Origin of the sequence: Rathayibacter sp. AY1H2, assembly GCF_002931985.1 — a bacterium.
Classification (GTDB): domain Bacteria; phylum Actinomycetota; class Actinomycetes; order Actinomycetales; family Microbacteriaceae; genus Rathayibacter.
Window position 1 is genome coordinate 1 of record NZ_PSUV01000010.1, and the last position, 109616, is coordinate 109616.

A 109616-nucleotide genomic window follows, 5' to 3' on the forward strand; every position below is an offset into this window, starting at 1 on the left:
CTGCGGGGAGGGATCGGGCAGTGCACTGGGCGGCCGGTGGGTTCGCGACCCGGCCGGTCGTCGTGCTCGGAGCATCCCGACCACTGCCGCGCAGGATCCCGCCGATCACGCCCCGTTCGGGTCTCCTGGCCCGACCTGCCGCCGCCTAGGCTGGCGCGGAGGAGGCGACATGGAGCCGAAGGACCCGCGCGAGGAGGACCCCTCGAGCGGGCCGGCGCAGCCGCGTCCAGGGGACGGGCCGACGCCGTCGGAGCAGGCGCTGCGCGCCATCCGCGACGTCGCGAACGGGGCGGATCCGACGAGCGAGGCGTTCCGGCTGTCGAACGACTTCACCGACCGGCAGGCCGAGCGGCTCCGGAGACTCCTCGCGCGCTTCCGCCGCGGGCGCTGACCGTCACGGGGGCGGCCTGCTGCCGGTGGCGGGCGATCGATCGCTGCGCGCCGGTCGTGTCGGCCATCGCCGAGGCGGCGCCCCCGACCGCCCGGCGTCACCCCGGACGGTCGCTATCCGAGCCCTCGCACGCCGCGGACTCGCTCCGCCGGCCCGGTCCGCCGCCCCGCATCACCCCCGAATGGCCGCGATCCGCGCCCCTTCGCGCCGAGGACGCCCTCCACGGTCCCGCTCCTCCGGCGCTCGGCTAGCCTCGGAGGCACCCGCGAGGAAGGCCTGCATGACCCACGACACCGCCTCGGCCGCCCCGACCCTCGAAGCCGTCGCCGCGCTGGCCGGAGTCTCCCGCGCCACGGTCAGCCGGGTCGTCAACGACTCCCCGCGCGTGAAGGACGGCGCCCGGACAGCCGTGCTCGCCGCGATCGAGCAGCTCGGCTACGTGCCCAACCGCGCCGCGCGCTCCCTCGCCAGCCGCCGCACGCAGACCGTCGCGCTCGTGGTGCCGGAGTCGGCGGCGAAGGTGTTCGCGGATCCGTTCCTCGCCTCGGTCGTGCAGGGCGCCGCGATGGCCTTCGCCGGCACCGAGTACACGCTCACCATCGTGATCGCGTCGGAGGCGGCTCCCGAGAAGACGCGGCGCTACCTGCTCGGCGGCAACGTCGACGGCGCGCTCGTCGTCTCGCACCACAGCGGCGACCACTCCTACGCGCAGCTCGGCGCCTCGCTCCCCGTGGTCTTCGGCGGGCGGCCGCTGACGGAGGAGGGCGGCAGCTACTTCGTCGACGTCGACAACACCGGAGCGGCGCGCACGGTCACCGAGCACCTCCTGGGCCTCGGCCGCACGGCCCCCGCGATGATCGCGAGCCGCCAGGACATGCCCGCCGCGATCGACCGCCTGTCCGGCTGGCGCTCGGCCGTCACCGCCGCGGGCCTCGACGACTCGCTCGTCGAGTACGGCGACTACTCGCCCGAGGACGGCGCGACCGCGATGCGCCGCCTGCTCGACTCCGGGCGGCCGATCGACGCGGTCTTCGCCTCCAACGACCAGATGGCGGCGGGCGCCCTGACGGCGCTGCGCGAGCGCGGCCTCACGGTGCCGGGCGACATCGCGCTCGCGGGCTTCGACGGCGACTACTTCGCCGAGGCGAGCGAGCCGCGCCTCACCACGGTGCGCCAGCCCTCCACAGGCCTCGGCGAGGCGATGGCGGACGTGCTGGTGCGACTCCTGGCGGGCGAGGAGGTGCAGCGCGTGACGCTGCTGCCGACCGAGCTGCTGGTGCGCGGCTCCACGGTCGCGGGCGCGTGACCCTGCGCTGAGTGCGCTGACCCGTTCGCTGAGTCGCCCGGATCGGCTCCCCGCTGCGGGGTGTCGCGAGCCGATCCGGGCGACTCAGCGCGGGACGGGCTCGTCGGGGATGTCGAGCAGGTGGAAGGGACCCCGGGGGAGCGGGCCTGTGCTCCACAGCGCGACGACGGCCCAGCCGAGGTCGGCGTGCGCGACGGCGCCCTCGGGCAGGGTCCGGGTGAAGAGCGCGTAGTCGATCCCGTCGAGGGGGAGGGGGCTCACGTCCCACGCGGGCCGGTCGGCGGCCAGCTCCTGAGCCCGCCTCCACCGCCGCCACCATCGCCGCTCGCGTCCGGTCCACGGGCAGGCCGGCGGAGATCAGCGAGAGGAGGAGCGACCCGATCGCGAGCGCGGCCGTCGCGACCGGATCGGTGACCACTCTGTGCACCGAGCCGCGCGGCCCGAGGCGGACACCGGTCAGCCGCAGCGTCCGGACCGAGTACGAGCCGCCGTCCCGCTCGGCGCGGACCGAGAGGTCATCGACCGGCCCGTCGTTCGTCCGCCCGCTCCCGTCGACGGACCACGGATCGGAGACGGGGACCAGCGCGCGCACGCCCTCATCCGACTCCCTGCGGCGCCCCCGGTCAAGAGGCGCAGGGCGAGGATCCGCGCTGTGGTGCTCGGATCGGCCGACAGTTCCGGCGTGTCGTGAGCGCATCCGGGCACCTCCGTGCGGAGGTGCGGATGCGTGGAGGCCCGCAGGCGCTGCTCAGAACTCCTCGTAGTTGTAGGGCTCCGGGTCCTCGTCGATCACGGGGCGCGCGATCGTGGCGCGGTTGCTCTTGATGCGGGAGCGGATGTCCTCGACGGCGGCCTCGACGGCGCCGGTGGTCGACTCCTCGTCCTTGATGGAGACCTCGACGGGGACGGCGACGAGCTCGCTGCTCGCGTCGAGCGTCATCTTCGCCTCGATGAGCTCGCCGTCCTCGGTGAACGCCGGGACCGTGACCGCTTCGGAGTGCTCCTGGCGGTCGATCGCGGTCACCAGGTCGAGGAGGGCCTCGGTCACGGCGTCGGTCGTCACGAAGCTCTTGGAGGCGTAGGTCAGCTGCTGCATGCCTCCACTCTCCCGAACGGGAGCGCCCCTCGCGCGGGGTTGCGCCTCGTCGGCCCAGCCCGTAGCGCAGGGGGAGCACGTCCGGCGCGGGCCCGAGGAGTCAACCCTCTAGGCCGCGATCCGTGCGTCCGCTTCCCTGAAGGCGGGGCCTCGGGAGGAGGCGCGGGGGTCTCGGGATCCCGGGGCCCCGGCACTCGATCGGGAGGGGACCGGATGCGGCGTCGGGGACTCCGCGGCGACCGGGCGTTCCAGGGCGGCCTCCTGATCGGAGTCGGCCTCATGGCGGCCGTCGACGAGATCGTCTTCCACCAGATCCTCGCCTGGCACCACTTCTACGACCGCTCCACTCCGGCGATCGGCCTGCTCTCGGACGGGCTGCTGCACGCGGCCGAGATCCTCGCGCTCGTCGGCGGCGGCTTCCTGCTCGCCGACGCCCGGCGCCGATCCGCTCTGCGTCCGCGCACGGCGTGGGCCGCGGGGCTCACGGGGGCGGGGCTGTTCCAGCTGTGGGACGGAGTCGTCGACCACAAGCTGCTCCGGGTGCACCAGGTGCGCTACGACGTCGACCTGCTCCTCTACGACTCCGCCTGGATCGCCTCGGGAGCGGTGCTGCTCGCGGCGGGCCTGCTCCTCCTGCCGCGGCGGCGGCGCGCGACGGCGTGACCCCGCACGCCGACCACTCCCTGCTCGACCCGGGCCTGCTGCTCCTGGTCCCGCTGGCGGCGGCGGCGGCGCTCGGAGGGGGCGCCGCGGCACTCGAGCGGCGGCGCGGACGGCCGTGGCCGCTCCACCGCACCGCCCTGCTCCTCGGCGGGCTCGCGACCGCGGCGCTCTGCTTCACGGGTCCGCTCGCGGAGTGGTCGCACGCGGATCCGCGCGGGGCGATGCTGACGCACCTGGTCCTCGGGATGCTCGCGCCGCTCCTCCTGGTGCTCTCGGCCCCCGTCACCCTGGCCCTGCGCGCGCTCGACGTCACGGCGGCCCGACGGCTCTCGCGGCTGCTCCGGAGCCGCCCGGCCCGTCTCCTCGCCCACCCGGTGACGGCGCTCCTGCTCTCGACGGGCTCCCTCTGGCTCGTGCACGCGACCGGACTGCTCGCCGCCGCGCACGCGGATCCGCTGCTGCACCTCGCACTCGGCGTGCACTTCCTGCTCAGCGGCTGCCTGATGACGGCGGCGCTCGCCGGAGTCGATCCGAACCCGCACCGCGCCCCGTTCGGCCTGCGCCTGGGGGTGCTCGGAGCGGGCATCGCCGCGCACGCGCTGCTCGCGACGGTGCTCTACGCGGAGGCGCCGGACGAGACCGGACGCCAGGCGGCGCTCCTGCTGTTCTACGGAGGCGACCTGCTCGAGACGGCGCTCGCCGTGGTCGTCTGCGCCCGGCGCTTCGCGGCGACGGCGCCCCGGCAACCCCCTCCGCCGAGCGCGCCCTGCTCCCTACGCTCGGACGCATGCTCCTCATCTTCGGGACCCGAGCCGTCGAGGACCTCCTCCGGACGCTCGTCTTCGTCTGCCGCGTCTGCGGGCAGCGCGACGAGCAGCGGATCCTCCGCCGCCGGACGCGCCTCTCGCTCTTCTTCGTCCCCGTCCTGACCGTCTCGACCCGCTACCTGCTCGAGTGCTCGCACTGCCGCACAGTGTCCCCGATCAGCAAGGAGGAGGCGCAGGGCTCCGTCCGCTGGGCCGGCAACTCCGACCAGTGACCGCCCCGAGCGGGAGGCTCCCGCGGTGCGCTCAGCGCACCGGAGCCGGCACCGCCGCGGGACGCGCGGCGACCGCGGCCGCGCGCCGCGTCGCCCAGTTGTTGAGCAGCAGCGCCGTCACGACGACGGCCGCGCCGAGCAGGGCGACGGGCCCCGGCCGGTAGCCGCCCGCCATGCTGATCGCGAAGGTCGTCACCGGGACGAGGTTCTGGAAGAGCGTGCCGTTGAGGGCGCCGAGCAGCTTGATGCCCGTGTTCCACAGCAGCACGGCGACGACGCCGGCCAGAAGGATCAGGTAGGCCAGCTGCGGCCAGGCCGCGAGCACCTCGGCCCCGGTCGGCGGGTGCGCGGAGCCGGTGGCCGTCGCCACGGCGACCGCGACGGCGATCGAGGGGCAGCCGAGCGCGGTGGTGAGCGTCGAGTACCGCAGCGCCGACCAGCCGGGGAACGCCGCGGCTCCGCGCGTGTAGACGACCCAGCAGATCGCTCCGAGTAGGGCGAGCAGCTCGCCGAACCCCAGCTCGCCGTCGAGGAGGAGGGCGACGTCGCCGCGGGTGACGACGAGCGCGACTCCGGCGAGCGCGAGCAGGATGCAGCCGACGGTGGCGGCCGGCGGCAGGCGACGCGCGCCGATGCTCGCGAGCACTGCGCCGATCGCGGGCATCATCCCCATCATCAGGCTGACGTTCGGGGCCGAGGTGAACCGCAGAGCCGTGAAGGCGAGCAGGCCGAAGCCGGCGAATCCGGAGGCGCCGAGCAGCGCCAGCCGCCACCCGCGGCCGTCGAGCCGGAAGGCGCGGAGCCCCTCCGCCCGGGCGAGCAGCGCGGCCAGGACGACCGCGGCGGCCGTGTAGCGGATGAGGGTCATGAAGAAGGAGTCGACCGTCGCCGCGATGCTGTCCGCGACCGGGAGCATGCCGCCCCAGAGGATCGGCGGGATCAGGCAGAAGAGCAGACCTCGCGACCGCATGGCGCCCCTGACCCGTCGGGTGCGGCCGCCCCGGGCGGGGGCCGTCGCTCGATGGTGGACCCCGGCGGCTCGACGCACAAGAGCGCCGCCGACCCCCGAACGGCCCGTCGCGGGGCCGAGCGGAGAGGGGTGCGCCGGGTGTGGAGGAGGCTCGGCGAGCCGACGGATCGGCTACGACGAAGACGAAGAAGGCGCAAGGACCTTGCGTGGCCCCTTTAGGGTGACAAATTTTGTTTGCTTCCATCATCTCCGTGCCCCTAGGTTGATCGCAGCACCCCCCCGATGCTGTCCTCTGTCAGGCCCTGCTCCGATCCCCCCGTCGGACGCCGTTCCTCACTCGGGTCGCGCCCTCCCCGGCGACGACCTCCGTTCCGCGCGGGCGCTCATCAGCGCACATCGGCCCCCGGGCGCGGAGAGGAACAGTCATGAGGACACAGCCCGGCCACGGCGCGGACGAGCCGACGGCTCCCCGTCGCCGGGCGACCTGGGAGGCTCACGACGAGACGGCCTCGCGCCCGCTCTCGGGACGCCGTGCCGCCCGCTCCGGGCGCGAACGGGTCTCCGCTCCGCGCCGCCTGGCGTCCGCGCTGCCTGCCGGAGCGGTGACGGTTCCCGCCGCCCCGGCCGCGGTGCTGGAGCATCCGGCCGCCCCGTCCGCGGTGGTCGCGCGACCGGTCGTGCCGGCCGCTGTCCTGGAGCGTCGGGCCGCGATGGTCGAGCGTCGGGCCGCGATGGTCGAGGGTCCGGCCGCGCCGACCGCCGTGGTCGAGCGTCCGTCCGCCGTGACCGCGCTCCTGGAGCGTCCGTCCGCCGCGACCGCGCTCCCGGAGCGTCCGGCTGCGCCGACCGCGCTGCTCGAGCGTCCGCCGGCCCCCGCCGCGGTCCTCGAGCGCACCGTGCTCCCCGCCGTCGACGCCGACCGGCTCCCTCCGGCATCCACTCCGATCCGCGGCACGCGCCCCCGCAGCGGCCGCCGCGCCTCGTCGCGCATCGGCGACCTGGTCGCCGCCCTCCCCGCCCACAACGAGGAGGCCGGGATCGCCGCGGCGATCGAGGGCCTGCGCCGGCAGACCTGGCCGCCGGACCGGATCGTCGTCATCGCCGACAACTGCACCGACGCCACGGTCGAGATCGCTCTCGCGCACGGCGCCGAGGTGTTCGTCACCGTCGGGAACAGCCACAAGAAGGCGGGCGGCCTGAACCAGTTCCTCGCCGAGGTCCTCCCGGGGTTGCAGGACGACGACCTGGTGCTCGTGCAGGACGCCGACTCCGCGCTCGACCCCGGGTTCCTCGAGATCGCCCGCGGCAGGCTGCACGGCGGCATCGGCGCGGTCGGAGGAGTGTTCCGCGGCGGCGAGGGCGGCGGCTTCGTCGGCCACCTCCAGCGCAACGAGTACGCGCGCTACGCCCGCGACGTGCGCCGGCTGAACGGGAAGTGCCTCGTCGTCACGGGCACCGCGGCCGTGCTCCAGGTCGCCGTGATGCGCCGCATCAGCGCGGCCCGCCTGGCCGGCTCCCTCCCCTCCGGAGACGGCATCGGCGGCATCTACGACACCACCGTCCTCACCGAGGACAACGAGCTCACGTTCGCGATCCGCCACCTCGGCTACGACGTGCTGAGCCCCGCCGGCTGCACCCTCGTCACCGAGGTCATGCCGACCTGGGGAGACCTCTGGCGTCAGCGCCTGCGCTGGAAGCGCGGAGCGGTCGAGAACTGCGTGCAGTACGGCTTCACGCGGGTCACGGCTCCCTACTGGGGGCGCCAGCTGCTCACGATGCTCGGCTGCATCATCACCTACGTCTACCTGGCCACGATCGTCTACGCCGTCGGCTGGGGCGAGCTGAGCCTCCAGCCGTTCTGGCTGGCCGTCACCGCGATCTTCGTCGTCGAGCGGATCGTGACGGTCCGCGACCGCGGCTGGCGGTACATGCTCGCCGCCGCGTCGATGTACGAGCTCGTCGTCGACCTGTTCCTGCAGGTCGTCCACACCAAGGCCTACCTGGATGCGCTGACACGCCGTCGGCGCGACTGGTGAAACAGAGAGAGAGACATGTACAACCACATCGGAACAGCCGCCGGAGCCGGAGTCGGTGCCGGAACGCTCGCCATGACCGGGTTCGACTCGGTCTGGCTGGCACTCGCGGCCTTCGCCCTCATCGCTGCGGGGACCGCCGTCCTGCGCATCGCTCCTCGCCGCAAGCGCGAGGTCTGAGACACGGTGGCGGGCGGGGGACAGCCCGCGCCCGTCACCGTCCCACGACCGCCGTCGCCGCGGAGGTCCGGCTCGCGGTGGTGTACCCGGTCTTCGTCCCGGTGACGGTCAGCGTGATCCGCTTCCCCGCCTGAGCCTTCGTGAGCGTGAACCGCGGCGACGTCGCTCCCGCGATGGCCGCGCCGTCCGCCTTCCACCGGTAGGTGAGGTTGACGGGGGTCGGCGTCCACGGACCCGGGGCTGCCGTGAGCACCGCTCCGACCCGGGCCGTGCCCGTGACGGTCGGCGTCGCGGCGCCGAGGGTGCCGGCGGCGACCGGTGCGGTCGGCTGCGAGGTCGTCGGGCCGGAGCCGTCGGCGGCGCTCACTGTCACGGTCACCCGCTTGCCGACCGCGGAGGAGGGGACCACGAGATCCGGACCCGTCACTCCCGCGATGTCGACGCCTCCCGCCGCCCAGCGGTGCACGAGCGGTTCCGTCCGGCCGGCGGAGGAGGACAGGGTCGCGCCCACCGCGGCGGTCCCGACGACGACCGGAGCCGGCGCAGCGTCGGACCGGTAGACCGCGACGTGGTCGACGAGCATCGTCCCGCCGGAGCTCTTCGGAGCGGCTGCACTGTCGCACCCGCACACCCCGTTCGGCAGCCCGCCCCCGATGGCGAGGTTCAGGATCAGCAGCACGTCGTTCGGGACCGCGGCCTGCCACGCGGCCGTCCCCACCTCCGACTCCCGCACCACGTGCCGGGTGACGCCGTCGACGAGGAACTCCAAGCGCTCGTCGCCGGGCACGGTCCGGTCGAGCAGGGCGGAGTAGCGGTGGAACCCGGTCACGCAGGACGCGCAGTCCAGCATCCCGCTCGTCCGGCCGGCGGGCTCGTCGCAGGGGCCGCCGTCCGGCGCTCCGCAGTGCAGCGTCTGGATCACCTGGGCGGTGCCGTTGACGGCCTCGAGCATGTCGAACTCGCCGGTCGCCGGCCAGTCGATGACGGCGTTCGCGTCCCGCCCGAGAGCCCAGAAGGCGGGCCAGTAGCCGGTGGCCTGCGCGACGTCCGGCAGCTGGATCGAGGCGGTCATCAGCAGTCGGCCGCCCGCCGGCGCCGAGAACGACTTGTCGGCGGTGACGATCCGCCCGGACGTCCATGCTCCGGCGGAGTCGCGGAGGGCGCGGATGCCCAGAGCGCCGCCGCCCGTGAGGAAGACGTTCGCCGTCGACGCGGTCGTCCGGTCGACCGCCCCGGTGCCCCAGGTGCCGACCTCGTGCTCCCACTGACTCCCGACCGGCGCCCCCGCCGGCCCGGTGAAGTCGTCGCGCAGGAGCGTGGTCCAGCCCGGGGCGTCGGCGGGTGCCGCAGTGACGGCCTGGCCGGCGGACGAGGCGGTCGGAGTCGTGGACGCCGGTGCGAGGGCGGCGACCGCCTGCGGGGGTGTCGCCGCCAGCACTCCGAGGCACAGGGCCGCGAGGGCGAGGGCGAGTCGCGGCCGGTCGAGGAGTCGTGAAGGCATGGCGAGTCCTCTGCGTCGAAGGGGCGCGCAGCTGCACGCGCCTCGACGCTAGTGAGGAGTACTCGCTCTCCCCCCACCCTCCAGGCGGGGTGATCTCCGGCACGAAAGCTCACGACCGGGCTCGGCCGGGCCGGGTCCAGGGTGCTGGCAGAGGGGCGGCCGCCGTCGCCTCCGATCGCCCGTTCGAAGGAGAACACCATGCATCGTCGTCTCACGGCCACGCTCGCCGCGATCGCCCTCGCCCTCGGAGGGGCCGTCGCCGTCGCGACCCCCGCCTCCGCCGGGCAGCTCGTCTACCAGAACGGCGGCCCGGGCAACTGCTACGAGGTCCGCTCGCAGCGCGACTCCCTGGGTCGCGCGCAGGTCACGGTGTGGTGGCACTGCGACCAGGCGAGCAACGTCAAGGTCATCTGGAAGAACGGCCCGGACAGCGGCTGCAACACGATGAGCGTCATCAACCGCAAGTTCAGCGACAGCTCGGGAGTCGCGTCCCGCTTCGACCGCCTCGTCTCCTGCTGACCCGGACGGGCTGCCCCTGATCCCTTCCGCGAGACGCCACCTCGGTACGCGGCACGCCGCGCGAGGTACTCGGGTGGCCTCTCGCGGGAGGGGGGCGGCGGCGGCCCCGCTCAGTGCTCGGCGCGCCCCGAATCCTCGATGAGGCGCACCTTCACGTTCACGGCGAGCGGCCCCGAGACCGACGGGTCGGCGGCGAGCAGCGCGTGCATCCGCTCGCCCACCAGCCGGAGCGTCTCGGGGGCCGGCAGTGCGGCGGACGCGGCGATGTGCGCGCTCACCGTGGTGAACCCCTCCGACCGGTCGATGTCGACCAGCACGTCGGGCTGCCGCAGGTCCAGTTTCACGGCGAGCGCGTCGGCCGCGGCCTCGACGATCGGCTGGGCGGGATAGACCCCCGCGACGCCCTCGATGTCGCGGATCTCGGCGGTCAGCCGCTGCGAGAGCTCGGTGTCGTCGGTCATTCCCGCTCCTCCCGGTGGGGGTACACGTCGTCGACCGTCACGTCGATCGCGCCGACGGTCAGCTCGGTGTGGCGCTCCAGGGCGTAGCGGATGCGCTCGCGCAGGCGGTCGGCGGCCACGGCGACCGGCAGGCCGAACTCGAGGGCGCAGGTCACGTCGATCCGCACCACGGCGCCGGGAGCCGAGACGTCGCCGTCGAGGGTGCAGCGGCCCATGATGACGCCGCCCATCGTGTCGCCGGCGCGGCGGATCATCCCGCGCACGGCCGCCTCGGTGAGCGCCAGGCGGAGGGTCGGGTCGGGGTGGCGGACGGGGATGTCGCGGCCGGAGCGCACCTCGGAGCGGATCGCGTCGAGCAGGCCGGCGATCCAGACCTCGTCGCGGTCGGGCTCGCGGTCGGCCTCCTGCCGCAGCGCCCGCGCCGAGAGCTCGGTGAGGCGGGTGAGGTTCGCGAGAGCGAGCCGGCACGCGGCGGAGTTCTCGATCGAGGGGTCGCGCGGCTCGCGGCCGCGGTCGAGGTACTCGCCCAGCTCCTCGAGCGTGTGGCCGTCGAGGTCGTCCTCGGGCACGGCGGCGTCGTCGGTCATCGCCATGCCTCCAATTCGTGGAGCAGGAATCGACGGGCCCGGGCAAGGAGGCCGCGGACCGTCGAGACGGGGAGTTCGAGAGCGTCGGCGATCTCCTGGTAGCTGTAGCCGGCGGTCTCGCGGAGTAGCCAACAGCGTCGCTGATCAGCAGGCAATCGGTCCAGCGCTTCCCAGACCGCGTCCAGCTGGAGTCGTGCCTCGACGATGCGCTCGGGGGAGTGCTCGGGCGGCGCGGGCGGATCCCAGTCGTCGATGTCGTCGTGGCGGCGGCGGACGCGGATCCGGTCGATCGCCTTGTGGGTGACGATGCGCATCAGCCAGTTGCGGATGTGCGCCGGGCTGTCGAGATCGGCCAGACGCCGCCAGCCGGTGAGGAACGCCTCCTGCACCACGTCCTCGGACTCCGCCTCGGAGCCGAGGAGCTTCGCGGCGTAGACGCGCATGAGCGCGCCGTGGCGGCGGGCGAGCTGCTCGAACGCCTGCACGTCGCCGTCGACGGCGCGCGCGGCGAGGGTCGCGTCGGACGCGTTCAGGAGGGGGTCGTCGTCGATGAGCGCCTCCTCCGCGGTCCCGCGCGCGGTGTCCCCGCGCGCCGATGCCCTCAGTGTGGGGCGCCGTCCGGCATGACTACCAGCCTTGACAACGGGCCGCCGAATCCGCTGGCCGGATTGCGAGTGCCGCCGATGGGGGACGCCTCGAGACGGGATTCGTGACATTCCGGCTCCTCGACACGTCTTGATTCCGTACCCCTCGTGCGTCCCCCCGAGCGCACGGACCCCGAACCCGGAAGAAGTCCCCCATGCACTGCTCCCTCCGCCGCCGCCCCGGGCGGACGTCATGAGCGAGTCGACCTTCACCCTCGGCAGCCCATTCGCGGGCGACGAGCGGGCCGACCGGCGCTACGAAGCCTCCGGCGACGATCCGTCCGCCGCGTCCGCCGTCTACTCCGAGGCGTACGGCGGAGGCGAGTTCCGCGTCGCTCCGTTGCAGCGCAACTTCTCCTACCGCTACGCCGTCCGCGGCAGCGACCGGGTGACCCTGCGCACCTCCGACTGCTCCGGCGCCCTCACCGGCCAGGTCCCCCACCTGAAGGAGTACGTCGTCGGCTGGTTCCGCGCCGGAGGCGGACGCCTGAACCTGCCGCCGTTCACCCGGACCGGCGCGCTGTCGGCCCCGTTCCTGTTCCCCGCGGAGCGCCAGTTCGGGCTCGAGTTCGAGCCGCACCGGCAGAACCTCATCCACTTCGCCCCCGGGTTCCTCGAGGACGTCGCGACCGAGACGCACGCCGGCCCCCGCCAGCCCGTCTCCTTCGACCACGCGGCGGACGCCGACCCCGGCGTCCTCGCCCGCTGGCGTGCCGCGGTGACGGAGGCGAGCGCCGCGCTCGCGACGGCCGCGATCACTCCGCTCGTGCGCTTCACCGCCGAGCTCGACCTCGCCCGCGTGCTGCTCCTGCTGTTCCCGTGGCGCGCGTGGGACGTGCCGGCCGTGCTGCGGCGCCCGTCCGCCTCCCGCACCCGTGTCGCGCTCGACTTCCTCCAGCACCACGCCCACGAGCCGATCACCCCGGCAGACGCCGCCCGCGCGGCCGGTCTGCACACCCGCACGCTGCAGCAGGCGACGAAGCGGCACCTCGGAGTGTCGCCGTCGGTCTACCTGCGCGACGTGCGCCTGGACCGCGCCCACTCCGACCTGGTCGCCGGCGACCCCTGCTCGACCACCGTCGCCGCGGTCGCCCGCGAGTGGGGCTTCGGCAACCTCGGCCGCTTCGCGAGCGCGTATCAGGTGCGCTTCGACGAGAAGCCGAGCCACACGCTGCGCCGCTGACGCGCAGACCCTGGGTGCCCGAGGGCCCGGACCGTCTCAGGACGGTGCCGGGCCCTCGTCGTCTCCGGGTGCGTCCCGAGGGACCGTTTCGGAAACCGGTTCCACGGCTAGCCGGGCGTTCGTGCCGCTCGGCCGACCGGCCGCGTCCGAGGAGGCCGCCGAGGTCATCGGCCTCCTCGTTTCGGATGCCGCCGCCTCGGTCCCGGGCGCGGAGATGGTGGCCGACGGCGGCACGGCCCGCACGGTCTGAGGCCGCCCAGCCGCTCCGGCCTCCTCGTGAGCGGTTGCTCATCGACGTCGCCAGATGAGGCGCCACACGAGAACGAGTCACCGAAGATCGCCTCACCTCTCCTCAGCACCAGACCCTCATCGCCGACGCCGACCCTCGAGGGCGTACAGCCGGTCGATGCAGCGCCGTCCCCAGAACCGTGTTTGGTGGGTGGAGCCGTCGCGATAGCGACGGAAGCAGTGGTGGCGTTCTGCCGGGCAACGCTCGCCTACGACACCTGGATCGGCGAGCTCTACCCGTTCGCGGGCCAGTAGTGGCCTACAGGACGGTGGACCCTGCGCGCGTGCCCTGCATGAGCATCACAGGCGCTACGACCATCCGAGACGGTGATGGCGTGTTCACGATGCGCATCCTTCTCCCCACGGACGCGGGGGAGTACCCCATGTACGTCCACCGCACAGCGGAGAGCGCTCCCTGGGCCGTCACTTCGACGCGCTCACCCGCCTGAACCGCGCGCGCGGCGTCGGCCTGGCGATGATCAGCCACACCATGTCCGACCTCCTCGCACTGGCCTCCTCGGAGGATCAGATGAAGGCGAAGGGCTTCGTGGAACGCTCCGGCATGGTCATCTGCGGCGGCCTCCCCGGCGCGGAAATGCCGCTGCTGACGTCAGCCGTGCCGATGTCGATCGCGGAGCAGGGGATGCTCACCTCCTGGCAGGACCCGCCCGCCTGGGACCCCGTGTCCGGGCACGAGTCAGAGCCGCCCGGACGCGGCCGCTTCCTGATCAAGGTCGGCGGACGTCCCGGTATCCCGGTGCGCGTCGAGCTGGCCGCAGCAGAGAAGGAGGTCAACGACACCAACAAGCTCTGGCACGCGACCTCCCGCGCCGGCCGCGCAGCGGAGCCGCTGCCCACCGATCCCGTGAACGTCGAGATCCTGCCGTGAGCGTCCTCGTCGCGCTCGGCGCGAGCTGCGTCGCCGCCGGCGCCGGCGGCGCATCGATCGTCAGCGCGATCCGCGCCCGTCAGCGGACCGCGGACCGCGACCGGTTCCTGCTCACCGTCTGCTGGGCCGGCGTCGCGCTCCTGGCCGGCTTCGTCGCCTGGGACCAGTGGGATCGAGTGATCGCGTGAGCTGCCCGTCGACGCTCGCGTTCGAGGGCTACCTCTGGGCCTGCCAACGGGCGGCCCCATACGATCACCGGTTCCACACGACCGACCTGCCCTGCTCGTTCGCTGAGCGGGGCCTCGCGGTCCTCTCCTGGGGGACCTCGCAACAAGCATCCGCCGACGACCGCACGCCGCGGTGGACAGGCCCGATCTACACGGAGGAGTCCGCATGAGTGCCACCGCCAACAACCGCCGCCGCGAACCCGGCAAGGCCAACGACGACGCCCTGATGCTCGGCGCCGCCCTCACCGCGATCGCTGCTATCGGCATCGTCTGGGTGGCCGTCGCGGTCGGATCGCAGCTCGACGGAGTGAACGAGGGCCTGCCCTCGGATCCGTTCGACATCATCTCGGGCCTGTTCCGCGGCCGAGTGGTGTGGTCGACGTCCGCGACGATGATCGCCGCGGCCGCCGTCGCAGTCATCGTCCTCGTCAGCCTCTGGCTCGTGTGGATGCGCTCGCTCGGGCGGAAGAACCGCTCGAGCGTCGACCACGCCGCCCAGTACATGGCGACCCCGCGCGACCTCGCGCCGATGATGCGCAAGCAGGCGCTCAAGAAGTCCGCCCGCCTGGGCGTCGCCGAGAACCCCGGCGTCCCGGTGGGCCGGCTGCACCTGGGGAAGCAGATGCTCTACGCCTCGTTCGAGGACATGATGCTGCTGATCGCCGGCCCCCGAGTGGGCAAGTCGACCTCCCTCGTCATCCCCGCGATCATGGCCGCCCCCGGCCCCGTCGTCACGACGTCGAACAAGCGCGACGTGCTCGACGCAACCCGCGACGTCCCCGCCGCCAAGGGCCACGTGTGGGTCTTCGACCCGCAGCGCGTCGCATTCGAGGACGCGACCTGGTGGTGGAACCCCCTCTCCTACGTCACCGACGACACCAAGGCCGCCAAGCTCGCAACGCACTTCGCCTCCGGCACCCGGACGCTGAACGCGAAGACCGACGCCTACTTCGACGGCAAGGGGCAAGAGCTGCTGTCCGACCTGCTACTCGCGGCCGCGGCCGGGAACCGGCCGATCAGCGACGTGCTGCTCTGGCTGACCTCCGTCGAGGACGAGACACCCGTCGAGCTCCTGCACGACAACGGCTACCCCACCAACGCTCGAGCGGTCCGCGGCATCATGAACACCGCCGACAAAGCCCGCGACGGAATCTACTCGACCGCGCAGGGCATGGCCGTGTGCTTGAAGCGCGCCGCGACCGCCGACTGGGTGAACGCCCGCCCGAACGACACCCGCCCGCAGTTCGTCCCCGAAACCTTCGTGACATCGACCCAGACGCTCTACTCGTTGTCGAAGGAGGGCGCCGGTACCGCCGGCCCCCTCGTCACCGCCCTGACCGCCGCGACTATCGAAGCCGCCGAGGAACACGCCGCGCGCTCCCGCGGAGGGCGCCTCGCGACGCCGCTCGTCACCGTCCTCGATGAGGCCGCGAATGTCTGCCGGTGGAAGGACCTCCCCGACCTGTACTCCCACTACGGCTCGCGCGGGATCCCGATCATGGCCGTGTTCCAGTCGTGGTCCCAGGGCGTCGGCGTGTTCGGCAAGGAGGGCATGCTCAAGCTGTGGTCCGCCGCGAACGTGAAGCTGTACGCGGGCGGTGTCGCGGAGGACGAATTCCTGCGCACCCTCTCCGAGCTGATCGGCACCTACGACAAGGAGACCACCTCCGCCAGCTACAACAAGGGCGTTCGCTCGACCACCTCGGCGCTGCGCCGAGAGAAGATCCTCGAAGTCGCGGACCTCACCAGCATGGGCCGCGGCCGCGCGATCATGCTCTCCTCCGGCTCCCGTGCGGCCCTGGTCGACACGGTGCCCTGGTACAACGGCCCCAAGGAGCAGGTCGCCGCGATCAACGCCTCCATCGCCGCCCACGACGCGAGCAGCGGACCAGCGAACTCCGCGCCGGTGTCGTCCGTCGTGACGGTGATGCCTCCGCTCGAGGCGCAGCCGGCGGCAGAGCTCGACGTGGAGCAGGGCTCGGAGAGCCGGAGCGCGTGATGAGCGACGAGGACGTGTTCGACGTCGAGCCGGATCCGTTCTCGGCGCCCGCTCGAGTGGTCGACGTGCGACCAGAACCGGCGCAGGCGGCGGAGGACGAAGTGCCACCGACGTACTTCGGATCAGCCGACGAGTGGGTCCGGAAGTTCCTCCTGCCCTCATACCGGCGCCGCGTGACGGCCAAGGGCCAGAACGGCGGCGAGCGGTGGGCAGCAAAGTGGTGGGGCAGCGTCGAGGCGCTGACCCGCATCGAAGCGCTCTGCGGATGTGGGAGGAAGTTCGCACCAGTCCGGCGGATCTGAGCGCCTACTGGATCAGCCACCTCGACGTGCACATGAAGGTACTGCTCTCGCACACGGGTCCGTTCGCGACGTCGACGGATGAGAACCGGGCCGGCGAAATGCTCCCTTACACCGCACCCCCCAACCGGAATGTTCCCCCCGGATGCGGCCGCATAACCCCATCTCCACCATCCGGGGTCAAGATCAGTGCTGGGCGCGACCCATTCGGCGCCGCGGACAACAACGCGTTGACCATGTTCCGCAGCCCTATGAAATACCCGTCGAGGTTCTGTTCGAGCCTGAGCGACAGCCGTCGCTATAGGTCGAGCGCGTGGCTGACCATCCGGACCATGCAGCGGTTAAGAATGCTTGAGGAGCAACAGAGAGAGGGGGGAGCATCGATCGATGCTCCCCCCTCTCTCTGTTGCGTGCGGCGCTCCTCTCCCCGCCCTCCTCTCGGCCGCGGAACGCGGTTGGACGGTGCCAGCAGCCGCGTTCCACATTCTTTAGCTAGCGGCCGTGCAGCGAACCCTTCCTTTCCTCGTCCGCACGTCACACCGGACCGGTCGTCTGTTGTGACCAGCGTTAGGCGATGAAGTGGGGGATCGCTGGTGCGACGCTCCACTGTGGGCGGTGCTCAAGACCGGCGCCGAACGAGATGGGAAAGAGTCGTGTCGACAGGACACGAACGGTGTGAATGGGCTCGGGGGAGTCCAATGTGACCATCGTTGGTTCGACCTCCGCTACTAGACGATCGAAATCGGTAAGCGCGTCCGGCGTGACGTACGCCGCTGGCGTTTTAGAGGAGAGGAGGAAAGACCAAGCGGTTCGGTGCTCGTCGTAAGCGTGGAACCGACCGTGCTGGATGGGTGTTGCGACGACTTCAGCAGCGATTGCTTCGTCCTCGAGGCTCCGATAGCCGGCGATCCCAACCTCGGCCTCTTGAAGTGCCTTGACGACCGCGGTGTCGAAGTCGACAGCGGCGGCCGAGCCGAAGGCGAACGCAGGGAAGTGTGCATCGCTCCCAATCGCGACGCCAGCAACAGGTGTTCCTAGGACTGTGTAGTCGAGTACCAGAAGGTCGTAGCCTTGCTCCCGCCAGTACCGTCGCCGGTTCGTTGCGTACTCGGAGAGGTCGTCCTGCGGAACGAGGTGTGGAGCGAGCTGCGCGTGCCACGAGGTGAGGACGGCGTGCCGCTCGATGAGCTCGAGCAAGGCTCTGCGCATTGCTTCGTGCGGGTCGGTGTGCGAGGCGACTCCTGAGGAGTTCGCTGCGAACAGCAGGGGACGTCCGAGCGACTTCGTGGACAGCGGGTAGAACGCGAGGTCGATGGGAACGAAGGTCTGCTCGCCAGATGGGAGCTCGAGCGCTTCCACCCATTCGATTGGCGTCTCGGGCTCGAACTCGGTCAGGAACGCGTTGTTCCGGATTTGGTCCGGTCGTAAGGGCGCGTAAGGAGCCAGATCGAACGAGGGATTCACATCGCTGGCGGATCCGAATCTGTCGATGCGAACGACCCCGGATGAGTGCCGCTCGACGCACTCCACGATCGCCTTCGCGCGGGCAGCGATGGTCGACGCTCCGGTCCCGCCGCACATGCGGTTCTCTTCCTCCCCGACTGAGGCATCCTCGTCTGCCCTCATGGTGGCGAGGACCTGGTGGAACGAGAGGTCACCCGGCTGACGCCACAGGCTGGTCAATCCTGCCCCTTCTACGAGTCGACCCTCCCCGACGAAGAGTTCGTCAACTTGCGCGTGAAGATCCTCGAGGTCGAGATCCGGTCCAGCGGTGGAGCTCGGGTGGCCGACCGCGACGCTGACGAGGGACCGAACTCGCGGTGTGTCTTCGCCGAAGAGCGCGCGGCTTATCGCATCGTCGTCGTAACCACCGAAGACGAGAGAACCGAGACGCACTTTTGTCGCTGTTTCAACAAGACGATCGACAGCGACGCCGGCCTCGATGAGGGAGTATCGCCAGCCGCGATTCGCGTACTTGGCCGTCTGTCGCTGCATGTCGGCTGCTACGACGATCACGACCGGAGCGTTGTGCACGCCATCCTCTCGGTTGAGCAGGAAGCGCCGCTCTTCTGCGCTTGTGCTCGCTCCCGGAATCAGGGCGTGCTTCGTCGAGTCGTAGTGGTACAGCCCCGGCGCGAAATCGCCGGCGGATCGGTTCAGAACGACGGCTAGCCGGATCGGGTAGAGCCCACCTGCCGATGGTGGCCGGTTGGTGGCCTGTTGCAGCAAGGTTGCGAGGCTGTCGATGCTCACTTCTGAGTCACTGTAGGAGCGGCAGGACCGTCGACTGGACGACGCCTCGGGAACTGGGTTCAGCGCGATGCCGACTCCAGGCGCTTGCCAGCCAGTGCTGTGTTCGTAGGCGGCGTAGTCGCTCATACGCATGTCGGTCGAGAACGGCATCGGATTGTCGGTGAAGCTGAGAACGACGTCTTGAAGCGTGCGCGAATCAGCGAGCACTCCCAGCTTCTCTAGATCCTCCGCAACGGCGAGGACCGTTTCACGAGGCACGTCATCCTGGCTCGCGACCTTGTCCACCACGTCGTCCCACGCTCTGAGCCCGTTGGTGTAACGAAGGACTGACCAGATCACGGCGACGTGGTTCTCGACTGTGATGGTGTCGGATCCGACCCGGAGTTGGATGGCGTCGCCAACCGCTACAGCGGGAGCGACCTGAAGAGGGCGAGCAAGCATCACTTTTCCTTCGATAAAGAAGCGCGAGCGCGACAGCCCGAGAAGGCTGCCGCGCTCGCGCGAAGTGGGATGGCGTCGAAGGTTCGCCGCCATCGAGCGGACTGACTTACTGGGGAGGCAGTGCGTGGCAGCCGCCGCCGCCGCCGCCGTTGCTGGACGAGCCGCTGTTGCCGCAGTTGCCGCCGCTGCCGCACTGCCCGACGGCGCCGTTCATTGCGACATCGGAGCGCACCGACACAGCGAGCACGCTCAAATTCGAGAACTTTCCCATGGTCTTTCCTTCCGAGGATCTTTTCGGGTGAAACGGACTCCGAACATGTTGTTCAGTGCCCGGGGCCTCCGGAACATCAACTGCACGAGCCGCTGTTGCCGTCCTGGAGTGTGATGCCTTCATCTGAGGCGTTCGAACGAATCGACACGATCAACGTGCTGAATTCGGCGATCTTCCGCATGGTCAGGAGTTGCTCGGTACCAGCGAGCGCGATCAGCGGGCCGGCTCGCGCCAGTCCGTGCAGCTGCTGCTCGAGCTGCCGGTATTGACCGCTCCGTCCTGAGAGACACGGCCGTTGACAGCCGCGTCCGACCGGATCGACGCTCGAAGAGCGCTGAGGGCGTTGGACTCGGCGATCACGTGGGTTCGAAAAAGCATGACGAGTGCTCCATTCCTGGATCTAGATGGGATCACGAGGGCCGACCGCCGACCCCGTGTGCGCCGATGGGTTCCAAGACCCAGGAGCGCTTGGTCGAGTACTCGCGGGGTCGCCTCGATCTGAACACCCACGCTGTACTCCACCTCCAGCCACCTCGTGGCTGGAGCCGCTCGCTCTGTAGTTTTCAAGGACCTGACCAAAACGTATCACGGAAACAATTACGCAGCTACATCGAAGTGCGCGTCGGCGTTAACCTGCGAAAATACTGTGGGTTTCGCTTTACCTCGCGCAATCGCTAGAATTTGGGCTTAGCTATCTCGAACCGCTAAAAGGAGGGCTCTACATGGCGCGCCCGCGTAATCTCCATGAGACGAAGCAGCTGAGCGTCAAGCTCCACGCCGACCTCTACCAACGCCTCGCCGCCATCGCATATCACGAGCTGGTCCAGAAGCACCCCGAGGCGCTCCCAGAAGACGTGAATCTCTCTCACTGGCTGCGCGATCAACTGGTCGAGGTAGCAGACGTCTACGAGGCCGACGAGGACGTGAGCGCTGAAGCGTTGATGAGCGAGTACCGCAACGCCCGTCGACGCGAGCTGGAAGCCGAGCTCAATCGCGTCTGACCGACGGCGGTGACCCTGAGGTAAAAACGTGATGCAAAAACTGCACTGCGGCCCCTCCTCTGTGGGTAGTATCAGCGCACGCCTAGGAGGGAGTGCGGCCCAGTGACCTACCACCCCCGGAAGACGCGCGCGATCATGGGAGCATCTTTGCTACGGCGCGCTCGGATCTACGTGACCACCGTGATGCTCGGCCTCATCGCACCAGCGCCGCAGGCAGTCGGAGCAGCAGCCCAGCCCGACGTCGCGACCGCAGACGGGTGGAACTCCAACCCAGTGGGCCACACCGGACTTGTGGAAGTCCTAGACCCCCCGGCGGCAGCCGGCGGTGACCAGTCCGTCACCAGCAAGCTCGCACAGTTGTCTGATCAAGACCTTGCGAGGATGGCAATCCTCGCTCGCGCCATTCGCGTACTTGCACCCAGCTCTGCTGAAGCAAATAGGTTGGCCGAAACAATTTCGGATAGAGGACCTATTGCTGAAGATGCCACTCGAGGATCGAACGTACTTACGGCGGCCACAGAGCTTGCAGGTGTCACGGATGGCGACATAAACATCAGTCTTCTTGCCAACCAAATCATTCATCGCGCCCCTTTATACCAATTGGGTGGGAAAGCAGGAGCCTGTGGCCCGCCCTTAGGTCTAACCGCATTAAACTCTGCCTCCTATTCGAAAGAACGCAGAGCGGCGTCGGTCTTTGCCAACCCGGAGGAAGTAACTCTCGCCATCCGTTAAGACGAGGCAATCGTGCCCCTCAAATAGGAATTAGAGCCCATTGAATCCTGTCGAACCGACATCTGAGACGACTGCGCTTGTCGACTGGTATACGGCGAGCGGACCGCTTTATGCAGCAATCAAAGACAGCTTTCTTCCCGATGTGGAAAGCTGGTCCTTTGATATCGGTTCACCCGATAGGGCGCCTGCTGACGCAGACCCTGCCGAGCTGACTGATCTCCGTGGAGCTGCAGCGTTTATGCTGCGCAGAATCCAAGCTCTTCGTTATCTCATAAGTAACCGGCCAGACGATGAGCATGCACTTCAACTGATGACTGGATACTCTATCGATCTTGGCTTTTTCTTAGCCAACATCAGCAACGATTCAGAGAGCTTTAATATAACCTCAGAGAACTTACGGGAGTTCCGAAGAGGCCACGCATTAACGAGACTCGTGAGCGCTCGAAACGTTGTTCTGATGGCCCAGGCCGAAGAGGATAAGACGCAGGCTTAGTCAGAACGGTGGCTGACGCAAAACCACGGTGAGCGTTCAGCTGTGACAACTGAAGGGGTTCTTGCAGCTCCTAACGGCACACGAACTGACATAATAATGGTTATCGGAGAACTGCCGCCATGAGGTGATTTAAGCGTGCCGGAGCCTTAGTGCTCGTGGTCACCGGCGTCACCGGTGTCACCGGCGTCACCGAAAAATGCTACAAACGGGTCAGAGTGCACGCTGAGCGGAACCTCAGCCGCTCGTTCGAAGGATGCCGTCGTGTGTGTCTGCTGACCGATGGCGCCATCCCAGAACACAAGCTCCTTGGGAGAAACAATTGGCAGTAGGCCGAAGTCCACGCTTTGCGGTTCGGGCCAGAGCTGCACCGCACGTTCAATTTCCACCTGAGGATGCGTGATCGGCCATCCGGGATGCCAGACGATGGTGGCGTTTAATCCGGTCAGCCCGAAGGACGTGCTCATAAAGTTGAGGTTCACGCCGTCCACAATCACCTGTGGGAGGAGTATTTGCTGCGGTGCGTTCACAATGCCGTCCTCGCCACGCAGATCCCGTCGGGTGATGTACACGGAAAAGCCGTCGGGCGGGTCAATTTCCGCTCGCATCCAGTCCAACCATTCGGACTCCACTGTCGCGAGCCTTGGCATGTCGAGGTCTCGCTGGAGGCCCGGGTGGTCGTACTCGGCAGCGGGATGGGCGGAGAGGAGTCCAACCTTAAGCAACCATCGAGCGAGTGCCCCGCATTCGTCCGCCGGCAGCGGCAGGCTGTCTTCGGAATCTGCATGCTCTAGGATCCGCCTAATGATTGGCTTTGCCGGCTCTTCGAGAGTCCGATTGAGGATCGCGTTACACTCGGCGCATGCGGGCACATGAACGCCCTGCAGGGAATCTGAGGTGTGAGGAGTCTCGTCGCGCTTCACATAGGGCTTACCCGCACGCGCGGCAGTAAAGGGTCCCTCCCCATGAAACTCCTGGAGAAACCACAACGGCCACACGTGCTCGCCGACTCCAAAGCTGGGGTCGAGACAAAATATGCATGTCTGTCCAGGAAACCGATTCTTTGCCATGAAGCCATTATAGACGCCGGTAACTGACTTAAACTCAGTTCTCAGGTCCATAGTGAGTGACTGCATCTGCACCGCCAGCCGTACTTGTTTCAGGCTCTCCTAACGAAAATCCTCAGTCCATCGAGCGGCGGCGGCTACCGAGCGTCGTATTGCAACCCATGCGAAGTTGTGCGGGCCGCCGGGACCCGGCGCCTCGAGGATCGGAGTCTTCGAGATGACATCTGCGCGACGTTTGAAACGAGTACGAGTGCAACGTCAACGACGAAGAGCACAGCTCAGCGTCCGGGTTCGGATCGCTCGATTTGGCGGCCCTGCCCGCGTCCTCCGCGCGTCGACGGGACCCGTGTCCGCGCTGCGAGGTCTTCTCCACGAGCGGGAGTCGCGAAGGAGGCGTCCACGGTCATCCGCGCGATGATCTGCTCCAGCGGAACGTTCTGGGCCTGCATCGCGTTCGCGGTGTGAGCCCGGCGCTCCGCGCTGTCGTACGCGAGTTCCCCTTCGGAGCGGGCCGCGGCTGCACGTCCCTCGTCCGTCGCCGCAGGAACGCTCTGGCCACCGTTGTCGTCACGGTAGAGGGCGACCTGGGATCGAGCGTCTTCGGCCAAAGTGCGCAGCTCCTCTCGACTCTGGGTGGGCGTGCCGCCGGCATCCGCGTCGCGGTCGTACTGGGCGGCCTGCTGCTCGAGCTCGTCCGCGCGATGTGCGGGGTCGATCGGGATCTCGGTCGGTGTGACCTGAGCGGATGCGTCGTTGGCGCGGTCAAGGCGGTCTGCCTCCGCGATCATCACCTGAGCCTCGGTCACGTCCCGCTGAGACTGTGCCCGCTCAGAGTCTCCGGCGTCGACGGCCGGGCCGCCGGCCTGGTCCGTGCGCCACTCCTGCACGAGAGCTGCGCGGGCGGCTTCGGCCACGGCAGGGTCCGCGGGCTGCACCCGTCCGTCGTCATCGAAGGCGACGGCCGTCTCGACGCGGTAGTCCTGGTAGCCGACCGGATCGTTGGCGCGCTTCCACTCCTCCGCGAGGCTCAGGTGCATCGCAGGGATGTCTCCTGCGACCGCCGCGCGGTAGTCCGCGATGAGCGCCCGCTCGGCCGCCGGGTTGGGCTCGCGGGTGTCGCCGACAGGCATCGTGAGACTGTCCTCGTCGTGGCGGTGGTACCCCTCGGGCGCCGCGGTGGTGGCCCACTGCTTCGCGAGGTCCAGCTCGGTTGGGGTGTCGCGGGCGTTGCCCTGCAGCGTGGCGACGTCGACGCCGTAGCGCTCCTTCGCCTCTGACGCGATCAGTGCGCTGGCGGACGCGATCTGCGGGTCCGCGTCCTTCCACGCGGCCGCCGTCTCTGCGACGCGGGCGACGTCGCGCACGCTCGCCTGATCCCACCACTGGGGATCGTTGACGACCGATACTGCCTGTCGCGCGGATGCCCGTTCTCCCTCGTAGCGGGTCGCGAGCTCGCGCGGCTCGATCGCACTGCGCTGCTGCGCTTCGCGCATCGCTTCCTGGTACGCGCGGGCCAGCTTCTCGCCGAGCTGGATCGCGATGGTGAGCGCGATCCGTGCGGACGAGTTGATGGACTCCTCCACGCCTCCGTCGTCGTCAGCCATAGTGATGCCACCCCTTCACTGGTGTCGGTCTAGCGGTCGTGTCCGTCGCGCTCGCGCGGCTCGGTGCCGCGCTGCGGGGCAGCGGTCGAGGTGACGGTCGGCTCCGCCTTCGTGAGCTTCGTCGGGACGGGAGTTCCGGTCGAGAAGCTCGCCTGTACCGTCTCGCGCGCGCGGCGGGTGTCCTCGGGCAGGGCGTCCCAGGCGTTCTTCTGGATCTGCGCGCTGTAGCCCTCGTGGACTGTCTTCAGTTGGTTCCGGATCGTCCCGGCGAGCTCGCGCGTGCGGCGGGCATCGCCGGCGGCCTTGTGGGCGTCCATGATCGCGCGCGTGGTGCGCACGATCTGGCGCAGCAGCATGGCCTCCTCGGCGGCCTTGCTCCGCTTCCCGGCGGTCGCGAGGATCAGCATCGTCGTGCCGGCCATCGACGGCATCCCCGCCGGCCGCGGCGTCGACTCGTGCGCACGCAGATGCGCGGAGCGGGCGAGGGTCCGCGATGCTTCGGCCAGCGGCCCGGGCGTCGGCTCGAGTCGCCGCGACCACGCGGCGTAGGCGCCTGATGCTTCGCGGGCTGCATGCGCCCAGGTGGCGCGATCCACTCGACTCAAATAGTCGTGTAGACGACTCACGTCCTACGCGTGGGCGGAGTGGAGGTCGCTGGAGAGTTCGGTCGCTTCGCGGCCGGGTGCGACGGGCTCGTAGCGCCACGGGTTCTTCGCTGTCGCGCGCCACTCGTCGACCGCTGTCTGCGCGGACTGTGGTGCGTCCGGCCAACCTTTCCGCAGCTCCGGGAGAGTGAGGTCTCGGGCGAGCTTCCCGCCGCCGTGCCACACCACGGGCGTGCCCTTCTAGGGACGCAAGGCGACCGAGTAGCCGGCGACGACGTCGTCGCGGCCTGCCGCGTAGCGAGGGCGGATGAGCACGCCGGCCTGGCGCATGCGGCGTACGAACTCCGCCTCGTCCGCGGATGCTGATGCCGACGATCGGACCGCGCGCTCGAGCCGGTGAGCGTCGACCTCGACGGCGCCGCGGCGTTGCGCGGACTCGCGCGCGGCCGGCTGCACGCCGCGCTCCCCCAGCTCACGCTCGGGCGCGTGCAACGGCTCGAGCCCGTACTCCTTCTCCAGCTGACGGCTGACCGTCTACGAGAGCGCCTTGTCATACGCGACGTGCGCCTTCGTCCTGTCGGCGCGCACCGCGGAGACAGCGATGTGGATGTGGTCGTTGCCGTTCTTCGACAGCCCGTGCCGCACGGCGATCCACCGGCAGTCCGCCTTCGCGGAGGACTCGCCGGCGGACCACATCCGGTCCACGAAATCGGTCGCGATCCGTCCCCACTGCTCATCGGTGAGCTGCCCCTCCTCCGCACGCAGTGAGAGGGAGCAGTGCCAGACGTCAGCGGCGACGCGCTTGCTGCCGATCTACTCGCCGGAGTCCTTGTCGAACACCTTCTCGTGGCGGGTCACCTCGACGCCGAAGAAGTTCTTGTACTCGTTCAACTCTGCCGCGATCGCGGCGGCCTCGGCTTGGTCGAGGACGCTCTCACCGTGCATCGCCATGATCGCCGGGTTCCCCGCGATCAAGTGCTGCTCGGTGTGCTCGTTCGCGCGCCCCTCGCCCGCGAGGTAGCGCACGAGACCGCCCATGTCCCCGCCGTACGTGACGTTGGGGATCACTGGTCGGCGAGTCGTCGCAGCGTCTCATTCACCCGCGGCACAGCGCCCGGTACTCCGCCGCCACTTACGCTGCTTCCTCAGGGAAGCGGCCCTCGGCGTTAGCGAAGGATCATCGACTCGATCAGCGCCGCACTCACCCCCGAGGGACTCCTCGAACTCAACACCCGCAGCGTCGAGGAGCAGGCATCCCCCGCCACCATCCCCCGCGACCGGCTCACCGAGACCCCACTCGACGAGGAGCGGCCTCGAGCCCCTCGGCGTCCAGGGTCGTCAGCGTCCGACTTCAGCCTCGGGCCGCTAGGCGACGTCCGCGGAAGGCGACGATCCGGCCGTGCAGGAGGAGCAGCCGCGGCGCGACCTGGTAGACGGCGAGCGGCACCACGACGGCGGTCAGGACGAAGGCCCGCAGAACAGGAGGCCACTCGTCCGCGACGAGGGCCGGCACTGTCATCCCGATGGTGACCAGAGGAGAGATCGCCAGCCAGGTCACCACCGCCCCGACGTGCACGCTCGCGACAGGTGAGGTCCGGTGATGTACAACGGTCTCGTCGGCGGCGAGTGCTCTGCCGTCTTGCTCCATTGTGTCCTCCGACCGGTCTTCCGGACACGGACCTCGTGACACTCGGCGCCGGCTCAGCCCGGCTGATGCACGTGGATGTCGCTGCTCGACGTCACGCCGTTGAACTCGAGATACAGCTGCCCCTCGACGACCGACACGGTCAGCGTGTTGCGGCGCTCGAGTACCGCGACCGCGGCATCCAGGAACCCCTGGTCGAAGCTCTGCACGGTGATCTGCTCGAGCTGGTGGACGCGCTTGCCGGACCACGCCGCGATCACCTTCTCCGGGTTGCGATGCGTGTAGACCGTCGTGCGGTCGGCCAGTCTGCTCCCGAAGTGCAGTCGCTCGGCATCCGGCGCGCCCACCTCGATCCACGTGGTCAGCCTGCCGGTGAGATCGCGGACCAGCACCGCCGGCTCGGTCGCCGTCGACGAGATCCCCTCGCTGAAGGTGATCCCCTCCACGTATTCGAGGCAGTACGCGAGCACGCGCGTCATCATGTACGCGTCGGTCTCGGAGGGGTGCCGAGCGGCCCGCAGCGTGATGTCCTCGTAGACGCCGCGGTCCACATCAGCCAGCTGTATCGCGAAGTTGTACATCACTGCGCCGGCTGCCACGTGTGCGAGCTTATGTCCTCTCGCTCATCGAGGAGCGCGAGGCTTCTCCGGCGCCGGTGGGGGCATCGTGTCCGCGCGCCTCCAAGCAGGAACGGCCCGGCAGGAGGCGTCCACTCCGTCGCGAGCGTCTCACCCCGGGCGACGTCGGCGCGCATGCGCAGGTCGATGACGACGCGAGCCGACCGCTCGGCTCGCCGGGAGGCCCCGACCGGGCGACCGGACCACTCCGTTCATCCGCCTCGGGAATTTCCCGCCACCCTCTCGCCTTCTTCTACCTGCATGCAATATATTGCATGCAGTCGTCCGACCACCTCATCCCGAAGGAGCAGCCATGTCCACGTCCGCGTTCACCCCTGAGGGCGACCGGGCCACCGTCGTCCTCGTCCACGGCGCGTTCGCCGAGTCGTCCAGCTGGAACGGAGTCGCCTCCCGGCTCCTCGCCGAGGGCCTGCCCGTCCTCGCGGTCGCCAACCCCCTCCGCGGGCTCGCCCCCGACGCCGAGTACCTCCGCAGCGTCCTCGACGGGATCGACGGACCCGTCGTCGTCGCCGGCCACTCCTACGGGGGCTCCGTCGCGAGCGAGGCGGCGGAGGGCGCGGCGAACGTCCGGGCGCTCGTCTACGTCGCCAGCTTCCTCCTGGAGCCGGGCGAGAGCACCGGGGAGCTGGCCGGGAGGTTCCCGGGCGGCGAGCTCGGCCCCGCCCTGACCCCCGTCCTCTTCGCGTCCGGCGGGTTCTCCGGCGACGACCTCTACATCCAGCAGGACCGGTTCCGCGAGGTCTTCGCGGCCGACGTCGACGAGCCCACCGCCGCTCTGATGGCCGCGACCCAGCGGCCGATCGCGGCCGCCGCGCTCGAGGACTCGGCCACTGCGGCCGGGTGGAGGAGCATCCCCTCCTGGACCCTGATCACGCGTCAGGACCTCGCCGTCCCCGCCGAGTCGCAGCGGTTCATGGCCGAGCGCGCCCGCTCCACCGCGGTCGAGATCGACGCGTCGCACGCCGTGACGGTCTCGGAGCCGGACGCGGTCGCGCAGCTGATCCTCGACGCGGTGCGGGCGACGCGGTGACGGGGCGGGCGGGCCGAGGGGCCGCCTCCGGCCGCCGGACCCGGGCTGCCGCGGTCGTCCTCTCGTCCGCGCTGCTGCTCGTCGGCTGCGCGGGCGCGGCGGATCCCGGCCCCGGCGTCGAGGACGCCGCCGAGGCCGCCGCGGGCGGATCGTTCGCCCTCGCGGAGGTGGACGGCGTCGACGGCTCGGACTTCCTCGTCGTCTGCCCCTACGAGTCGCCGGAGTCGGTCGAGGAGCGGACCGGGATCTCCTGGTCCGGGCCCGACCGGTCCGAGGACGAGGGGATGCAGACGCTGGTCGCGCTCGACGGCGGCGAGGTCGTGACGACGAGCGGACTGGACCGGGACCGCGCCGACTTCTGCTCGGGCGACCGGTGGGAGCCGCTCCCGCTCGACACCCGGCTCGCGGTGAGCGGAGCGGGCGCGGTGTCGGTGGAGTGGCGCCGGTGGCGGCGGTCGAGTGGCATATGCAATATATCGCGCGGTGCTATCGTCGCCGTATGCCCATCCCGAAGACGACCGCCGTCACCCCCCGGTCCCTCCTCCGCGACGACGTCTACCGCGCCCTGCGCGACGCGATCGTCGACGGGACCTTCGAGCCGGGGGAGCGCCTCCGCGACCAGGAGCTCGAGGCCTGGCTCGGAGTCAGCCGGACGCCGATCCGGGAGGCGCTGCTCCGGCTGGCCCGCGTCGGCCTCGTCTCGGCCAAGCCCGGCCGGGCGACGATCGTGACCCCCGCCACGGCCGAGAGCATCAGCGACGCCCAGCAGATCGCCGCCGCCATGCACGAGCTCGCCACGCGCCTCGCCGGCCCGGCCGTCACTCCGGAGGCGCTCGCCGCGATGGAGTCGGCGAACGACGACTTCGCGCGGGCGCTGGCGGAGGGCGACGTCGAGCTGGCGCTGCGCTCCGACGACGCGTTCCACGCGGTGCTCACCGGGCTCAGTGGCAACGGGATGATCGAGGACGTGCTCGAGCAGGCCACTCCGCTCATCCGCCGTGCCGAGCGCCAGCGCTTCGCCTCCCTCGCGGCCCGCGGATCCGTGGAGCAGCACCGCGCGATCGTGGAGTCCCTCCGCGCGGGCGACACGGACGGCGCCGCCCGTCTCAGCCGGGAGAACTGGATGACGCTCGACCGCCACCTGCACGAGGCCTGACGCGCTGCTCCTCCGCGGGGAGGAGTCCGCGCTCGGTCATGCGCGAGGCCGACGCGATCGCATCCGCGACGAACCGCTCGGTCAGGTCGGCATGCCCTCGCCCGCGCGCTCCGCATCCGTCCCGAGAGCTGAGCGCCGCCCTCCCCGCGCCTCCGCCGCCGGGATGCGGGTCGAGGCGGGTGCCGGGCGCGGCGCGGAACGACGGACGGCCGACGCGCGGGCGGCCGGAGCGCTCTGGAACACTCGAGCGAGGGGCGGGGGCTCCGGAGCGGGGGAGCCGTGGCGTCACGCTTCGTCGAGCTCGACGGTCTGCGCGGCCTCGCCGCCCTCGGCGTGGTCGTCTACCACTTCACCACCGCGTTCTCGCTCGATCATCCCGATGCACCGCCGGGATCCTTCGCGCTCCCGTTCGGCGAGTTCGGCGTCCAGCTCTTCTTCGTCATCAGCGGCTTCGTGATCCTGATGTCCGCGGACCGCGCGCGGCGGCCGTCGGACTTCGCGATCTCCCGCGTCAGCCGCCTCTACCCGGCCTATTGGATCGCGGTGGTCGTCTCGATCGTCGTCGGCGCTCTCGCCCGCGTCCCCGGCACCGACCTCACGCCGCTGGAGCTGCTGCTCAACTTCACCATGGTGCAGCGGTTGCTGCTGGTACCCAACGTGAACGGCGCGTTCTGGACGTTGGCCGTCGAGATGCAGTTCTACCTGCTGGTGCTGCTCGTGCTCGTCCTCACGAAGTGCCGGTTCACGGATCGGCTGGTCCGCGTGCTGGTGGTCGTCTGGCTCGGCGTCGCCGCGACCGCCTCCGTCGCCGCCCACCTCGTCTCGGGAGGCGTCGACGTCGTCTCGGCGCCGGTCGCCGTCCGGGTCCTGGCGAACCTGACGCTGGCCGAGTACGGACCCCTCTTCTGCGTCGGAATGCTGCTGTTCCTCTCGCGACGGCAGGGGCGCTTCGAGCTCCTCGCCGTGCCGGCGGCTCTGATCGCGGCCCTGAACGCCCAGCTCCTCCACGGCGGGCCGGACGGAGCGGTCGTCCTCGGCGTCTGCGCGGCCGTCACGGTCGTCGCGGTGCGGCGCCGGACCGCCGTGCTGCGATGGGCGCCGCTGCTCTGGCTCGGGCGGATCAGCTACTCGCTCTACATCCTCCATCTGGTCGTGGGCAGCGCGATCATCAGCGCGCTCTGGCCGCTGATCGGCCGCGACGGAGCCGGACTCGTCGCCTTCGGCGTCGTCCTCCTGCTGTCCTGGGGCCTCAACGCGGTCGTCGAGGAGCGGTGGAGCCCCGCCTGGCGCCGCGCCCTCACCCGTCGGCGCGACCGCCGGTTCCCGGCGGGGACGGCGACCGCGGCCTGACGCGGTTGTGCACTCCGCTGGCCGCTCAGCGAGTACGCCGCCGAGGCCTGTGGACGCCGGTGGCCGCGAAACGCATCTCCGCTCGACGTTCCCTGCACCTTGGCTGAGCCACCGGGACGTCCGGGCCCCGGGCCACGTCTTCATCATGTGCCACGGATCGTGAGCACCGCGGCCCCGGCCACGACCTCTGACCATCTGGAGAAGATCATGACCAACGTCACCCCCACCAGCCTCGCCAACGCCTCCTCGGCCAAGCACGGCACCGCCACCTCGGCCGGCAAGAACACGATCGCCGACGGCGTCGTCGAGAAGGTCGCCGGCATCGCGGCCCGCGAGGTCCCCGGCGTGCACGACCTGGGCAACGGCGCCGCCCGCGCCATCGGCGCCATCCGCAACGCGATCAACGCGCAGGACCGCGGCCAGGGCATCTCCGTCGAGGTCGGCGAGAAGCAGGTCGCCGCCGACATCACCGTCGTCGCCGAGTACCCCGTCGCGCTGCAGAAGCTCGCCGACAGCATCCGCTCCGCCGTCTCCGAGGCCATCTCCTCGGTCGTCGGCATGGAGGTCGCCGAGGTGAACGTCACCATCTCCGACGTCTTCATCCCCTCGGACGACAAGGACGACGAGACCGAGAGCCGCGTCAAGTGACTCCGTCCCACATCGGCCTGGTCCTCGGCGCGGTCCTCGCGCTGACCGCCCTCGTCTTCGGCTTCTGGGCGCTCCTCTGGGTCGCCCTCGCCATGGCGATCGGCTACGGCGTCGGGCGGGTCGTCGAGGGCAAGCTCGACCTTCGCTCCCTCGGCGACACCCTCCGCGGGCGGCGGTCCTCGTGACCGCGGCGGTGATGGCCGACGAGGCCAGCCACGGCCGCACGACGATCAGCTCGCGCGCCGTGCGCCGAGTCGTGTCGGCCGTCACCGCGGAGGCGCTGGACGTGAACTCGTCCGACGTGTCCGTCGAGCTCGACGACGAGGGAGGACGCCTCCACGTCGTCGCGCACGCCCCCATCCACGTCACGCCCCTGGGCGAGACGGGCCGCCGCTCCTCCGGGACGCTGCTGGACCGACTCAGCCGGGCGCAGACGACCATCCGCTCGCGCTGCCTCGAACTGACGGGCTCCACGATCGGCCGGGTCGACCTCCGGATCACCGGTGCCGACCTCCGAGAACGAAGGAGGGTGTCGTGACGACTCCCACCACTGCCGGCCGGGCGCTCTACCCGCGCCTGGTGCGGCGCGAGACGCACTCGTCCCGCTCCGGATCGGCGATCGTCCTCGCCGTCCTGCTCATCCTCCTGTTCGCGTGGCTGGGCACGGAGGCGGTCCTCGCCGTCCTCGGCCAGCCCGCGCTGCTCGTGGCCCCGCAGGACGGAGCGTCCTCGCTGCTCAACGCGGCCGCGGCGCCCATCGCGCTGACCGCCGCCGCCGGCGCCGTGCTCGCGCTGATCGGGCTCGTCCTGATCGTCGTGTCGCTCAAGCCCGGCCGTCGCGGCCGTCGCGCCGTCAGCACCGACCGCACCGCGGCGATCGTCGACGACCGCGTCATCGCGCAGGCCGTCGCCCGCACCGCCGGCTACGCCGGTGACGTCGACCCGGACAACGTGTCGGTGTCGGTCGGATCCCGCGTCGTCGACGTGACGGTCTCCCGCACCTCCGGCCGCAGCGTCGACGTCACGCCGATCCGCGAGGCCGTCGACGCCGAGCTCGCCACGTTCGACTGCACCCCGCGCCTGCGCTCCAAGGTGCGCCTGTCCGAGAAGGGAACGGTCCGCTGATGACCACCACGAACCGATTCCTCAACCGGCTGCTCCTGTTCGTCGTGGGCCTCGTCCTCCTCCTCGCCGGCGGCGCCGTCGCGGTGGGGTCGCTGCTCCCGCAGGTGCAGGAGAACGTGTCCACCGCTGCGCAGGACGCGGCCGACCCCACGAGCCAGGCCCTCTCGGGCGGCACCCCGTGGATCCTCTGGGTCATCGCGGTCGTCGCGCTCGTCCTCATCCTGCTGCTGGTGCGCTTCATCGTGCGCCAGGGCCGCGGCCGCACCTCCACGCTGCTGCGCGTCGGCTCCGGAGAGGGAGCGGGGACGCCCACCGGCGGCTCCGTCACCATCGACGCGAAGGTCGCCGAGCAGGTCCTCGAGGAGGCCCTGTCGCAGGAGCCGTCCATCGTCGCGGTCGACGTGACCGCGTTCGAGATCAAGCACCAGAAGGTGCTGCGCGTCACCGCGCACACCCGCCGCGGCGCCTCGCCCGCCCGCACCCGGCAGACGGTCGACCAGGCCGTCCGCCAGTGGGACGCCCTCCTCGGCGAGGAGACGCCCGTCGTCATCCAGATCGTCAGCGGTCTGCGGACGAAGATGAGCGGCACCGCCCGCGTGCAGTAGCCGCCGGCACCACCGTCCGGCCCTCCCGATCGGGAGGGCCGGAGAGCCCCGCTCAGGCGGGATGGAAGTCTTTCTGAAGGAGCACCCCATGTCCGATCCGATGGAGCCCGGCACCGTCGAGCGCATCCGCACCGATGAGCAGCCGACCCCGAACGAGCAGAGCCGGCGCGAGTCCGCCCGCCGCGACGGGAAGCCGTCCGAGCCCGAGTCGTCCGAGAGCCGGGTCGCGACCGCCGCCGGCGAGAGCGCCCAGCGCGTGTCCGGCGTCCACCACCTCGGCGGAGCCGTCGCCCGCGGCCTCGACCGCGCCTCCCGCCGCGTGCTGGGCACCAGCACCGTCCCCGGAGTCACGGTTTCGAAGGCCGACGGCGTCACCACCGTCGACATCGACCTCGTCGTCGAGTACCCCCACCCCGTCCGCGAGGTCCTGGACGCCGTGCGCGATCAGGTGCAGCGCGTGGCGGAGCCGGTCGCCGGCGGCCACGTCGTCGTCAACGTCGAGGCGACCGACGTCCACGGCCCGTTCGACCCGATCGAGAAGCCGGAGGAGGACGAGGAGCCGCTCGTCGACACCGCCAAGCGCGCCGTGTCCGACGCCCGCGACTCCGCCGTGGAGGCCGCCGGGAACGCCCGCGACGCCGTCTCCGGTGCCGTCGACTCCGCCCGCGGACGCCTGGCGGACGCCGCCGACGACGCCGCGGACGCGATGGACCGTGCGGCCGACGAGCGCGACGAGCGCGACGAGCGCGCAGCCGCCCAGAAGACGGCCGACGACGAGCGCGCCGCCGAGCGCGACGAGGACGACCCCCGCGTCGAGACGCACGCGGCCCCGGCCGTCGTCGAGACCGCGGAGTTCGTGGTCCGCGTCCAGGTCGAGCCGGTCGACGACGACGGCGACCCCCGCACCGCGACCGTCGAGGTCGCTCCTGCGGAGGAGTCCGAGCACGTCGAGCGCGACGAGGCCGCGGCCGATCGCGACGCCGCGTCCGACGACGCCCACGCCCACCGCTCCGAGGACGACCGCGCGTCGTCCGCCGCCGGTCGGGAGTAGTCCCGTGCGCACCCGCTCGTACGGCGCGCGACGCAAGCCGCGCGCGGCCTGGATCGCGCTCGGCACGGGCGTCGTGCTCTCGTTCGTGGTCGTCGTCGCCGTGCTGCTGCCCGTCCTCGGGCTGATCGGCGCGGCGGACGGCACCACGGCCGGGGCGCTCGACGTCCCGGTCGGCGCGATCGTCCTCTCGATCGTCCTCAGCTACGCGGTCGGCCTGGCCTGCCTCGCGGTCGCGTTCCTCTCCCGCAACGCGGCCCTCGCCTGGGTCGCCGCAGTGGCCGCCGTCATCGCGACGCTCATCGGCTCGATCTGGCCGCTCGTCGCGACCGGATTCGCCAGCGTCGACCAGGCGAAGGACGTCATCCCCTTCATCCAGGACCTGATCGCCCGGGTCCGGGGGTAGCGTCGGGGCGATGAGCTCCGACTACCTCCGCGCCTACGACGACCAGCTCCGCTCCGACGCCGAGACCCCGAGCGCCGTCTCCGTGACGCGCGAAGGGCCTCTGCGTCTGGTGACCTTCGCCGGCGGACGCGGCTTCGTCACCTACCGCGACCTCGCCGGCGCCTCCTCCGCGGAGATCGCCCGCCTGGTCGCCGCGGCCTGCGCGCACTTCGACGCCGATCCCGGCATCACCCGCGTCGAGTGGAAGACCCGCGGCCACGACGAGGCCCCCGGCCTGCACGACGCGCTCGTCGCGAACGGCTTCGCGCCGGACGAGGCCGAGTCGATCATGATCGGCCCGGTCGAGGCGCTGCTCTCGGACCGGCCGGTCCCGGAGGGGGTCGTGCTGCGGCGCGTCATCGACGAGCCGGACGTCCGCGCGTTCAGCGCCATGATCGACGCCGCCTTCGAGGAGGAGGTCGACGTGTCGATCGCCGATTCGCTCGTCGCCCGCCTGGCGCGCGGCGACGGCATGGAGCTGTGGGTCGCCGAGGTCGACGGGCGGATGGCGTCCGGCGGCCGGCTCGAGCCCGTCCCGGGCACCGCCTTCGCCGGCATCTGGGGCGGAGCGACGCTGCCGGACTACCGCGGACGCGGGCTCTACGGCCTGGTCACGGCCGCCCGCGCCGCCTCCGCCCAGGCACTCGGGAAGACCCTCGTGCACAGCGACTCGACCGAGTACTCGCGGCCCATCCTGGAGCGCGCGGGCCTGGTCCGGGTGTCGACGACGACTCCGTACCGTCGACGTCGTCCGTAGTCCGCGCTCCGTGGGTTCGCGGGGATCCCGAGACGCGCGCTGAGCGCGCTACTCGATCAGCACGGCGGGGACCCTTGCTGGTCGAGTAGCGGCGCAACGGCGGATCGAGACCCGCCCCTTAGAGCGTGGGGGATCTCGATACGCGCGCTACTCGATCAGCGTGGAGGCCGGGTGAGACCCGCCCGATCGTGCGCGCGCTGCTCCGATCAGCTCGGGGACGTGATCTCGAGCGCGATGTTGTCGGGGTCGCGGAACTCGAGGAGGCTCATGCCGCCGGCGTCCTTGATCGGCTCGTGGGCGATGCCGAGGTCGTCGAGCACGGCCGCGGCCGCCTTCAGCGCGTCGAGGTCGGGGACGGTGAAGCTGACGTGGTCGAGCCCGACCCGGTCCTCGTCGAAGCGGTCGTCGCCGGGCGCGACGGGGCGCAGGCCGAGCAGTCCGCCCGGGAACTGGTAGATCACGCCGCCGAACACGAACGCCAGCTGCTCCTTCTCCTCCGGCGACGCGTCGGCCGGCGGCGCCTCGAAGGCGACGTCGAAGCCGAAGACGGAGTCGTAGAAGGGGCGCGAGACGGCGATGTCGCGGACGGTGAGTCGGACGTGGTTGTAGTCGACAGCGGGGATCGGCACAGGGGTTCCTCTCGGCGGGGCGGGCGGAGTGCCCGTCTCCAGTTGTTCGGAGGCGGCGGGCCGCCGGTTCGGGGCTGGCGCCGCCTCCGAGGATCGGGTAGCGCGTCAGTCCAGCTCGGTCGGGCGCGCCGGCTCGGCCAGCAGGGCGCGCGCCGCCATCCCGATCACCGCGCTGTAGGTGGGGTAGGCGAAGCGGACGTTCGCGAGGGTCGCGAGGTCGACTCCGGCCGCCATCGCCGTGGTCACCGACTGCACGACCTCGATCGCGTTCTCGCCGACCGCGTGCGCACCGAGCAGCAGCTCGCGGCGCCGGTCGGCGATCAGCGTGAGGAACCCGTTCTCGCGGTCGTCGATGACGGCGCGGTCCAGGTGCGAGAACGGCACCGAGGCGACGACGCACTGCGGGTCGCGCTCGCGGGCCTGCTCCTGCGTGAAGCCGACGCCCGCGTAGTCCGGGTCCGTGAATCCGCCCGCGGGCAGGAGGAACTGGGGCGTGCGCCGGTTCGCGCCGAGCACCGCGTTCTCGGCGGCGGCCTCCGCCTCGAACTGCGCCGCCTGGACGAGCATGTCGCGCCCGTTCGCGTCGCCGACCGCGAAGATGTGCGGCACCACCGTGCGGAAGTACTGATCGGCGGGGATCGCCGAGCGGACGACCTCGATGCCCGCGTTCTCGAGTCCGAGGTCCTCGACGTCGGCGGGCCAGCCGGTGGCCATGATCACCACGTCGACCTCGGCCGTCCGGTCCTCGCCGCCCTCGCGCCACGCGATCGCGAGCGAGCCGTCGTCCTGCCGCTCGATGCCCGACACCGTCTCGATCCCGGTGCGGACGCGGACGCCCTGGCGCTCGAAGGCGGCGCCGACGTGCTCGGAGATGCTGGAGTCGGAGGTCATCAGGATCCGCGGGGCGACGTCGAGGAGCGTCACCTCGGAGCCGAAGGCATTGAAGACGGTGACGAGCTGGGCGCCCGTGTTGCCGCCGCCGATCACGGCGACGCGGCGCGGCAGCTCGGTCAGCCCGAGCACGTCCTCCGGCACGGTCGCGAGCTCGGCGCCCGGGATCGGCAGCCGCCGCGAGTGCCCGCCGACGCAGACCATGATCGAGCGCGCGCGGATCCGCCTCCCGCTGTCGAGCACGAGGGTGCTCTCGTCGACGAAGCGGGCGCGGCCCTCGTGGATCAGGTCGACCCCCGCCTCCTCGAACCGCTGCGCCTCGCGCTTGATCGAGCGCACCAGGTCGACGCGCTCGTGCACGTGGCGCACGGTCGCGGCCCAGTCGAGGACGGGAGTGCCGATCTCGATCCCGTAGTCGCCGGCGGAGCGGGTCTCGCGCATCATCCGCGCCGTCTTCGCGAGGACGCGGGTGGGCACGCAGCCGGTGTTGACGCAGGTGCCGCCGACGCGCGCGGCCTCGAGCACGACCACGCGCGCTCCCAGCTCCGCGGCGCGGAGGGCGGCGGCCGTCCCCGCGGGTCCTGCGCCGATGACGGCGACGTCGTACTCGGCCTGCTCGGGAGTGCTGTCGGGCACGGGGACCTCCGGTTCTGGGTGTGCTCCGATCCTGCCGCTCCGCGCCCGGCGGCACCCGGCCTTGACAGCCCGCCCGCGGACCGGCGTCGCGGGCGTCCCGACGCTGAACATCGGCCGAGGACGGTTGCCCGGCGGGCGCCCGGCACGGTGGGATGACCGGGTGGGCTGCGGCGGGGGACTCGGGCGGAAGGCGCTCCGATGAGCGCCCGCACCTTCGGGGTGGAGGAGGAGTACCTCCTCGTCGACGCCGGCACGTTCCTCCCGACGCCCGCGGCGCCGCTGCTGCTCGGCTCCGTCCGCGGCTCCGCGGCGGTCGCCCTGGCCGCCGAGCTCAAGGCGGAGCAGATCGAGGCGGTCGGCGCTCCCGCCCGCACGCACGACGCGCTGCTGGCCGGACTGCGCGAGGGCCGCCGCCTGGCCGACGACTCCGCCCGCGAGGTCGGCGCCCGCGCCGTCGCGGTCGCGACCAGCCCCGCCGCGTTCGAGCCGCACCTCTCGGCCGACGAGCGCTACGACCGGATGGCCGAGCGCTTCGGCCTCGTCGCCCGCGAGCAGTTCACCTGCGGCCTGCACGTCCATGTCGGGATCGGGTCGCCGGAGGAGGGGATCGCGGTCCTCGACCGGCTGCGCGGCTGGCTGCCCGCCCTCCTCGCCCTGAGCACCAACTCCCCGCTGAGCGCCGGCGTCGACACCGGCTTCGCCAGCTGGCGCTACCAGTCGTGGGGGCGCTGGCCCACCGCCGGCCCGGTCGGGATCTGGGGCGACCTCGAGCAGTACCGGAGCGTCGTCGCCTCCCTCACCTCCTGCGGCGTGCTGCTGGACGAGGGGATGCTCTACTTCGACGCCCGTCTCTCCCGTGCGCACCCGACCGTCGAGGTGCGCATCGCCGATGTCCCGCTGCACGCCGAGGACTCGGCGCTGATCGCCGTCCTGATCCGGGCGCTCGCCGAGACGGCCGTGCGCGACGCGGGCGCCGGGGTCCCGCCCATGCCGCTGCCGACTCCGGTGATCGCCGTCTCCTCCTGGCTGGCGAGCCGCCACGGCACGACCGGCGACCTCATCGATCCGGTCGACGGCTGCCCGGTCCCCGCCTCCGCGGTACTGGCGCGCCTGCTCGACCACGCGGGTCGGGCGCTGGCGGAGTCGGGCGACGAGGAGGTCGCGGCGTGCGGCGTCGAGCGGGTCCTGGCGCGGGGCACGGGCGCCGAGCGGCAGCGCGCGGTGTGGGAGCGGACGGCGTCCGCGACCGAGGTGATCGCGGACGCGGCGGAGGCGACGCGCGCCTAGCGGCTCGCTGGTCGCGGGCTCACGGCTCGCTGGTCGCGGCCTCGGCGGTTCAGGGCTCGCTGGTCGCGGGGTCCGGTGACCCGGAATCCACCGTTCCGGACTCCACCGATCCGGACTCCTCCGCCTCGGGCTGCGGTGACTCCGGCACCAGCTGGTAGCCGCCCTCGATCGTCCCGTCCGGGCGGAGCAGGATCTGCGTGTACACCGGGGCGCCGCTGCGGAGCGTCGTACCGCTGACCCGGAGGGGCTCCCCGGCGAAGAACGCCTCCGAGCCGGTGCAGCCGGCGAAGAAGGACGCGTCCGGGCGCTGCACGGCGAGGCACACCGTGGTGCCGTTCGGCTCGGTGATCAGCAGGCGGTCGTTCTCGGCGGTGTCGAACCCGGAGCCGTAGACGACGGCCTCCCCGGCGAGCAGGGCGAGGCCCGGCGGGACGTCGGTGGTCGGCTCCCAGCCCTCGACGAGCGCGGCGAAGCGGTCGGCGGGATCCGCGGAGGCGGTCGGCGGGGCGACGGGGTCCGCGGGCGGAGGGAGGAGGAGCGCGGTGGGGACGATCGCGCCGACCGCGGCTCCGCCGACGATCGCGGCGGCGAGCACGAGGCGGCGGCGGCGCGGGTGCGGCGTCCGCGGGGCCGGCCGGTCGGGGTGCTCGGCGGGCGACTCCGGAGTCCCGGAGCCGGCGGTCGCCGACAGCGGGAGTGCGGTCGCGGGCAGGGGGAGAAGCGAGTCGGTCGCCGTCCAGGGATGCGCCGCGCCCGGCTGCGCCATGGACGGCGCGGCGCCGGTCTGAGCGCCGGACCGCGTCACTCCGGGAGGCGCGTCCTCCGCCTCCAGCTCGCCGAGCCGTCGCAGCGCCTCGCGCCGCTCGTCCCGGTCGGCGCCGTCGTCGCGGGGTCGGGCCGACAGGATCCGCTCGAGATCCCTGCGCTCGTCGTCCTCGGCCTGCACTCCGTCAGTATGGCGGCGCCGGACACGGGAACGGCCCGCGACCCCCGGGACTCCGCCTTTTCAGCGGTGTCCCGGTGGCCGCGGGCCGTTCCGGTGCGGGCGTCAGCCCGACGGGTTCTCGACCGGGTCGCCCTCGGGGTCGGTGGCCGTCTCGGGGTCGACGTGCTCGGGGTCGGTGGTCTGCGGGTCCTCGGGAGTGTTCTTCTCGGTCATCGGATCCTCCTTGTCGCTGGATGCGGAACGTGCGGACAGATTCCACGCTACGGCGGGAGCTCCGTGGAGCGCGCCCGGTTGACTCCGCCGCCCGGTGTCCGGAACCGAGGTCAGGAGCGGCGGATCCGCCCGAGCGGCCCGTCACGCTGCTTCCGGCCTCGGCTCCGGACGCCGCTCGCCTCAGCCGGCCCCTTCACCCGTGGCAGCCGCGGGCCTCCACCGCAAGGCCTGGCAGCGCTCTGTCGCGATTCGTACGCTGAACCCATCGAGCCGAGGAGCAGCAGCGCCACATGATCCGCACCACCGTCACCATCGAGGGCAAGACCTACGGGCTGTCCCAGGGGACCGACGTCGCCGAGCTGAAGCGGTCGGCGACCGAGGCGACGCAGGCCGGAGGAGGCCTCGTCGACTTCGTGATCGTGGGCAACCGCCAGGTCAGCGTCCTGATCTCGACAGGTGTTCCGGTGATCTTCGAGGAGCTCGAGGTGCCGGACGACGACCGCGACACCGGTGACGTCCACCAGCCGTGGGACGACATCGACTACCTCGACTGACCCCGTCCTCCCGGTCGCGCCGAGTCGCTGCCGGGTCCCAGACGCCTGAGGGGCGCCGCCGGCTGGACCCGGCGTCTCTCGGGCACCTCGTGCCGCGCTACTCCGCGGACTCGCTCTCGGCCAGCTCGCCCTCGACCAGCGTGCGGGCGGCCGAGGCGAGGGCCGAGCGGATGCGCTCCGCCGGCTCCTGCAGCATCGCCGCGATCGCGTCGACGTCGTGGCCGCCGGTGTGCCGGAGCAGCCAGGCCTGGCGCTCGAGCGTCGGCAGGGCGTGCAGGCGGCGGTGGAAGCCCGAGCGCAGCAGGTCGTCCTCGCGGATCGCCGGCGGGGCCTGCTCGGCGCGCTCCATCGCGGAGCCGCCGCGCTGCACGCTCGCGCGTCCGACCTCGGAGCGCATCAGGTCGAGGGCGCCCGTGTCGTCGAGTCCCTGCGGCCGTCCGCTGCGGACGGTGACCGCCGCGTGGCGGAGGGCGGCGCTCGCCGCGGAGTCCGACAGCGTGAGGCGGTAGGCGTACGCGTAGAGGCCGAGGGCGCGGTTCTCGAGGGCGCGGCCGGCGAGCAGCTCGCCCTGCTGCTGCGACTGCGTCATGCCGACGGCGGCGACGGGTCTGTCGTAGGTGGTCACGGTGACTCCTCGGCTCCGCGCGCTCCCGGTCGGGAAACGCGTCGGAGGCGATGCTAGGGAGTCGAGAACGATCGTTCTACCCTTGACTTCTCGGAATCTTTTTCGATGCGTGCGCATGGAAGCGCTTTCCCGACAACCGTCCTGGAAAGTGGAAGCGCTCTCACTCCCGCGCCGAGAGGATGCAGAACTCGTTGCCCTCCGGGTCGGCGAGCACGACCCAGGACTGCTCGCCCTGCCCGACATCGGACCGCGTCGCCCCCAGGCCGACCAGCCGCGCGACCTCCGCCTCCTGGTCGTCCGGCACGAAATCCAGGTGCAGGCGGTTCTTCACGGTCTTGCGCTCGGGTACGTCGAGGAAGAGGAGGCTCGGCCCGCGGCCCGACGGGGCGAGCAGCTCGATGCCGTCCTCGTCCTCGTCCACGACGTCCCAGCCGAGCGCCTCCTGCCACCAGTGCCCGAGGGTCCGGAAGTCGGTGCAGTCGACGATGATCTCTTCGAGTCGGAGGGCCATGCACCGACGCTAATCGGCGCGGGGCGTGTCGGGGAAGTGCGTCCGGCGGGTCCGCGCGGCGCCGCGGCTCCGTCCGGCCGTGTCGTCCGCGGGACGGGTGCCCGTGCCGGTTCGGCACGACGGCTGGCGGCCGGAGCGGCGGCGCGGCATCCTCGACGCGGGTGCCTCTGCGCCCCGGGGACGAGGAGCAGCATGAGCACCGCACGCGAGCAGTGGGAGGCGCGCTACGCCGACTCCGATCGGATCTGGTCGGGCCGGCCGAACGCGACGCTGGTCGGGCTGGTCGGCTCGCTGCCGCCGGGCCGCGCCCTCGACCTCGGCGCCGGCGAGGGGGCGGACGCGCTGTGGCTGGCGTCGCTCGGCTGGCGCGTGACCGGGCTCGACCTCTCCGAGACGGCGCTGGGCCGGGCGCGCGCGGCCGCGGCCGAGCGGGGCGCCGACGTGGACTTCGTGCAGGCCGACCTCGCCGAGGACTGGCCGGTCGTGGGGGAGTTCGATCTGGTGACGGCGAGCTTCCTGCACTCGATGGCCGAGTTCCCGCGGATCGACGTGCTGCGGCGGGCGGCCTCCGTCGTCGCTCCCGGCGGCCGCCTCGCCGTCGTCTCGCACGCCGCACCCCCGCCGTGGGCGAGCGGCGACGACAACCGCCACGGAGCGATGCACCTCGTCGGCCCCGAGGAGGAGCTCGCCGAGCTGGCCCTCGACCCCGCCGAGTGGACCGCGGAGCTCGTCGAGACGAGGGAGCGCGCCGTGACCGCTCCCGACGGCACGGCAGCCGTGCTCCTGGACGGCGTGATGCTCCTGCAGCGACGCGGCTGAGCAGGCGCCGCTCGAGGACCCGCGGCCGGGCTAGCGTGGTCCGCGACCCCGACCCCGCAGGAGGCGCCGATGCCGCTCGATCCGTACCTCGCCGCCCGGCTGCCCCTCCTGGCCGGCCTCGCGTATCCGCTCGACGCCGAGCAGGCCGCCCGCATGGCCGCGTTCGAGGAGGATCCGGGGCCCTGGTCGCTGCCCGAGGGGATCGACGTCGTCACGGAGACCGCGTCCGGCCCGCACGGACCGGTCCCGCTGCGCGTGTACTCGCCCGGCGCGCCCGAGCGCGCTCTGCTCTGGGTGCACGGAGGAGGGTTCGCCGCCGGCAGCATCGACATGCGCGAGTCGCACGTCGTCGCGGCGGAGCTCGCCCACCGGGCGCGGGCCCGGGTCGTCTCCGTCGACTACCGGCTCGCCGGCCCCGACGTCCGCTACCCCGTCCCGCTCGACGACGTGCACGCCGCCTGGCGGCACCTCCGCAGCACGGAGTCCGGATCCACACCCGTCGCGATGGGCGGCGCGAGCGCGGGAGCGGCCCTGGCCCTCGGTGCGGTCCTCCGCGAGCGCGACGCCGGTGCGCGGCTGCCGGAGCACGTGCTCCTGGCCTACCCCTTCGCCCACTTCCCCAACCCCGCCGTCGACGACGCGATCGCGGCCGAGCTGCGCGAGCTGCCGCCGGTCCTCCGCTTCCCTCCGTCGAGCATCGAGGGCATGGTGCGCACCTACCTCGGGCGGATCTCCGACCTCCCCGTCGAGGCGCTGCCCGGCTCCGCGCCGCTGGCGGGTCTGCCTCCGGTCACGGTCCTCGTGAACGAGTACGACGAGCTGCGGGGGTCAGCGGAGCTGCTCCTGCGCCAGCTCGCGGAGGCGGGCGTCGCCGTGACCGGGCACCTGGCCGCCGGCATGCCCCACGGGCACCTCAATCGGACGCCGGCGCTGCCCGAGGTCGACCGCTCGCTGCACCTCTTCGCCGCCCAGCTGCGCGCGATGGGCTGAGGCGCTCTGCCCCGTCCCGTCCCGCTCTGCCCGCTCAGCTCAGGCGCGGTCCGCACCGTCCCGCTCAGGCGCGGTCGTGCAGGGTGACGTGGTAGCCGTCCGGGTCGGCGAAGGTGAAGGTGCGCCCGAACGGGCCGTCGATGGGAGCCGCGACGACGGGGTGCCCGTCGGCGTCGAGCGCGTCGTGGATCTCCTGCACGCCGGTCGCGTGCAGCCAGATCGCGGCGCCCATACCGGGGCGGGAGGCGGAGTCGAGGTCGGTGCCGGGCGCGAGGTCGCGCAGGGCGAAGGCGATCGGAGTCGTCGCGAAGACGACGGCGTGCGGCGGGCCGGCGGGCGAGCGGACCAGGCCGAGGTACTGCTCGTAGAACGCCTGGGACGCCGCGAGGTCGCGGACCTGGAGTGAGACGAAGTCGGGGCCGGTGACGGGCATGGGGTTCCTCCTCGGTTGTGTCAGCTTTCTGACACATTGGAGCGTATGTCAGAATACTGACATGAGTCAAGACGGCATCGACCTCGAGACCTCGCTCGGCTACCTCCTCAAGGAGGCCTCGAGCGCCCTGCGCGCGGCGATGGAGGCGGTGCTCCGCCCGCTCGGGATGACGGTCACCCACTACTCCTGCCTCGAGCTCCTCGCCCAGCGGCCGGGCCTCTCGAACTCGGAGCTCGCGCGGGGCGCCTTCGTCACCCGGCAGTCGATGAACGTCCTGCTGCAGACTCTGGAGCGCGACGGCGTCGTCACCCGCCCCGACGCGGCTCCGGTCGGCAAGGCGCTCCCCGCCCGGCTCACCGAGCGCGGACGCCGCAGCCTCGCCGAGGCCTCCTCCGCCGTCCGCGGGGTGGAGCTGCGGATGCTGGAGGGGCTCGCGGAGGAGGAGCGGCAGGCGGCGGCGCGCCTGCTCCGCGGCATGATCCGGTCGCTGCGCGCGGACGACCGCACCTGAGGCCGCGCTGTTCCGCCGTCTGTAGGAACGGGCGCCGCGCGCTCGCCGGTACGGTCGCGCTCATGGCAGCAGGAGGAGCGGTGCGCCCGCTCGACGTCGGGATCGTCGGCGGCTCGATCGGCGGACTGTTCGCCGCGGCCCTGCTCGTCCGCGACGGGCACCGCGTGACGGTCCTCGAGCGGTCGGCGACGGGCCTGTCGCGGGAGGCGCCGGGCTGGTCGCCCAGCAGGACCTGATCGACCTCCTGCACGCGATCGGCCGCGACGACGAGGCGCGGGTCGGCGTCGTCGCGCACGAGCGGATCACCCTCGACCGCTCCGGGCGCGTGATCGGCCGCGACCCCTCCCCGCAGACGCAGGTGTCGTGGGACCACCTCGACGACACGCTCCGCTCGCGGCTCCCCGCCGACCGCTACCTCCTCGGTCACGCCGTCGCCGGGGTGCGCCCCTCGACCGGGACGGACCCGGTCGTCGTCGAGCTGCGCGACGGGAGCGGCCTGGAGTTCGACGTCGTCATCGGAGCCGACGGCCTCGGATCCGTCATGCGCGCGGCGGTCGCGCCCGAGGCGCCGGGGAACCGCTACGCCGGCTACTCGACCTGGCGCGGGCTGATCCCGGAGTCGGCGCTCTCCGCCGAGGCCGCGGCGACTCTGCTCGGACGCTTCGCCTTCTACACCGCGCCCGGCGAGCACATGCTCGGCTACCTCGTCCCCGGACCAGCCGGCGAGGTGGAGCCCGGCCGACGGCGCTACAACTGGGTCTGGTACCGGCCCCTCTCCGAGGACGCCCTCCGCGGAGTGATGACGGCGTCCGGCCGTCCACCGGAGAGCGTGTCCCTCGCGCCCGGCGACCTCGCTCCCGATCTCCGCCGCCGGCTCGAGGAGGACGCGCTCGACCGCCTGCCGCCGGCCTTCGCGGCCGCCGTCCTGGCCGAGCCGCAGCCCTTCCTGCAGGCGATCGTCGACTACGTCCCGCCGCGGACGGTCCGCGGCCGGGTCGCCCTCCTCGGTGACGCCGCCGTGACGGTGCGGCCGCACACGGCCATGGGCGCGGCCAAGGCGGCGGGCGACGCGCTGGCCCTCGCCGGCTCCCTCGCGCGGCACCCGGTCGACGAGGCGCTCCAGCGCTACGAGGCCGAGCGGCTCCCCGTCGGCCGCGCCATCGCCGAGTACGGCAGGCGCGTGGGCCGCTCGATCCCGCTGCTGTCCGAGTGACCGCAGCAGCATGCGCCCGGCCGAACCCGGATCGACGGCGCGAGCCGATCCTCGGTCGGAGCGGACATGGCTCGCGCTCGCCCTTCAGCGTGCAGGGTCCGATGCGCTGCCCGGCGGCGACTCGAAGGGAAGCTGGAACGGGGGTTCGCAGCATCGCATGGTCGCCACCACGTGGCGCCGGCGCGGACGATTGCAGTCGATAGCGACGAATTAGGTTTCGGCTAGAGGTGACTATCATCGGCTAGATGTTGCCTGAGCAGAACCCCTACAGCCCTGGATCCGGTCGGCGGCCGCCCGAGCTCGTTGGTCGGACTGGCGAGCTCGAAGCGTTCGACACGATCCGCGCTCGTGTCACGCATGGAATGAGCGATCGCGGCATCGTCCTCACGGGCCTCCGCGGCGTCGGCAAGACGGTGCTGTTGAACGAGATGCACCGCATGGCGGAGTCGTTCGAGTGGCTCACGGTGCGCCTCGAGGCGCGTCGGGATGAAGGCGGCGCGCGGGCCGTACGGCGTGCCCTGGCTCGAGAGCTCGTCGTGTCCGCTCGCAAGCTCACCCGCTCGAAGCCGACGGCGCTGATGCGAGAAGCACTCGGCACGATCTCCTCGTTCAATGCGAAGGTCGGTGCAACGGGGATCGAACTCGGAGTCGCACTCAACGACGGACGTGCCGACTCCGGCGACGCTGAAGTCGACCTCCTCGAGCTCGTCGAAGACGTTTCCACCGCTCTGGGGGAGCGTCGTCGTGCCTTCGGTGTGTTCGTCGATGAGATGCAGGACCTCGATGCGGAGACGATGGGTGCGCTCATCGCCGCTCAGCATGCGGCGAACCAGCGGGAGTGGCCGTTCTACATCATCGCCGCCGGCCTCCCGAATCTCCCCCGTGTCCTCACCGAGACGCGTTCGTACGCCGAGCGCCTCTTCAACTACCGACAGATAGGCACCTTCTCTCGCGACGATGCGGCGCACGCTCTCCGAGAGCCCGCGGAGCGGCTCGGCGCTGAGTTCGCTCCCGATGCGCTCGAGATTCTCCTCGAAGCCGCAGGCGGCTACCCGTACTTCATTCAGGAGTACGGGCAGGCCGCATGGAACCTCTCCAGTCGTCTTGTCACTCTGGCCGACGCCACGGCAGCAGTGCAGTACGGGACCGAACAGCTCGATGCCGGATTCTTCCGCTCACGATGGCAGCGAGCCACGCGCTCAGAGCGACGAATGCTCCGCGCCATGGCAGCCGACGGTGAGGGACCCTCCTCCACCGCTCTCGTCACGCAGCGAATGGGTATCCCGACAACCAGCCTCGGGCCCTACCGTGCCGCGCTCATCAGCAAAGGACTGGTCTACTCACCCGAGCACGGCCAGATCGCCTTCACGGTCCCCGGCATGGCTGGATACGTCGACCGCCACCACGAGGACCTCGACGACGGGAGCCCGAGCGTCTGAAGTCGACCAGACGTCTCCTCTCTCAAGGGCTCGGAGTCCGGTCGCGTACGGGACGTCGCAGAACAGTAGGCCTGGGGAGGCATCAAGACGGAGAACCAGGGACGGCCCTGATCTTCCGGCTGGTCTCCTCAGGTGAGCCGAGGTCCGTGCTCGTCACGAGTTCATCCGCCGCCCCCGCCTGGCCGCTCCCCGCCGTCCGCCGCGCGTCCCTTGCTCCTCGACCGCGGAGACGGCACCCTCGGGTGACGGCCCACGGCGAAGGAGACGCATGGACGACGACGGACTCCTGGCTGCGCTGCTGCGGGGACGGCCGGCGACGCTGGCCGACGCGGCGGAGCTGACCCACATCGACGCGGCCGAGGTCGCCGCGGCGATCGAGCGGCTCCGCGGCCGGGGGCTCATGGGCGGCGAGGGCGAGCAGCTCGACTTCCCGGCGCCGATGGAGTGGGCGGCCGCGGCCATCGCCCGGCACACCGAGTCGGCGCGGCGGGCGGGCAGGGAGTCCCTGGACGGGATCGAGCGCGTCGTCGCGGGCCTGCCGATGCTGCTCGGCGCCTGGCGGGTCGGCGAGGACACGTCGGATCCCGTGCCGACCCTCCTCCGCCACGGTCCGCACGCGTCCGAGGACCTCTGGTTCGACCTCGTCCGCCGCGACTCCGGCTCGCTCGTGGCGGTGCTCCCGAACGTGGAGCGTTTCCTCGACCCGCCGACGGAGCGGGCGATCCGCTTCGGGCACGCGCTCGCGGCGAAGGACCGGGTGCGCGTCATCATGCCGGCCGCCGGCGCGCGCGACCCGCGGGTGCTCGCCCGGGTGGAGGCGTACCAGGCGGCGGGCGTCGAGTACCGGCTCCTCGAGAGCCCGCCGAGCTGGTTCTGGGTCGACGGCGACCACCTCGCCGTCCCGTTCGAGTGGGGCGAGACGAAGCCGACCAGCGTGCTCGGCGTGCGCCATGCGGCGCTGGCCGGGCTGGTCGAGTCGTACTTCGAGGTCCTGTGGCGGCAGGCCGCTCCGATCGGCGCCGTCGACCAGAGCTGGCTGCCGCTGCTCCGGCTGATGCGCCAGGGCGTCACGCTCGAGACCGCGTCGCACCGGCTCGGCATGAACCCTCGGACCGGCCGCCGCCGCGTGGCCGCCGCGATGGAGCACTACGGAGTGGCGACGCTCTTCGCGCTCGGCACGGCGTGGGCGGCGGACTCGCGCACCCGCGACGGCGACGCCGGTGCCGGCGAGTCGGTGCTCGTCGATCCGGAGGCGCTCGAGCCGGGAGCGCTGGACGACGGCGAGATCGACCTCGCCGAGACGGTGCCGCGCGATTGAGCCCCCGCGGGACCGAGCCGTGCGGCCGACCCCTCGACGCCTTCGGGTGGCCATGAGGAGTCGGCCGATGCGCCCGCCCGGGCACCTCTCCAGTGTCCGGACGTGACCACGGCGGGGACAAGAGCCTGTAGCGGACACGTCCGCAAGAGGACACCGCACCCGGGAGCGGATCGCCGGCGCTCCCGCTCGGAGGCGGGCGCGTGCCAGGCTTGCCGCATGGATCTCGAGGTGCGGCCGGGGCTCGTCGTCCCCGCATCGGAGCTGCAGTGGCGGTTCTCGCGCTCCTCCGGGCCCGGCGGGCAGCACGTGAACACCTCCGACAGCCGCGTGCAGCTCACCTGGAGCGTCGAGGAGTCGACGGCCCTCTCGGACGAGCAGCGCTCGCGCCTGCTCGAGCGCCTCGGGAGGCGGCTCGTCTCCGGGGCGGTCACCGTCACGGTGGCGCAGGAGCGCTCGCAGCTGCGCAACCGCGAGACGGCCCTCGAGCTGCTCCGCGGGATCATCACCGCGGCCCTCGCGCCTCCCTCCGCCCCGCGGCGCCCGACCCGGCCCACGCGCGGCTCCACCCGCCGCCGGCTCGCCGCGAAGCAGCAGCGCTCCGAGACGAAGCAGCAGCGCCGGCGGCCGCCCGGCGACTGAGCGGAGCCGGGGGTCCGTCCGGCGGGTGCGCCAGGCCGCGGTGCCCCGGTCGCGCCGGACCCGGCTCAGGGAGTGAAGAACGCCTCGATCGCCGCGGTCAGGGCGACCAGGTCGTCCACGTGGGCGAGCTCGCGCGCCGAGTGCATCGAGAGCAGCGGCACTCCCACGTCGACCGTGGAGATGCCGAGCCGGGTCGCGGTCAGCGGGCCGATCGTGGATCCGCACGGCACCGAGTTGTTCGAGACGAACTCCTGGTACCCGACCCCGGCGCGCTCGCAGACGCCCGCCCACAGCGCCGCACCGCGCGCATCCGTCGCGTAGCGCTGCGTCGCGTTGATCTTGAGCAGCGGCCCCTTCCCGGCGACCGGCTGGTTCGACGGGTCGTGCTTCTCGGAGTAGTTGGGGTGCACCGAGTGGCCCGCATCGGCCGAGAGGCACCAGGAGGCGGCGATCGCCCGGGCGCGCTCGTCGACGCCGGCGCCGAGGGCCGTGCCGATGCGCGAGAGGACGTCCTCGAGGAACGGCCCGCTCGCTCCGGACCGGCTCGCCGAGCCGAGCTCCTCGTGGTCGAAGGCGGCGAGCACGCTGATGTGCGCGGGCGGCGCCGCGGGATCGGCGCTCGCCGCGAGGAGCGCGACGAGGCCGGCGTGCACGGAGCTGAGGTCGTCCATCCGCCCGGCGGCGAGGAACATCTCGTCGAGGCCGAAGCGGCGCGGCGCCTGCGTGTCGGCGGTGAGCAGGTCGTAGCCGGCGATGTCGGAGGCGTCGTCGAGCCCGGCGTGCGCGGCGAGCAGCTGGAGCAGGTCGACCTCGGAGGCGTCGCCGATGCCGAACACGGGGACGGTGTGCTTCTGGCGGTCGAGGGTGAGTCCCTCGTTCGCCGTGCGGTCGAGGTGGATCGCGAGCTGCGGGATGCGCAGCAGCGGGCCGGTCCGGAGCAGGCGCGTCGAGCCGTCGCGGGTGACCACGCGCCCGGCCAGCTCGAGCTCGCGGTCGAGCCAGGAGTTGAGCAGCGGGCCGCCGTAGATCTCGACGCCGGCCTGCAGCCAGCCCTTCGAGCCGATCGTCGGCCGGGGCTTGAGCATGAAGCCGGGGGAGTCGGTGTGGGCGCCCAGGATGCGGAAGGGCGTGGTCGCCCCGGAGCCCTCGGGCAGGTGCCAGGCGATGATCGCGCCGTCGCGGACGACGTAGTACCGGCCGGGCTCCGCGGGCCACGCCTGCGTCTCGTCCAGCCCCGTGAATCCGGCTCCCTCGAGGCGCCGCGCCGCCTCGGCGGCCGCGTGGTACGAGGAGGGGGAGGCGGTCAGGAACTCGGCGAAGTCGGCGATGTGGTCGTCACGCGTGGTCATCCCTCCAGTGAAGCACGCGGCGCGGCCGGGACGGAGAGGATGCCGGGGAGCCCCTGCGGCGGCCGTCACGGCCGGGCAGGGGCACCCCGGGGCGGAGGGTCAGCGCCGGGTCAGGTCGACGTCGGCCTCCGCGGCGATCGCCTTGATCAGCGCCGAGGCGTTCTCCCCGCCGAAGCCGGCGGCCATCGCCTCGTCGATGTAGTGGCGGGCCGTCGCGACGCCGGGGACGGGCGCACCGACGCTGTCCGCGTAGGCCTGGATCAGCCCCGCGTCCTTCTGCATCAGCGCGAGGGCGAAGGACGGCGAGTAGTCGCCGGCGACAGCCTGCTCGACCCACTGAGGGCGTCGCACTTCCCCGTTCGAGTCCGCGACGGCCGAGGACGCGGTCATCACGGACGCGGAGTTCGAGTCAGTTGCCGCGGATCTGATGAACATCCGCAGCACGATCGGGTACGTCTCGAGCAACCTCAACCAGCTCGCCCCTCGGTGGCGCCGGCGGGCGAGGGCTGATGCGCAGAAGTTGTGCGCGGGAAGAGGTGCTGAACCGCTCGTCGCCGCGTGAGGAGGGGGCGACGAGCGGTTCAGCGCTGGTCTTTCGGGTGTCGTTAGCGCACGACTCCGTCGATCTCGAAGCTGTCGAAGCTGCCGGCGAGGTACGGGTCGGGGAACTGCGACTTGCCGAGGAAGTTGCCGCTGGTGCGGCCTAGGTCCTTCGGAGCGAGCGGCATGGCGGTGTTCTGCCCGACCTGCACTCCGTTGGCGAAGATCGTTCCCGTCGTCGTGCCGTTCGTATTCGCCTTGAAGGTCACCTTGATGTCGGTCCACTGCCCAGCGGGCATCGTGAAGTTCGTCGAGATCCGTGTCTCCGCTCCATTACCGGAGGTCGTGAGGGCGAGCCCTAGCTTCCCGTCAGTCGACTTCGGCGTGAGGAACACGTACTTCTGGGTGCTGCTGCCGAAGTCGAACAGCCGGCTGAAGGTGGAGATCGAATCGACCTTCACCCTCATCGAGATGGTCAGGTCCTTCGAGCGTGACAGGATGTCCGACGGCAGCTGGGCGAAGGCCCCGTCGCTTCCGTTCAGCCGCAGCACGCTCGCCGTGCCGTCGGTGGAGGTTGCCGCCGTCCCCTTGAGCGCGAGCGCGTTGCCGTTGCCGGAGGCGTCGGGGACGGTGCCGTTCGACGATGAGTCGAAGGTGTAGGTCACCCAGTCGGCCGGGAGCGGCTGCAGGGCTTGAACGGTCACGGACACCGTGTCGGTGGTCGCAAGGACGCCGTCGCTTGCCCGGAGTGCGAACACGTAGCTGCCGGCGGTACTCACCGACGCAGACGTGCGGCGAGCAGTCGGCGACGCGAAGGTCGCGGTGGCACCGGCAGGAGCAGACTGCACGCTCCACTGCGTCGTCAGGGTTCCGTTCGGCGAGCCGAGTCCGTCGTCGGAGGCGGATCCGCTGAGCTGGATCGGATCGAGTCCGAGGGACAGCCCGGCCTGGTCGGGTCCGGCGTTGACGGTCGGCGCCGCATTCGCGCCCGGGGCGGTCGAGACCAGGTGGACGATGTACGTGCTGCCGGCGGGCGCATCGAACGGGACGCGGACCGGCGCGGGAAGCGTTCCCGCGAGAGAGGCGGGCCGGTAGACGTTGACGGTGCGCTGGCGCACGCCGTTCACGATGACCGCGTAGCTGCCCTGCGCGAGGCCGCTGACCTCCGCGATGCCGGAGTGTGCGGTGCCGGTGCGGTTGAGCATGTCCAGGCGCAGGTCGGCGCTGTTCGAGCCGACGATCGCCTGCGAGTAGGCGTCGTTCTCGAGGTCGACCGACAGCTGCTGGGTCACCAGGTTGAGGCGGCGCTGCAGGCCGTCCTTCGGGATGACGGTGGTGGAGTAGGCGTCCCGCGAGACGTCCGCTCCGTATCCGACGACTCCGAAGATCGGGTCATCGGTGACGACGTCGGCGCTGAGGGTCTGCAGGGTGCCCCACAGTCCGAGATCGCTCTCGCCGGTCATGCCCCGCCAGCCGTTGTTCAGCTTGACGTTCGCGCCTCCGCCGACCCCGAGGGTGCCGAGGTTGCCGCGCTCGGCCTGGTACGACCACGATGCGGCTCCGATGTTGGCCGGCGCGTTGCTGATCTGGCCGGAGTTGATGGTCGCGAGTCCTGCGACCTTGCCGGCGTAGTTCAGGCGCTGCAGCTCGGCGCGGCGCGCGGCGGTGATGGCCGTGGTTCCGGTCTCGAGTGCTGCGGTGTGGTTGATGTAGTCGTCCATCGTGTAGCCGGCGAGGGAGGCGCTGTACTGGAACTGCCACCAGTTCTCGCCCGTGATGGTGGTGGGGTCGGAGTACCAGTACCAGACGGGCATGCGTCCGCGGGCGGCCTCCGTCTTGGCGACGATGTCGCGCATGACGCGCAGGGCGTTCGTCTTGTCGTCGTTCACATTGAGCTTGGCGAGGGTGTAGACCGCCTCCTCCCCCGTGTTGTCGTAGCTGTACTCGGAGCCGTAGGGGTAGGCGTTGGAGGAGAAGTTGGCGTACTTGATCGCCATCTTCGCTTCGATGTCGTTGGCCTGCGTGTCCAGTCCCTCGGCGCGCAATGCGGCGATGAGATCGGGTGTCGAGAGCTCACCCATGAGTCCGGTCTCCCAGTTGTAGGCGACGGGTCCCTCGTAGAGCTCCTTGAAGATCCCGTAGGCCGTCGTCAGGTACCACTGAGCGGGGTGGGCGTAGGCGATCGCGGAGGGGTTCTGCTTGGCGATGTTGTACATGCCGAAGAACGTGTTGTAGACGTGCGGGTAGGCGTAGCCGCGGTAGCCGGGCGTGGTGTTCAGGCTGCCGGGCTTCCCCTGCTCCCAGAAGTCGTAGACGGTGTACTTCGGCGCGGCGCTGGGCGACGTGTTCCCCATCAGGTTCTCCCAGACGGCCTTCTGGAGGTAGTCGTCGAGGGCCTTGATCTGGGTGGCGTCGGGCAGGGCGACGAGCTTCTCCGCGAGGAACTGGCCGTGCGGGAGTCCCCAGTCGTCGCCGAGCCCGTAGTAGCCGGCGTACTCGTTGCGGCGGCCCTGAGGGGCGTTCGTCGTGGTGGCGAGGCTGCCGTCGGGGGCGTTCATCATCCAGTCGTCGAAGGTGTAGTTGCGGATGTCGCTCGCGGAGAGTCCGTCGGACGGCTTCCACTGGGTCTTCTCGACCATGAACTTCGCATGCGTGTCGAGGAGTCCCGCGACACTGTCGATCACGGAGAACTGGAGGACGGACTGCCGCGCGGCGCCGGTCTGGTCCGTGTACGAGACGGTGACGTCGTTGGCGCCCAGCTGCGTGCGGTCGAAGGTCATCCCGTAGATCCGGTAGTCGCCGTTGCTCCGGGAGAACGTCACGACGGGGTTCGTGGGCGCTGACCCCTTGAGGTCGTTGCGGTTGCGCGCGGTGACTGACGTGATGGTGCCCTTGATCCGGAACGCCATCTCTGCGCGCCGGTCGATGGGCACGATGAGTCCGGGGACGACCGTGGTGTCGAGCAGCCCTCGATCGAACATCGTCTGCTTGAGTGCTGCGTCGTCATCGACCTTGCCGATGCGATAGGTGTAGCTCTTCGTCGCGCCCGGCGCGATGGCGACACTGGTGGAGCTGAGGTAGCCGCGGTTGGTCTTCTGGATCGCGGTGGAGTGCGGGTAGTAGATGTTGAGGCCCTTGATGTTCGAGCTCTCGTTCGCCGAGTTCCAGGCCCAGGAGGTGTTGCCGACTTCCTCGGTGCGCCAGCGGTCCTGGTACTCGAAGCCGGAGCCGGATGCGGTGTCGGCGGTCATGGCGATGAACGGGCCCTGGCCGCTGGGACGCTCGAGAGTGACGTAGGAGCCGTTCTTACCCACGTAGGAGTGTGTGAGGACCCGGGTCTCGTAGATCGAGTCGCCCTGCCTCCATAGCTCGTTGCCGGGAACGGGGACACCCCAGTCGCCGATGACGAGCTGCGTGGCCGCGGTGTTCTTGACGTCCTGCTTCCAGACCAGGGAGCCGTCGGAGGCGAGAGAGTACGTCTCGGTGACGGTGAAGCCCTTCACGCCTTCCGCGTTGGTGGAGTTCTGGTGGGTGACCGTCACACTGCTCGACGTCGCCGAGACGGTGCGGCCGTCGGCCGACTGGGAGGTCCACGCGGTCTTCCAGGGGTTCGCGCCGACACCGGTGGTCGACACTGCTCCCGTGCCGTTCGCGTAGGAGAACATCAGGTTCCCGAACCACTGGCGGTACTTGCTGTTCGTCTCGCGGGCCTGCTCCGGAGCGCTGTCCGGGTTCATCAGGTATTCGGTGTCGTGTAGGTCGCCGACGATCTTGAGCGACTGCATCGACCCGTCCGCGGCGAAGCTCGCGCGGATCTTGTCGGAGGCGAGCGTGTAGGGGTAGCTGGTGGCGGCGTCGGCGGTCTGGCCGACCACCACCGATCCTGCTGCGGCGATGACGCCGATCGTGAGTGCCGCGAGCAGCCGAGAGGCTCTGCGTGAGAGGAGGGACATGTCCTGCCTTCTTCGTCGAAGTGCGGATGCGGTGACCGGCGGCCGCCGCAGAGGAGCGAGGATCCGCCCGGCGGTGGGAGCTCGCCCGGGAATCAGGAGTGGTTCACGGGAAGCCAGATGCGCATCGACACGGGACCTCGGGATCCCCACGACCGGTACGGGGTGAGCGCCACGGTCAACGGCCGTCGGTGCGGGGTTCGAGGGATTCTGGAGAAGGGCCATTCGTGCTCGTCGCGTTCGGCGACGCTGCCGGCGAGCGTCACACGCCCCTCTCGTGCGATCGGGACCGCTCCGGCGTCCAGGGCGATGTCGTCGACGTGGGCGCCGGCGGGGAGGTCGACGGACTCGAGGCAGAGGATGTCCGGTCCGTGCTGGACGGCGACGGTGCCGCGGGTGGCATCGATCCTCTCGTCGGGCTGCACGAGGACGGGTTCGAAGGGGAGGTCGAGTTCGATCCGGTCGCCGACGCGGAAACGCCGTTCGAAGTGGAGCGTGCCGTGGAACGGTCCGGTCGGCGTCTCGGCAGCATCCCCGTCGGCGGAGACGACGACGACGTCCGCGTTCGTCGCCCAGGTCGGGATCCGCAGCGTCAGAGTCCACGGCTCGACGGGTGTGCGCGTGATGGTCACGGCGACTCGCCCCCGCTCCGGCAGGTCGCTGGAGACCTCCATCGAGACGTCTCCCTGGAGGAGAGCGGCGGAGATCGTGGCGGACGCGTACTGGTGCAGCTGCACACCCTTCGCATCGGTGGTGGCGAGGTAGCCGGACAGCGAGGCGAAGGTGCGGGCGAGGTTGTTGGGGCAGCAGGCGACGTCGAACCACGCCGCCCGCTGACTGGAGTCCGCGCGCTTGGACTGCTCCTCCGGGGAGGACGCGACGCCCGGCTCGCGCCGGTGGAGGGTGTTCGCGTAGAAGAAGGAGCGGCCGTCCTCGGACACGGCGGTGGCGATGATGTTGTGCAGAGTGCGTTCGATCAGGTCCGCGTAGCGCGGGCGGCCGGTGGCGAGCAGCAACCTCCACGAGAGCATGATCGAGCCCACGCCGGCGCAGGTCTCGCAGTACGCGCGGTCGTTGGGTAGCTCGAAGTCGGCGCCGAACGCTTCGTCCTGGTGATGCGAGCCCATTCCACCGGTGATGTAGGTCCGGCGTGCGACTGTGGCCTCCCACTGCCGCTCGACGATCGCGAGCAGCTCGGCGTCATCAGTGTCCACGGCGACGTCGACCACCGCGGACGTGAGGTAGAGGGCGCGCACCGCGTGTCCGCGGAGGACCTTGGCCTCGCGGATCGGGACGTCGTCCTGGAAGTAGGCGCGACCGAACTCGACGTCTTCCAGGCTCTGGTGACCGCGGCGGTCCAAGAACACGCGGGCTTGCTCGAGGTAGCGCTCCTCCCCCGTGGCGCGGGCGAACTCCGTGAGCGCGACCTCGATCTCCGGATGTCCGCAGACCGTCTGGCGGCCGTCCGCCCCGAACTCCGAGCAGATGTGGTCGGCGAGACGGCGCGCGGCCTGCGTGAACCCGTCCTCACCGTGGGTGCGCAGTCGCGCGACCGCGGCCTGGAGGAGGTGTCCGGCGTTGTACAGCTCATGGCCCCACTCGAGGTCGCTGTAACGCTCAGCCTGACCGTGCCGGCCGAAGCGGGTGCCGAGATAGCCGTCGCTCTCCTGCGCACTGACGATGCGGGCGGTGAGAGCGCGGATGATCGATTCGGTCTCCGGGTCCTCACGTCCGGCGGTGTGCCAGCAGAGCCCTTCGAGGGTCTTGTAGACCTCGGAGTCGGCGAACTCGCGTCCGCGACGGCCTTCGGCGAGTCCGCCCCCGACGGCGAGCTCGAAATTGCGCAGCCATCCGGCGCGCTCCAGCCAGCCGAGGTTGTGCTCGAAGGTGGCGGTCGCGTTGACGGCGACCCGACGTCCCCAGAACCCCTCCGGGTCCAGCTGGACCCGGTCGATGGCGAGGGGTGTCAGGGTCCCGGCGGCCGGGTCAACGGGCAGGGCTGGGGAGAAGGTCATGACGGGATCTTTCACGAGTGGCGCGGGACGAGAGGAAGGACGACTGCTACTTGACGCTGCCGACGGCGAGGCCCTCACGCAGCAGCCGGAACGACAGCACGTAGACGGCCAGCAGCGGCAGCGAGGAGATGACCGCGAGAGCCATCAGCCCGGGCCAGTCGATCCCGTACCCCGACGTCTGCTGCGCGATGAGAGCGCTGATCGGGTAGTTGACCGGAGAGAGGAAGAGGTTGATCGCGAAGAGGAACTCGCCCCAGGCGACGAGGAAGATCAGCGAGCCGACCGTCGCCATGCCGTTTCGAACGATCGGGACGACGACGGCGAAGAAGGTGCGCAGCCGACCGGCCCCGTCGATGGAGGCGGCCTCTTCGATGGCGTCGGGCACCGCGGCGAAGAACGGTCGCAGCAGCAGCACGGCCCACGGCAGCAACATCGCCGTATCGGCGAGGACGAGACCGGCGGTGGTGTCCAGAAGACCGAGCCTGCTGAAGATCGCGAACAGAGGGATGATGCTCGCCGTCTGCGGCACCATCTGCAGGAAGATCAGCAGCCCGAGGACGAGACCGGCGACGACGCCGTCGACGCGGCGCAGCGCGTAGGCGAACGGGACGCCGAGCGCGAGCACCAGTGCAGTGGTCCCGAGGGCGATCTGCGCCGACTGGGCGAGCGCCGTCGCGAGGGCGGGGTTCGCGAGCGCCTCCGCATAGGCGTCGAAGGAGGGCGCCGAGAGGATCGCTCCGCCGACCACGTCGCCCTGGCGCTTGAGGGAGGTGAGCACGATCCAGACAAGGGGCAGCCCGTACAGGACGTAGAGCACCACGCGTACGGTGAAGGCGACCGGCTCCCGGGTGCGGGACGGTCGCGCGACGCGGGTCGCAGCGCCGCCTCGCAGGCGGGTCAGGGGGGCGGTGAGGGTGCTCATCAGGACTCGCTCCTGGTCGATCGGACGTAGACGACGGCGAGGACCGCCACGATGGCGAGGGCGATGATGCCCGTCGCGGAACCAAGTCCGTAGTCGTGCTGGACGAAGGCCTGGGAGTAGCTGAGGTAGGGCAGCGTGGACGTCGCGTCTCCGGGGCCGCCGGCGGTCATCACGTAGATGAAGTCGAAGCTGCGGAAGGCGTAGACGACGGTCAGGATCGCCAGGATGACGGCGGTCGGCCGCGCCGCGGGGATGAGGATGCTCCGGATCTCCTGCCAGCGGCTCGCGCCGTCGACCGAGGCCGCCTCGAGGATCTCGGGGTCGATGCCCAGCAGAGCCGACCGGAAGACCAGCGCATTGAAGGGGATGACGGCCCAGGCGTTCACGATCGCGACCGAGAGCAGCGCGAACCTCGCGTCGTAGAGGAAGGGGACGCCCTCCGCCGAGAGGCCGGTCGCCCGCACGAGCGTGTTGACCAGACCCTGATCGGCGAGGAGGAACTTCCAGATGCTGCCGTTCACCACGGGCGGCATGGCCCAGATGAACACCATCATCCCCAGGAGGAAGGCACTGCCCAGCCGGGAGGAACGGAGGGCGATCGCCGCTCCGAGTCCTCCGACGACCCCGACGACCGTGACCAGGACCACGAAGGCCCCGGTGCGCAGCGTGGCGCCGCCGAGGTCGGAGCCCTGGAGCAGCGCGAGGAAGTTCTGCACTCCGACGAACGGCCAGTCCCCGTTGAGGGTTCCGGAGCTGACCTCGCTGACGCTCATCCTCATCAGCAGGTAGATGGGGTAGAGCGACAGCGCCGCGAGCAGCACTCCTCCCGGTGCGGCGAAGCCCAATCGGCCGCCGCCGACACCGGATCGTCTCCGGGTCGTGGTCGAGGTGCTGCTCACGGTCGCTCCGTTCGTCGGTGGTGAGGGACTACTGCGCGAGCAGCGGGGTGAGGGTGGTCATCAGATCGCTCGAGAGCTGTTCGGGTGACCCGTTGCCCGCCACGGCGGCACTCCACGATTCACCGACCGTCTGCAGGACCTTCGCGACGTTCTCCGAGGGGATCGCGGGGTCGGGGGAGGTGTGACCGTTGTCCTGCAGGATCGTCGCGAACTGCGAGAGGACCGGATCGCTCCCGACCTTCTCGTCCGCGGCGGCGTCCGCTCGCGACGGAATGGATCCGAATGCGTCGAGCAGCGTCAGCTGGCCCTTCTTCGAGAAGAACTCCTGCTCGAGGTACTCCTGCGCGAGCTCCTTGTTCTTGGAGAACGCGCCGACGTTCTGCACCTCGCCGCCGAGATACACGGAGCCCTTGTCGCCGACCGGGATCGGGACGACGCCGTACTCGAAGGATGCGTCCTTCTTCGCGGAGGCGATCTGCCAGTTGCCGTTCACCGCGAAGGCCGTGTTGCCGGCCTCGAACTGCTGGAAGGGGACCGTCTGGTCCCAGGTCGCCGCTTCCTTGGTGAGGTACCCCTTCGCGGTCCAGTCCTGGACCATCCCGAAGGCGTCCTCGAGGGGCTCCTGCTCGGGGGTCGTGTAGTCCCAGCCTGCCCGCGAGAGCCACGGGAACGCCTGCCACTCGCCCTCGGAGTTCGCCTTGCCGGTCAGGGTGATCCCGTCCTTGCCGGCTGCCTTCGCGAGGGCCAGGTCGGCCTCGAGCTCGTCGAAGGTGGTCGGGGGCTGCACGCCCAGCTCGGTGAGGATGTCCTGGTTGTACCAGAGGCCGATCAGGTTCACGAAGCCCTGCACGCCCATGACGTCGTCGCCGACCTTCTGCACGACGGCGTCGGGGAACTGCCCGGCGTCGGCGTACTGGTCCCACCACTCGTTCATCGGCTCGATGGCCTTCGCCTCGGTGAGGGTGAAGGTATCGGCGGCGTTGTAGACGACCACATCGGGGCCGGTGCCCGTTCCCGCGGCCTGCACGAGCTTGTTCGTCAGCTGGTCGAACGGAACGTAGACGTTCTCGACCGCGACCCCCTCGTGCGTCGATTCGAAGTCCGACGCGAGCTCCTCGAGTCCGGCGGTCTGGCCGTCGACGGAGTAGTAGTGCCAGACGGTCAAGGTGTCGCCGCCGTTCCCGGCCGAGGCGCCTCCCGCGGACGACGGCGTGCAGCCGCTGAGAAGAAGGGCCGCAGTCGCGGCTGTGACCGCTGCGACGATGCTGATCCGGGTGCTGTGACGCCTCACGACGTGCCTCGCTTTCACTGTCTTCATTGACTCGGCCACCTGGTGCCAGGCATTTCATCGATGAAATCGAGGACCGCTGTCGGCGATAGTAGAGCCGCCGGGCCGCCTCCGTCAATATCCGCGATTCACCCGGTCATATCGCGGTGCGCTGGTCGAGGCGTGCATACTGTGCGCACCAGTTCATCGATGAAACGGAACGGCCATGACCTCGCACCCCGTCCACCGAGCGCACGGCATCGTGCACCCCGCCTTCACGGTCGGGACGATCGATTCGCGGCTCTTCGGATCGTTCGTGGAGCACCTGGGCCGAGGCGTCTACGGCGGCTTGCTCGATCCTTCGCACGAGAGCGCCGACGCCGACGGATTCCGCACCGACGTCCTCGCGCTCGTCGAGGAGCTCGGAGTCACGACCGTCCGCTACCCGGGCGGCAACTTCGTCTCGGCGTACGACTGGCGCGACGGCATCGGTCCGGTCGAGAATCGTCCCGTCCGGCTCGATCCGGCCTGGCACACCGTCGAGCCGAATCGCTTCGGGATCGACGAGTTCGTCCGCTGGTGCCGGGCGGCGCGCGTCGAGCCGATGATGGCGCTGAATCTCGGGACCGACGGAATCCGCTCGGCCCTGCACCTGCTGGAGTACGCGAACCACCCCGGCGGCACGACGCTCTCGGACGAGCGGCGCGCGAACGGCGCCGACGAGGCGCACGACATCCGGCTCTGGTGTATCGGCAACGAGATGGACGGGCCGTGGCAGATCGGCCATCTCAGCGCCGGCGAGTACGGGCGTCTCGCCGCCCGCACCGCCGCCGCCATGCGCGCACTCGACCCCGACCTCGAACTGATCGTCTGCGGCAGCTCGAACGACCGGATGGCCACCTTCGGAGCCTGGGAGCAGGAGGTGCTGCTGCACACGGTCGAGCACGTCGACTTCGTCTCGTGCCACCAGTACTTCCGCTACGACGGCGACCTCTCCGCGTTCCTCGCCTCCGGCGTCGCCATGGACCGCTTCATCACCGCCATCGCCGACACGATCGGACAGGTCCGAGCACAGAGGCGATCAGAGCGTCCGATCGCCATCTCCTTCGACGAGTGGAACGTGTGGGACTTCGTCGCACACGATGAACGAGTCGCCGGAGGGCTCGAATGGGAGGAGGCGCCCCGACTCCTCGAGGACCGCTACACGGCAGCGGACGCCGTCGTCGTGGGCGACATGCTCATCAGCATGATCAACAGAGCCGACATCGTCCGGGCAGCGAGCATGGCTCAGCTGGTGAACGTCATCGGTCCGATCATGACCGAGCCGGACGGCCCCGCCTGGCGGCAGAGCACCTTCTGGCCGTTCGCCCAGGCACGGCGCTCCGCCGGCGCCACCGCGCTCCGGACCGTCGTCGAGGCGGACAGCACGGGAGCGGGCGATGACTCCGCTCCCGTCCTCGCCTTCGCCGCAGCGGCGCACGCCGACGGCTCGCTCGACCTGATGATCGTCAACCGCGCGACCGACGGCGTCACGGACACCACGGTCGACCTCACGTCGTTCCCCACCCTCACGGTGACAGAGGCACTGATCCTCCGACACGAGGACCCCTTCGCGACGAACTCGGCGGAGCTCCCCGACACCGTCACTCCGCGGCCCCTCGCCGTAGCGCTGACCGACGGCGTCCTCTCGCTCCGGATCCCCGCCATCGCCTGGGTGACCGTGCGCCTCTCGCCGACCGTCGACCGTCGACCTGGGATGATCGGGGAACGCTCATGGGAGGGATGATGCCGATGCCGCGATCGCGAACCCGCCCGGTGACCATGGCCGATGTCGGCGCTGCTGCAGGCGTCACCGCTCGCACGGTCTCCAACGTGCTCAGCGGCAACGCCAACGTCAGACCCGAGACCCGCGATCTCGTCCTCAAGGCAGTCCGCGATCTCGGATACCAACTCAACGTCTCCGCGCGCGGACTGCGCACCGGCCAGACCGGGCTCATCACCCTCGCGATCCCGGATCTCGCGATCGAGTACTTCGGCCAGCTCGCGACGGTCATCATGTCGGAGGCCGAGCGGCACAGCTGGACCGTGATCATCCAGCAGACCGGAGCGCGCCGAGACGCCGAGATCGCCGTCCTCTCCGGCTCCAGCCGCCAGCTGTCGGACGGACTGATCTTCCAGCCCCACGCACTCGGCCCCGGAGACGAGAAAGTACTCGTCGGGGACCGCCCACTCGTTCTCCTGGGCGACAGGATCTTCGACGGCCCGGTCGATCACGTGACCATGGCGAACACAGCCGCCGCGGCCACCGCCACGCAGTACCTGATCGACCGCCAACACCGGCGCATCGCCGCGATCGGCAGCAACCCCGCCGGCGGATCCGTCAGCGCCGCAGCACTCCGCTTGGACGGATACCGCGGTGCCCTCGAGGCGAACGCGATCCCGTTCGACCCCGCCCTCGTCGCGGTCGCCACCGAGTGGCACCACGCCGACGGCGCCGTCGCGATGACGCAGCTGCTCGACTCCCGCGTCCCTCTGGACGCCGTCTTCTGCTTCAACGACACCCTGGCCTTCGGGGCACTGCACGCACTGCACGTTCGCGGCATCCGCGTACCGGAGGACATCGCCGTCGTCGGCTTCGACAACGTCACCGCCGCCGCCTACGCGATACCCGCCCTCACCACGATCGATCCCGGCAGCCGCCAGATCGCCAAGACGGCCGTCGACCTCCTCGCTCAGCGCATCCGGAACGGCCCTCCGGCGCACCCGAGCGAGATCGTCGTCGAGCACTCGCTCATCTCCCGCCGCAGCGCGTAGCACAAGCACATTCGTCAGCGACGAGCCGGTCCGCGCCCGAGAACACGTCTGGCTTTGATCGCTGCGACCTTCTCCTTCGTGCCCTCGTACCAGGGAACGGTGCGCAGCAGCGCGGCGCGGGAGCCAGTAGAGAGCATCACGGCGCGGCCGCGGGGCATCGCTCCGAGCTCGTCCACGGTCAGGATCCGTTCGCGCTTCAAGGCGGTCGAGGTCGAGCGGACGCCCTTGTTATAGCTGGCGGAGGTCGTTTCGCGGTCGTAGTCACCGACGAGCTCGGAGACGTTCTGCAGGAAGTCGTTCTCCTTGACGCTGCCGAGGTAGAGGAACGCGTTCGATGCGCTCCACAGCTTCAACATGCCCTCCTTGCCCCGTGCCGCTCATCCAGGCGTCGATCCTCCCGCCCGACGGCAGGCGCGCCTAGCCGCGAAGCCCGCGTCTCTGCGGGACGGAGGCGCCGTCGTTCCCGCGGCGGGACGGCGCTCGTCACTCCTGTGGTGGAAGCGCGCCCGTCACTCCTGCGCGCAAGTCACTCCTGCTCAGCCGCCGCGAGGGCGCGGTCGAGCCAGTCCGCGAGCAGCAGGCGCTCCGCGGGCGTGAGACCAACGAGCTCCGGTGCGAGGGCCCGGACGCCGACGAGGGCGGTGAGCCGCCCGCCGTCGCCGGGGGAGGGCGGGTCGGCGAGGATCCCCGCGAGCACGCTGTCGAGCGCGGCGTCGGCGAGACCGGGGTCGCGGTCGGCGGCGGGGGTGGAGAGCAGGGTGGTGACCACGCCGGTGCCCGCCGCCTGGATGAGGCCGACGGCGCGCTCCTCCGGCACGCGGAGGCGGCCCTCGGCGGCCACTCGCTGCACGCGCGCGGCGAGGACCCGCCGCCCGGAGAGGGCGGCCGGTGATCCGGAGGCGCGACCCGGATCGCTGAGGAGGCGGAAGAGCGCGGGGTTGGCCAGGCCGAACTCCACCTGCGCGGCCCAGCCCGAGCGCAGGTCCTCGACCGGGTCGACGCCGCCGGCGACGGCCGCCTCGACCGTCCGCGCCTTGGAGTCGACCCAGGTGGCCAGCACGTGCTCCGCGACCGCCTCGAGCAGGCCGTCCTTGTCGCCGAAGAGGCGGTAGATCGCCGGGGCCTGCAGCCCGGCCGCCTGGGCGACCGCTCGCGTCGTGACGGCGGCGGGGCCGTCGTCGCGGAGGAGGCCGGCGGCTGCCTCGACGATGCGCAGGCGCGTGTCGGTCGGAGGGGTGGGACTGGTCACGTATCGACGGTAGCGCACTGTTGCTATCAGTGAAATTCCGTGGTTATCTTCCTCGTGGTATCGCTGATACCCCTCATCGGAAGGCTCTCCCCATGATCATCGTGACCGGTGCCACCGGCGCTCTGAACGGCGCCACCGTCGACCACCTCCTCGACACCGTCCCCGCCTCCGGGATCGCCGTCGTCGCCCGCGACGCCTCGAAGGCCGCCCGCTTCGCGGAGCGCGGAGTGGAGGTGCGCGTCGGCGACTACGCCGACCCCGCCTCCCTCCCGGCCGCCTTCGACGGAGCGGATCAGCTGCTCCTCGTCTCCTCGAGCGACCCGCGGGCCGACGCCGTCGCCCTGCACCGCACCGCCGTCGAGGCGGCCGTCGCGGCCGGAGTCGGACGGGTCCTCTACACGAGCCACCAGGGCGCCGCCGCCGACACCCCCTTCGGCCCGGGCCGGGACCACGCGGCGACCGATCGCCTGCTCGCCGAGTCCGGACTCGCCTGGACGTCGCTCCGCAACGGCTTCTACGCGCACAGCCTGGGTCTGTTCCTCGGACCGTGGCGGGAGACCGGCGTGATCGAGGTCCCCTCGGACGGTCGCGTCTCGTGGACGGCCCGCGAGGACGAGTCGGAGGCGGCCGCCCGGCTCCTCCTCTCGGGGAGCCCGCAGGACGGGCCGATCATGCTGACCGCGACGGAGGCTCCGACGTTCGAGGAGATCGCCGGGATCGCGGCCGAGGTCGGCGGGCGGCCCGTCGAGCTGCGCGTCCTCGGCGACGACGAGTGGGTCGCCGCGCGCGTCGCGGCGGGTCAGTCCGAGTTCCTCGTGCGCTTCACCCTCGGGATGCACCGGGCGGCCGAGCGCGGCTTCTTCGCGGGCACCGGCCCCGAGCTCGGGCGCCTCCTCGGACGCGAGCCGCGCAGCGTCCGCGACCTGCTCGAAGCCGGGCAGGCAGCCGTCGCCGGATGACGCCGGGCGGGCCGCCCCGGGCCCGCCCGCGTGACGAGGCGCCGCGCCGTCCGTCGAAGCGCGGCCGAGGCGGCGGCGTCTCGGCGTCAGGGCGGTTTCCCGGCTCCCCCCCGCACGACGACGGGAGCCCGCCGCACCGGTGAGGTGCGACGGGCTCCCGAGGAGTGCCGTGCGTCAGCCGCAGCTGCGCGCGCTGTAGGGCGCGGTGGCCGTGGCCGTGACGGTCTTGCCGCCGACCGTGGCCGTGCCGGTGACCGTCGCCTCGCCCGCGGCGAGCTGCGTCGAGCGCACCGTGAACGCGGCGGAGCCGGAGGCGCCCGGCTTCACGCCGGCGATCGTCTTCACGCCCTCCGGGGTGCTGATCGAGACGTCCATCGGCACCGTGTCTCCGTTCTTGCCGACGACCGTCAGCACGACCTTGCCGGCGACGCAGCGCGACGTGGCGGTCGCGCTCAACTTCAGCGAGGACTGTACGGTGACCGTGACCTGCACCGGCATGCGCGACGCGTCCTGCGCGACGCCCGAGACCGTGAAGGTCCCGGCCGTGGCGTAGGCGGCGGGCGCGACGGCGTCCCAGGCCACGTCGACCGTGCTGGTGCTGCCGGCGGCGGTCGTGATCGTGGCGCGGGGCAGGACCGGCGCGGTGCCGACCGTGGTCGTCGCGGTCAGCGGAGCGACCGAGGCGACGGCCAGGCCGGGGGCGTAGCCCTCGAGCACCTTCTGGTACTCGGAGCGCGTCACCGGGATGACCGTGCCGTGGCGCGGCTTGCCGCCGTCGGCGTTCTGCGGCAGGCCCGTGCGGAGCTTCGCTCCGAGCGGCTGCCAGGAGTCGCCGTTCGCGAGGTCGTCGGTGCCGAACGGGATGTAGTGGTTCGGCCCGTCGTGGTAGTTCGGCTGGTCGATGAAGAGGAACCAGTCGAGGCCGTTCACGTCGCCCTCGTTGGCGGGGAAGACGTTGGGGCCCTCACCGCTGGTGAAGGTCTTCCCGGGCTCGCCGTTGGGCAGGCCCGAGGCCACCTTCTCCTTGACCAGCGACCACTCGTCCGCCGGTCCACCGGTGCCGGGCAGCGAGCCCGAGACGGTGGCCAGCAGGTCGGTGCTCTTCTCCTCGCGGAGGGTCATCGACGCCTCGTCCTTGGTGAAGCGGTAGTAGGTGTCGCCGTCCTTCGCGACCGTCGAGTCGATGGTGCCCTTGCCGGCGCCGCGCTTGACGTCGATCCACGGCTTCGCCTCCGAGAAGGAGGTGAAGTCCTCGGTCGTCGCGTACATCATCTGGTTGTAGGTGACGGAGGCGCGGTCGGCCGTGTTCGTGGTCGGGTACATGTTCGAGGCCCAGAACACGACGTAGGTCTGGAGCTCGTCGTCCCAGTACGCCTCGGGGGCCCAGGTGTTGCCGGCGAAGTCGGTGGAGACCTTGACGTGGCGCTGAGCGGACCAGTTCACCAGGTCGGTCGACTCCCAGACCTCGATGTACTTCGAGCCCGACTTCTGCGCGGTGTCGAAGCCGCCGGGGAGCCCGTCGATCTTCAGGTCGGTGGCGAGCATGAAGAACTTGTCGCCCTCGTGCGAGCGGATGATGAACGGGTCGCGCAGGCCCATCGTCCCCAGGTTCGAGGTGAAGACCGGCTTGCCGCCGTTCAGCGTGTTCCAGCTCAGCGCGTCGTTGCCCTTCGAGGCGGCGAGGCTGATGCGCTCGGCGCCGTCGCCCTCTCCGGTGAAGAACGCCCAGACGTACGCCTCGGTGTCGTCGGTGCCGGCGGGGAGCGGCTGCACCCGGAGGGTGAAGTCGCGGGTCCGGGTGGTGGATCCGCTGGTCGCGGTCGCGCGGACGACCACGTCGATCGCGGGGCTCCCGGTCGCGGGGCGGTCGACGTCGATGGTGCGGGTGCCGGCGGCGCTGCCGTCGCGGACGGTCGCTCCGCTCGGGCTGACGACGCTCCAGGCGATGCTCGAGCCGAGCGTGCCGGTGGTGGGCACCGAGACGTTCGTCCGGATGTCGCCAACGTTCGGGATGGCGATCGCGGCGAGGTCGCGCTGGACCTTCGTCGCGTCGTCCAGCTGCGCGGCGACGCGCACCGTGTAGTCGACCGAGCGGGTCTCGGTGCCGACCCTGTAGGTGGCGGTGAGGGTGGCGGTGGCGTCCGGCTGTCCCGCGGCGGGGCGAGTGACGGTCGCGGTGCCGCCGGTGATCGCGACGGCCGCGCTGTTCGACGTCCAGGTGATGCCGACGCCGCTGGCGGTGGTGGGCACCGTGAAGCCGGCGGTCGCCTCCGTGGGCACCGTGACCGACGCGACGGCGCGGTCGAGGGCCTGCGAGGAGTAGAGCGCCTGCACGGAGCTGCTGCTGAGGGCGCTGTCGTAGACGGCGAAGTCGTCCATCTCGCCGTTCCAGCCCGGGTCGTTGTAGGTCGAGCGCGCGATGTACGCGACGAGCGACGGGCCGAACGAGGAGACGTCGCGGGCGATCGTGCTCTGCGAGATCTGCGCGCCGTTGACGTACACGGTGAGCTTGCCGGTCGAGCCGTCGATGACGGTCGTGTAGAGCGAGAGGCCCGAGGGGGTGCGCGCGCCGACGGTCGGGGTGCCCGTCGCTCCGGCTCCGACCTCGGTGTTGTAGGGAGCGCCCGCGTTGACCGAGTTGGTGACGACCGACTTGGTGTAGCCGGAGAGGTTGCTCGGGTTGAGCAGCCAGTAGCCGGAGGAGAACGAGGCGCCGGAGGCGACGGGCGCTCCGACGAACGCGGCGGCGACGTTGCCGGTCCCGCCCTTGTGGGCGAGCCAGGTCGAGAAGGTCAGGTCCTTCTTGCCGACGAGGCCGGCGGTGGGGATCTCGAGGTAGGGGGCGGCCGCGGCGGATCCGCCGGGGAGGCTGATGAGCCCGTTGCGGAACTGGGCCCCGGAGCCGCGCAGCGTCGCGCTGTAGCCGTTGCCGCTGGTGTCGGCGACCGTGGTGCCGGTGGGGGCGGTGTCGAACGTGTAGTGGAGGAGCGGGGTCTCGGTGGCTCCGAAGGCGGAGCTGGGGACCGTGGCGCCGAGCAGCGCCGTGGCGGCGACGGTCGCGACCGCCAGAGCGGTCCTCACCGCCGATCGTGATCGTCTCATGCAGATAGGCCCTCGTGATCGGGTGCGGCGTCGAGGCACGATCCGCAGGGCCGCGGAGGTGTGCGTCTTCGCACGGGATGTGAAAGTGAACATCCTAGATCGCGGTACCGGATCCTGACCAGACCCCGGGAGAGGTCTGCGGGCTCGTGCAGAACGCCCGCCGAGAGCGCGATCCCTCGCCCGCCGACGCACAGGCCCTCCTCTCCGCCGACGTTCTGCAGGAGCCGGCCGGGTGGCACGATGTCCGCATGGCCTCCGACCGCCCCGTCCTGCTCGTCGTCGACGTCGCCGACGGCGGCCGCGAGGATCCCGAGTTCGAGATCGAGCTGCAGCTGCTGACCGCGAGCGTCGTCTCGGCCGCCACCGCCGCGGGCTTCGTGGTCGACCGCGTCCCGGCCGAGCAGGCCGGCGCCGCCGAGCTCGAGCGCCGGCTCGCCGCCGCCGACGCCGTCGTGGTCACAGGGGGCGAGGACGTCGACCCGTCCCTCTACGGCGGCCGGCCCGACGACCCGCACCGCGGCCAGTCCTTCCCCGCCGCCGACCGCGCGCAGATCGCGCTCGTCCGCCGTGCCGTCGAGACGCGGACCCCGCTGGTCGGGATCTGCCGCGGGATGCAGCTGGTCAACGTCGCTCTCGGCGGCGACCTCGTGCAGCACCTGCCCGGCGCCGGTCACGTCGGCCGGTCGGTCCCCGGCGAGCACCTGTCCGGGATGGTTGACCACCGCGTGGCGCTCGAGCCGGGCAGCGCCCTCGCTCGCATCCTCGGCGCCGCCGAGCTCGACGTCCGCAGCTCCCACCACCAGGCCGTCGACCGTCCCGGCGAGGGCCTCGTCGTGGTCGGCCGCGCCGACGACGGCACCGTCGAGGCCCTCGAGCACGAGTCCGCGCCGCTCTGGTGCGTGCAGTGGCACCCGGAGGACGCGGGCTCGCGCGGCACCGTGCTCACGGACCTGCTCGAGGCGGCGCTCGCGGCGACCGCTACTTGATCGACCCGCGCATCACTCCGCTGACCACCCAGCGCTGCGCGAAGAGGTACACGATCAGCAGCGGCGCCATCGCCATCAGGTAGGACGCGAAGGCGACGGTGTAGTTCGTGTTGAACTGCCCCTGGAAGACGTACTCGGCCAGCGGCAGGGTGCGGGCGGACGGGTCCGAGAGCACCACGAGCGGCAGGATGAAGTCGTTCCACGCCCACACGCAGGTCAGGATCCCGACGGTCGCGTTCATCGGGCCGAGCAGCGGGAAGATCACCTGCCAGTAGGTCCGCCAGGTCGAGGCGCCGTCGGTGCGCGCCGCCTCCTCGAGCTCGATGGGGATCGAGCGGATGAAGGCGGTGTAGATGAACGTGTTGATCGAGAGCCCGAACACGGCGTAGAGCAGGATCAGCCCGGCCTGGTTGTCCAGGCCCAGCAGGGCCGTCTCCTTCACCACCGGCAGCATGATGATCGGGAACGGCACGAAGACCGCGGCGAGCAGGTAGAAGTAGACGCCCTTGAAGAACGGCCTGTGCATGTTCCGGGCGACCGCGTAGGCGACCATCGAGTTCGAGAACAGCGTCAGCACGACGGCTCCGACCGTGATCAGCGCGGTGTTCACGAAGGCCTGGGGGAAGCGGGTCGCCGTCCACGCCTCGGCGAAGTTGCCCCACGAGATCGAGGTCGGAAGCTCGAACCCGGTGCCGCCGAGCTGGTCGGGCGTCTTCAGCGCGGTCACGACGGCGAAGTAGAGCGGCAGGAGGATCGTCAGCGAGCAGACCGCGATGAGCGCGGTCGCCCACCAGTTGATCCGGTATGTGTCGCGGGAGGGCCGGCGCCGCCCCTCGGGCTCGCCGAGGGCGATCGCGGTCGTGGGGGTGATGGTCGATGTCATCAGAACGACGCCTCTCTGCGGCTGAGGACTCGGAACTGGATCAGCGAGACCACGATGATGATGAGGAAGTAGAGGACGGCGTTGGCCGTCTGATAGGCGTACTCGCCGCCCTGGAAGCCGCCGCGGTAGATCAGCAGAGTGATCGACTCCGTCGAGGTGCCGGGACCGCCGTTGGTGAGGGCGATGATGTGGTCGAACACCTGGAGGAAGTTCTTCATCGAGATGACCATGTTGATCGTGAAGAAGGAGGCGATCAGCGGGAACGTGATCGAGGTGAACTGCCGCCACCTCCCCGCTCCGTCGAGCGAGGTCGCCTCGTAGAGCTCGCCCGGGATGGTCTGGAGTCCGGCGAGGTAGATGATGATCGAGAAGGCCGAGGCCTGCCAGACCGCCAGCACCACGATCGCCACCCACGCCCAGTCGGCGTTCGCGAGGATGTTCTCGCCGATCACCGGGATCGCGCCGAGGATCTGCGGCAGCGAGTTCGCGAAGAGGTACTGGAACACGTAGCCGATGACCAGGGTCGAGAGCACATAGGGGATGAAGTAGATCCCGCGGAACGCCGTCTGGAACCTGATCCGCGCGTTGAGGGCGACGGCGATGGCGAGCGAGATCACGTTCACCAGCACGGTCGCCACGATCGCGAAGCCGAAGGTGAACCCGTAGGCCTTCCAGACGCGGTCGTCCTGGAGGAGCGCGAGGTAGTTCGAGGCGCCGATCAGATCCCACGAGCCGTAGCCCGCGTAGTCCGTGAAGCTGAAGAAGATTCCGGTGAGGACCGGGACCGTGTGGAGCACGAAGAAGAGCAGGACGGCGGGGACCGTCATCCAGTAGAAGGTCTTCGAGGTGCGGCCGATGGTGCGCTTGCGGCGCGCGGGCGGCGGAGGAGTGGTCGCCACCGCCTGCGCGGCGGCCGTCGTGGTCGTGGTCATGGGGTCACTTCCTGGTCGTGCGTGCCGCGACTTTGCGCCACTCACTGTCGAGGGTCCGGAGCGCCGCGTCGGCGTCCCCGCTGGCGAGGAACGCCTGGAGCGTAGGGTTGAGCGGGATGCTCGCGGGGATCTGGTGGTCGACGAAGCCGATCAGCCGTCCCTGCTCGAAGTAGGGCTGCAGCTCGGCCAGCGTGGGGTCCGAGTTGGGTGCGGCGCCGACCAGCGGCGAGAAGGCGGCCTGGCTCGCGACGTACGGCTCGACGACTCCGGGGGTCAGCAGGAAGTCGACGAAGCGGCGGGCCGCGTCGAGCTTCGGAGTGCCGCGGCCGATGGCGACGGCCACGTCGACGCCCGAGGTGACCCGCGTGTCCGCCGGGTCGTCGAGCACCGGGTAGGGGAAGACGCCGAGATCGATGTCGGGGTTGTTCGTGCGCACCGGGTTGATCGCCCAGATGCCCTGCGGGTACATGGCCGCCTCGCCCGCGGCGAAGGCCTGGTTGCCGTCGTCGTAGCCGCGGCCGAACGAGCCCTCCTGCGTGTACGAGAAGAGCTGCCCGAGCCGCTCCATCGTCGTCGCGTAGTCCTTCGAGAACGAGACGGGGGAGTCGGGGCCGAGCGCCGCTCCCTCCTCGCGCATCGCGTCGAAGAAGCCGTCCGGCTGCAGCTGCCCGCCGAGTGCGTTGAAGGCGGGGGCGCCGGTCCAGTTGTCGAGCAGGGCGCCGTAGAAGGGAGTGATCCCGGCGGCGGTGAGCGTCTCGCAGACGGCGATCAGCTCGTCCCAGGTGGTCGGCACCTCGATCCCGTTCTCGGCGAAGATCGTGCGGTTGTAGAGGATCCCATCCGCGTTGTTCGCGAAGGCGAGCGCGTTCACCTCCTTCCCCTCGAAGCTGCCGAGGGCGGCGAGGATGTCGAGGGCCGCCGGGTTCACCCGCTCGACGAGCTCGTCGCCGGTGAAGTCGTGGAACACGCCGGCCTTCGCGAGGTCGGCGTAGTAGCCGCTGCCGTTCAGGGTCAGCACGTCCGGCACCTTGTCCTTGACGAGCAGGGTGCGGATGGCCGTGTCGGGGTCGGGCACGTTGTTGGCGATGACCCGGATGTCCGGGTTGGCCGCCTCGAACTCGCGGATGATCCGCGCGAAGTCCTCCACCGCCTCCGCCTTGAACTGGAAGAAGTCGAGCGTGGTCACTCCGTCGCCGGCGCCGGGGGAGGCGCAGGAGGCGAGGGCCGCGGCGGACACCGCGGCGAGCGGCACCGAGAGGAACAGCCGCCGGGAGAACCCGGGGGGATGCGGATGAGCGGACATGCGGCGCCTCCTTGCGCGTGGGGACAGGTCTCAGGGCGCGCTCGACCGCGGAGGGCGGTGCGAGAGCAGGTGCGGCGGCGGGGGAGCGGGTCGGCTCCGGCGCCGGGAGGGCGGGTCAGAGGGCGGTGAGCACGAGCACGACGAGCTGCTCCGGATCGAGGACGGGGGCCTGGAGCCCGACGGTGCCCAGCACGCGGCCGCGGAGCGCGGTCCCGTGCTCGGCCCAGCCGAGCGGCGACTGCCCGGGGCCGCCGAGCGGCGACGTGACCGGGGCGAGCGCCACGGAGTAGGTGCGCTCCGGGTCCAGGCCCGGGAGCGTGATCCGGCCGGGCGGGTAGGTCTCGCCGGTGCGGAGCTGGGCGAAGGTGAAGAGGGCGGCGGAGCGGTCGGCGGCGACGACTCCGGAGAGCGAGGCGGCGTCGTCGGCGAGGTCGGCGCGCACGACCGTCCCGGTGTGCAGCAGCGCCCGGTGCTCGCGGTGGAAGGCGACCCAGGCGGTCAGCTCCTCCTCGACGGCGGGGGCGAGATCCGAGACGTCCCACTCGATGCCGAGGTGGCCGGGCAGCGCGGTGCCGGCGCGGAAGGCGAGCGAGTGGGTGCGCTGCGTCGAGTGCGACCGCGGCCCTCCGATGTGCTGCCCCATCAGCTCGGGCGGCACCACCAGCTGGGTGAAGGGCTGGATGGTCTGCCGCTCGAGCGGGTCGATGCAGTCGCTCGTCCAGATGCGGTCGGTGCGGGCGAGGATCCCGAGGTCGACGCGGGCGCCCCCGGAGGCGCACGACTCGATCTCGACGCCGGGATGCCGGGAGCGCAGCTCGTCGAGCAGGCGGTAGAGCGCGAGCACGTTCTCGTGGACGGCGGAGCGGCCGGTGGCGGGCGAGACCGCCTCGATCACGTCGCGGTTGTGGTCCCACTTGAGGTACGCGATCGGGTACTCGGTCAGCAGCGCGTCGAGGGCGCCGAGCACGTGCTCGAACGCGCCGCGCTGCGAGAGGTCGAGGACCTGCTGCTGCCGCCCCGAGGCCGGGAGATGGCCGGCCGGGCCGAGGATCCACTCCGGGTGCGCGCGGGCCAGATCGGAGTCGGGGCTGATCATCTCGGGCTCCACCCAGAGGCCGAACTGCATGCCCAGGCCGGTGACGACGTCCGTCAGCGGAGTGAGGCCCTCCGGCCAGACCGAAGGGTCGACGGTCCAGTCGCCGAGCGCCGCGGTGTCGTCGCGGCGGCCGAGGAACCAGCCGTCGTCGAGCACGAAGCGCTCGACCCCGATCCGCGCGGCCCGCTCGGCCAGGGCGGTGAGGCGAGCGAGGTCGTGGTCGAAGTAGACGGCCTCCCAGGTGTTGAGGGTGACGGGCCGCGGAGCGACGGGGTGCTGCGGGCGGGCGCGGAGCGACGCGTGGAACCGGGCCTGCAGAGCGCTGAGCCCGTCGCCCCAGGAGCCGTAGGCGACCGGGGTCTCGTAGCTCTCGCCCTGCGCGAGCTCGATCTCGGCGGGCCGCAGCAGCTCGCCGGCCGCGAGGAGCGAGACGCCCTCGACGGTGCGCTCGGCGCGGAGCGAGGTGTCGCCGCTCCAGCCGAGGTGGACGCCGTGCACGAGCCCGCGCTCCCAGCCGAAGCCGGGCGTGCCCGCGGCGAGGAGGAGGGTCGCGTCGGCGCCGGGGCGGCCGCGGCGGGTGCGGCGGGTGTGCTCGCCGATGGTCAGCGGGCGGCGCTGCGGGTGGCGCTCGCGGAGGTGGTGCCCGGTGGTGTCGAGGATCTCGCGCGCGGTCGCGGGGAGCGGGAAGCCGAGCTCGAAGCGCTCGAGGCGGAACGGGCGGGCGTCGAGGTTCTCGACCCGGGCGCGCTGGGTGAGCAGGCCGGCCGCGTCGACCTCGAGGTCCACGGTCAGGCGCACGCCCGCGCCGGTGGCGACGGTCCGGAGGGCGGAGCCGAGCGCCTCGATGCTCTCGACCTCGAACCGCTCCGACGCGGCCGCGCGCTCGTGGGTGCCCTCGAAGGTGGGGGCGTGCTGCCAGCCGTCGGCCTCGACGGCGACGAGGCCGAACGGCGCGAAGGCGTCGAGCCCGCCCGAGACGCGCTGGGGGAGGGCGGCGTCTGCCAGGGCGGATAGTTCGGCGGCGGAAAGATCTCCGAGCGCGGCGCCCCAGTGCGCGATAGTGGGGAAGGTGACGAGGCGGGCGTCGACGACGACGCTGGTGCCCCCGTCCTGCAAGTGGAAGAGGCGCGATTCCCGGCCGGAGAGGGTCACGGAGTCGTTCGTGGGGGCGATGCTGCGGTGCATGGCTTATTTCTAGAGCAGAAGTAATAGGGGTGTCAAGAGCGGCAGGAGTGGCCGGATCCGTTCCTGGTTCGGCGCAGTGCCGGTAGCTTTCTACCAGGCCGGAAAGAAGGAGCCCCGTGACCGACACCATCGTCGCCGAGGACGCCTCCGGGAGCTCCTCCGAGCTCCTGGCGCGCGAGGTCCTGATCCACGGTCCCGTCTCGCGGGCCGAGCTCGGCCGCCGCCTCGGCCTCTCGCCCGCCAGCCTGACCCGGCTCGCGCGCCCGTTCCTCGACGGCGGCCTGGTCGTCGAGGGCCCCGAGCAGAGCACCGGAGTCGGCCGCCCCGCCCGACCGCTCGACATCCGCGCCGACGCGCTGAGCTTCGCGGGCGTGAAGATCACCGGCACCGAGGTCCTCGCCGTCCGCACCGACCTGCGCGCGCGGACCGAGCGGGAGCTGGTCCGCCCGCTGCCGGGCACGGAGCCCGCCGACGTGATCGCCGCGATCGTCTCGGTCGTCGACGAGCTCGGCGGCCCCTCCGCCTTCGCCGGCCTGGGCGTGACGCTCGGCGGGAGCATCGCCGCCGACGGCCGGGTGAGCCGCGCGCCGTTCCTCGGCTGGCGCGACGTCGACCTCGCCGCTCCGCTCTCCGCCGCCCTCGGGCTGCCGGTCGCCCTCGAGAACGACGTGGTCGCGCTCACGGGCGCCGAGCACTGGTTCGGGCGCGGCCGCGGCATCCCGCACTTCGCGGTGCTCACGGTCGGCGCGGGCGTCGGCTACGGACTGGTGGTGCACGACCGGGTGGTCGCGCCCCCGGAGGCGGGGCTCGGCCTGGGCGGCCACTACCCGCTGGATCCCACCGGCCCCGTCTGCGAGGTCGGCCACCGCGGCTGCTCGACCGCGATGCTCAGCCTGCCCTCGCTCCTCCGCCAGCTCTTCGTCGCCACCGGCCGCGAGCTGACCCTGGCCGAGGGCTTCGCCGCCGCTCGCGCGGGCGACCCCGGTGCCGAGCGCATCCTCGCCGACTCCGGCAACGCGCTCGGGACGATGATCGCCGCGATCGGCAACCTCTCGATGTCCGGCACGGTGATCCTGGCCGGGGAGGGTGTCGCCCTCTACTCGGAGCAGGCCGCGGTGGTGGACGCCGCGATCGCGGCCACGCGCGACCCGGACGCTCCGCCCCTGGCGCTGCTCGTCGACGACGGCGGGCTCGTGGAGTGGGCGCGCGGCGCGGCGGCCGTCGCGATCCAGCGGCTGCTGCCGCGGATCGCGCTCGGGACGCTGGGGTAGCGGGGCTCTGCGGCGCGCGGGCGCTCGGGGTGCCGGGTCTCGGCGCCCAGTGTGCCGTCGGCACGCTCGCCCGGCGGGTCTCAGCGCCGCGCGGAGACTCGGGATGTCGGCTCGGCGGGTGTCCGCTCCGGGCGGGTGCTGGGACGCCGGCCTCGCGGGCTAGGCGCCGAGCGCCGAGCCGGGCAGGTCGCGCTGCAGGCCGTCGACGATCCGGCCGAACGCCGCGATCGCCTGGTCGTCGCCCAGACGGCCGGAGTCGACTCCTCCGGCGATGCGCAGGACCTCGGCCCGGCGCTCCGCCCGCTCCACCGCGTCGAGCCCGGAGGCCCCGATCGCTGCGGATGCGCGCACTCGCGCGACGATCGTGCCGACGTGCCATCTGCCGCGTGCCATCTGTCTCCTCCTGAAATCCCCGCCTCTCTTCGGAGCGGACGCACACCCGAATGGGTGCGCGTCCCCCGTCCTCACCCCCGTCGCTCCGGCGATGCGTCACGAACGGTCGTCATCCGGCCGCCGTGGCGACCGTTCGTGACGCATCGATCGAGCTGGGGAGGCGGAGCGCCCGCTCGCGGAGAGGGGTCCGGGGCGCCAGACTGACGGCGAGCGGAGGGAGGCACGATGCGACGCCTCCGCGCCCTCGCCGCCGCGCTGCTCCTCCTGCCCGCCCTCGCGGCCTGCGCGCCGGGAGGCGCGACGGGCGCCCCGAGCGGCACCGCGGCGGCCACCGTGGCTGCGACCACCGCGGCTGCGATCACCGCCACCCCGGCTCAGGCCACCCCCGATCCGGCCCGCTCCTCCGCCCCGGCTCCCGGGGTCACCGTCTCTGTCCAGCAGAACCGCTCCGACATCGCCGGCGGCACCATGGTCTTCGAGGTCCACAACGGCAGCGGCGCCCCGATCGAGGTCACCGCGGCCCGCCTCGTGGACCCGCGCCTCGCCGTCCCGCTCACCTGGACCGGCGGCACGGGCGTCCCCGACGGGACCTCGCGAGACCTCCGCGTCGACGTGCCCGAGCCCGCCTGCCCTGCCGCGGAGGCGCCCGCTGCGCTCGAGGTCGTCCTCGCCATCGACGGCCACGGCGAGCGCGCGTACCCCGCCGACGACCCGTTCTCGTTCGTCGACGCTCTCGCCCGGTCCGGATGCTTCGCCCGCACCGTCGACGCCGACCTCGCCCTGCGGATCGACACGTCCGGAGGCGCCGCGCACGAGCCGGCGCGCCTCACGATCACCGCCGACGTCCGGGGCACCCCCCTCGTGCTCCGCAGCGTCGACGCCACGATCCTGCTGCAGCCGCCCGACGCCGCCGACGCCTGGACCCTCGACCGCTCCGTGCCCGCCGGGACCCTCGACTCCGTGGTCCTGGACGCCGTCCCCACCCGCTGCGACACCCACGCGCTCGCCGAGGACAAGGTCGGCACGCGCCTGCCGGTCACCGTCGAGACCGCGGGCCGGCAGGGCACCGTCGTCGTCGCCGCGACCCCCGAGCAGAAGGGCGAGCTCTACGCGTTCATCACCGCGTACTGCGCGTCCTGAGCAGGGAGGCGGGGGTCCGGGGGTGCGGACGTACCCGCAGACGCGCCTCGCCGTGCACCTCGGCCGTCACTCGCCGCCGCTCGCCCGCATCGGCAGGTTGCGCCGTCGGCCGCGCCGAGCCGGTCCCGCCCGCCGTGGGACGAGCCCGGCCTGCCCCGCCCGGCTCGGCTCGGCTCAGCCCGCTCGACTCAGCTCAGCCCGGTTCAGCGCCCCGCTCCGCTGTGCGCGCCCCAGCCGCGCCCGTCCGCTTCACGCCGGCGCCGTGCTCAGCGCCTGCAGCCCCGTCACCCGCAGCAGGTCGAGCCGCGCCTCGTCCTCGCTGCCCGGCGCCACCGTGTAGACGACGATCCGCAGGTCGGTGCCCGGAGCCGTGAGCACGTCGCAGTCGATCGTGATCGGTCCGACGGGCGTCCGCGTCACCGTCTTCCGGCTCGCGCGGTGCTCGGCGATGCGCGCCTCCGCCCAGCGCCGCTCGAACTCGGGCGACTCCTCCCGCAGCCGGGCGACGAGGGCGGCGAGCGCCGGATCGCGCGGGTAGCGCCCGGTCGCCGGGCGCAGGTCGGCCGCGAGGTCGCTCGCGAAGTCCTCCTCGTGCTGCGCGTCGAACTCGGTGCCCGCGTGTCCGGAGGTGAAGTGCCGCCAGACGAGGTTCCGCTCCAGCCCGGTGTACACCGAGGGGTCGCCGTTCAAGGCGGCCCAGAGCGGGTTCCACAGCAGGATGTCGTGGGCCGCCGTGAACACCGCGAGCGGCACGTCGCCCAGGCGGTCGACGATCCGCTGCACGCCCGGGCTCACGTGCTGCGGCACGACGCCCGGCGAGGGGACGGCGGCACCGGCGACCCGGTAGAGGTGGTCGCGCTCGCTGTCCGTGAGCCGGAGCGCCACCGCGAGCGAGCGGAGCATCGACGGCGACGGGTTCCGCGCGCGTCCCTGCTCGAGCCGCACCAGGTAGTCGACGCTCACTCCCGAGAGCGCCGCCAGCTCCTCGCGGCGCAGGCCCGTGGCGCGGCGGCCCGAGCCCGCGGGCAGGCCGACGTCGGCGGGACGGATGCGGTCGCGCCACGAGCGCAGCACCGTGGCGAACTCCTCCATGCCGCCCATCCTCCTCCGCCCGCCGTCGCCGAGCCAGGTACTGCCGGTCCCCCCGTCGAGCGCGGCCTGGTCGAGGCCCGACCACCCTCGCAGGATGGGCGCATGACCACGACACTCATCACCGGAGCGAACCGCTCCCTCGGCCTCGAGACCGCCCGCCGACTCCTCGAGGCGGGCCACACCGTCTACGCCGGCATGCGCGACACCGCCGACGGCGACGCCGCCCGCGCGCTCGGCGCCCACCCCGTCCGCCTCGACGTCACCGATCAGGCGAGCGTCGACTCCGCGATCGCCTCCCTGCCCGGGCTCGACGTGCTCGTCAACAACGCCGGCGTGCTCGGCACCTCGTTCGGCGTCGACGACCTCACCCCGGAGGCGATGGCGGGCGTCCTCGAGACGAACGTCATCGGCATCCTGCGCGTCACGCAGGCCGCGCTCCCGCTGCTGCGGGCCTCCGCGGCCCCGGTCGTCGTGAACGTGGCGTCCGGAGTCGGCTGGCCGCGCTGGCTGAGCACCGAGGGCCACGACGAGTTCCCCATCACCGCGATCCCGTACGCGGCATCGAAGGCGGCGGTCGTCGCGCTCACCGTGCAGTACGCGAAGAACCTGCCGGCGATGCGGATCAACGCGAGCGACCCCGGCTACACTGCGACCGACTTCAACGGACACGGCGGGCACCAGACCGTCACCGAGGGCACGGACGCGACCGTCGCGCTCGCCCTGCTCGGCTCCGACGGGCCGACGGGCGAGTTCCACGACCGGCGCGGGCGCATCGAGTACTGAGCGGCGGGGAGGGCGGGCGCGACCGGCCGGACACCGGCCCGGACCCGGCAGGCGTCCACGTGCCCGTTCGAGGAGCCGCTGCCCCGAGCGCGGCGTGCGTCCACGTGCGCGTTCGAGCAGATCCCGCCCCGACCCTACGTGCGTCCGCGCACGCCCGAGACGCGGTGAGGTCCCCGAACCCGCCCTCGGCGCACCGGCCAGCACATGGTGATGAGGTGTCCTGTCTGCGCGGTCACCGGTCCTCGGTGCTGGGCTGTGAGTGACGGCCGGAGCCGGGACGCTGCCCACCGCGTGACAGAGGGCCGGATGAACCGCCGGCCCGACGGTGCGTGCTCGCTCCGGTGCGCCTACCGACTCACCGCGTCTCGTGTCAGCTCTGCAGCTCGACCCCCCAGTTCGTCCTCTGGACGTCGGCGTCGAGCCCGCGCAGCTCGCGCGCCACGGCGTCCGCCTGCTCGCGCAGCTCCCGCACCGGCAGCGCGGGCAGGCGGCGCAGCTCGCTCCGGAGCTGGCGGTAGCCGCGCTCGCCGGCGGCCGCGTCGGCCGCGCGGGTCAGGAGGCTGTGCCGGGCGCGCAGGGCCTCGCGCCGGGCGAGCGCCGCGGTCAGCACCTCGCCGGTGGGAGTGGTCGCCGTCGCGTTGGTGAGGTTGATCGCCGTGACCAGCCGCTCGAGCTCGCCCAGTGCGCGCGTGCAATCGGCGAGCAGCTCGGCCGGGTCCTCGGTCGGCTCCTCTCCCTCCTGGTAGGAGGCGTTCGCGACGATCCGCGACTGGAGGGCCTCGATCCGCTTCTGCAGGTCGGCCCGCTCGAGGAGTGCTTCGGCGAGAGTCATGCGACCAGGCAAGCACACATCGACGCGACCCGCGCCCCTAGGCTGCGACCGTGCCGCTGCAGAACCATCCCGGAGACGTCGAGTTCCCCGTCCGACCCCGGCTGCGCTACGCGCGGGCGGCCGATGCGCACCGGCGCGGTCAGGGCGCCGGACGCCGCGCGCTCCTGGTGACCGCCTTCGCGGCTCCGGTGGGCCTGATCGGCTTCGCGTGGGGGCTCGCGCTCGGCGGCGGCGAGAGCGTCGTCGCGTTCACGGCGTTCGCGTTCGCTCTGGCCTTCGGGCTGCTCGCCGCCACGGTCGGCTTCCAGCAGTGGGATGCGCGCGCGCCGCGCCGCGAGCAGCTCGCGTACCTCGGCGCGGCCGGCTCGCCGACCCCGTCCCTCCGCCAGCAGCAGCTGCTCGCGCTCGACGCGGTCAGCGACTTCTCGTTCGCCGGCTGGAACTCCTCCCTCGCGTTCCAGCCCTCGTGGGCCGAGCTCCCGGAGGAGCTGCGGCGCCGCTACGCCGACGGAGCGAAGGGAGCGCCGTGGCAGCAGCTGCCGCTGCATCCGCTCGTCGAGCACCGGGTCGCGCTCGACCGCGACTTCCGCATCGCCTCGGCCGACGACGTCGAGCTGCTGGTCGCCGACGTGCTCACCCGCGGGCCGCTCTCGATCCGCTTCGCCGAGGTCTCGGCCTCCGCCGACGCCGAGCGGATGCGCTCCCGGGTCGCCGCGCTCACCGGCGGCAGCGAGTTCCACCTCCTCGAGCTCGCCCAGGCGGTCGACGGGCGTCCGCCGCTCCTCCTGCTCGCGGGCGACGCCGAGCGCACGATCGGCGCGATCCGCTACGCCTACGTCGCCGGCTACCTCCCGGCGGCGCGCGCCTGGGAGCTGCTGGCCGCGGTCGGCGACCGCGTCTTCGAGCGCTACTCCGGCTGGGACGCCTACTGGGCCGACGCGGCCCTCGCCATCGCCTTCCGCACCGACTCGCTCGGCGCAGTGCAGCACCACCACCGTCTGCGCGCGGAGCTCGCGGCGTCGGGGTGGCCGGCGGCGGCGGTGCCGTACCCGGGCTGAGCGCGGCTGCGGAGACGGTGCCTCCGAGCCGGAGCGTCCGGACCGGAGGCGCGCAAACGAGGTGACCTCCGTCGCCGACCGTGCCCACCGACCCTGCGAGCGCTGCGGCCCCGGGGTCAGCCCAGCTTCGAGGCGGGCACCGTCTCGAGGTGGAGCAGGTCGCGGCGCAGGCGCTGCGAGCGGACGTAGCTGCTCAGCACGTGCTCGGGCGAGGGCGGGGAGTCGCTCCCGCCGAGGAGGGCGCGCGCGGTCGTGAGGCGTGCGCGGCGGATCTCGTCGAACACGGTGGTGCCGTTCCGCGCGAAGGTGCGCTGCAGCGTCCGCTTCGGGACGCCGAGGCGCTCGCAGATCTCCTGGACCGAGAGGCGGGGGTCGGTGGACATCGCGGCGATCAGGGCGAGGGCGCGCGTGTAGACGTCCTCGCTGCTCTCGCGCGGCAGCGAGGTCGCCAGCACAGCGCCCGCCAGCTGCTCGACGGCGGCCCGCACCAGGGGGAAGGCGGGGGAGTCGGCGTCGAGGGTGGAGCCGAAGGTCGCGTTGACGGTCGAGAGCAGGATGCCGCGGCTGGCCGCGTCGGCCTCGGTGACGACGGCGCCACGGTCGGCCGAGTCGACCAGGCCCAGCAGCGGGCGGTCAAGGGCGATCTCGGTGCGGGCGCTCGGGGTGTCGGTCACGATCGTGAACGGGGAGTCGCAGTGGAGGAAGGCGATGTCGCCCGGCGCGACGCGGACCTCGAGTGCCGCCGGATCGTCCGGCTGGATCACGAGCGCGCCCTCGAGCGGGATGATCAGGCGGACGCCCGGGCCGATGGCGGAGGTGCGGTGCAGGCGGGCCGGCGAGTGCCAGATCCGGAGCACGTCGACGCCGTCGCTGCAGAGGGTGTCGGCCACGATGCGGAACGCGCCGTTCGCGCGGACGTCGACGCCGCTCTGCGCCAGCCACGCGGCCGCCGCGGTGTCCCGGCGGGACACTCCGCGATCGACGATCGGTCGGCTGCCTTCTGCGATTCCCCTCACGGCGGAGTCCTTTCCTCTGGCGCGTCCTCCGTACGACGCGATCCCTCTACCCTGGCCGATCCGGCCCGGTGGTGAGAAGTCTTCATGCGATCGCATCGTCGCTCACCTCCACCGCAAGGTGTCGGATCCCGCCATCGGGGGACGGAACCGGACCTCCGGGGTGCGCCTCGGATCGACGTGGACCTCGAGCGCGGCGACGTCGGTGAATGGCCGGTCGTCGCTCGTGCGGCCCCGCAGCACGATGGAGTGGCGGAGCGTCCGCGGTGCCCGCAGCGGCGCGATCGTGTAGTGCGCGACGGCCACGAATCCCGCTCCCGGGGCGACCCGCTCGGGCCGGCCGACGACGGTGACCGGGGCCTCGTCGTAGTCGAGCTCGACGCCCGAGCCGTCGGTGAAGGAGCCGCAGAACAGGGCGAGATCGTGCAGGGCGGCGGTGCCGGAGTTGTGGAACTGCATCCAGAAGGTGATCACAGCGACGGACCCGCGGGCGGGCGCGAGCCGCACCGCGCTGCCGTCGAGGACGAGGTGCGGGGGCGCATCGAGCGTCGGAGCTCCGAGCATCAGCCGCGCCGCCTGACGCCCGCCGCCGGTGCGGCCACCGGTTGCGCTGCGCGTCCCGCCAGCTGCAGGAGGCCGCACGCGGCGACCACTCCGACGAGGGCGGCCGCCCAGCTCAGGTCCTGCTGGTCGAACTCCCGGAGGTGCGCCGGGACGCCCGTGAATCCGAGGATCCCCTGGGCCGCGGCGACGGTGGCGAAGGCGAGCATCGCGGCCGTGGCGGCGACCGCGGCCGGGGTGGGCGGGTCGCCCTCCGAGTCCTGGGCGAAGCGGCGGACGGCGTGCGCGAGGGCGAGTGCGCAGAGGGCTGCGGCGACGAGGGCGGCCGCGGTGTAGGCCGGGCCGGCGGCCAGGAGGAGGAGGGCGCCGACGACGACCCGCAGGCAGGCCGGGAGGACGCCGGGAGCGCTGCATCCGCGCGCGCCCGGGCCTCCGCCGAGGGCCGCGGCGCGGGCGCGGGACTCCTCGAGGCGCCTCCGGACGCCATGAGGACCAGCGGCGCGGAGCAGGGCGGTCGCGCCCGAGGCGAGCAGCGCGACGCCGACGAGCAGGGGGAAGACGAGGGCGGCGGCGGGCAGGGCGGGGGCGGCGTCGGCAGGGGTCATCGGGTCTCCTTCGGGGCGGGGACGGGGCGCGGCACCTCGATGATCCGTCCTCGCGGAGCGCCTCGGGAGGCCGGGCGCGAACGCTCACGAGGCAGGCGCGCCAGAACGTCAGAACGCGCCAGTGGACCGTGCCGCCGAGCTGTGCCAACGGCACCGCGGAACGTGCCACGCGCCTCCGCGTGCCCGCTGCGCGCTGTTTCGAGACGGCCTACGCTCACCGGATGGACGAGGTGCGGGACGCGTACGGCGCGCGGGCGGAGGAGTACGCGGCGCTGCTCGGATCGGTCGACGCGGGGCCCGCGGCCGATCGCGAGCTGATCGGGTCGTGGGCCGACGGGCTGGGGGGCACGGTCGCCGATGTGGGCTGCGGGCCCGGGCACTGGACGGAGTTCCTCCGGCGCCGCGGAGCCGCCGCGGTCGGCGTCGACCCGGTGCCGGAGTTCGTCGCGCTGGCTCGAGCGCGGTTCCCGGACGTCCCGTTCCGGCTCGGCTCGGCGCTCGAGCTCGACGTCGACGGCCTCGGGGGCGTTCTCGCGTGGTACTCGCTCATCCACCTGCCGCCGGCGGAGCTGCCCGGCGCGGTCGCGGCGCTCGCCGCGCACCTCCGACCGGGCGGAAGCCTGCTGATCGGCTTCTTCGAAGGGCCGCGCTCGGAGGCGTTCGCGCACGCCGTCGCACCGGCGTGGTTTCACCCGCTCGCCGAGATGCGCGCGCTCGCCGAGCAGGCCGGCCTCGAGGTGACCCACTCGCTCCACCGCAGCGCCCCCGGCGTCCGCGACCACGGCGAGCTGATCGCCGTCCGCCCACGCTGACGCCGAGCTGATCGCCGACCTGTGATCCGGACGCCGCCGACGCCGCGCTGGTTCCGCGCTGACGGCACCCGCTCCCGCTGGTCACCGGCGGCCGACGTCCCGGCCCACCGCATCCCCTCGAGACACCACCGCCCCGCCGGGACGCCGCCGTCTCAGCGGTGCCGCGGCGGTCTCGGCGGTGTCCCGGCGGACGAGGGCCCCCGCGCCTAGAGGCGGTCGGCGCGCCACTCCGTGGGGATCTCCTCGCCGCGGCGGAACGCCTCCTCCTCGCGCTCGCGCAGCTCGACGCGGCGGATCTTGCCCGAGATCGTCTTGGGCAGGGGGTGGAACTCGAGGCGCCGCACCCGCTCGAAGGAGGAGAGCAGCTCCCGGGTGTGGGCGAAGATCGCGCTCGCCGTCTCGGCGGTCGGCTCCCAGCCGTCGGCGAGGGTGACGTACGCCTTCACCACGCTGTGGCGCACCTCGTCCGGAGCCGGCACCACCGCGGACTCGGCGACGGCGGGGTGCTGCAGCAGCACGCTCTCGACCTCGAACGGCGAGATCTTGAAGTCGGAGGACTTGAAGATGTCGTCGGTGCGGCCCACGAAGGTGATCGTGCCGTCGACCGCGCGGACCGCCACGTCGCCGGTGTGGAAGTAGCCGTCGGCGCGGGCGCGCTCGGTGCGGTCCTCGTCGCCGAGGTAGCCGGACATCAGGTTGACGGGCTCGACGGAGAGGTCGAGGCAGATCTCGCCGGTGGAGGCGGGCTCGCCGGTCAGCGGATCGACGAGGGCGATGGCGACGCCGGGCAGCGCGCGGCCCATCGCCCCGGGGACCACGGGGGCGCCGGGCGGGTTCGCGATGATCGCGGTGGTCTCGGTCTGGCCGTAGCCGTCGCGGATCGTGAGTCCCCACTCCCGCTCGACGGTCGCGATGACCTCGGGGTTGAGCGGCTCGCCCGCCGAGAGGATCTCGGTCAGCGCGCGCGGCTTCGCTCCCAGCGCCGACTGGATCAGCATCCGCCACACGGTCGGCGGCGCGCAGAACGTGGTGACCTCGGCCCGGTCGAGCTGCTCGTGCAGTGCGGTGGGGGAGAAGCGGCTGTAGTTGTAGACGAACACGGTCGCCTCGGCGTTCCACGGCGCGAAGAAGCAGCTCCACGCGTGCTTGCCCCAGCCCGGCGAGCTGATCGCCATGTGCACATCGCCCGGCTGCACGCCGAGCCAGTACATCGTGCTGAGGTGCCCCACGGGGTACGACTCGTGCGTGTGCACGACCATCTTGGGCTTCGAGGTGGTGCCGGAGGTGAAGTAGATCAGGCACGGATCGGAGCTCTGGACGACCACGGTCGGGCTGATGCCGAAGGGCTCGAGCGAGTCGGCGTAGTCGAACCAGCCCTCGACGGCGCCGCCGACCGCGATACGGCCGAAGCCGCCCTCCATCTCGTCGAACTTGGCGGTCTCGGAGGCGTCCGCGATGACGTGCGCGACCTCGCCGCGCTCGAGGCGGTCGGCCAGGTCGGCGGGTGAGAGCAGGGTCGTCGTGGGGAGGATGACCGCGCCGAGCTTCATGATCGCGAGCATCGACTCCCACAGCTCGAGGCGGTTGCCGAGCATGAGCATCACGTGATCGCCCTGCTCGACGCCGACCGAGTGGAGCCAGGCGGCGACCTCGTCGGAGCGCCAGCGCATCCGGTCGAAGGAGTACGTCTCCTCGGAGCCGTCCTCCTCCACGATCCAGAGGGCGGGGCGCTCGTTGCCGATGGCGATCGCGTCGAACCAGTCCACCGCCCAGTTGAAGCGGGGCCCGACGTCCGGCCACTGGAAGGCCTCGTTCGCGGCGACCGCATCGGTGCGGTGCTGCAGGAGGGTGTCGCGGGCGGCGCGGAAGCTCCCGGTGGGGTTCATGCATGTCTCCGTAGCGGTCGAGGTCCGGCCGCTGGCGGGACCGACCCCCATTCTGCTCCCGCTGCGGTGCCGGGTGCTGCGTGGGGGAGGCCCGGTGGGGATGTCCGTCGGAGGGAGCACCTGTGGAGGAGCGGTCGAGTCCGTTTCACGAAGGACGCGGCGTCAGCGGGAGAGCGGAGGGCTCGCCCGCCGCAGCAGGCGCTCCCTCCGCTCCCTCCGCGGGACCTCAGTACTTGATGGACTGACCGCCGTCGATCGGGAGGACGGTCGCGTTCACGTAGGAGGCGTCGTCCGAGAGGAGGAAGGCGACGACCGAGGCGATCTCGTCGGCCTCGCCGTAGCGCTTGGTCGGGTTGACCTGGATGAACTCCTCGGCCGCCTTGCGCGGGTTCTGCGGGTCGAGCTGCTTCATCGAGTTCTCGACCATCGGGGTCCAGATGGCCCCGGGCGCGATCGCGTTGATGCGGATGCCGAACTCGCCGTACTCGATCGCGGAGTTGCGAGTGAGGCCCACGACGCCGTGCTTGGCGGCCGCGTAGCCGGACTGGTTGCCGATCGCGGTGATGCCGCCGACGCTCGCGGTGTTGACGACCATGCCCGAGCCCTGCTCGCGCATCACCTTCAGCACCTTCTCGAGGCCGAGGAACACGCCGCGGAGGTTGATCGCGACGACCTTGTCGAACTCGTCGGCCGTGAAGTCCTCGGTGAGGTTCTGGCGGCCCTCGATGCCGGCGTTGTTGAAGAAGCCGTCGATCCGGCCGAAGGCCTCGAGGGTGCGCGCGACATAGGCGTCCACGTCCGCCTCCTTCGACACGTCGGCGAGGACGGTGATCGACTCGGTGCCCTCGGGCAGGACGTCGACCGTGGCGGCGAGGCCCTGCTCGGAGATGTCGACGAGGGCGAGCTTCGCGCCCTCCTGGGCGAGGCGGACGGCTGCGGCGCGGCCCAGGCCGGATCCGCCTCCGGTGATGAGGACGACGCGGTCGGTGAAGCGGGTGCTGGTGGTGGTCATGGCGACTCCTGCTCGAAGAGGGATGGACTCGGAGGCCGTGTGGTCGGCGAGTCCGTATCCATGCGTCTGCATGCAATTGGCTCCACGATACTCCACAGGTGTCGGTTGAGTCTGAGTGCGCGGTCAGGGATGGAGTGATCCGGGCTGCGGGCGCCCGCAGTCGAGCCCGGTGGACCCTCGCGAGCGGGGCCGCAGGATCCGACGCGAGCACTCGGGTTCTGGGCGGAGCCGCCGCCCCCCCGACCCCGATCCGCCGCACGCCCGCCTACAGGTGCGGCTGCCCCGTCGAGGCGCTCGTCCCGCCGTCCACGGCGAGGATCGCGCCGGTGATGTACGACGCGTCCGCGCTGGCGAGGAACAGCACCGGCGGGGCGATGTCGTCCGGCTGCCCGGGGCGTCCGAGGGCGATGCGGTCGATGAAGGGCGCGAGCTCCTCGGGGGTCGAGGCCATCGACTCGGTCAGCGGCGTCTGCGTGAAGGCGGGGGCGACGGCGTTGACCCGCACCCCGTGCGCGCCGAAGTCGAGGGCCAGCGACTGCACGAACGTCGTGATCGCGCCCTTGGTCGCGTTGTAGGCGGCCTGGCCCCAGTCGCCGCGGATGCCCGACACGGAGGAGACGACGACGATGTTGCCGCGGCTCGCCTTGAGGTGCGGGAGCGCCGCCTTCACCGCGTAGAAGAGGGCGTCGACGTTCGTCGCGAAGAGCGAGCGCCAGGAGTCGTCCTCCACCTCCTCGATCGGGCCGCCGAGGTGGCCGGCCGCGTTGTTCACGAGGACGTCGATCCCGCCGAACCTCGCGACGGTGCCCTCGACGAGCGCGTCGACCTCGGCTCGGACCGAGACGTCGGTGGGGACGACCAGGACGCGCTCGGCCGGGAAGCCGGCGACGGTCTCCTCGAGCGTGGCGGGGGTGCGCCCGGCGACCGCGACGCTCGCGCCCTGCTCGAGGAAGGCGCGTGCGATGGAGCGGCCGATGCCGGAGCCGGCTCCGGTGACCAGGACGGTGCGTCCGGCGAAGGGGTAGGTGTTCGAGGCGATCATGGCGGTGCCTTCCGGGTGCAGAGGGGCGGCTCGGCGGGGTGCGCCGGGTGCGGCGGGCGTCGGATCCGCCCGGTGCCGATCATCCGCGGCACCCGAGCGGATCGACGGGCCGCCGCGCCGGTACGGAGGAGCTCCCCATCGATCCGCAGCACGGCTCCCGACCCTGGCAACCGCCGCAGAGTGCGGTCCGCGGCCGCGCGGGCTCGGGTAGACCGGAGGGACGCCAGTGGACAGGGGGAACCACCATGGACACCACGAGAACGACCGCTCCGCGCCGGGCGACGGGGCTCCGGGCGGGACGGCGCGCGACCGCGCTGGGCGCCTGGGCACTGCTCGCGGCGCTCGCTCTGAGCGGCTGCACGAGCGGCGCCGACCAGGCGGAGGAGGCGACACCCGCCGTTCCCGGCACCGCTGCTCCGGCGACCGCCGCTCCGACCGCGACGCCCACCGACGCTCCGCTCGGGCCCGTGACGCTGCCCGAGGGAGCGACCGCCGCCGTGCGGTGGACCGACCAGGTCGGCCCCGTCGATCCGCAGAGCGTGTACCTCAGCGGCGACCCGCTGCACATCACCGTCTCGGTCGCCTGCGACACCGAGGACGCCGAGGTGACGATCGAGGTCGTCGGCCTGATGACGAGCGGATCGTCGTGCGTCTACAGCCCGAGCACGACCCGCACCGGCACGGGAGGCGGCAACACGGGCACCATGCAGATCGCCGTCGAGCAGGACGCCGAGATCAGGGTGACGACGGTGCCGGACGACGCGCACTGGTCGGCCGCCGTCTCGACCGGGGCGCGAACGGGCCCCGGGCCCTGACGCCGGTCCGCGCCCTCCGAGAACGCAGAAGTCGCGGTGGTCGAGAGCGGCCACCGCGACGTCCGGGTTCTCGAGTCGCCCGGGGCGTCAGCCGATCGGGACGCCGAGCTCGGCCATGAACGGCACGGCGTCGACCGCCTCGCCGTCGACCCGCGTCTCGAAGTGCAGGTGGCAGCCGGTCGAGGCGCCGGTCGAGCCGCGCAGCGCGATGACCTGGCCGACGGTGACGGTCTCGCCGACCGACACCATCAGCTCGCTGTTGTGGGCGTAGCCGGTCTCGATGCCGCCGCCGTTGTCGAGCAGGATCCAGTTGCCGTAGCTGCCCTGGTACGACGCCTCCTCGACGGTGCCGCTGGAGGCCGCGAGGACGGGCGTGCCGCAGGCGCCGGCGAGATCGGTGCCCTTGTGGAACAGGTTCACGCCGGCGACCGGCGCGTCGGGGCGGGGGCCGTAGCTGCTGCTGATGTGGCCGGAGATCGGGACGACCCACGCTCCGGACGCTCCCGCGGCGGCCGCGGTCGACTCGCCGGAGGTGGCGGTGATCGCGTCGAGGGACGCGGTGGGGACGAGGACCTCGGGCTTGGCCTCGGCGGCGAAGGCGTCGCGGGTGACGCTCTGCTGCACGACTCCGGCCGCCACGAAGCTCTGCGGGCGGGCCGCGGCGACGGCGGTGGCCGTGTCGCGGGTCAGCTCGGAGTCGGCGGTGCCGCCCACGGCGAACGCGGGCATCGTCGAGGTGATCGCGATGCCGGCCACGAGGGTCATCGCGGCGACGGCGGAGACGCGGGGGCGCGACGGGCCGCGGGAGGTGCGGCGGCTGCGGGACTCCTGCTCACGGAGCGAGCGACGGGTCGGGAGGGCGGACGGACTGCCGGTCTCGGCTCCTGCGGGGGTGGGAGTCGAGGCGCGTGACGAACGGTGCATGCAGAGGAGGTTCCAGGTCTGCCGACGCTCGAGGGGGAGGCGAGCGCCGGGTGGGGCAGTGGGGCTGATCGCACGGCTGAGCCGATGCGACCCTCCAAACTACCCGCGTTCCGCCGGATCCGACCTGAGAGAAACCTCCGGAGTCAAGCGGTTGAGCGCATCGATCGGCTCTCGATCCGGAGCGGCGGGGGTGCGCCGGGTCGCCGGTGGGCGTGCTCAGCGGTCGGCGGTGAAGACCAGCAGGGCGATCACACCGGCGACCGTCGCCGCGACTCCGGAGCCCAGGCGCCACCACATCCACTTGTCGCGCCTGGGCCCGCGCACGGGACGCCGGAGGCCGGCGCGGCCCTGGTAGCCGCCGGGATCGTGCTGGAAGACCATGCCCCCAGCCTGCCGAACCCGCGCCCGTCGCGGGGTCGACTCGCCCGCGACTCCCAGCCGCGAATGGCACCGCAGGGCTGAAGCGAGAGCCGAGGAGAAAGGAGGAGAGGCGGCGACCAGGGGGAAGGGGAGGCGGGACGGCACGGGCGCAGAACGGCCGCCGCCCGCGCGCCTAGCGCGGCCCGGGCGCGCTCGCCAGCGGGTTCGCGGGGCGGGTGCCGCTCGGTAGCGTGGGGGAGTCGGCCGGAGCGGTCGACGAGCGGAGGAGCGGACATGGCCGGGACCGGCAAGGACAAGGACGCACGCGACAAGGCGGCGCAGAAGCGCGCGAAGAAGGCGCTGAAGAAGGCCGAGAAGTCGGTGCGCGCGGCGCACGAGGCGGTCCGCGACTCCAGCAAGAAGCTGCGCAAGAAGGCCCGCAAGCTGGCCGAGCAGACCGAGAAGCTCAAGCGGACCCAGGAGAAGGCGGCGAAGAAGGCGGCCGCGGCCGAGAACCGCCCGACCACGCCGAAGCACGCCGCCGAGCCGGCGGTCGGCGCCCTCGACCTCACCCCGCCGCTTCCCGGCTCGCAGGAGCCCGCCGAGGATCAGGAGTCCGCCGAGGACGCCGGTGCCGCGGCCGGGTCCGCCGCACAGCCGGAGCCGGCCCCCGACTCCGACCCCGCGCACACCCCGGACCTCACCCCGCCGATGCCGCGCTCGGCCTCCTGAGCGAGCCCGCCTGAGCGCGCCCGCCTGAGCGCGCCCGCCTGAGCGCGCCCGCCTGAGCGCGCCCGCCTGAGCGTCATCCGGCCACCGCCGGCCGCCTCACGCGTCGCCCGCCTGAGAATCCGCACAGACTACTCGGGCGGGCGTGCCCCGCGAGGTGAACAGCAGGTGAAGCCTCGCGACCACGCCGGAACGCCTCCCGCCGCGGGAGCATCATGTCTGCGTGGATCCCTTCATCCTGCTCGCGCTCGTCGTCGTCACGGCCCTCGCCTTCGACTTCACCAACGGCTTCCATGACACGGCGAACGCGATGGCCACGTCCATCGCGACCGGTGCCCTGAAGCCCCGCACCGCCGTCGCCCTCTCGGCGTCGCTGAACCTCGTCGGTGCGTTCCTCAGCATCGAGGTGGCGCTGACCGTCACCAACGCGGTCGTGAAGATCCAGGACTCCTCGGGCGCACCCGATCCGGCGCTGCTCGAGGACGGCGGATCCGCTCTGCTGCTGATCGTACTGGCCGGCCTCATCGGCGGCATCGTCTGGAACCTGCTGACCTGGCTGCTGGGTCTGCCCTCGAGCTCGTCGCACGCCCTCTTCGGCGGCCTGATCGGCTCCGCTCTCGCGGGCCTCGGCCTCAACGGCGTCAACTGGGCCGGCGACGGCACGAAGCTCGACGGCGTCGTCGGCAAGGTGATCCTCCCGGCGCTGATGTCGCCCGTGCTCGCCGGAGCGGTCGCGGCGATCGGCACCTGGCTCGTCTTCCGCGTGATCGGCAACCTCGCCGAGAAGAGCCTCCACCGCGGCTTCCGCTTCGGCCAGATCGGCAGCGCCTCCCTCGTCTCGCTCGCGCACGGCACCAACGACGCGCAGAAGACGATGGGAGTGATCACGCTTGCGCTAATCGCCGCCGGCGGCTGGAGCGACACCGAGTCGGTCCCCTTCTGGGTCAAGCTCAGCTGCGCGCTGGCCATCTCGCTCGGCACCTACATCGGCGGCTGGCGGATCATCCGCACCGTCGGCAAGGGCCTCGTCGAGATCGACACCCCGCAGGGCATGGCCGCCGAGAGCGCCTCCGCCGCGGTCATCCTCGCCTCCAGCCACCTCGGCTTCGCCCTCTCGACCACCCACGTCGCGACCGGCTCGATCCTCGGCTCCGGAGTCGGCCGCCCCGGAGCGCAGGTGCGCTGGCGCGTGGCGCTGCGCATGGTGATCGCCTGGGTCATCACGCTCCCGGCCGCCGCCCTCGTCGGCGCCGTGATGTGGTGGATCGGCCACCTCGTCGGAGGCGCGGCAGGCGGCCTCCTGATGGCCGCGATCCTCGTCGCCGTCGCCTCCCTCATCTACATCCGCTCGCGCCGCGACAGCATCGGCGCGCACAACGTCAACGACGAGTGGCAGGACGCGGCGGCACGCCCCGCGCCCGAGACCGCCGGCGTCTGAGCGAAAGGATCCGCACCGTGCTCTCCCTCTTCCTCTCCGCCGCCGGCCAGGTGGCCCTCGTCGCCGTGCTCCTCGGAGCGGGCCTGCCCGTGCTCTTCGCCGTCGGCGTCCGCTCCTTCGCCGTCGCCGCCGGTGCTCCCGCCTCGGGCGGGTCGGACGCCCCCGCGGTCCGGAGCGGTCTGCCCGCCCCGGTGCTGCGCGGGATCGGCGTGCTCTGCTTCGCCCTCGTCGTCGGCTCGGTCGTGATCGGCCTGAGCGTCATCATCGCGACGGGCCTCGGCCAGTCGGTGAGCTTCGAGCACGTGATCCCGACCTTCGTGCCCAAGGGCTGAGCATGGCCTCGACCGATCCGATCGCGGCGCGGGAGGGGATCGTCGCCCGCGTGGTCGGCTGGCTGCGCGCGGGCTACCCGTCGGGCGTGCCGGAGCAGGACTACCTCCCGCTGCTGGGCCTGCTGCGCCGCAGCCTCACGACGGACGAGGTCGAGCAGGTCGTCGCGCGGCTCCTGTCGGAGTCGGAGCGGGCCGAGACGGTCGTCTCACGGGCCGTGGTCCGCGAGCGGATCGAGCAGCTGCTGCTCGGACCGGCGATGCCCGAGGACGTCGCCCGCGTCTCCTCGCGGCTCGCGAGCGCGGGCTGGCCGCTGGCGGGCCCGGAGTCGCTGGCCGAGCCGGACACCCGCGAGGGCCTGGTCGCGCGCATCGTCCGCTGGCTGCGCGCCGGCTATCCGGCCGGGCTGCCCGAGCAGGACTTCGTGCCGCTGCTGGCGCTCCTCCGCCGCCGTCTGAGCGACGAGGAGGTGGCCGAGGTGGCCGCCGGTCTCGCCGCCGACGCGCCCGCCTCACGCGCGGACGTCGGCACCGCGATCGCCGGAGTGACCTCGGAGCTGCCCTCGGAGGAGGACATCGAGCGCGTGCGCCGGTCGCTGGCCGCGCTGGGCTGGCCGGAGGAGTTCGCGAGCTGACGCGCCGCGGCCCGGATCTCGAGCCGCAGGAGTCCGCGTGCCGATCCGCCGCTGTCGCCGGCGATCCGGCCGGAGAGCCCGCCGGCCGACCGCGCCGCGATCCCGGGCGGTCCAGCCGTCGAAGGGTGACCCCGCCGGGACCAGGACGCGGACGCTGCAGCGGGCCGGGCCCGCCGTGAGCGGGCGGGACGAGCGCTGGAGCGTGTCCTCGGGCGGGCGACAGGCGGCCGCCCGGTCGGCAGGGGAGTCGCGGGGTCACGACGCGCGCCGTCCGCCGTCCTAGGTTCGGCCCGGGTCCGGATCGGCTGCGCAGCCGGCTGCCGGACCGCCGCCCGACCGGAAGGACAGCCCCATGACCGCACCCACCATCGTCCTCGTCCACGGAGCGTTCGCCGACGCCGCGAGCTTCGCCCCGGTCACGCGGATCCTGCTCGACGCCGGCCACGCCGTGCGCGTCCCGGCCGTGCCGAACCGCAGCCTGCTGGGCGATGCGGAGTACCTCCGCTCCTTCGTGGAGCAGCTCGACGGGCCGGTCCTGCTGGCGGGCCACTCCTACGGCGGCGCCGTGATCACGGTGGCGGGCGCCGCCGAGAACGTGGTCGGCCTCGTCTACCTCGCGGCCTACGCGCTCGAGGAGGGGGAGAGCCTCGGGCAGCTGCAGGGCGCCTTCCCCGACTCCGACCTCCCGGCGAACCTCGTCTACACACCGTTCCCGATCGACGGAGCGGAGCCGGGCACGGACGTGTCGGTCGCGGTGTCGGCGTTCCCGGAGGTGTTCGCGGCCGGGATCGATCCGGCCGAGGCGGCCGTGCTCGCGGTCGGCCAGCGCCCGCTCGCCGCTCTGGCCTTCGGTGAGGCCGCTCCCGTCGCCGCCTGGCGGACCCGGCCGAGCTGGGGCGTCGTCGCGGCCGCGGACCGGACGATCAACCCGGACGTCGAGCGGTTCGGCTACCGGCGGGCGGGCGTGCGCTCGGTCGTCGAGCTCGACGCGCCGCACCTGGTGATGCGCTCGCACCCGGAGGAGGTCGCGCGGGTCATCGCCGACGCTGCGGCGGAGCTGAGCTGACCGCGGAGTCGCCTGACCGCGGAGGGGTGCGCCGAGTGCCGGTGCGCTCCTCCGCACCCCGCCGTGCACCGCCCCCACCCGGAAGCACGCCCCGCCGATCTAGGTACTCCCGCCGCGGATCTAGGTCGGCGTCGCGTGGAGTCGGGCCCGCCGTCTCCCTAGCCTCGAAGGGAGAGAAGGGCGGGATCGTGGACACGGACACCGCACGGCTCGGCGCCTACCTCCGGGGGCACCGCGACCGGTTGCGCCCCGACGAGGTCGGCCTGGGCGCCGACGGCAGGCGCCGCGTCAGCGGGCTGCGCCGCCAGGAGGTCGCCGTGCTCGCGGGGATCAGCCCGGACTACTACCTGCGGCTCGAGCAGGGCAAGGACCGCCGCCCCTCGGCGCAGGTCCTGGACGCTCTGGCCCGGGCGTTCCGTCTCGACGCGGACGGGCGGGACTACCTCTTCCGGCTCGGCGGGCACGCCGCGCCGCGCCGCTCGCCGGGCTGGGCGCAGGCCGGGCCGACTCCGGCGCAGGTCGGCAGCCTGACGAGCATGGTCTCGTCCTGGACCACGACGCCCGCCTACGTGGTCGACCGCTACCTGGACCTCGTCGCCGTGAACGAGCTCGGCCGCCTGTTCCTCCCCCTGGCCTGCGAGCAGGGGACCAACATGATCGAGGCCGTCGTCGACGCCGCGGCGCTCGAGACCGACGCCGAGCGGCACGAAGACTGGGACCGCACGATCGCCGTGATGACCGCCGCCCTCCGCTTCCACTCCGACCCGGCGGACCCGCGCCTGCGGGTCCTGGTCGCCTCGCTCGGAGGCCGCTCGCGGGTCTTCCGCCGCGTCTGGGCGAGCCAGGAGGCGTATCCGCTCCGCGAGGGCTCGTCGCCGGTGCGCGTCGACCCCTTCGGCTTCATCGCCTTCCGCTGGCAGACCCTGGAGGTGCACGGAGGCGACCACTTCCTGACCTCCTTCTTCGGCGCCCCCGGCAGCGCCGCGGCCGCCGCGATCGATTTCATCCGGGCCCGCCACCGGGTCGAGGAGTGTCTGCGCGAGGGTGCGATACTCGACGCGTGAAGCGGGACGCGCTCGTCGTCGGTCGGGGATCGGAGCTCGCGCGGCTCCGTCTGATGGTCGACGGCATCGCCGCCCACGGGTCGGCGCTCGTCATCGACGGGGACGCCGGGGTCGGCAAGACCACCCTGGTCGAGGAGGTCGTCGCCTACGCCCGCGCACGCGACGTGCGGGTGCTGCGGACCGCGGGCTCCGCAGCGGAGTCGGGCGACCAGTACGCGGCGCTGCAGCTCCTCCTGCACCCGCTCCGCCCGGGCCTCGACGGCCTGCCCCTGCCGCAGCGGGACGCGCTCCGCGTGGCCTTCCATCTGGCCGAGGGAGTGCAGCCGACGCCGCTCCTGGCCGGCCTCTCGGCCCTGACCCTCCTGAGCGACGCCGCCGCCGATCGGCCCCTGCTGGTCGTCGTGGAGGACCTGCACCGGATCGACCCGGAGTCGGCGTGGGCGCTGCGGATGCTCGCCCGGCGCATCGGCGAGGACCGCGTCGTCGTCGTGATGACCACGAGGGACCGGCCCGAGGAGGACTCCGGCCTCGAGCACCTCCACCTCGGGCCGCTGTCGGCCGCCGACTCGGCCGCTCTCCTCGACACGCTCCCGCATCCTCCTCGCGGCGCCGCCCGGCGCGCTCTGCTCGACCTCGCCCGCGGGAATCCGCTCGCCCTGGTGGAGCTGACCGGACGCGACCCGTCCGCCGACGAGGCGGAGGACCGCGCGGTGACCGGACGCCTCGAATCGGCCTTCGCCGAGCGCTTCGCCGAGCTCGACCAGCCCTCGCGGCTCGCCGTGCTGGCCGTGGCGCTGGGCGACGTCGCGACGGCGGAGGAGGCGAGCCGGCTGGCGAACCTGGCGATCGGCCGCCACCCCGACCCCTCCTGGATCGACAGGGCCGTCGCCGCGTCGCTGCTCAGCTGGACGCCGGGGAGCGGACTCCGCTTCCGGCACCCTCTCGTGCAGTCCGCGGTGACGAGCGTGAGCCGCCCCTCCGAGCGCGCGGCCGTGCTCCGCACGCTCGTCCAGGAGCACCGCGACGACCCGAGCCGGACGCTCTGGTGGCGGTCGGAGCTCGCGACCGGCTCGGACGGGCCGGTGGGCGAGGAGCTCGCCGGTCTCGCGGCGTCCGGCCTCGCGACGGGCGACGTCGTCCTGGCGGCTCAGGCGATGGAGCGGGCGGCGGAGCTGACCCCCGCGGGTCCGCTGCGCGTCTCGCGCCTGATCGACGCGGCCGAGTACTCCGGGCTCGCCGGCCGGACCGCGGAGGCGGCGCTGCTCGTGCACCGCGCGGCGGGCGAGACCGTCGATCCGGTGCTCACCGCCCGCGCCGCCTGGACGCGCGAGACGCTGCCGACCGGGCGCACGGCCCTCTCGCGGGGCGACCTCTCGCCCGCGCTCGCCGCAGTGACGGCGCTGCAGAGCCACGGAGCCGTCGACGCCGCGACCGCCGCGCTCCTGCACCTCGCCGCCATCGCCTGGGACCACAACCGCGAGGCGTCGCCCGGCGAGCCGATGATCCAGGCGGTGCGCGCGCTCGCCCTCGACGACTCCGACCCGCGCGCCGTCCTGCTCGCGGCAGTCACCGAGCCGATCGCCCGCGGCGACGAGGTCGTCCGCCGGGCGCTCGCGGCGGCCGGCGGGTCGAGCGGTCCGGAGGAGGCGTGGTGGCTCGGCTACGCGCTGAACACGGCGGGCGAGGTCGAGGTCGCCCGGGAGCTCCTGGAGGAGGCGATCACGGGACTCCGCGCGCGCGGCGACATCCGGATCCTCCCGCAGGCGCTCCTCGCCGCCTCGATGACCACGTCGCTCGCCGGCCGCTTCTCGCGCGCCCGCTCCTTCGCCGAGGAGGCGCTCGTCCTCGGGAGCGACCTGGGGGACGTCGGCTTTGAGACCGCGTCCCGGGCCTGCCTGGCCTGGTTCGACGCGATGGAGGGCGTCGCGCCCGATCCCGAGGCGATCAGCGCGGGCAGCGCGATCGGCGCGGCCGTCCTCTGCTCGAGCGTGATGCGGGCGACTCTCCGTGGATCGAGAGCGGCGGTGGCGGTCCTCGAGTCTCGACCGGGCGACGCCGTGCCGGAGCTCCTGCCCCTCCTCGACACGGACGACGACTCACTGAACCCCGGCTTCGCGATCCTGACCACGCCCGATCTCGTCGACGCGGCTCTCGCGACCGGGGATGACGGAGTCGTGCGCCTGCACGCCGCGAGGCTGGAAGCGCTCTTCGAGCGCTGGCACCAGCCGATGATCGAGGCGGCCCTCCGGTACGCGCAGATCGCCGTGGCGCTCGCCGACGGAGCGCCGGACGCCGCGGCCGGGCTGCTCCGCCGGACTCCGCCGCCGCTCCCGTACGTGCGGGCGCGGGCGCTGCTGCTCGTGGGCGACGGGCTGCGCCGGGCCGGTCAGGCGGCGGAGGCGCGGCCCCTCCTCCGCGAGTCGCTGGCGATGCTCGAGGAGCTGCCGATCCACGCCTGGGCCGATCGGGCCCGTGACGCGCTCCGGGCCGCCGGAGGGAGGATCGCGGACGCGCCGTCGCCGGCCGCTGCCACGCTGACCCCGCAGGAGCTGCGCATCTGCGCTCTCGCGAGCACGGGGCTGTCGAACCGCGCGATCGCGCAGAACCTGTTCCTCTCGCCGCGCACGGTCGGCGCGCACCTGTACGCGGCGTACCGCAAGCTCGGGATCGGCGGGCGGGGCGAGCTCGCCGCGGTGCTCGGGAGGGACGCGGGCGCCGACGTCTGAGGCGGGACTCCGCTCGCAGGGGCGCCGGGCCCCACTCCGAGCGCAGACGCGCAGGCGCGCCCCGGAACGGCCGGGACGCGCCTGCGAGCGGACCGCGCTACTCCTTAATGAAGGCCAGCAGGTCGGGGTTGATGACGTCGGCGTGGACGGTCAGCATGCCGTGCGGGTAGCCCTCGTAGATCTTGAGCGTCGAGTTCTGCAGCAGCTCGTGCTGCTTGAGTGCGGCGTCCTTGTAGGGGACGACCTGGTCGTCGTCGCCCTGGGTGACGAGGACGGGGACGGTGATCGCCTTCAGGTCCTCGGTCTGGTCCGTCTCCGAGAAGGCCTTGATGCCCTCGTAGTGCGCGAGCGCGGATCCGGTCATGCCCTGGCGCCACCAGTTGTCGACCACGGGCTGCGAGAGCTCGACGCCCTCGCGGTTGAAGCCGTAGAAGGGCCCGGAGGCCACGGCCTGGTAGAACTCGGCGCGGTTCGCCGCGAGAGCGTCGCGGAAGCCGTCGAACACCGAGATCGGCGTGCCCTCGGGGTTCGCCTCGGTCTGCACCATCAGCGGCGGGACCGACGAGACGAGGACGGCCTTGGCCACGCGGCCCTGCGGCTCGCCGTACTTCGCGACGTAGCGCGCGACCTGGCCGCCTCCGGTGGAGTGGCCGATGTGGATCGCGTTCCGCAGGTCGAGGTGCTCGACGACCGCGTTCACGTCGCTGGCGTAGTGGTCCATGTCGTGTCCGGTGCCGACCTGGGTCGAGCGTCCGTGCCCGCGGCGGTCGGTCGCGATGACGCGGTAGCCGTGCGCGTGGAAGAACAGCATCTGCGCGTCCCAGTCGTCGGACGACAGCGGCCAGCCGTGGTGGAAGACGATGGGCTGCGCGTCGGTGCTGCCCCAGTCCTTGTAGTAGATCTCGACGTCGTCGTCCGTGGTCACAAACGGCATCTTCGAACCTCCGTGCTCGTGTCGATCCCGAGCCCGGCCCGGGTCGTGTCCAAGGTGGTGCCTCCCCGGATGAGGGTGGGGAGCGGCTCCACGATAGGGGCGTGGGAGCGCTCCCTGAAGAGCGCGGGGAGATGTTCCGACGATCGTCCAGACCTGGTCGCCCGGGCGGTGCCGGGGCCGCCGGCCGCGCTCGCCGAGTGGGGTCGGATGACTCGTGACCGGCACCGCGGACGCTGACAGGATCGCGGCGGACGCGCCCTCCCGCGGCGCGCGGATCGGAGGTCGCGATGCCCACGACGACGCCCACGACGACGGCCCTGCCGACGCGCAGGACGACGACGCCCCAGCGGGCGGTGCTCCGGTGACCGTCGAGGACCGCGTCCCGATCGAGCCGCAGGCGGTCGTCGCTCCGCTCAGCCGGTCCGCCGTCTTCCTCTCGCTCGACATCGTCGGCGGGCAGGACGCCGCGGACCGCGTGCGGGACGTCGTCGCCGACGTGGGCGGGATCCTCCGCGCGGTCGGCTTCCGCGACCTGGGCCTGCGCCTCTCCTGCCTGGTCGGGATCGGGAGCGACGCGTGGGACCGCTTCGGTGGGGAGGGGCGCCCCGCGCAGCTGCACCCGTTCAGGGAGGTGGTGGGCGCGGCGCACACGGCCGTCTCGACGCAGACCGACCTCCTGTTCCACATCCGGGCGGAGCGCGACGACGCCTGCTTCGAGTTCGAGCGCCTCCTGCTCGACGCGCTCGGCGAGGACGTCGTCGTCCGCGGCGAGGTGGTCGGCTTCCGCTACTTCGACAACCGCGACCTGCTGGGCTTCGTCGACGGCACCGAGAACCCGACTGGGGAGGCGCTGCCCCGCGTCGCGCTGATCGGCGCGGAGGACGCGGCGTTCGCGGGCGGCAGCTACCTGGTCGTGCAGAAGTACCTGCACGACCTGACGGCCTGGCACGCGCTCACCACCGAGCAGCAGGAGCGGGTCATCGGCCGGAGCAAGGCCGACAACGTCGAGCGCGAGGACGATCCGGCGCAGCTCTCGCACAAGGGGCTCGCGACCGTGGTCGACGCCGGCGGGACCGAGCACGACATCCTCCGCGACAACATGCCCTTCGGCCGGCCCGGCAGGGGCGAGTTCGGCACGTACTTCCTCGGCCTGGCCGCCGACCTGTCGGTGATCGAGACGATGCTGACGCGGATGTTCGTCGGCGTGCCCGCGGGCCGGCACGACCGCCTCCTCGACTTCTCGACCGCGACGACCGGCGGGGTCTACTTCGTGCCCTCGCGGGACGTGCTCGAGGGCCTGGGCGGCTGAGCCAGGCCGGTCGTCGGGGCGCGGATCGAGTCGGATGACCGTGGTGCCGCCCGGGCCGGAGCGGTGGGATCGGAGCAGCGCAGGCGCGCAGGACGATCAGCAGGGAGAACGCCGTGGAACCCGACGACAGCACCGCTCCGCACCACGAGACCCCCGGTTTCGGAGACCCGGACCTCCCCCAGGAGGGGATCGTGAACACCGAGGGCGATCCCTCGGCGAACACGATGACCGGCCCGCAGAACCGCGTCCTGGAGGGACTGTTCCCGAACCAGATCGCCGCGCCCGCGACGGACATCAGCACGCAGCCGTTCTTCTGGTCCTCCTTCAACATCTCGCCGCGGCGGGTGCAGCGGGGAGGCTGGGCGCGCGAGCTCACGCAGGCCGACTTCGCGATCTCGAACGAGATCGCCGGCGTGAACATGTACCTCGAGGCCGGCGGGATCCGCGAGCTGCACTGGCACCAGAGCGCCGAGTGGGCGCTGATGACCAAGGGGAACTGCCGCATCACCACGCTCAGCCGCACCGGCCGGCCCAGCGTCGACGACGTGCAGGAGGGGGACCTCTGGTACTTCCCGCCCGGCCTGCCGCACTCCCTGCAGGGCCTCGGCCCGGACGGGGCGGAGTTCGTGCTCGCGTTCGACGACGGCGAGCAGTCCGAGAGCAACACGCTCCTGCTCACCGACTGGTTCGCGCACACGCCGCCGGACGTGCTGGCGAAGAACTTCGGCGTCGCGCAGGAGGTCTTCCGCGACATCCCGCTGCACGACCTCTGGATCTTCCCGGGCGACGTGCCCGGCGACCTCCAGGCCGACCGGGCCGCGGCCGGGGTGCAGGACGGCGACGAGGCGGTGATCTTCCGGCTCTCCCGCTCCGAGCCCGCGTACCAGAACAGCGGCGGCCGGATCCAGATCGCCGACAGCACGAACTTCCCGGCCTCGCGCACGGTCTCGGCCGCGCTGACGACCGTCGAGCCCGGCTCGATGCGCGAGCTGCACTGGCACCCCAACGCCGACGAGTGGCAGTACTACCTCCGCGGATCCGCTCGGATGACCGTCTTCAACACCGGCCCGCACGCCAACACGACCGACTTCCACGCCGGAGACGTGGGCGTCGTGCGCCGCAACTTCGGCCACTACGTGGAGAACACCGGCGACGACACGCTCGTCTACATCGAGACGTTCAAGAGCTCCCGCTACGAGGAGGTGTCGCTCGCCCAGTGGCTGAGCCACCTGCCGCCGTCGCTGGTCGCGCAGCACCTGAACATCCCGGAGGAGGTGCTGGCGACCTTCCCGCTCGGGACGCAGGGGATCACTCCGCTGCGCTGAGGGAGGGACGCGCGGAGGGGACGGGGACATGGCGGAGGATCACGAGGCGGCGCTCCTGCCGTGGGCGGGGAGGGCGGCGGTGCTGCTGGACCGGCACCTGCGCGTGCTGAGCGCGACTCCGCTCGCGCGGGCGCTCTCGCCCGCCTTCGCCCCGGGAGTGAGCATCGCCCGCTTCACCTTCCTGGACTCGTCCGAGGTCGAGGACCTGCCCTGCTGGGGCTCCGCCGCCGACCAGGTCGCGGCGATGCTCCGCGACTCGCTCGAGCGGCACCGGGGGGACCGGGAGTTCCTGACGGTCGTCGGGGAGCTCTCGGCGAGGAGCCCCCGGTTCGCGGACTCGTGGGCGGCCGGGGCGGAGGCCGACGCACGCGGGTCGGTCGTGTTCCTCGACACCGCGGTCGGCTCCGTTCCGATGGACTACCGGCTGGTCCGGGACGGCGCTCGCCTCCTGCTCCTGTTCGAGGCGGGTGACGCGGCGGGTCGCGAGGATCTCGCCCGGCTCACCGCCGCTGATCAGGCGCCGGCCGGGGCGGCCAGCGCGGTGCCCGCCTCCGGAGCGGGCCGCAGCGAGGCGAGGACGTCGACGGCCGCGGCCGCCGGAGTCCCCGCTGCCGCGAGGTAGGTCACGACGTACCGGCCCGGAGCGCCGGCGAGCTCCAGGGTCTGCATCTCGAGGTCGAGCCAGCCGAACGGCTCGACGTGGACGCGGATCCACCGGTGGGTGAAGGGGCGGACCTGGTACTCGGCCCAGATCGACCGGAACAGCGGATTCTCGACCGAGCACTCGCCGACGATCTCGTGCAGCCGCGGATCGTCGGGGACGCTGTAGAACCGCAGCGCGGCGATCAGCTCGCGGAAGACCTGGCCCCACGCCTGCAGCTGGTCCGGCGGGTCGCCGTCCGCCACGGCGCGCGCATAGCCGCGGGAGGTGGAGAGCAGCATGTTGGCGCCGGGCACGCCCTTGTCGGGGGCGAGACGGCTCATCAGGTCGTTCGCGCCGAGGACGTCGAGGTTGCGGTCGAACGCGTACGCCGGGGTCCTCGGCCAGTGCGCGAGCAGCGACTCCACGCCCTGGCCCGGCGGAGGAGAGTCGGGACCGTGCGGGCCGGGGCGCAGCCGGGCCAGCCGGAAGAGGTAGGCGCGCTCGAACTCGTCGAAGGCGAGCGCCTCGGCGAGGGCGTTCAGCACCTGGTCGGACGGGGCGACCGCGTGCCCCTGCTCGACGCGGAGGTAGTAGTCGCGGCTGATCCGGGCGCGGTCGGCGACCTCCTCGCGGCGCAGGCCCGACACCCGCCGCCGGGTGCCCGCGGTCGGCACGCCGACCTGCTCCGGCCGCAGCGCCGCGCGGCGAGCGCGGAGGAACTCCGCGAGGGGGCTGCGAGAGCTCATCGTGCGACTCCATCGGATCACCCGCCGGGTCGAGCGGCGGTCGTGCGGGGGTGGGGCCGTACCGGTCGTCCGGTGGGACACAGAGTACCGTCGGGCGCTCGCGGGGCCCACTGCCCTGCTGTGCCTCCTGCCCGGCGCCGACCGGGGGCCGGGCGCTCGGGACGGTTCGACAGAGGGAGCGCTCCGGAGGGTTCCGACAGAGGGAGGAGAGCGCGTCCGCGCCCGGCGGTCAGCATGGGGTCCTCGGAACCCGTCCCTCAGGAGTCGCGATGACGATCAGTGCACTCTCCTCGCCGCCCGCGCACCCGAGCGCACCCGAGGACGTGGTGGTCCGGATGCTGAGCTCGGCGTCGCCCGCGCGGGAGCGGCTCCTGGTGGTCGAGGGCGGGATCGGCTCGGGCCGGACGCACATGCTGCGCTCCGCCGCGGCCACCGCTCGCGCCGCCGGCTGCGAGGTCGTGGAGGTGCGGCCGGACCGGGGCGACGCCGTGATCGGCGCGTCCTCGCTCGCACTGTTCGCCACGCTGATCGGCCGTCTGCAGCGGGTGCGCGACTCCTCCGCCTCGCCCTGCGACCCCGGCTTCCTGATCGTCGTCGACGACTGGGAGCGGTTCGACGTCGCCGCCCGCGAGACCCTCCAGGCCCTGGTGACCCGGCTGGTCGACGAGGTCGGCGCCGCCTGCCTCCTCGCCACCGGCGACCGCCGCGTCCTCGCCGGCTGGGAGGGCCTCCGGCACCGTCGCACGGAGCCCCTCGACGCGGAGGCGGCCCGCGGCTTCCTGCGCGCCCACGGCGGCCGCCGGCCGCTCGCCGTCGAGGCGCGCCTGCTGCGGGTCGCGGAGGGGAATCCGCTGCTCCTCGACGTCCTCGGGCGGGCCTGGGCCGGCGAGGACGCTCCCTCGCCCTTCCCGGTCTACCCGCGGCTCGAGCAGGCCGAGACCAGGGTGCTCGACCTGCTGGCTCCGCTGGCGGAGGAGTGCCGGGAGGCGCTCCTGGTCGCCGCGGTGGCGGGCGCCGAGTTCCCGGAGAGCATCGGGTCGGCCCCCGGAGACGGGGACCGCGCCCTGGTGCAGGCGGGGATCCTGACGACGGGCGGCCGTGCGTTCCGCGACCCGGTGGTCCGCGCGGTGGTGCTCTCGACGGCGTCGCCCCGAGCGCTGCGGGCGGCACGGAGGCGGCTCGCCGAGCGCCCGGAGTCGGCCCCGCACCTCCGCCTGCTGCTCGCGGCGGACGACGCGGCCGGGCCGGAGGAGCGGGCGCGGCTGCTGAGGGACGCGGCGGAGGAGCGACTCCGCGCGGGTCGGCCGCAGGAGGCGCTGCTCCTCCTCGCCGAGGCGCGGTCGAGTGCGCGCGGTGGTGCTCTGCGGGAGGAGCTCGAGACGCGCGCGGCTGCCGTCGCGGCCTTCACCGGCGACGCGGCGGCCCTCGAGCGGGTGGTCGAGCGCTCGCGGGAGGACGGCGGGGTTCCCGGGGCCGGCGTCGAGGCGGCGCGGCTGGCCGATGCGCTGCTCCGCACGGGGGACGTGGGCGGGGTCCGCCGCGCGGCCCTCCGGGGGCTCGGCGCTCGGGTGGGGCGAGGGGACTCGGGAGTCGGTGGTGCCTCGCTCGCCGGCGGCGCCTCGTCTGTCGGTGGTGCCTCTCCTGTCGGTGGTGCCTCTCCAGTCGGCGGTGTCGCTCCCGCCGAGACCGACGCCTCCCGCGACGACGCCAGCAGCTTCTCCGCCGACCGCGCCGCCCCTCACGACGACGCCGCCGACCTGCAGGCGACCGTCCTCCACCTCGCCTGCACGCTCCGCGGCGATCCCGCGTGGTGGCAGGAGGCGCTCGCCGTCGGCGAGGAGCACCCCCTCGATCCCGTCCTGCGCCTCGTGGAGGCCTGCGTGCGGCCGGTCCCGGACGAGGAGTGGGAGCGCCGCCTGCTGCTCGCCGAGGACTCCGCGGTCACGGGCGACCCGTGGAAGACGGTCGCGCTGCATCTCGCCTGGTCGCTGCTCGAGGTCTCGGACGAGCGCCGCGACCGCCTCGCCGGGCTCCTCGACGGCGGGGAGGAGGCGGACGGCCTACGCGGCGCCCTCGCCTTCCTCCGCCGCGGCACCACCGCACTCGACGGCGGTCGCCTCGACGACGCCTCGGCCGACCTCGACCGCGCCGCCGCCCGCGCCGACGACCTGCCCGCCGTGCGCGCGCTGATCGACGCGACTCGAGCCCGGGTCCACGCCGTGCAGGGCGACCGCGCACGCACCCTCGAGTGCGCCGAGCGCGCGACGGCCTGGGCGCTGCGGCACGGAGCGGCGTCGGTCGCGCGCGCCGCCGATCACGCCCTGTGCTCGCTCGACCTCGGCGGCGGCCGTTTCGAGGAGGCGCACGCCCGCTCCTCCTCCCGCGCCGGCGGCGATCCGCTGGAGCTCCTCGACGCAGCCGAAGCCGCCTCGCGCCTCCGCCTGCCCGAGCACTGCGCCGAGCTGGCGGCGGCCGCGGCGGACCTCGCCGCGCGGCCCCTCGCTCCCCGCGGGCGGATGCTCGCCCTCGCGGCGACCGCGGTCCTCGATCAGACCGGCGGCGCGGGCGCCCTCTTCGAGCGCTCCCTCGACCCGGCCTCCGAGGAGTGGCCGTTCGAACGGGCACGCGTCCAGCTCTGCCACGGCGAGTGGCTGCGCCGCCGGATGCGTCCGCTGGAGGCCCGCACCCGGTTCCGCCAGGCCGCCGCGGGGTTCGCCGCGGTGGGAGCCGAGCTCTGGCTCGCCCGCGCCCAGCACGAGCTGCGGGCGGCGGGCGGAGCGGGGGAGGCGCCGGTCGCCGCCGACCTCAGCGAGCAGGAGCGGCGCGTGGTCTCCCTGGCCGCTGCCGGCCTGTCGAACAAGCAGATCGCCCAGCAGCTCTTCGTCTCGCCCCGCACCGTCAGCGGGCACCTGTACCGGATCTTCCCCAAGCTCGGGGTGACCTCGCGGGCCGGGCTCCGCGACGCGCTTCTCAGCCTCGAGGACGCCCGGAGCGCGTGACGGAGCCGCAGGATCGAGTCATCCGACCTGGTGCCTGCCGCCGCGGGAGGCGCATGCTGAGCGCATGACGTCGCAGCAGATGATCGACCCCTCCGTCCCGCCGAGCGGCCCCGGCTGCGTCGAGTGCGAGCAGTCCGGCTCGTGGTGGCTGCACCTGCGCCGCTGCGCGCTCTGCGGGCACATCGGCTGCTGCGACGACTCGCTGAACCGCCACGCGACGGCCCACTACCGCTCGACGGGCCACGCGATCATCCGCAGCTTCGAGCCCGGCGAGGACTGGTTCTGGGACTACCGGACCGACGACTACGCCGACGGCCCCGCGCTGGCCGACCCGCAGAGCCACCCGGCGAGCCAGACCACCCCGGGGCCGAAGGACCGCGTGCCGCGCGACTGGCAGTACCTCCTCGCCGAGCGCGCCGAGCGCGGCTGAGCCGCGCGCCTCTCGACAGCGCAGGACTTTCGCGAGAGTCCAGGAGTTGTCGCACTCGGCATCGACTGCGACAACTCCTGGACAGTCGCCGGCCGCCGGCTCCCTGCGCACGTCCGCAGGCGGCGTGCAGCCAGAAGTCGCCGTGCTCGCGACCGACCACGGCGACTTCTGGATGGTCGCGGCGGCCCGCCGACGAGCGATCGCCACGAGAGTCCAGGAGTTGTCGCACTGGGCGTCGACTGCGACAACTCTCGAGCAGTCGCGGCCGTCGGAGCCGCCGACGCCCAACGCTCGTCCACAGGCGGCGAGTAGCCAGGAGTCGCCGTACTCGCGACCGACTACGGCGACTTCTGGATGTTCGCGGCGGCCCGCCGGGGAGAGAGCGCCACGAGAGTCCAGGAGTCGTCGCACTGGGCGTCGAGTGCGACAACTCTCGAGCAGTCGCGGGAGCAGGTCGGAGCCAGCTGACCAGCCGGCGGCCGAGGCCGCGTCTGAACGGCGCCCGTCATCTCCGGACCCCGCCGGCCGGACCCCGCCCCGTCACCCCCTCTCGACCCCGTCCAGCGCTTCCGCCTCGGCGATCCGCAGCCGCATCTGCCGGTAGCGGTGGAACTGGTACACCCCGTGCAGTACCGCGAGGACGACGGCGGCCGCCATCCCGCACGCGATCGCGGGGACCTCGTCCGCGCCGCTCTGCGTCAGCGCGAGCGCGACTCCGGCGCCCGCCACGATCGAGTTGACCACCGCGATCGCCGAGGACATCGTGAAGAAGAGGCCCCGCCAGCTCTGCCGCCGGCCGATCTCGAGCAGCTCGTTCGGCGCGTGGCGGCCGCGCGGCACCGCGAAGTAGGCGCCCGCGCCCGGCAGCAGGGTCCCGTAGTAGCGGCGGATGCGCTGGATGGCCGTCAGCGCGGCGATGTCCTCCATCGAGGTCTGCACCAGCCGCTCGTAGGTGAACACCCCCAGCAGCACGACGACCGGGATGATCACCGCGAGGAACCCCATCGCGTACCGGTTCGGGGCGAGGAAGCCGAAGGCCACGAGCGAGCTGGAGAGCATCGTCAGATAGAGCGAGGCGCGGCTGCTCGACTCCGTCACGGTGATGCCGCGCGCCGACTCCAGCACGAAGTGCTCGGTCAGCAGGGCGTTGAGGAACGCGGCCGGCCGGTCGGGGAGCGACGCGGCGGAGACGGCGGCCTCGGGCAGCGCGGGCGTGCGGGGAGGGTCCTCCTCGTCGAGGCGGTCGCCCGGCTCCGGATTCACGGCCGCACCTCTCGCGGAAATCGCACCTCTCGCGGGGCCGCCCCGCGGCGTCCGCTCTTCGAGTCATCCGACTCGCGCACCGGCTCCACCCGCGCGCCTACCGTCGGACGCGACGCCGAGCACCGCCACCGGGGCGCGTGCGCAGACACCGAAGGGCCGTTCATGACCGACACCCGCCACCTCCACTCGAACCAGCGAGACACCCTCGAGCGGCTGCTCGAGGACTCGCCGAGCCACAACGTCCTCTGGGCGGACGTGCTGACGCTGCTCGAGGCCGTCGGCACCGTCCACGAGAAGCACGACGGCGCCTTCTCGGTGACGGTCGGCTCGACGACCGAGACCCTCCACCGGCCGTACCACAAGGACGTGGACGAGCAGCAGCTCGTCGACCTGCGCCGCCTGCTCCGCGGAGCGGGGTACGGCGCATGAGCGCGGGGACGCCCGCCGACCTCACCGGGTCGGCGGCCGAGCGCCTCCGCCGGCTGGACGCGCTCGACGCGGGTGCGCTGACCGAGGAGTGGCTGCTGCGCCAGCTGCGCCTCGCGCTCGGGGATCTCGCCGCGCTCGAGCCGGCCGCCGAGGCCGAGCAGGAGCGGCGCGAGGACTTCTGATGCGGCGGGCGGCCGTCCGGGGTGCACGCGGCCGGCACCCGGACGGCCGTCGGCCCGCACCCCGCAGCGCCGCCCCGCTCCGCCGCTCATCGCCCGGCCGCCGCGCTGCGGGCGCGCAGCAGCACGCCGGCCGTCGCGGTCGCCGCCAGCACGAGCGCCGCGAACACCGTCAGCACCGTCGTCGCGGCGACGAGGTTGAGCGCCGCTCCCGCCGCCAGTGCGGGCATCGCGAGCCCCGTGTACGCGACCAGGAACACCACCGCCAGGGTCTCGCCCCGGCGGGCGGGATCCGCGAGGGCGACCGCCGTGCCGATCGAGCCCTTGAAGAGCAGCCCCACCCCGAAGCCCGAGACGACGGCCCCGGCGAGGAACACTCCCAGCTGCGGAGCGATCGCTCCGGCCGCGACCGCCGCCAGCCCGACCGCGCAGCCCGCCACCGCGATCGAGAGCTGCAGGCGCATCCCCACCTTCACGAGCAGCAGCTGGCCGAGGGCCGCGGAGGCGAACACGGCGAAGGACGTCGCGCCGGCCAGCAGGTGGTCGCGCACCTGGAAGGTCTGCACCAGGAACGTCGGTGCGAGCGAGGTGAAGAGGCCGAGGACGGAGAAGGCCGAGAACGCTCCGAACGCCGCGAGCAGGAACGCCCGGCGCGCGTCCGCCGGCACCGAGAGCCGTTGCGGCCGGTAGGCGGGCGCCGTCTCCGGCACGTCGACCGTCTCCGGCACGAGGAGCAGCGCCAGGCCCGCCACGAGCAGCGCGACCAGGAACACCTGGTGCGGCAGGAGGAGCGGATCGGGCAGGAACTCGGCGAAGACCCCTCCGAGCAGCGGGCCCAGCGAGAGTCCGCCGAGGTTCACCGCGCCCGAGATCGACGCGGCGACGATCGTGTTCTCGTCGGGCCGGGCGCGGGCGCGCAGCTCGCCGAGGTGGGCGGTCGCCGTGGCGGTGAGCATCCCGATGCTGACGCCGTTGACGAAGCGGGCGACGATCAGCCCCGGCACCTCCGTCGTCAGCGAGAAGAGCACGGCCGAGATCGCCGAGACGAGCACCGCGATCAGCAGCACCCGGCGGCGGCCGAGCCAGTCGCTGACGTGACCGGCGAGGTACAGGCTCACGATCACTCCGACCGCGTAGGCGGCGAAGACGACGGTGATCACGAACGGCGGGAAGCCGTCGAGCTGCTGGTAGAGCGGGTAGAGGGGTGTCGGCACCGTCGAGTACGCCATCACGAGCAGGAAGGTCGCGGCGACGATCCAGAAGCCGACGCCGTGGCGCACCGTCGGCAGTCGGCGGCTCACGAGGTCTCCTGCAGGTGGCGGTGGGCGAAGGTGACGGCCATCGCGCCCTCGCCGACGGCGGAGGCGACGCGCTTGACCGAGCTGCGGCGCACGTCCCCCGCGGCGAAGGAGCCGGGGACGCTGGTCTCGAGGTAGAACGGCGCCCGCTCGAGCGGCCAGTCGCGAGCCGCGTGCTCACCGG

Annotated in this window: 114 protein-coding genes and 1 pseudogene (1 of these 115 running past the window's edge); 61 read left to right on the forward strand and 54 right to left on the reverse strand. The window is 72.2% G+C overall.

The window, feature by feature from the left end:
* Nucleotides 1-169 precede the first annotated feature (169 nt).
* Both C5C29_RS08675 and C5C29_RS08680 read left to right on the forward strand, forming a co-directional pair.
* The gene (locus C5C29_RS08675) at nt 170-391 is read left to right on the forward strand and encodes a hypothetical protein (RefSeq protein ID WP_104308250.1); all 222 of its coding nucleotides are present in this window, start codon (nt 170-172) and stop codon (nt 389-391) included.
* A 280-nt stretch (nt 392-671) separates the two neighbouring features.
* Nucleotides 672-1697 carry a LacI family DNA-binding transcriptional regulator gene (locus C5C29_RS08680; RefSeq protein WP_104223963.1) on the forward strand — a complete coding sequence of 342 codons (1026 nt, stop codon included), beginning with the start codon at nt 672-674 and terminating at the stop codon, nt 1695-1697.
* Between the two features lie 84 nt (nt 1698-1781).
* Here C5C29_RS08680 and C5C29_RS17130 read toward each other — a convergent pair whose 3' ends face one another.
* Nucleotides 1782-1958, reverse strand: a complete 177-nt coding sequence (locus C5C29_RS17130; RefSeq protein ID WP_181128793.1) for a hypothetical protein — start codon at nt 1956-1958, stop codon at nt 1782-1784.
* Nucleotides 1959-2445: 487 nt separating this feature from the next.
* Nucleotides 2446-2793 carry a hypothetical protein gene (locus tag C5C29_RS08685; RefSeq protein ID WP_104223965.1) on the reverse strand — a complete coding sequence of 116 codons (348 nt, stop codon included), beginning with the start codon at nt 2791-2793 and terminating at the stop codon, nt 2446-2448.
* Between the two features lie 213 nt (nt 2794-3006).
* Here C5C29_RS08685 and C5C29_RS08690 point away from each other — a divergent pair, with 213 nt between their 5' ends.
* From C5C29_RS08690 to C5C29_RS17655, 3 genes are read left to right on the forward strand one after another with little or no spacing between them, the layout of a single operon-like run.
* Entirely contained in the window at nt 3007-3456 is a 450-nt protein-coding gene (locus tag C5C29_RS08690; protein WP_104268776.1) for a DUF2243 domain-containing protein, read from the forward strand.
* Nucleotides 3453-4385 carry a cytochrome c oxidase assembly protein gene (locus tag C5C29_RS08695; protein ID WP_104223967.1) on the forward strand — a complete coding sequence of 311 codons (933 nt, stop codon included), beginning with the start codon at nt 3453-3455 and terminating at the stop codon, nt 4383-4385. The genes C5C29_RS08690 and C5C29_RS08695 overlap by 4 nt, the downstream gene beginning before the upstream one ends.
* On the forward strand, nt 4337-4495 hold the full coding sequence (locus tag C5C29_RS17655; RefSeq protein ID WP_374953052.1) for a hypothetical protein: 159 nt from the start codon (nt 4337-4339) through the stop codon (nt 4493-4495). The genes C5C29_RS08695 and C5C29_RS17655 overlap by 49 nt, the downstream gene beginning before the upstream one ends.
* Nucleotides 4496-4526: 31 nt before the next feature.
* Here the strand turns inward: C5C29_RS17655 and C5C29_RS08705 are convergent, their stop codons facing one another.
* On the reverse strand, nt 4527-5465 hold the full coding sequence (locus C5C29_RS08705) for a DMT family transporter (RefSeq protein WP_104308251.1): 939 nt from the start codon (nt 5463-5465) through the stop codon (nt 4527-4529).
* 425 nt (nt 5466-5890) lie between these two features.
* Here C5C29_RS08705 and C5C29_RS08710 point away from each other — a divergent pair, with 425 nt between their 5' ends.
* Together C5C29_RS08710 and C5C29_RS17135 are read left to right on the forward strand one after the other, a co-directional pair.
* The gene (locus C5C29_RS08710) at nt 5891-7501 is read left to right on the forward strand and encodes a glycosyltransferase family 2 protein (RefSeq protein WP_258069478.1); all 1611 of its coding nucleotides are present in this window, start codon (nt 5891-5893) and stop codon (nt 7499-7501) included.
* A gap of 15 nt (nt 7502-7516) precedes the next feature.
* The gene (locus tag C5C29_RS17135; protein WP_167305255.1) at nt 7517-7678 is read left to right on the forward strand and encodes a hypothetical protein; all 162 of its coding nucleotides are present in this window, start codon (nt 7517-7519) and stop codon (nt 7676-7678) included.
* A gap of 34 nt (nt 7679-7712) precedes the next feature.
* On the opposite strand, the gene C5C29_RS08715 is transcribed toward C5C29_RS17135, so the two are convergent.
* Nucleotides 7713-9179 (reverse strand): family 16 glycosylhydrolase, encoded by a 1467-nt coding sequence (locus tag C5C29_RS08715; RefSeq protein ID WP_104308252.1) that lies wholly within the window; start codon nt 9177-9179, stop codon nt 7713-7715.
* Between the two features lie 198 nt (nt 9180-9377).
* On the opposite strand from C5C29_RS08715, the gene C5C29_RS08720 reads away from it, so the two are divergent.
* Nucleotides 9378-9698 (forward strand): hypothetical protein, encoded by a 321-nt coding sequence (locus C5C29_RS08720; RefSeq protein ID WP_104308253.1) that lies wholly within the window; start codon nt 9378-9380, stop codon nt 9696-9698.
* A 110-nt stretch (nt 9699-9808) separates the two neighbouring features.
* On the opposite strand, the gene C5C29_RS08725 is transcribed toward C5C29_RS08720, so the two are convergent.
* Genes C5C29_RS08725 through C5C29_RS08735 form a run of 3 tightly spaced genes read right to left on the reverse strand, consistent with a single transcriptional unit; the run spans nt 9809 to nt 11231 of the window.
* On the reverse strand, nt 9809-10159 hold the full coding sequence (locus tag C5C29_RS08725; protein WP_104223972.1) for a hypothetical protein: 351 nt from the start codon (nt 10157-10159) through the stop codon (nt 9809-9811).
* Nucleotides 10156-10746: an Asp23/Gls24 family envelope stress response protein gene (locus tag C5C29_RS08730; protein WP_146076902.1), complete on the reverse strand. Its 591-nt coding sequence runs from the start codon at nt 10744-10746 to the stop codon at nt 10156-10158. Before C5C29_RS08730 ends, C5C29_RS08725 begins: the two co-directional genes overlap by 4 nt.
* A complete protein-coding gene (locus C5C29_RS08735; protein WP_244248147.1) occupies nt 10743-11231 on the reverse strand; it encodes an RNA polymerase sigma factor in 489 nt (162 codons plus the stop codon). The genes C5C29_RS08730 and C5C29_RS08735 overlap by 4 nt, the downstream gene beginning before the upstream one ends.
* Nucleotides 11232-11583: 352 nt before the next feature.
* On the opposite strand from C5C29_RS08735, the gene C5C29_RS08740 reads away from it, so the two are divergent.
* The 7 genes and pseudogenes from C5C29_RS08740 (at nt 11584) to C5C29_RS17660 (ending at nt 16853) form a co-directional block, all read left to right on the forward strand.
* Complete coding sequence (locus tag C5C29_RS08740) at nt 11584-12573, forward strand: helix-turn-helix transcriptional regulator (RefSeq protein WP_104308255.1); 990 nt, start codon at nt 11584-11586, stop codon at nt 12571-12573.
* Between the two features lie 121 nt (nt 12574-12694).
* Nucleotides 12695-12823 (forward strand): hypothetical protein, encoded by a 129-nt coding sequence (locus C5C29_RS17450; RefSeq protein ID WP_258069479.1) that lies wholly within the window; start codon nt 12695-12697, stop codon nt 12821-12823.
* Between the two features lie 468 nt (nt 12824-13291).
* Nucleotides 13292-13750: pseudogene (locus tag C5C29_RS08750) on the forward strand (ATP/GTP-binding protein); the annotation flags it as partial.
* Nucleotides 13747-13938: a hypothetical protein gene (locus tag C5C29_RS08755; protein ID WP_104308257.1), complete on the forward strand. Its 192-nt coding sequence runs from the start codon at nt 13747-13749 to the stop codon at nt 13936-13938. The pseudogene C5C29_RS08750 and the gene C5C29_RS08755, both read left to right, overlap by 4 nt.
* A 205-nt stretch (nt 13939-14143) precedes the next feature.
* A complete protein-coding gene (locus tag C5C29_RS08765; RefSeq protein ID WP_104308259.1) occupies nt 14144-15976 on the forward strand; it encodes a type IV secretory system conjugative DNA transfer family protein in 1833 nt (610 codons plus the stop codon).
* Nucleotides 15976-16278 (forward strand): DUF4913 domain-containing protein, encoded by a 303-nt coding sequence (locus C5C29_RS08770; protein WP_104308260.1) that lies wholly within the window; start codon nt 15976-15978, stop codon nt 16276-16278. The genes C5C29_RS08765 and C5C29_RS08770 overlap by 1 nt, the downstream gene beginning before the upstream one ends.
* Nucleotides 16242-16853 (forward strand): DUF4913 domain-containing protein, encoded by a 612-nt coding sequence (locus C5C29_RS17660; RefSeq protein ID WP_104308261.1) that lies wholly within the window; start codon nt 16242-16244, stop codon nt 16851-16853. The genes C5C29_RS08770 and C5C29_RS17660 overlap by 37 nt, the downstream gene beginning before the upstream one ends.
* On the opposite strand, the gene C5C29_RS08780 is transcribed toward C5C29_RS17660, so the two are convergent.
* A complete protein-coding gene (locus tag C5C29_RS08780) occupies nt 16843-19062 on the reverse strand; it encodes a YcaO-like family protein (RefSeq protein ID WP_104308262.1) in 2220 nt (739 codons plus the stop codon). The two genes, C5C29_RS17660 and C5C29_RS08780, sit on opposite strands and share 11 nt — an antisense overlap.
* 13 nt (nt 19063-19075) lie before the next feature.
* A complete protein-coding gene (locus C5C29_RS17140) occupies nt 19076-19216 on the reverse strand; it encodes a hypothetical protein (protein WP_181128798.1) in 141 nt (46 codons plus the stop codon).
* A gap of 746 nt (nt 19217-19962) precedes the next feature.
* Here C5C29_RS17140 and C5C29_RS08785 point away from each other — a divergent pair.
* Nucleotides 19963-20241 (forward strand): hypothetical protein, encoded by a 279-nt coding sequence (locus C5C29_RS08785; protein WP_104308263.1) that lies wholly within the window; start codon nt 19963-19965, stop codon nt 20239-20241.
* Nucleotides 20242-21612: 1371 nt separating this feature from the next.
* Here the strand turns inward: C5C29_RS08785 and C5C29_RS16815 are convergent.
* The 8 genes from C5C29_RS16815 to C5C29_RS08820 form a co-directional block, all read right to left on the reverse strand.
* Complete coding sequence (locus C5C29_RS16815) at nt 21613-22533, reverse strand: hypothetical protein (RefSeq protein WP_146083473.1); 921 nt, start codon at nt 22531-22533, stop codon at nt 21613-21615.
* A gap of 275 nt (nt 22534-22808) precedes the next feature.
* Nucleotides 22809-24134, reverse strand: a complete 1326-nt coding sequence (locus tag C5C29_RS08795) for a hypothetical protein (protein WP_146083474.1) — start codon at nt 24132-24134, stop codon at nt 22809-22811.
* Nucleotides 24135-24163: 29 nt separating this feature from the next.
* The gene (locus C5C29_RS08800; RefSeq protein ID WP_219813778.1) at nt 24164-24556 is read right to left on the reverse strand and encodes a hypothetical protein; all 393 of its coding nucleotides are present in this window, start codon (nt 24554-24556) and stop codon (nt 24164-24166) included.
* 423 nt (nt 24557-24979) lie between these two features.
* Entirely contained in the window at nt 24980-25195 is a 216-nt protein-coding gene (locus C5C29_RS08805; protein WP_146083476.1) for a hypothetical protein, read from the reverse strand.
* Nucleotides 25196-25273: 78 nt separating this feature from the next.
* Nucleotides 25274-25552, reverse strand: coding sequence for a relaxase/mobilization nuclease domain-containing protein (locus C5C29_RS17665; protein ID WP_374953992.1), 279 nt, complete (start codon nt 25550-25552; stop codon nt 25274-25276).
* Nucleotides 25553-25777, reverse strand: a complete 225-nt coding sequence (locus C5C29_RS08810) for a hypothetical protein (RefSeq protein ID WP_146083477.1) — start codon at nt 25775-25777, stop codon at nt 25553-25555.
* A 313-nt stretch (nt 25778-26090) separates the two neighbouring features.
* On the reverse strand, nt 26091-26387 hold the full coding sequence (locus C5C29_RS17455; RefSeq protein WP_104308269.1) for a hypothetical protein: 297 nt from the start codon (nt 26385-26387) through the stop codon (nt 26091-26093).
* 53 nt (nt 26388-26440) lie between these two features.
* Nucleotides 26441-26983 (reverse strand): YaeQ family protein, encoded by a 543-nt coding sequence (locus tag C5C29_RS08820; RefSeq protein WP_104266521.1) that lies wholly within the window; start codon nt 26981-26983, stop codon nt 26441-26443.
* Nucleotides 26984-27314: 331 nt separating this feature from the next.
* On the opposite strand from C5C29_RS08820, the gene C5C29_RS08825 reads away from it, so the two are divergent.
* Nucleotides 27315-28052 carry an alpha/beta fold hydrolase gene (locus tag C5C29_RS08825; protein ID WP_104308270.1) on the forward strand — a complete coding sequence of 246 codons (738 nt, stop codon included), beginning with the start codon at nt 27315-27317 and terminating at the stop codon, nt 28050-28052.
* A 208-nt stretch (nt 28053-28260) separates the two neighbouring features.
* On the opposite strand, the gene C5C29_RS08830 is transcribed toward C5C29_RS08825, so the two are convergent.
* The gene (locus tag C5C29_RS08830) at nt 28261-28518 is read right to left on the reverse strand and encodes a hypothetical protein (protein WP_104308271.1); all 258 of its coding nucleotides are present in this window, start codon (nt 28516-28518) and stop codon (nt 28261-28263) included.
* A 33-nt stretch (nt 28519-28551) separates the two neighbouring features.
* Between C5C29_RS08830 and C5C29_RS08835 the strand changes: the two genes are divergently transcribed.
* The 10 genes from C5C29_RS08835 (at nt 28552) to C5C29_RS08880 (ending at nt 35186) form a co-directional block, all read left to right on the forward strand.
* On the forward strand, nt 28552-29208 hold the full coding sequence (locus tag C5C29_RS08835; protein WP_104308272.1) for a GntR family transcriptional regulator: 657 nt from the start codon (nt 28552-28554) through the stop codon (nt 29206-29208).
* Between the two features lie 279 nt (nt 29209-29487).
* Nucleotides 29488-30558: an acyltransferase gene (locus tag C5C29_RS08840; RefSeq protein ID WP_181128803.1), complete on the forward strand. Its 1071-nt coding sequence runs from the start codon at nt 29488-29490 to the stop codon at nt 30556-30558.
* Nucleotides 30559-30765: 207 nt separating this feature from the next.
* Entirely contained in the window at nt 30766-31206 is a 441-nt protein-coding gene (locus tag C5C29_RS08845; RefSeq protein ID WP_104223989.1) for an Asp23/Gls24 family envelope stress response protein, read from the forward strand.
* Nucleotides 31203-31391: a DUF2273 domain-containing protein gene (locus C5C29_RS08850; protein ID WP_104223990.1), complete on the forward strand. Its 189-nt coding sequence runs from the start codon at nt 31203-31205 to the stop codon at nt 31389-31391. The genes C5C29_RS08845 and C5C29_RS08850 overlap by 4 nt, the downstream gene beginning before the upstream one ends.
* Complete coding sequence (locus C5C29_RS08855; protein WP_244230558.1) at nt 31388-31744, forward strand: hypothetical protein; 357 nt, start codon at nt 31388-31390, stop codon at nt 31742-31744. The genes C5C29_RS08850 and C5C29_RS08855 overlap by 4 nt, the downstream gene beginning before the upstream one ends.
* Nucleotides 31741-32331: a DUF6286 domain-containing protein gene (locus C5C29_RS08860; RefSeq protein WP_104269574.1), complete on the forward strand. Its 591-nt coding sequence runs from the start codon at nt 31741-31743 to the stop codon at nt 32329-32331. The genes C5C29_RS08855 and C5C29_RS08860 overlap by 4 nt, the downstream gene beginning before the upstream one ends.
* Entirely contained in the window at nt 32331-32936 is a 606-nt protein-coding gene (locus tag C5C29_RS08865) for a hypothetical protein (RefSeq protein ID WP_104238125.1), read from the forward strand. The genes C5C29_RS08860 and C5C29_RS08865 overlap by 1 nt, the downstream gene beginning before the upstream one ends.
* A gap of 88 nt (nt 32937-33024) precedes the next feature.
* Nucleotides 33025-33987 carry an Asp23/Gls24 family envelope stress response protein gene (locus tag C5C29_RS08870; protein ID WP_181128805.1) on the forward strand — a complete coding sequence of 321 codons (963 nt, stop codon included), beginning with the start codon at nt 33025-33027 and terminating at the stop codon, nt 33985-33987.
* Nucleotides 33988-33991: 4 nt separating this feature from the next.
* Nucleotides 33992-34390 (forward strand): hypothetical protein, encoded by a 399-nt coding sequence (locus C5C29_RS08875; RefSeq protein ID WP_104223994.1) that lies wholly within the window; start codon nt 33992-33994, stop codon nt 34388-34390.
* Nucleotides 34391-34400: 10 nt separating this feature from the next.
* Nucleotides 34401-35186 carry a GNAT family N-acetyltransferase gene (locus tag C5C29_RS08880; RefSeq protein ID WP_104223995.1) on the forward strand — a complete coding sequence of 262 codons (786 nt, stop codon included), beginning with the start codon at nt 34401-34403 and terminating at the stop codon, nt 35184-35186.
* A 206-nt stretch (nt 35187-35392) separates the two neighbouring features.
* On the opposite strand, the gene C5C29_RS08885 is transcribed toward C5C29_RS08880, so the two are convergent.
* The gene (locus tag C5C29_RS08885; RefSeq protein WP_104223996.1) at nt 35393-35815 is read right to left on the reverse strand and encodes a VOC family protein; all 423 of its coding nucleotides are present in this window, start codon (nt 35813-35815) and stop codon (nt 35393-35395) included.
* A 105-nt stretch (nt 35816-35920) separates the two neighbouring features.
* Complete coding sequence (locus C5C29_RS08890; RefSeq protein ID WP_258061280.1) at nt 35921-37342, reverse strand: NAD(P)/FAD-dependent oxidoreductase; 1422 nt, start codon at nt 37340-37342, stop codon at nt 35921-35923.
* A gap of 198 nt (nt 37343-37540) precedes the next feature.
* Here C5C29_RS08890 and C5C29_RS08895 point away from each other — a divergent pair, with 198 nt between their 5' ends.
* Nucleotides 37541-38629: a glutamate--cysteine ligase gene (locus tag C5C29_RS08895; RefSeq protein ID WP_104308276.1), complete on the forward strand. Its 1089-nt coding sequence runs from the start codon at nt 37541-37543 to the stop codon at nt 38627-38629.
* A gap of 49 nt (nt 38630-38678) precedes the next feature.
* Here C5C29_RS08895 and C5C29_RS08900 read toward each other — a convergent pair whose 3' ends face one another.
* Complete coding sequence (locus tag C5C29_RS08900; protein WP_104308277.1) at nt 38679-39575, reverse strand: hypothetical protein; 897 nt, start codon at nt 39573-39575, stop codon at nt 38679-38681.
* A 503-nt stretch (nt 39576-40078) separates the two neighbouring features.
* Between C5C29_RS08900 and C5C29_RS08905 the strand changes: the two genes are divergently transcribed.
* Nucleotides 40079-40342: a hypothetical protein gene (locus tag C5C29_RS08905; RefSeq protein ID WP_104224053.1), complete on the forward strand. Its 264-nt coding sequence runs from the start codon at nt 40079-40081 to the stop codon at nt 40340-40342.
* Nucleotides 40343-40439: 97 nt separating this feature from the next.
* Here C5C29_RS08905 and C5C29_RS08910 read toward each other — a convergent pair whose 3' ends face one another.
* Both C5C29_RS08910 and C5C29_RS08915 read right to left on the reverse strand, forming a co-directional pair.
* Nucleotides 40440-40967, reverse strand: a complete 528-nt coding sequence (locus tag C5C29_RS08910) for a hypothetical protein (protein ID WP_104224052.1) — start codon at nt 40965-40967, stop codon at nt 40440-40442.
* Between the two features lie 160 nt (nt 40968-41127).
* Entirely contained in the window at nt 41128-41478 is a 351-nt protein-coding gene (locus C5C29_RS08915) for a VOC family protein (protein ID WP_104224051.1), read from the reverse strand.
* Nucleotides 41479-41670: 192 nt separating this feature from the next.
* Here C5C29_RS08915 and C5C29_RS08920 point away from each other — a divergent pair, with 192 nt between their 5' ends.
* Entirely contained in the window at nt 41671-42297 is a 627-nt protein-coding gene (locus C5C29_RS08920; protein WP_104308278.1) for a class I SAM-dependent methyltransferase, read from the forward strand.
* A 69-nt stretch (nt 42298-42366) separates the two neighbouring features.
* Complete coding sequence (locus C5C29_RS08925) at nt 42367-43287, forward strand: alpha/beta hydrolase fold domain-containing protein (protein WP_104308279.1); 921 nt, start codon at nt 42367-42369, stop codon at nt 43285-43287.
* 64 nt (nt 43288-43351) lie between these two features.
* Here C5C29_RS08925 and C5C29_RS08930 read toward each other — a convergent pair whose 3' ends face one another.
* Nucleotides 43352-43720 carry a VOC family protein gene (locus C5C29_RS08930; RefSeq protein WP_104308280.1) on the reverse strand — a complete coding sequence of 123 codons (369 nt, stop codon included), beginning with the start codon at nt 43718-43720 and terminating at the stop codon, nt 43352-43354.
* A 61-nt stretch (nt 43721-43781) separates the two neighbouring features.
* Between C5C29_RS08930 and C5C29_RS08935 the strand changes: the two genes are divergently transcribed.
* The 6 genes from C5C29_RS08935 to arfB all read left to right on the forward strand — a co-directional run bounded on the left by C5C29_RS08935 (nt 43782) and on the right by arfB (nt 48840).
* A complete protein-coding gene (locus C5C29_RS08935) occupies nt 43782-44231 on the forward strand; it encodes a MarR family winged helix-turn-helix transcriptional regulator (protein WP_104269566.1) in 450 nt (149 codons plus the stop codon).
* Nucleotides 44232-44293: 62 nt separating this feature from the next.
* Nucleotides 44294-44467, forward strand: a complete 174-nt coding sequence (locus tag C5C29_RS17335) for an NAD(P)-binding protein (protein WP_219813779.1) — start codon at nt 44294-44296, stop codon at nt 44465-44467.
* Between the two features lie 17 nt (nt 44468-44484).
* Nucleotides 44485-45444 (forward strand): FAD-dependent monooxygenase, encoded by a 960-nt coding sequence (locus C5C29_RS08940; RefSeq protein WP_258069484.1) that lies wholly within the window; start codon nt 44485-44487, stop codon nt 45442-45444.
* Between the two features lie 245 nt (nt 45445-45689).
* Entirely contained in the window at nt 45690-46883 is a 1194-nt protein-coding gene (locus C5C29_RS08945) for an ATP-binding protein (RefSeq protein ID WP_104225860.1), read from the forward strand.
* 268 nt (nt 46884-47151) lie between these two features.
* Nucleotides 47152-48201 (forward strand): hypothetical protein, encoded by a 1050-nt coding sequence (locus tag C5C29_RS08950; RefSeq protein WP_104308281.1) that lies wholly within the window; start codon nt 47152-47154, stop codon nt 48199-48201.
* Between the two features lie 216 nt (nt 48202-48417).
* On the forward strand, nt 48418-48840 hold the full coding sequence (gene arfB, locus C5C29_RS08955; RefSeq protein WP_104224044.1) for an alternative ribosome rescue aminoacyl-tRNA hydrolase ArfB: 423 nt from the start codon (nt 48418-48420) through the stop codon (nt 48838-48840).
* Between the two features lie 65 nt (nt 48841-48905).
* Here arfB and C5C29_RS08960 read toward each other — a convergent pair whose 3' ends face one another.
* The 7 genes from C5C29_RS08960 to C5C29_RS08990 form a co-directional block, all read right to left on the reverse strand.
* The gene (locus C5C29_RS08960; protein WP_104308282.1) at nt 48906-50189 is read right to left on the reverse strand and encodes a M18 family aminopeptidase; all 1284 of its coding nucleotides are present in this window, start codon (nt 50187-50189) and stop codon (nt 48906-48908) included.
* 99 nt (nt 50190-50288) lie between these two features.
* Complete coding sequence (locus C5C29_RS08965) at nt 50289-50660, reverse strand: NAD-binding protein (protein WP_146083478.1); 372 nt, start codon at nt 50658-50660, stop codon at nt 50289-50291.
* Between the two features lie 134 nt (nt 50661-50794).
* Nucleotides 50795-54682 carry a DUF5695 domain-containing protein gene (locus C5C29_RS08970; protein ID WP_104308284.1) on the reverse strand — a complete coding sequence of 1296 codons (3888 nt, stop codon included), beginning with the start codon at nt 54680-54682 and terminating at the stop codon, nt 50795-50797.
* A gap of 92 nt (nt 54683-54774) precedes the next feature.
* Nucleotides 54775-56694 (reverse strand): glycoside hydrolase family 127 protein, encoded by a 1920-nt coding sequence (locus C5C29_RS08975; RefSeq protein WP_104308285.1) that lies wholly within the window; start codon nt 56692-56694, stop codon nt 54775-54777.
* A 46-nt stretch (nt 56695-56740) separates the two neighbouring features.
* Nucleotides 56741-57616 carry a carbohydrate ABC transporter permease gene (locus C5C29_RS08980; RefSeq protein ID WP_104224039.1) on the reverse strand — a complete coding sequence of 292 codons (876 nt, stop codon included), beginning with the start codon at nt 57614-57616 and terminating at the stop codon, nt 56741-56743.
* Entirely contained in the window at nt 57616-58515 is a 900-nt protein-coding gene (locus tag C5C29_RS08985) for a carbohydrate ABC transporter permease (RefSeq protein WP_104247247.1), read from the reverse strand. The genes C5C29_RS08980 and C5C29_RS08985 overlap by 1 nt, the downstream gene beginning before the upstream one ends.
* Nucleotides 58516-58543: 28 nt before the next feature.
* Nucleotides 58544-59806, reverse strand: coding sequence for an extracellular solute-binding protein (locus tag C5C29_RS08990; RefSeq protein WP_181128807.1), 1263 nt, complete (start codon nt 59804-59806; stop codon nt 58544-58546).
* 202 nt (nt 59807-60008) lie between these two features.
* On the opposite strand from C5C29_RS08990, the gene C5C29_RS08995 reads away from it, so the two are divergent.
* Nucleotides 60009-61568, forward strand: coding sequence for an alpha-N-arabinofuranosidase (locus tag C5C29_RS08995; RefSeq protein WP_104225868.1), 1560 nt, complete (start codon nt 60009-60011; stop codon nt 61566-61568).
* 5 nt (nt 61569-61573) lie between these two features.
* Nucleotides 61574-62596, forward strand: a complete 1023-nt coding sequence (locus tag C5C29_RS09000) for a LacI family DNA-binding transcriptional regulator (RefSeq protein ID WP_104257515.1) — start codon at nt 61574-61576, stop codon at nt 62594-62596.
* A 14-nt stretch (nt 62597-62610) separates the two neighbouring features.
* On the opposite strand, the gene C5C29_RS09005 is transcribed toward C5C29_RS09000, so the two are convergent.
* Nucleotides 62611-62952, reverse strand: a complete 342-nt coding sequence (locus tag C5C29_RS09005) for a TraM recognition domain-containing protein (protein WP_104287999.1) — start codon at nt 62950-62952, stop codon at nt 62611-62613.
* Nucleotides 62953-63122: 170 nt separating this feature from the next.
* A complete protein-coding gene (locus C5C29_RS09010) occupies nt 63123-63845 on the reverse strand; it encodes a TetR/AcrR family transcriptional regulator (RefSeq protein WP_104308316.1) in 723 nt (240 codons plus the stop codon).
* Nucleotides 63846-63937: 92 nt separating this feature from the next.
* On the opposite strand from C5C29_RS09010, the gene C5C29_RS09015 reads away from it, so the two are divergent.
* The gene (locus tag C5C29_RS09015) at nt 63938-64804 is read left to right on the forward strand and encodes an NAD(P)H-binding protein (RefSeq protein WP_104308287.1); all 867 of its coding nucleotides are present in this window, start codon (nt 63938-63940) and stop codon (nt 64802-64804) included.
* A gap of 174 nt (nt 64805-64978) precedes the next feature.
* Here the strand turns inward: C5C29_RS09015 and C5C29_RS09025 are convergent, their stop codons facing one another.
* Entirely contained in the window at nt 64979-67885 is a 2907-nt protein-coding gene (locus C5C29_RS09025; protein ID WP_181128809.1) for an immunoglobulin-like domain-containing protein, read from the reverse strand.
* 269 nt (nt 67886-68154) lie between these two features.
* Here C5C29_RS09025 and C5C29_RS09030 point away from each other — a divergent pair, with 269 nt between their 5' ends.
* On the forward strand, nt 68155-68892 hold the full coding sequence (locus C5C29_RS09030; protein ID WP_104255231.1) for a gamma-glutamyl-gamma-aminobutyrate hydrolase family protein: 738 nt from the start codon (nt 68155-68157) through the stop codon (nt 68890-68892).
* On the opposite strand, the gene C5C29_RS09035 is transcribed toward C5C29_RS09030, so the two are convergent.
* From C5C29_RS09035 to C5C29_RS09050, 4 genes are all read right to left on the reverse strand, one after another.
* Complete coding sequence (locus C5C29_RS09035; protein WP_347877594.1) at nt 68885-69775, reverse strand: carbohydrate ABC transporter permease; 891 nt, start codon at nt 69773-69775, stop codon at nt 68885-68887. The two genes, C5C29_RS09030 and C5C29_RS09035, sit on opposite strands and share 8 nt — an antisense overlap.
* On the reverse strand, nt 69775-70707 hold the full coding sequence (locus C5C29_RS09040; RefSeq protein WP_104269769.1) for a carbohydrate ABC transporter permease: 933 nt from the start codon (nt 70705-70707) through the stop codon (nt 69775-69777). Before C5C29_RS09040 ends, C5C29_RS09035 begins: the two co-directional genes overlap by 1 nt.
* Before the next feature lie 4 nt (nt 70708-70711).
* Nucleotides 70712-72010: an ABC transporter substrate-binding protein gene (locus C5C29_RS09045; protein ID WP_104308289.1), complete on the reverse strand. Its 1299-nt coding sequence runs from the start codon at nt 72008-72010 to the stop codon at nt 70712-70714.
* A 115-nt stretch (nt 72011-72125) separates the two neighbouring features.
* Nucleotides 72126-74291: an alpha-galactosidase gene (locus tag C5C29_RS09050; protein WP_104308290.1), complete on the reverse strand. Its 2166-nt coding sequence runs from the start codon at nt 74289-74291 to the stop codon at nt 72126-72128.
* 116 nt (nt 74292-74407) lie between these two features.
* On the opposite strand from C5C29_RS09050, the gene C5C29_RS09055 reads away from it, so the two are divergent.
* The gene (locus C5C29_RS09055) at nt 74408-75562 is read left to right on the forward strand and encodes an ROK family transcriptional regulator (RefSeq protein ID WP_104308291.1); all 1155 of its coding nucleotides are present in this window, start codon (nt 74408-74410) and stop codon (nt 75560-75562) included.
* A 159-nt stretch (nt 75563-75721) separates the two neighbouring features.
* On the opposite strand, the gene C5C29_RS09060 is transcribed toward C5C29_RS09055, so the two are convergent.
* The gene (locus C5C29_RS09060) at nt 75722-75955 is read right to left on the reverse strand and encodes a hypothetical protein (protein WP_104227466.1); all 234 of its coding nucleotides are present in this window, start codon (nt 75953-75955) and stop codon (nt 75722-75724) included.
* Between the two features lie 225 nt (nt 75956-76180).
* Between C5C29_RS09060 and C5C29_RS09065 the strand changes: the two genes are divergently transcribed.
* Nucleotides 76181-77095, forward strand: a complete 915-nt coding sequence (locus C5C29_RS09065; RefSeq protein WP_104308292.1) for a hypothetical protein — start codon at nt 76181-76183, stop codon at nt 77093-77095.
* A gap of 249 nt (nt 77096-77344) precedes the next feature.
* On the opposite strand, the gene C5C29_RS09070 is transcribed toward C5C29_RS09065, so the two are convergent.
* Nucleotides 77345-78187 carry a helix-turn-helix transcriptional regulator gene (locus C5C29_RS09070; protein ID WP_104308293.1) on the reverse strand — a complete coding sequence of 281 codons (843 nt, stop codon included), beginning with the start codon at nt 78185-78187 and terminating at the stop codon, nt 77345-77347.
* A gap of 102 nt (nt 78188-78289) precedes the next feature.
* Here C5C29_RS09070 and C5C29_RS09075 point away from each other — a divergent pair, with 102 nt between their 5' ends.
* A complete protein-coding gene (locus C5C29_RS09075; protein ID WP_104308294.1) occupies nt 78290-78970 on the forward strand; it encodes an SDR family NAD(P)-dependent oxidoreductase in 681 nt (226 codons plus the stop codon).
* A gap of 370 nt (nt 78971-79340) precedes the next feature.
* On the opposite strand, the gene C5C29_RS09080 is transcribed toward C5C29_RS09075, so the two are convergent.
* Complete coding sequence (locus C5C29_RS09080; protein WP_104224023.1) at nt 79341-79802, reverse strand: DIP1984 family protein; 462 nt, start codon at nt 79800-79802, stop codon at nt 79341-79343.
* Nucleotides 79803-79852: 50 nt separating this feature from the next.
* Here C5C29_RS09080 and C5C29_RS09085 point away from each other — a divergent pair, with 50 nt between their 5' ends.
* Nucleotides 79853-80860 carry a DUF1266 domain-containing protein gene (locus C5C29_RS09085; protein ID WP_104308295.1) on the forward strand — a complete coding sequence of 336 codons (1008 nt, stop codon included), beginning with the start codon at nt 79853-79855 and terminating at the stop codon, nt 80858-80860.
* A gap of 116 nt (nt 80861-80976) precedes the next feature.
* Here C5C29_RS09085 and C5C29_RS09090 read toward each other — a convergent pair whose 3' ends face one another.
* From C5C29_RS09090 to C5C29_RS09100, 3 genes are all read right to left on the reverse strand, one after another.
* Nucleotides 80977-81831 carry a helix-turn-helix domain-containing protein gene (locus C5C29_RS09090; RefSeq protein WP_181125763.1) on the reverse strand — a complete coding sequence of 285 codons (855 nt, stop codon included), beginning with the start codon at nt 81829-81831 and terminating at the stop codon, nt 80977-80979.
* Between the two features lie 147 nt (nt 81832-81978).
* Nucleotides 81979-82437, reverse strand: coding sequence for a hypothetical protein (locus C5C29_RS09095; RefSeq protein ID WP_104282897.1), 459 nt, complete (start codon nt 82435-82437; stop codon nt 81979-81981).
* A complete protein-coding gene (locus tag C5C29_RS09100; RefSeq protein WP_104308297.1) occupies nt 82437-83039 on the reverse strand; it encodes a hypothetical protein in 603 nt (200 codons plus the stop codon). Before C5C29_RS09100 ends, C5C29_RS09095 begins: the two co-directional genes overlap by 1 nt.
* A 221-nt stretch (nt 83040-83260) precedes the next feature.
* Between C5C29_RS09100 and C5C29_RS09105 the strand changes: the two genes are divergently transcribed.
* On the forward strand, nt 83261-83851 hold the full coding sequence (locus C5C29_RS09105; protein ID WP_104308298.1) for a trans-aconitate 2-methyltransferase: 591 nt from the start codon (nt 83261-83263) through the stop codon (nt 83849-83851).
* A 206-nt stretch (nt 83852-84057) separates the two neighbouring features.
* Here the strand turns inward: C5C29_RS09105 and C5C29_RS09110 are convergent, their stop codons facing one another.
* The 3 genes from C5C29_RS09110 to C5C29_RS09120 all read right to left on the reverse strand — a co-directional run bounded on the left by C5C29_RS09110 (nt 84058) and on the right by C5C29_RS09120 (nt 87791).
* Nucleotides 84058-85737, reverse strand: coding sequence for an AMP-binding protein (locus C5C29_RS09110; protein WP_104308299.1), 1680 nt, complete (start codon nt 85735-85737; stop codon nt 84058-84060).
* A gap of 226 nt (nt 85738-85963) precedes the next feature.
* Nucleotides 85964-86749 carry a glucose 1-dehydrogenase gene (locus C5C29_RS09115; protein ID WP_167299040.1) on the reverse strand — a complete coding sequence of 262 codons (786 nt, stop codon included), beginning with the start codon at nt 86747-86749 and terminating at the stop codon, nt 85964-85966.
* A gap of 265 nt (nt 86750-87014) precedes the next feature.
* Nucleotides 87015-87791 (reverse strand): SDR family NAD(P)-dependent oxidoreductase, encoded by a 777-nt coding sequence (locus C5C29_RS09120; protein WP_258069480.1) that lies wholly within the window; start codon nt 87789-87791, stop codon nt 87015-87017.
* 245 nt (nt 87792-88036) lie between these two features.
* On the opposite strand from C5C29_RS09120, the gene C5C29_RS09125 reads away from it, so the two are divergent.
* On the forward strand, nt 88037-88606 hold the full coding sequence (locus C5C29_RS09125; RefSeq protein WP_104308301.1) for a hypothetical protein: 570 nt from the start codon (nt 88037-88039) through the stop codon (nt 88604-88606).
* Nucleotides 88607-88693: 87 nt separating this feature from the next.
* On the opposite strand, the gene C5C29_RS09130 is transcribed toward C5C29_RS09125, so the two are convergent.
* Both C5C29_RS09130 and C5C29_RS17150 read right to left on the reverse strand, forming a co-directional pair.
* Nucleotides 88694-89530: a M23 family metallopeptidase gene (locus C5C29_RS09130; protein ID WP_104257449.1), complete on the reverse strand. Its 837-nt coding sequence runs from the start codon at nt 89528-89530 to the stop codon at nt 88694-88696.
* Between the two features lie 216 nt (nt 89531-89746).
* The gene (locus C5C29_RS17150; protein WP_159940529.1) at nt 89747-89911 is read right to left on the reverse strand and encodes a hypothetical protein; all 165 of its coding nucleotides are present in this window, start codon (nt 89909-89911) and stop codon (nt 89747-89749) included.
* A gap of 273 nt (nt 89912-90184) precedes the next feature.
* Between C5C29_RS17150 and C5C29_RS09135 the strand changes: the two genes are divergently transcribed.
* The 7 genes from C5C29_RS09135 (at nt 90185) to C5C29_RS09165 (ending at nt 97877) form a co-directional block, all read left to right on the forward strand.
* Nucleotides 90185-90622 (forward strand): hypothetical protein, encoded by a 438-nt coding sequence (locus C5C29_RS09135; RefSeq protein WP_104273730.1) that lies wholly within the window; start codon nt 90185-90187, stop codon nt 90620-90622.
* Nucleotides 90623-90842: 220 nt separating this feature from the next.
* On the forward strand, nt 90843-92057 hold the full coding sequence (locus tag C5C29_RS09140) for an inorganic phosphate transporter (protein WP_104224012.1): 1215 nt from the start codon (nt 90843-90845) through the stop codon (nt 92055-92057).
* A gap of 17 nt (nt 92058-92074) precedes the next feature.
* On the forward strand, nt 92075-92389 hold the full coding sequence (locus C5C29_RS09145) for a hypothetical protein (protein ID WP_104227380.1): 315 nt from the start codon (nt 92075-92077) through the stop codon (nt 92387-92389).
* A 2-nt stretch (nt 92390-92391) separates the two neighbouring features.
* The gene (locus C5C29_RS09150; RefSeq protein WP_104224010.1) at nt 92392-93021 is read left to right on the forward strand and encodes a DUF3349 domain-containing protein; all 630 of its coding nucleotides are present in this window, start codon (nt 92392-92394) and stop codon (nt 93019-93021) included.
* 352 nt (nt 93022-93373) lie between these two features.
* Nucleotides 93374-94087 (forward strand): alpha/beta fold hydrolase, encoded by a 714-nt coding sequence (locus C5C29_RS09155; protein ID WP_104275760.1) that lies wholly within the window; start codon nt 93374-93376, stop codon nt 94085-94087.
* A 188-nt stretch (nt 94088-94275) separates the two neighbouring features.
* Entirely contained in the window at nt 94276-95151 is an 876-nt protein-coding gene (locus tag C5C29_RS09160; RefSeq protein WP_104224008.1) for a helix-turn-helix domain-containing protein, read from the forward strand.
* Nucleotides 95148-97877, forward strand: a complete 2730-nt coding sequence (locus C5C29_RS09165) for an AAA family ATPase (RefSeq protein WP_104308303.1) — start codon at nt 95148-95150, stop codon at nt 97875-97877. The genes C5C29_RS09160 and C5C29_RS09165 overlap by 4 nt, the downstream gene beginning before the upstream one ends.
* Nucleotides 97878-97974: 97 nt before the next feature.
* Here C5C29_RS09165 and C5C29_RS09170 read toward each other — a convergent pair whose 3' ends face one another.
* On the reverse strand, nt 97975-98811 hold the full coding sequence (locus C5C29_RS09170; protein WP_104308304.1) for an alpha/beta fold hydrolase: 837 nt from the start codon (nt 98809-98811) through the stop codon (nt 97975-97977).
* A 214-nt stretch (nt 98812-99025) separates the two neighbouring features.
* On the opposite strand from C5C29_RS09170, the gene C5C29_RS09175 reads away from it, so the two are divergent.
* From C5C29_RS09175 to C5C29_RS09185, 3 genes are all read left to right on the forward strand, one after another.
* Nucleotides 99026-100120 carry a Dyp-type peroxidase gene (locus C5C29_RS09175; RefSeq protein ID WP_308470865.1) on the forward strand — a complete coding sequence of 365 codons (1095 nt, stop codon included), beginning with the start codon at nt 99026-99028 and terminating at the stop codon, nt 100118-100120.
* A gap of 113 nt (nt 100121-100233) precedes the next feature.
* The gene (locus C5C29_RS09180) at nt 100234-101445 is read left to right on the forward strand and encodes a cupin domain-containing protein (RefSeq protein WP_258062876.1); all 1212 of its coding nucleotides are present in this window, start codon (nt 100234-100236) and stop codon (nt 101443-101445) included.
* 28 nt (nt 101446-101473) lie between these two features.
* Complete coding sequence (locus tag C5C29_RS09185) at nt 101474-102067, forward strand: hypothetical protein (protein ID WP_104308305.1); 594 nt, start codon at nt 101474-101476, stop codon at nt 102065-102067.
* Here the strand turns inward: C5C29_RS09185 and C5C29_RS09190 are convergent.
* A complete protein-coding gene (locus tag C5C29_RS09190) occupies nt 101959-102834 on the reverse strand; it encodes a helix-turn-helix transcriptional regulator (RefSeq protein WP_104308306.1) in 876 nt (291 codons plus the stop codon). The two genes, C5C29_RS09185 and C5C29_RS09190, sit on opposite strands and share 109 nt — an antisense overlap.
* Before the next feature lie 269 nt (nt 102835-103103).
* Here C5C29_RS09190 and C5C29_RS09195 point away from each other — a divergent pair, with 269 nt between their 5' ends.
* Both C5C29_RS09195 and C5C29_RS09200 read left to right on the forward strand, forming a co-directional pair.
* Nucleotides 103104-105833 (forward strand): LuxR C-terminal-related transcriptional regulator, encoded by a 2730-nt coding sequence (locus C5C29_RS09195; RefSeq protein ID WP_104308307.1) that lies wholly within the window; start codon nt 103104-103106, stop codon nt 105831-105833.
* 64 nt (nt 105834-105897) lie between these two features.
* Complete coding sequence (locus C5C29_RS09200) at nt 105898-106263, forward strand: UBP-type zinc finger domain-containing protein (RefSeq protein ID WP_104308308.1); 366 nt, start codon at nt 105898-105900, stop codon at nt 106261-106263.
* Between the two features lie 540 nt (nt 106264-106803).
* On the opposite strand, the gene C5C29_RS09205 is transcribed toward C5C29_RS09200, so the two are convergent.
* Nucleotides 106804-107526, reverse strand: a complete 723-nt coding sequence (locus C5C29_RS09205) for a hypothetical protein (protein WP_104308309.1) — start codon at nt 107524-107526, stop codon at nt 106804-106806.
* A 162-nt stretch (nt 107527-107688) separates the two neighbouring features.
* Here C5C29_RS09205 and C5C29_RS09210 point away from each other — a divergent pair, with 162 nt between their 5' ends.
* Together C5C29_RS09210 and C5C29_RS09215 are read left to right on the forward strand one after the other, a co-directional pair.
* Nucleotides 107689-107955, forward strand: coding sequence for a hypothetical protein (locus C5C29_RS09210; protein ID WP_104308310.1), 267 nt, complete (start codon nt 107689-107691; stop codon nt 107953-107955).
* Nucleotides 107952-108137, forward strand: a complete 186-nt coding sequence (locus C5C29_RS09215) for a hypothetical protein (protein WP_104224778.1) — start codon at nt 107952-107954, stop codon at nt 108135-108137. The genes C5C29_RS09210 and C5C29_RS09215 overlap by 4 nt, the downstream gene beginning before the upstream one ends.
* A gap of 86 nt (nt 108138-108223) precedes the next feature.
* Here the strand turns inward: C5C29_RS09215 and C5C29_RS09220 are convergent, their stop codons facing one another.
* Nucleotides 108224-109435: an MFS transporter gene (locus C5C29_RS09220; RefSeq protein ID WP_258069481.1), complete on the reverse strand. Its 1212-nt coding sequence runs from the start codon at nt 109433-109435 to the stop codon at nt 108224-108226.
* On the reverse strand, nt 109432-109616 hold the 3' portion of the coding sequence (locus tag C5C29_RS09225) for an NAD(P)/FAD-dependent oxidoreductase (RefSeq protein ID WP_219813015.1). The gene runs 1075 nt beyond the window's last position; 185 of the gene's 1260 nt are visible here — the last part of the coding sequence; its start codon lies beyond the right edge, outside the window — the gene reads right to left on this strand; its stop codon occupies nt 109432-109434. Before C5C29_RS09225 ends, C5C29_RS09220 begins: the two co-directional genes overlap by 4 nt.

Coding starts and splice junctions, on each gene's coding strand:
- C5C29_RS08675 (WP_104308250.1), top strand. CDS start 170: ATGGAGCCGAAGGACCCGCGCGAGGAGGACCCCTCGAGCGGGCCGGCG.
- C5C29_RS08680 (WP_104223963.1), top strand. CDS start 672: ATGACCCACGACACCGCCTCGGCCGCCCCGACCCTCGAAGCCGTCGCC.
- C5C29_RS08685 (WP_104223965.1), bottom strand. CDS start 2,793: ATGCAGCAGCTGACCTACGCCTCCAAGAGCTTCGTGACGACCGACGCC.
- C5C29_RS08690 (WP_104268776.1), top strand. CDS start 3,007: ATGCGGCGTCGGGGACTCCGCGGCGACCGGGCGTTCCAGGGCGGCCTC.
- C5C29_RS08705 (WP_104308251.1), bottom strand. CDS start 5,465: ATGCGGTCGCGAGGTCTGCTCTTCTGCCTGATCCCGCCGATCCTCTGG.
- C5C29_RS08710 (WP_258069478.1), top strand. CDS start 5,891: ATGAGGACACAGCCCGGCCACGGCGCGGACGAGCCGACGGCTCCCCGT.
- C5C29_RS17135 (WP_167305255.1), top strand. CDS start 7,517: ATGTACAACCACATCGGAACAGCCGCCGGAGCCGGAGTCGGTGCCGGA.
- C5C29_RS08715 (WP_104308252.1), bottom strand. CDS start 9,179: ATGCCTTCACGACTCCTCGACCGGCCGCGACTCGCCCTCGCCCTCGCG.
- C5C29_RS08720 (WP_104308253.1), top strand. CDS start 9,378: ATGCATCGTCGTCTCACGGCCACGCTCGCCGCGATCGCCCTCGCCCTC.
- C5C29_RS08725 (WP_104223972.1), bottom strand. CDS start 10,159: ATGACCGACGACACCGAGCTCTCGCAGCGGCTGACCGCCGAGATCCGC.
- C5C29_RS08730 (WP_146076902.1), bottom strand. CDS start 10,746: ATGACCGACGACGCCGCCGTGCCCGAGGACGACCTCGACGGCCACACG.
- C5C29_RS08740 (WP_104308255.1), top strand. CDS start 11,584: ATGAGCGAGTCGACCTTCACCCTCGGCAGCCCATTCGCGGGCGACGAG.
- C5C29_RS08765 (WP_104308259.1), top strand. CDS start 14,144: ATGAGTGCCACCGCCAACAACCGCCGCCGCGAACCCGGCAAGGCCAAC.
- C5C29_RS08770 (WP_104308260.1), top strand. CDS start 15,976: ATGAGCGACGAGGACGTGTTCGACGTCGAGCCGGATCCGTTCTCGGCG.
- C5C29_RS17660 (WP_104308261.1), top strand. CDS start 16,242: ATGTGGGAGGAAGTTCGCACCAGTCCGGCGGATCTGAGCGCCTACTGG.
- C5C29_RS08780 (WP_104308262.1), bottom strand. CDS start 19,062: ATGGCGGCGAACCTTCGACGCCATCCCACTTCGCGCGAGCGCGGCAGC.
- C5C29_RS08785 (WP_104308263.1), top strand. CDS start 19,963: ATGGCGCGCCCGCGTAATCTCCATGAGACGAAGCAGCTGAGCGTCAAG.
- C5C29_RS16815 (WP_146083473.1), bottom strand. CDS start 22,533: ATGGCAAAGAATCGGTTTCCTGGACAGACATGCATATTTTGTCTCGAC.
- C5C29_RS08795 (WP_146083474.1), bottom strand. CDS start 24,134: ATGGCTGACGACGACGGAGGCGTGGAGGAGTCCATCAACTCGTCCGCA.
- C5C29_RS08800 (WP_219813778.1), bottom strand. CDS start 24,556: ATGGCCGGCACGACGATGCTGATCCTCGCGACCGCCGGGAAGCGGAGC.
- C5C29_RS08810 (WP_146083477.1), bottom strand. CDS start 25,777: ATGGGCGGTCTCGTGCGCTACCTCGCGGGCGAGGGGCGCGCGAACGAG.
- C5C29_RS17455 (WP_104308269.1), bottom strand. CDS start 26,387: ATGGAGCAAGACGGCAGAGCACTCGCCGCCGACGAGACCGTTGTACAT.
- C5C29_RS08825 (WP_104308270.1), top strand. CDS start 27,315: ATGTCCACGTCCGCGTTCACCCCTGAGGGCGACCGGGCCACCGTCGTC.
- C5C29_RS08830 (WP_104308271.1), bottom strand. CDS start 28,518: ATGCCACTCGACCGCCGCCACCGGCGCCACTCCACCGACACCGCGCCC.
- C5C29_RS08835 (WP_104308272.1), top strand. CDS start 28,552: ATGCCCATCCCGAAGACGACCGCCGTCACCCCCCGGTCCCTCCTCCGC.
- C5C29_RS08845 (WP_104223989.1), top strand. CDS start 30,766: ATGACCAACGTCACCCCCACCAGCCTCGCCAACGCCTCCTCGGCCAAG.
- C5C29_RS08865 (WP_104238125.1), top strand. CDS start 32,331: ATGACCACCACGAACCGATTCCTCAACCGGCTGCTCCTGTTCGTCGTG.
- C5C29_RS08870 (WP_181128805.1), top strand. CDS start 33,025: ATGTCCGATCCGATGGAGCCCGGCACCGTCGAGCGCATCCGCACCGAT.
- C5C29_RS08880 (WP_104223995.1), top strand. CDS start 34,401: ATGAGCTCCGACTACCTCCGCGCCTACGACGACCAGCTCCGCTCCGAC.
- C5C29_RS08895 (WP_104308276.1), top strand. CDS start 37,541: ATGAGCGCCCGCACCTTCGGGGTGGAGGAGGAGTACCTCCTCGTCGAC.
- C5C29_RS08905 (WP_104224053.1), top strand. CDS start 40,079: ATGATCCGCACCACCGTCACCATCGAGGGCAAGACCTACGGGCTGTCC.
- C5C29_RS08915 (WP_104224051.1), bottom strand. CDS start 41,478: ATGGCCCTCCGACTCGAAGAGATCATCGTCGACTGCACCGACTTCCGG.
- C5C29_RS08920 (WP_104308278.1), top strand. CDS start 41,671: ATGAGCACCGCACGCGAGCAGTGGGAGGCGCGCTACGCCGACTCCGAT.
- C5C29_RS08925 (WP_104308279.1), top strand. CDS start 42,367: ATGCCGCTCGATCCGTACCTCGCCGCCCGGCTGCCCCTCCTGGCCGGC.
- C5C29_RS08930 (WP_104308280.1), bottom strand. CDS start 43,720: ATGCCCGTCACCGGCCCCGACTTCGTCTCACTCCAGGTCCGCGACCTC.
- C5C29_RS08935 (WP_104269566.1), top strand. CDS start 43,782: ATGAGTCAAGACGGCATCGACCTCGAGACCTCGCTCGGCTACCTCCTC.
- C5C29_RS17335 (WP_219813779.1), top strand. CDS start 44,294: ATGGCAGCAGGAGGAGCGGTGCGCCCGCTCGACGTCGGGATCGTCGGC.
- C5C29_RS08945 (WP_104225860.1), top strand. CDS start 45,690: ATGTTGCCTGAGCAGAACCCCTACAGCCCTGGATCCGGTCGGCGGCCG.
- C5C29_RS08950 (WP_104308281.1), top strand. CDS start 47,152: ATGGACGACGACGGACTCCTGGCTGCGCTGCTGCGGGGACGGCCGGCG.
- arfB (WP_104224044.1), top strand. CDS start 48,418: ATGGATCTCGAGGTGCGGCCGGGGCTCGTCGTCCCCGCATCGGAGCTG.
- C5C29_RS08960 (WP_104308282.1), bottom strand. CDS start 50,189: ATGACCACGCGTGACGACCACATCGCCGACTTCGCCGAGTTCCTGACC.
- C5C29_RS08970 (WP_104308284.1), bottom strand. CDS start 54,682: ATGTCCCTCCTCTCACGCAGAGCCTCTCGGCTGCTCGCGGCACTCACG.
- C5C29_RS08975 (WP_104308285.1), bottom strand. CDS start 56,694: ATGACCTTCTCCCCAGCCCTGCCCGTTGACCCGGCCGCCGGGACCCTG.
- C5C29_RS08980 (WP_104224039.1), bottom strand. CDS start 57,616: ATGAGCACCCTCACCGCCCCCCTGACCCGCCTGCGAGGCGGCGCTGCG.
- C5C29_RS08995 (WP_104225868.1), top strand. CDS start 60,009: ATGACCTCGCACCCCGTCCACCGAGCGCACGGCATCGTGCACCCCGCC.
- C5C29_RS09000 (WP_104257515.1), top strand. CDS start 61,574: ATGCCGCGATCGCGAACCCGCCCGGTGACCATGGCCGATGTCGGCGCT.
- C5C29_RS09005 (WP_104287999.1), bottom strand. CDS start 62,952: ATGTTGAAGCTGTGGAGCGCATCGAACGCGTTCCTCTACCTCGGCAGC.
- C5C29_RS09015 (WP_104308287.1), top strand. CDS start 63,938: ATGATCATCGTGACCGGTGCCACCGGCGCTCTGAACGGCGCCACCGTC.
- C5C29_RS09030 (WP_104255231.1), top strand. CDS start 68,155: ATGGCCTCCGACCGCCCCGTCCTGCTCGTCGTCGACGTCGCCGACGGC.
- C5C29_RS09035 (WP_347877594.1), bottom strand. CDS start 69,775: ATGACATCGACCATCACCCCCACGACCGCGATCGCCCTCGGCGAGCCC.
- C5C29_RS09040 (WP_104269769.1), bottom strand. CDS start 70,707: ATGACCACGACCACGACGGCCGCCGCGCAGGCGGTGGCGACCACTCCT.
- C5C29_RS09045 (WP_104308289.1), bottom strand. CDS start 72,010: ATGTCCGCTCATCCGCATCCCCCCGGGTTCTCCCGGCGGCTGTTCCTC.
- C5C29_RS09050 (WP_104308290.1), bottom strand. CDS start 74,291: ATGCACCGCAGCATCGCCCCCACGAACGACTCCGTGACCCTCTCCGGC.
- C5C29_RS09060 (WP_104227466.1), bottom strand. CDS start 75,955: ATGGCACGCGGCAGATGGCACGTCGGCACGATCGTCGCGCGAGTGCGC.
- C5C29_RS09065 (WP_104308292.1), top strand. CDS start 76,181: ATGCGACGCCTCCGCGCCCTCGCCGCCGCGCTGCTCCTCCTGCCCGCC.
- C5C29_RS09070 (WP_104308293.1), bottom strand. CDS start 78,187: ATGGAGGAGTTCGCCACGGTGCTGCGCTCGTGGCGCGACCGCATCCGT.
- C5C29_RS09075 (WP_104308294.1), top strand. CDS start 78,290: ATGACCACGACACTCATCACCGGAGCGAACCGCTCCCTCGGCCTCGAG.
- C5C29_RS09080 (WP_104224023.1), bottom strand. CDS start 79,802: ATGACTCTCGCCGAAGCACTCCTCGAGCGGGCCGACCTGCAGAAGCGG.
- C5C29_RS09095 (WP_104282897.1), bottom strand. CDS start 82,437: ATGCTCGGAGCTCCGACGCTCGATGCGCCCCCGCACCTCGTCCTCGAC.
- C5C29_RS09100 (WP_104308297.1), bottom strand. CDS start 83,039: ATGACCCCTGCCGACGCCGCCCCCGCCCTGCCCGCCGCCGCCCTCGTC.
- C5C29_RS09105 (WP_104308298.1), top strand. CDS start 83,261: ATGGACGAGGTGCGGGACGCGTACGGCGCGCGGGCGGAGGAGTACGCG.
- C5C29_RS09110 (WP_104308299.1), bottom strand. CDS start 85,737: ATGAACCCCACCGGGAGCTTCCGCGCCGCCCGCGACACCCTCCTGCAG.
- C5C29_RS09115 (WP_167299040.1), bottom strand. CDS start 86,749: ATGACCACCACCAGCACCCGCTTCACCGACCGCGTCGTCCTCATCACC.
- C5C29_RS09120 (WP_258069480.1), bottom strand. CDS start 87,791: ATGATCGCCTCGAACACCTACCCCTTCGCCGGACGCACCGTCCTGGTC.
- C5C29_RS09125 (WP_104308301.1), top strand. CDS start 88,037: ATGGACACCACGAGAACGACCGCTCCGCGCCGGGCGACGGGGCTCCGG.
- C5C29_RS09130 (WP_104257449.1), bottom strand. CDS start 89,530: ATGCACCGTTCGTCACGCGCCTCGACTCCCACCCCCGCAGGAGCCGAG.
- C5C29_RS17150 (WP_159940529.1), bottom strand. CDS start 89,911: ATGGTCTTCCAGCACGATCCCGGCGGCTACCAGGGCCGCGCCGGCCTC.
- C5C29_RS09135 (WP_104273730.1), top strand. CDS start 90,185: ATGGCCGGGACCGGCAAGGACAAGGACGCACGCGACAAGGCGGCGCAG.
- C5C29_RS09150 (WP_104224010.1), top strand. CDS start 92,392: ATGGCCTCGACCGATCCGATCGCGGCGCGGGAGGGGATCGTCGCCCGC.
- C5C29_RS09155 (WP_104275760.1), top strand. CDS start 93,374: ATGACCGCACCCACCATCGTCCTCGTCCACGGAGCGTTCGCCGACGCC.
- C5C29_RS09170 (WP_104308304.1), bottom strand. CDS start 98,811: ATGCCGTTTGTGACCACGGACGACGACGTCGAGATCTACTACAAGGAC.
- C5C29_RS09185 (WP_104308305.1), top strand. CDS start 101,474: ATGGCGGAGGATCACGAGGCGGCGCTCCTGCCGTGGGCGGGGAGGGCG.
- C5C29_RS09190 (WP_104308306.1), bottom strand. CDS start 102,834: ATGAGCTCTCGCAGCCCCCTCGCGGAGTTCCTCCGCGCTCGCCGCGCG.
- C5C29_RS09195 (WP_104308307.1), top strand. CDS start 103,104: ATGACGATCAGTGCACTCTCCTCGCCGCCCGCGCACCCGAGCGCACCC.
- C5C29_RS09200 (WP_104308308.1), top strand. CDS start 105,898: ATGACGTCGCAGCAGATGATCGACCCCTCCGTCCCGCCGAGCGGCCCC.
- C5C29_RS09210 (WP_104308310.1), top strand. CDS start 107,689: ATGACCGACACCCGCCACCTCCACTCGAACCAGCGAGACACCCTCGAG.
- C5C29_RS09215 (WP_104224778.1), top strand. CDS start 107,952: ATGAGCGCGGGGACGCCCGCCGACCTCACCGGGTCGGCGGCCGAGCGC.